This is a genomic window from Streptomyces sp. WAC07094 (assembly GCF_036320405.1).
GTDB lineage: Bacteria > Actinomycetota > Actinomycetes > Streptomycetales > Streptomycetaceae > Streptomyces > Streptomyces lannensis.
In genome coordinates this window covers 6,467,598-6,582,940 of record NZ_JAVMJZ010000001.1, presented here as the reverse complement: position 1 = coordinate 6,582,940, position 115,343 = coordinate 6,467,598, and the positions used below count along the sequence as shown (strand labels likewise).

At 70.6% G+C, this 115,343-nt stretch carries 99 protein-coding genes, 1 tRNA gene, 3 rRNA genes and 2 pseudogenes (2 of these 105 cut by a window edge); 34 read left to right on the top strand and 71 right to left on the bottom strand.

From position 1 onward, the window contains the following. The 5 genes from RCR19_RS29165 to RCR19_RS29145 form a co-directional block, all read left to right on the top strand. Positions 1-1,134 carry the 3' portion of a HAMP domain-containing sensor histidine kinase gene (locus RCR19_RS29165; RefSeq protein WP_331267831.1) on the top strand. It extends 120 nt beyond the left edge of the window, so the window shows 1,134 of its 1,254 coding nt (coding positions 121-1,254); the start codon falls outside the window, past its left edge; its stop codon occupies positions 1,132-1,134. Between the two features lie 208 nt (positions 1,135-1,342). Beyond that, positions 1,343-2,431, top strand: coding sequence for a serine hydrolase (locus RCR19_RS29160; RefSeq protein WP_331267830.1), 1,089 nt, complete (start codon positions 1,343-1,345; stop codon positions 2,429-2,431). A 7-nt stretch (positions 2,432-2,438) separates the two neighbouring features. Next, the gene (locus RCR19_RS29155) at positions 2,439-3,425 is read left to right on the top strand and encodes an endonuclease/exonuclease/phosphatase family protein (protein ID WP_331267829.1); all 987 of its coding nucleotides are present in this window, start codon (positions 2,439-2,441) and stop codon (positions 3,423-3,425) included. A 431-nt stretch (positions 3,426-3,856) separates the two neighbouring features. Then, positions 3,857-8,014: a Pls/PosA family non-ribosomal peptide synthetase gene (locus tag RCR19_RS29150; RefSeq protein ID WP_331267828.1), complete on the top strand. Its 4,158-nt coding sequence runs from the start codon at positions 3,857-3,859 to the stop codon at positions 8,012-8,014. A gap of 57 nt (positions 8,015-8,071) precedes the next feature. Continuing rightward, positions 8,072-8,818: a BPL-N domain-containing protein gene (locus RCR19_RS29145; RefSeq protein ID WP_331267827.1), complete on the top strand. Its 747-nt coding sequence runs from the start codon at positions 8,072-8,074 to the stop codon at positions 8,816-8,818. A 356-nt stretch (positions 8,819-9,174) separates the two neighbouring features. Here the strand turns inward: RCR19_RS29145 and RCR19_RS29140 are convergent, their stop codons facing one another. Then, complete coding sequence (locus tag RCR19_RS29140) at positions 9,175-10,071, bottom strand: alpha/beta fold hydrolase (protein WP_331267826.1); 897 nt, start codon at positions 10,069-10,071, stop codon at positions 9,175-9,177. 193 nt (positions 10,072-10,264) lie between these two features. Beyond that, entirely contained in the window at positions 10,265-10,711 is a 447-nt protein-coding gene (locus RCR19_RS29135) for a MarR family winged helix-turn-helix transcriptional regulator (protein ID WP_331267825.1), read from the bottom strand. An 89-nt stretch (positions 10,712-10,800) separates the two neighbouring features. Between RCR19_RS29135 and RCR19_RS29130 the strand changes: the two genes are divergently transcribed. After that, positions 10,801-11,175, top strand: a complete 375-nt coding sequence (locus RCR19_RS29130) for a cupin domain-containing protein (protein ID WP_331267824.1) — start codon at positions 10,801-10,803, stop codon at positions 11,173-11,175. A 3-nt stretch (positions 11,176-11,178) separates the two neighbouring features. On the opposite strand, the gene RCR19_RS29125 is transcribed toward RCR19_RS29130, so the two are convergent. The 7 genes from RCR19_RS29125 to RCR19_RS29095 all read right to left on the bottom strand — a co-directional run bounded on the left by RCR19_RS29125 (position 11,179) and on the right by RCR19_RS29095 (position 21,704). Next, positions 11,179-12,153, bottom strand: coding sequence for a hypothetical protein (locus RCR19_RS29125; RefSeq protein WP_331267823.1), 975 nt, complete (start codon positions 12,151-12,153; stop codon positions 11,179-11,181). Beyond that, complete coding sequence (dnaE, locus tag RCR19_RS29120; RefSeq protein ID WP_331267822.1) at positions 12,150-15,656, bottom strand: DNA polymerase III subunit alpha; 3,507 nt, start codon at positions 15,654-15,656, stop codon at positions 12,150-12,152. Before dnaE ends, RCR19_RS29125 begins: the two co-directional genes overlap by 4 nt. A 231-nt stretch (positions 15,657-15,887) precedes the next feature. Beyond that, positions 15,888-16,967, bottom strand: a complete 1,080-nt coding sequence (locus RCR19_RS29115) for a S1 family peptidase (RefSeq protein ID WP_331267821.1) — start codon at positions 16,965-16,967, stop codon at positions 15,888-15,890. Between the two features lie 279 nt (positions 16,968-17,246). Then, positions 17,247-18,152, bottom strand: a complete 906-nt coding sequence (locus RCR19_RS29110; RefSeq protein WP_331269585.1) for a slipin family protein — start codon at positions 18,150-18,152, stop codon at positions 17,247-17,249. Positions 18,153-18,325: 173 nt separating this feature from the next. Further along, positions 18,326-19,228 (bottom strand): S1 family peptidase, encoded by a 903-nt coding sequence (locus RCR19_RS29105; RefSeq protein ID WP_331267820.1) that lies wholly within the window; start codon positions 19,226-19,228, stop codon positions 18,326-18,328. A 208-nt stretch (positions 19,229-19,436) separates the two neighbouring features. After that, a complete protein-coding gene (locus RCR19_RS29100; protein ID WP_331267819.1) occupies positions 19,437-20,219 on the bottom strand; it encodes a DUF1684 domain-containing protein in 783 nt (260 codons plus the stop codon). 306 nt (positions 20,220-20,525) lie between these two features. Beyond that, positions 20,526-21,704: a DUF5685 family protein gene (locus RCR19_RS29095; RefSeq protein ID WP_331267818.1), complete on the bottom strand. Its 1,179-nt coding sequence runs from the start codon at positions 21,702-21,704 to the stop codon at positions 20,526-20,528. A gap of 290 nt (positions 21,705-21,994) precedes the next feature. On the opposite strand from RCR19_RS29095, the gene RCR19_RS29090 reads away from it, so the two are divergent. Next, positions 21,995-22,432: a cell division protein SepF gene (locus tag RCR19_RS29090; RefSeq protein WP_331267817.1), complete on the top strand. Its 438-nt coding sequence runs from the start codon at positions 21,995-21,997 to the stop codon at positions 22,430-22,432. Between the two features lie 39 nt (positions 22,433-22,471). Here RCR19_RS29090 and RCR19_RS29085 read toward each other — a convergent pair whose 3' ends face one another. Both RCR19_RS29085 and RCR19_RS29080 read right to left on the bottom strand, forming a co-directional pair. After that, positions 22,472-23,662, bottom strand: coding sequence for an acyl-CoA dehydrogenase family protein (locus RCR19_RS29085; protein WP_331267816.1), 1,191 nt, complete (start codon positions 23,660-23,662; stop codon positions 22,472-22,474). A gap of 132 nt (positions 23,663-23,794) precedes the next feature. After that, a complete protein-coding gene (locus RCR19_RS29080; protein WP_331267815.1) occupies positions 23,795-25,408 on the bottom strand; it encodes an MFS transporter in 1,614 nt (537 codons plus the stop codon). Between the two features lie 258 nt (positions 25,409-25,666). On the opposite strand from RCR19_RS29080, the gene RCR19_RS29075 reads away from it, so the two are divergent. Both RCR19_RS29075 and RCR19_RS29070 read left to right on the top strand, forming a co-directional pair. Beyond that, complete coding sequence (locus tag RCR19_RS29075; RefSeq protein WP_331267814.1) at positions 25,667-26,833, top strand: glycosyltransferase family 39 protein; 1,167 nt, start codon at positions 25,667-25,669, stop codon at positions 26,831-26,833. Positions 26,834-27,071: 238 nt separating this feature from the next. Next, the gene (locus tag RCR19_RS29070) at positions 27,072-28,091 is read left to right on the top strand and encodes a phosphatase PAP2 family protein (protein ID WP_331267813.1); all 1,020 of its coding nucleotides are present in this window, start codon (positions 27,072-27,074) and stop codon (positions 28,089-28,091) included. 99 nt (positions 28,092-28,190) lie between these two features. Here the strand turns inward: RCR19_RS29070 and RCR19_RS29065 are convergent, their stop codons facing one another. From RCR19_RS29065 to RCR19_RS29045, 5 genes are all read right to left on the bottom strand, one after another. Then, positions 28,191-28,406 (bottom strand): I78 family peptidase inhibitor, encoded by a 216-nt coding sequence (locus RCR19_RS29065; protein WP_059125801.1) that lies wholly within the window; start codon positions 28,404-28,406, stop codon positions 28,191-28,193. 324 nt (positions 28,407-28,730) lie between these two features. Further along, on the bottom strand, positions 28,731-29,732 hold the full coding sequence (locus tag RCR19_RS29060) for a YafY family protein (protein ID WP_331267812.1): 1,002 nt from the start codon (positions 29,730-29,732) through the stop codon (positions 28,731-28,733). Positions 29,733-29,782: 50 nt separating this feature from the next. Further along, a complete protein-coding gene (locus tag RCR19_RS29055; RefSeq protein WP_331267811.1) occupies positions 29,783-30,607 on the bottom strand; it encodes a hypothetical protein in 825 nt (274 codons plus the stop codon). Continuing rightward, the gene (locus RCR19_RS29050) at positions 30,604-31,851 is read right to left on the bottom strand and encodes a glycosyltransferase (protein ID WP_331267810.1); all 1,248 of its coding nucleotides are present in this window, start codon (positions 31,849-31,851) and stop codon (positions 30,604-30,606) included. Before RCR19_RS29050 ends, RCR19_RS29055 begins: the two co-directional genes overlap by 4 nt. Positions 31,852-32,315: 464 nt before the next feature. Then, positions 32,316-32,969 carry a transglycosylase family protein gene (locus RCR19_RS29045; protein WP_331267809.1) on the bottom strand — a complete coding sequence of 218 codons (654 nt, stop codon included), beginning with the start codon at positions 32,967-32,969 and terminating at the stop codon, positions 32,316-32,318. Between the two features lie 538 nt (positions 32,970-33,507). On the opposite strand from RCR19_RS29045, the gene RCR19_RS29040 reads away from it, so the two are divergent. After that, positions 33,508-34,281, top strand: coding sequence for a hypothetical protein (locus RCR19_RS29040; RefSeq protein ID WP_331267808.1), 774 nt, complete (start codon positions 33,508-33,510; stop codon positions 34,279-34,281). Between the two features lie 212 nt (positions 34,282-34,493). After that, positions 34,494-34,883, top strand: a complete 390-nt coding sequence (locus tag RCR19_RS29035) for a hypothetical protein (RefSeq protein WP_331267807.1) — start codon at positions 34,494-34,496, stop codon at positions 34,881-34,883. A 70-nt stretch (positions 34,884-34,953) separates the two neighbouring features. Here RCR19_RS29035 and der read toward each other — a convergent pair whose 3' ends face one another. The 16 genes from der to RCR19_RS28955 form a co-directional block, all read right to left on the bottom strand. Beyond that, positions 34,954-36,432 (bottom strand): ribosome biogenesis GTPase Der, encoded by a 1,479-nt coding sequence (der, locus tag RCR19_RS29030; protein ID WP_059125807.1) that lies wholly within the window; start codon positions 36,430-36,432, stop codon positions 34,954-34,956. Between the two features lie 73 nt (positions 36,433-36,505). Next, positions 36,506-37,153 carry a lysophospholipid acyltransferase family protein gene (locus tag RCR19_RS29025; protein ID WP_331267806.1) on the bottom strand — a complete coding sequence of 216 codons (648 nt, stop codon included), beginning with the start codon at positions 37,151-37,153 and terminating at the stop codon, positions 36,506-36,508. Continuing rightward, on the bottom strand, positions 37,150-37,845 hold the full coding sequence (cmk, locus tag RCR19_RS29020; protein WP_331267805.1) for a (d)CMP kinase: 696 nt from the start codon (positions 37,843-37,845) through the stop codon (positions 37,150-37,152). Before cmk ends, RCR19_RS29025 begins: the two co-directional genes overlap by 4 nt. Positions 37,846-37,954: 109 nt before the next feature. Then, entirely contained in the window at positions 37,955-39,049 is a 1,095-nt protein-coding gene (locus RCR19_RS29015; protein ID WP_331267804.1) for a prephenate dehydrogenase, read from the bottom strand. Continuing rightward, positions 39,046-39,408 carry a chorismate mutase gene (aroH, locus tag RCR19_RS29010; protein WP_115975060.1) on the bottom strand — a complete coding sequence of 121 codons (363 nt, stop codon included), beginning with the start codon at positions 39,406-39,408 and terminating at the stop codon, positions 39,046-39,048. The genes RCR19_RS29015 and aroH overlap by 4 nt, the downstream gene beginning before the upstream one ends. A gap of 139 nt (positions 39,409-39,547) precedes the next feature. Then, positions 39,548-40,570 carry an ADP-ribosylglycohydrolase family protein gene (locus RCR19_RS29005; RefSeq protein ID WP_331267803.1) on the bottom strand — a complete coding sequence of 341 codons (1,023 nt, stop codon included), beginning with the start codon at positions 40,568-40,570 and terminating at the stop codon, positions 39,548-39,550. Continuing rightward, positions 40,567-41,295, bottom strand: a complete 729-nt coding sequence (locus RCR19_RS29000; protein ID WP_331269584.1) for an NUDIX domain-containing protein — start codon at positions 41,293-41,295, stop codon at positions 40,567-40,569. Before RCR19_RS29000 ends, RCR19_RS29005 begins: the two co-directional genes overlap by 4 nt. Positions 41,296-41,406: 111 nt before the next feature. Continuing rightward, the gene (locus RCR19_RS28995; RefSeq protein ID WP_331267802.1) at positions 41,407-42,474 is read right to left on the bottom strand and encodes a pseudouridine synthase; all 1,068 of its coding nucleotides are present in this window, start codon (positions 42,472-42,474) and stop codon (positions 41,407-41,409) included. Then, complete coding sequence (gene scpB / locus RCR19_RS28990) at positions 42,474-43,145, bottom strand: SMC-Scp complex subunit ScpB (RefSeq protein WP_331267801.1); 672 nt, start codon at positions 43,143-43,145, stop codon at positions 42,474-42,476. Before scpB ends, RCR19_RS28995 begins: the two co-directional genes overlap by 1 nt. Beyond that, positions 43,142-44,524 (bottom strand): segregation/condensation protein A, encoded by a 1,383-nt coding sequence (locus tag RCR19_RS28985; protein ID WP_331267800.1) that lies wholly within the window; start codon positions 44,522-44,524, stop codon positions 43,142-43,144. Before RCR19_RS28985 ends, scpB begins: the two co-directional genes overlap by 4 nt. Positions 44,525-44,544: 20 nt before the next feature. Beyond that, positions 44,545-45,114 (bottom strand): hypothetical protein, encoded by a 570-nt coding sequence (locus tag RCR19_RS28980; protein WP_331267799.1) that lies wholly within the window; start codon positions 45,112-45,114, stop codon positions 44,545-44,547. Further along, a complete protein-coding gene (locus RCR19_RS28975; RefSeq protein ID WP_331267798.1) occupies positions 45,099-46,274 on the bottom strand; it encodes a ParA family protein in 1,176 nt (391 codons plus the stop codon). Before RCR19_RS28975 ends, RCR19_RS28980 begins: the two co-directional genes overlap by 16 nt. A gap of 358 nt (positions 46,275-46,632) precedes the next feature. Further along, positions 46,633-47,757: an alanine dehydrogenase gene (gene ald / locus RCR19_RS28970; RefSeq protein WP_331267797.1), complete on the bottom strand. Its 1,125-nt coding sequence runs from the start codon at positions 47,755-47,757 to the stop codon at positions 46,633-46,635. 135 nt (positions 47,758-47,892) lie between these two features. Continuing rightward, positions 47,893-49,962 (bottom strand): tetratricopeptide repeat protein, encoded by a 2,070-nt coding sequence (locus RCR19_RS28965; protein WP_331267796.1) that lies wholly within the window; start codon positions 49,960-49,962, stop codon positions 47,893-47,895. Positions 49,963-50,154: 192 nt separating this feature from the next. Next, the gene (locus tag RCR19_RS28960; RefSeq protein WP_331267795.1) at positions 50,155-50,781 is read right to left on the bottom strand and encodes an NUDIX hydrolase; all 627 of its coding nucleotides are present in this window, start codon (positions 50,779-50,781) and stop codon (positions 50,155-50,157) included. An 86-nt stretch (positions 50,782-50,867) separates the two neighbouring features. Then, positions 50,868-52,517 carry a CTP synthase gene (locus RCR19_RS28955; RefSeq protein ID WP_331267794.1) on the bottom strand — a complete coding sequence of 550 codons (1,650 nt, stop codon included), beginning with the start codon at positions 52,515-52,517 and terminating at the stop codon, positions 50,868-50,870. 469 nt (positions 52,518-52,986) lie between these two features. Here RCR19_RS28955 and RCR19_RS28950 point away from each other — a divergent pair, with 469 nt between their 5' ends. The 3 genes from RCR19_RS28950 to RCR19_RS28940 all read left to right on the top strand — a co-directional run bounded on the left by RCR19_RS28950 (position 52,987) and on the right by RCR19_RS28940 (position 57,985). Further along, the gene (locus RCR19_RS28950; protein WP_331267793.1) at positions 52,987-54,789 is read left to right on the top strand and encodes a glycoside hydrolase family 15 protein; all 1,803 of its coding nucleotides are present in this window, start codon (positions 52,987-52,989) and stop codon (positions 54,787-54,789) included. Between the two features lie 111 nt (positions 54,790-54,900). Then, entirely contained in the window at positions 54,901-56,283 is a 1,383-nt protein-coding gene (locus RCR19_RS28945; RefSeq protein WP_331267792.1) for an FAD-binding oxidoreductase, read from the top strand. A 46-nt stretch (positions 56,284-56,329) separates the two neighbouring features. Beyond that, a complete protein-coding gene (locus tag RCR19_RS28940; RefSeq protein WP_331267791.1) occupies positions 56,330-57,985 on the top strand; it encodes a PucR family transcriptional regulator ligand-binding domain-containing protein in 1,656 nt (551 codons plus the stop codon). Here the strand turns inward: RCR19_RS28940 and RCR19_RS28935 are convergent. The 6 genes from RCR19_RS28935 to RCR19_RS28910 all read right to left on the bottom strand — a co-directional run bounded on the left by RCR19_RS28935 (position 57,976) and on the right by RCR19_RS28910 (position 64,189). Then, positions 57,976-59,115: a glycosyltransferase family 4 protein gene (locus tag RCR19_RS28935; RefSeq protein ID WP_331267790.1), complete on the bottom strand. Its 1,140-nt coding sequence runs from the start codon at positions 59,113-59,115 to the stop codon at positions 57,976-57,978. The genes RCR19_RS28940 and RCR19_RS28935 overlap by 10 nt on opposite strands. 259 nt (positions 59,116-59,374) lie before the next feature. After that, complete coding sequence (locus tag RCR19_RS28930) at positions 59,375-60,175, bottom strand: hypothetical protein (protein ID WP_331267789.1); 801 nt, start codon at positions 60,173-60,175, stop codon at positions 59,375-59,377. 25 nt (positions 60,176-60,200) lie between these two features. After that, a complete protein-coding gene (gene recN / locus RCR19_RS28925) occupies positions 60,201-61,919 on the bottom strand; it encodes a DNA repair protein RecN (RefSeq protein WP_331269583.1) in 1,719 nt (572 codons plus the stop codon). Positions 61,920-62,098: 179 nt separating this feature from the next. Continuing rightward, the gene (locus RCR19_RS28920; protein WP_331267788.1) at positions 62,099-63,004 is read right to left on the bottom strand and encodes an NAD kinase; all 906 of its coding nucleotides are present in this window, start codon (positions 63,002-63,004) and stop codon (positions 62,099-62,101) included. Then, the gene (locus RCR19_RS28915; RefSeq protein WP_331267787.1) at positions 63,001-63,816 is read right to left on the bottom strand and encodes a TlyA family RNA methyltransferase; all 816 of its coding nucleotides are present in this window, start codon (positions 63,814-63,816) and stop codon (positions 63,001-63,003) included. The genes RCR19_RS28920 and RCR19_RS28915 overlap by 4 nt, the downstream gene beginning before the upstream one ends. 55 nt (positions 63,817-63,871) lie before the next feature. Next, on the bottom strand, positions 63,872-64,189 hold the full coding sequence (locus tag RCR19_RS28910; RefSeq protein ID WP_331267786.1) for a hypothetical protein: 318 nt from the start codon (positions 64,187-64,189) through the stop codon (positions 63,872-63,874). 42 nt (positions 64,190-64,231) lie between these two features. On the opposite strand from RCR19_RS28910, the gene RCR19_RS28905 reads away from it, so the two are divergent. Next, positions 64,232-64,579, top strand: coding sequence for a sterol-binding protein (locus RCR19_RS28905; protein WP_331267785.1), 348 nt, complete (start codon positions 64,232-64,234; stop codon positions 64,577-64,579). 32 nt (positions 64,580-64,611) lie between these two features. On the opposite strand, the gene RCR19_RS28900 is transcribed toward RCR19_RS28905, so the two are convergent. From RCR19_RS28900 to RCR19_RS28885, 4 genes are read right to left on the bottom strand one after another with little or no spacing between them, the layout of a single operon-like run. Then, the gene (locus RCR19_RS28900) at positions 64,612-65,472 is read right to left on the bottom strand and encodes an ABC transporter ATP-binding protein (protein ID WP_331267784.1); all 861 of its coding nucleotides are present in this window, start codon (positions 65,470-65,472) and stop codon (positions 64,612-64,614) included. Beyond that, positions 65,469-66,506, bottom strand: a complete 1,038-nt coding sequence (locus RCR19_RS28895; RefSeq protein WP_331267783.1) for an iron chelate uptake ABC transporter family permease subunit — start codon at positions 66,504-66,506, stop codon at positions 65,469-65,471. The genes RCR19_RS28900 and RCR19_RS28895 overlap by 4 nt, the downstream gene beginning before the upstream one ends. Beyond that, the gene (locus tag RCR19_RS28890; RefSeq protein WP_331267782.1) at positions 66,503-67,546 is read right to left on the bottom strand and encodes an iron chelate uptake ABC transporter family permease subunit; all 1,044 of its coding nucleotides are present in this window, start codon (positions 67,544-67,546) and stop codon (positions 66,503-66,505) included. Before RCR19_RS28890 ends, RCR19_RS28895 begins: the two co-directional genes overlap by 4 nt. A gap of 55 nt (positions 67,547-67,601) precedes the next feature. Next, positions 67,602-68,651, bottom strand: coding sequence for an HAD-IIA family hydrolase (locus tag RCR19_RS28885; protein ID WP_331267781.1), 1,050 nt, complete (start codon positions 68,649-68,651; stop codon positions 67,602-67,604). Positions 68,652-68,723: 72 nt separating this feature from the next. On the opposite strand from RCR19_RS28885, the gene RCR19_RS28880 reads away from it, so the two are divergent. Further along, the gene (locus RCR19_RS28880; protein ID WP_331267780.1) at positions 68,724-70,025 is read left to right on the top strand and encodes a DUF1015 domain-containing protein; all 1,302 of its coding nucleotides are present in this window, start codon (positions 68,724-68,726) and stop codon (positions 70,023-70,025) included. Positions 70,026-70,089: 64 nt separating this feature from the next. On the opposite strand, the gene RCR19_RS28875 is transcribed toward RCR19_RS28880, so the two are convergent. The 6 genes and pseudogenes from RCR19_RS28875 to RCR19_RS28850 all read right to left on the bottom strand — a co-directional run. Next, positions 70,090-70,875, bottom strand: a complete 786-nt coding sequence (locus RCR19_RS28875; protein WP_331269582.1) for a hypothetical protein — start codon at positions 70,873-70,875, stop codon at positions 70,090-70,092. Continuing rightward, positions 70,767-72,143, bottom strand: a complete 1,377-nt coding sequence (locus RCR19_RS28870; protein WP_331269673.1) for a hypothetical protein — start codon at positions 72,141-72,143, stop codon at positions 70,767-70,769. The genes RCR19_RS28875 and RCR19_RS28870 overlap by 109 nt, the downstream gene beginning before the upstream one ends. A 52-nt stretch (positions 72,144-72,195) precedes the next feature. Continuing rightward, positions 72,196-72,312, bottom strand: a 5S ribosomal RNA gene (rrf, locus tag RCR19_RS28865). A 104-nt stretch (positions 72,313-72,416) separates the two neighbouring features. Continuing rightward, positions 72,417-75,519, bottom strand: a 23S ribosomal RNA gene (locus tag RCR19_RS28860). A 315-nt stretch (positions 75,520-75,834) separates the two neighbouring features. Further along, positions 75,835-77,358 (bottom strand): 16S ribosomal RNA (locus RCR19_RS28855). Together the 16S, 23S and 5S rRNA genes form the textbook arrangement of a ribosomal RNA operon. Before the next feature lie 521 nt (positions 77,359-77,879). Then, positions 77,880-78,293, bottom strand: a pseudogene (locus tag RCR19_RS28850) (DNA-3-methyladenine glycosylase); the annotation flags it as partial. A 49-nt stretch (positions 78,294-78,342) separates the two neighbouring features. On the opposite strand from RCR19_RS28850, the gene RCR19_RS28845 reads away from it, so the two are divergent. Next, positions 78,343-79,809: a recombinase family protein gene (locus tag RCR19_RS28845; protein WP_331267779.1), complete on the top strand. Its 1,467-nt coding sequence runs from the start codon at positions 78,343-78,345 to the stop codon at positions 79,807-79,809. Between the two features lie 266 nt (positions 79,810-80,075). Here RCR19_RS28845 and RCR19_RS28840 read toward each other — a convergent pair. Beyond that, positions 80,076-80,150 (bottom strand) — tRNA-Trp (locus RCR19_RS28840). Between the two features lie 80 nt (positions 80,151-80,230). After that, a complete protein-coding gene (locus RCR19_RS28835) occupies positions 80,231-80,413 on the bottom strand; it encodes a helix-turn-helix domain-containing protein (RefSeq protein ID WP_331267778.1) in 183 nt (60 codons plus the stop codon). A gap of 197 nt (positions 80,414-80,610) precedes the next feature. Here RCR19_RS28835 and RCR19_RS28830 point away from each other — a divergent pair, with 197 nt between their 5' ends. Then, a complete protein-coding gene (locus tag RCR19_RS28830; protein WP_331267777.1) occupies positions 80,611-81,198 on the top strand; it encodes a hypothetical protein in 588 nt (195 codons plus the stop codon). Positions 81,199-81,398: 200 nt separating this feature from the next. On the opposite strand, the gene RCR19_RS28825 is transcribed toward RCR19_RS28830, so the two are convergent. From RCR19_RS28825 to RCR19_RS28815, 3 genes and pseudogenes are all read right to left on the bottom strand, one after another. After that, a complete protein-coding gene (locus RCR19_RS28825) occupies positions 81,399-81,749 on the bottom strand; it encodes a hypothetical protein (protein ID WP_331267776.1) in 351 nt (116 codons plus the stop codon). 498 nt (positions 81,750-82,247) lie between these two features. After that, positions 82,248-82,859 carry a DNA-3-methyladenine glycosylase gene (locus tag RCR19_RS28820; protein WP_331267775.1) on the bottom strand — a complete coding sequence of 204 codons (612 nt, stop codon included), beginning with the start codon at positions 82,857-82,859 and terminating at the stop codon, positions 82,248-82,250. 14 nt (positions 82,860-82,873) lie between these two features. Beyond that, positions 82,874-83,131 (bottom strand): annotated as a pseudogene (locus RCR19_RS28815) (DNA-3-methyladenine glycosylase); the annotation flags it as partial. A 206-nt stretch (positions 83,132-83,337) separates the two neighbouring features. Here RCR19_RS28815 and RCR19_RS28810 point away from each other — a divergent pair. From RCR19_RS28810 to RCR19_RS28800, 3 genes are all read left to right on the top strand, one after another. After that, on the top strand, positions 83,338-84,123 hold the full coding sequence (locus tag RCR19_RS28810; protein WP_059128658.1) for a sporulation protein: 786 nt from the start codon (positions 83,338-83,340) through the stop codon (positions 84,121-84,123). 45 nt (positions 84,124-84,168) lie between these two features. Continuing rightward, positions 84,169-84,708, top strand: a complete 540-nt coding sequence (locus RCR19_RS28805; protein ID WP_059128659.1) for a YbhB/YbcL family Raf kinase inhibitor-like protein — start codon at positions 84,169-84,171, stop codon at positions 84,706-84,708. 163 nt (positions 84,709-84,871) lie between these two features. After that, complete coding sequence (locus tag RCR19_RS28800) at positions 84,872-85,384, top strand: HNH endonuclease (protein ID WP_331267774.1); 513 nt, start codon at positions 84,872-84,874, stop codon at positions 85,382-85,384. A 108-nt stretch (positions 85,385-85,492) separates the two neighbouring features. On the opposite strand, the gene RCR19_RS28795 is transcribed toward RCR19_RS28800, so the two are convergent. From RCR19_RS28795 to RCR19_RS28785, 3 genes are all read right to left on the bottom strand, one after another. Continuing rightward, positions 85,493-86,443, bottom strand: coding sequence for an SPFH domain-containing protein (locus RCR19_RS28795; RefSeq protein WP_331267773.1), 951 nt, complete (start codon positions 86,441-86,443; stop codon positions 85,493-85,495). A gap of 155 nt (positions 86,444-86,598) precedes the next feature. Then, entirely contained in the window at positions 86,599-87,027 is a 429-nt protein-coding gene (locus tag RCR19_RS28790; RefSeq protein WP_331267772.1) for an NfeD family protein, read from the bottom strand. Positions 87,028-87,108: 81 nt separating this feature from the next. Continuing rightward, positions 87,109-87,906, bottom strand: coding sequence for an ABC transporter ATP-binding protein (locus RCR19_RS28785; RefSeq protein ID WP_059128662.1), 798 nt, complete (start codon positions 87,904-87,906; stop codon positions 87,109-87,111). Positions 87,907-88,058: 152 nt separating this feature from the next. Here RCR19_RS28785 and RCR19_RS28780 point away from each other — a divergent pair, with 152 nt between their 5' ends. Then, positions 88,059-88,841, top strand: coding sequence for a hypothetical protein (locus RCR19_RS28780; protein WP_331267771.1), 783 nt, complete (start codon positions 88,059-88,061; stop codon positions 88,839-88,841). Positions 88,842-88,991: 150 nt separating this feature from the next. On the opposite strand, the gene chpE is transcribed toward RCR19_RS28780, so the two are convergent. The 3 genes from chpE to RCR19_RS28765 all read right to left on the bottom strand — a co-directional run bounded on the left by chpE (position 88,992) and on the right by RCR19_RS28765 (position 91,137). After that, positions 88,992-89,237 (bottom strand): chaplin ChpE, encoded by a 246-nt coding sequence (gene chpE / locus RCR19_RS28775; protein WP_331267770.1) that lies wholly within the window; start codon positions 89,235-89,237, stop codon positions 88,992-88,994. Between the two features lie 120 nt (positions 89,238-89,357). Beyond that, complete coding sequence (locus RCR19_RS28770) at positions 89,358-89,999, bottom strand: response regulator transcription factor (RefSeq protein ID WP_059128665.1); 642 nt, start codon at positions 89,997-89,999, stop codon at positions 89,358-89,360. Then, positions 89,992-91,137 carry a GAF domain-containing sensor histidine kinase gene (locus RCR19_RS28765; RefSeq protein WP_331267769.1) on the bottom strand — a complete coding sequence of 382 codons (1,146 nt, stop codon included), beginning with the start codon at positions 91,135-91,137 and terminating at the stop codon, positions 89,992-89,994. Before RCR19_RS28765 ends, RCR19_RS28770 begins: the two co-directional genes overlap by 8 nt. A gap of 187 nt (positions 91,138-91,324) precedes the next feature. On the opposite strand from RCR19_RS28765, the gene RCR19_RS28760 reads away from it, so the two are divergent. The 3 genes from RCR19_RS28760 to RCR19_RS28750 all read left to right on the top strand — a co-directional run bounded on the left by RCR19_RS28760 (position 91,325) and on the right by RCR19_RS28750 (position 94,185). After that, positions 91,325-92,020: an SDR family oxidoreductase gene (locus RCR19_RS28760; RefSeq protein ID WP_331267768.1), complete on the top strand. Its 696-nt coding sequence runs from the start codon at positions 91,325-91,327 to the stop codon at positions 92,018-92,020. Beyond that, a complete protein-coding gene (locus RCR19_RS28755) occupies positions 92,017-93,159 on the top strand; it encodes an S-adenosylmethionine:tRNA ribosyltransferase-isomerase (RefSeq protein WP_331267767.1) in 1,143 nt (380 codons plus the stop codon). Before RCR19_RS28760 ends, RCR19_RS28755 begins: the two co-directional genes overlap by 4 nt. A gap of 312 nt (positions 93,160-93,471) precedes the next feature. Continuing rightward, positions 93,472-94,185, top strand: a complete 714-nt coding sequence (locus RCR19_RS28750; protein WP_331267766.1) for a transglycosylase SLT domain-containing protein — start codon at positions 93,472-93,474, stop codon at positions 94,183-94,185. Positions 94,186-94,285: 100 nt separating this feature from the next. Here the strand turns inward: RCR19_RS28750 and RCR19_RS28745 are convergent, their stop codons facing one another. Further along, the gene (locus RCR19_RS28745; protein WP_331267765.1) at positions 94,286-96,757 is read right to left on the bottom strand and encodes an FHA domain-containing protein; all 2,472 of its coding nucleotides are present in this window, start codon (positions 96,755-96,757) and stop codon (positions 94,286-94,288) included. A 241-nt stretch (positions 96,758-96,998) separates the two neighbouring features. Between RCR19_RS28745 and RCR19_RS28740 the strand changes: the two genes are divergently transcribed. Both RCR19_RS28740 and serB read left to right on the top strand, forming a co-directional pair. Then, a complete protein-coding gene (locus RCR19_RS28740) occupies positions 96,999-98,762 on the top strand; it encodes a streptophobe family protein (protein WP_331267764.1) in 1,764 nt (587 codons plus the stop codon). A gap of 171 nt (positions 98,763-98,933) precedes the next feature. Beyond that, the gene (gene serB / locus RCR19_RS28735; protein ID WP_331267763.1) at positions 98,934-100,145 is read left to right on the top strand and encodes a phosphoserine phosphatase SerB; all 1,212 of its coding nucleotides are present in this window, start codon (positions 98,934-98,936) and stop codon (positions 100,143-100,145) included. Between the two features lie 89 nt (positions 100,146-100,234). Here the strand turns inward: serB and RCR19_RS28730 are convergent, their stop codons facing one another. From RCR19_RS28730 to RCR19_RS28715, 4 genes are all read right to left on the bottom strand, one after another. Further along, positions 100,235-100,753 (bottom strand): histidine phosphatase family protein, encoded by a 519-nt coding sequence (locus tag RCR19_RS28730; protein ID WP_220294590.1) that lies wholly within the window; start codon positions 100,751-100,753, stop codon positions 100,235-100,237. A gap of 168 nt (positions 100,754-100,921) precedes the next feature. Continuing rightward, the gene (locus tag RCR19_RS28725) at positions 100,922-101,134 is read right to left on the bottom strand and encodes a hypothetical protein (RefSeq protein WP_331267762.1); all 213 of its coding nucleotides are present in this window, start codon (positions 101,132-101,134) and stop codon (positions 100,922-100,924) included. A gap of 330 nt (positions 101,135-101,464) precedes the next feature. After that, positions 101,465-101,581 carry an SGM_5486 family transporter-associated protein gene (locus tag RCR19_RS28720; RefSeq protein ID WP_107116635.1) on the bottom strand — a complete coding sequence of 39 codons (117 nt, stop codon included), beginning with the start codon at positions 101,579-101,581 and terminating at the stop codon, positions 101,465-101,467. Positions 101,582-101,643: 62 nt separating this feature from the next. After that, positions 101,644-102,984: an MFS transporter gene (locus RCR19_RS28715; RefSeq protein ID WP_331267761.1), complete on the bottom strand. Its 1,341-nt coding sequence runs from the start codon at positions 102,982-102,984 to the stop codon at positions 101,644-101,646. Between the two features lie 88 nt (positions 102,985-103,072). On the opposite strand from RCR19_RS28715, the gene RCR19_RS28710 reads away from it, so the two are divergent. Further along, positions 103,073-103,762, top strand: a complete 690-nt coding sequence (locus tag RCR19_RS28710; RefSeq protein WP_331267760.1) for a FadR/GntR family transcriptional regulator — start codon at positions 103,073-103,075, stop codon at positions 103,760-103,762. Between the two features lie 7 nt (positions 103,763-103,769). Here RCR19_RS28710 and RCR19_RS28705 read toward each other — a convergent pair whose 3' ends face one another. From RCR19_RS28705 to fabG, 3 genes are all read right to left on the bottom strand, one after another. Beyond that, positions 103,770-104,141, bottom strand: a complete 372-nt coding sequence (locus RCR19_RS28705; RefSeq protein WP_331267759.1) for a hypothetical protein — start codon at positions 104,139-104,141, stop codon at positions 103,770-103,772. Between the two features lie 205 nt (positions 104,142-104,346). Beyond that, positions 104,347-105,114: an enoyl-ACP reductase FabI gene (fabI, locus tag RCR19_RS28700; protein WP_331267758.1), complete on the bottom strand. Its 768-nt coding sequence runs from the start codon at positions 105,112-105,114 to the stop codon at positions 104,347-104,349. A gap of 5 nt (positions 105,115-105,119) precedes the next feature. Continuing rightward, a complete protein-coding gene (gene fabG / locus RCR19_RS28695) occupies positions 105,120-105,824 on the bottom strand; it encodes a 3-oxoacyl-[acyl-carrier-protein] reductase (RefSeq protein WP_059128679.1) in 705 nt (234 codons plus the stop codon). Positions 105,825-106,093: 269 nt separating this feature from the next. On the opposite strand from fabG, the gene RCR19_RS28690 reads away from it, so the two are divergent. From RCR19_RS28690 to tyrS, 3 genes are read left to right on the top strand one after another with little or no spacing between them, the layout of a single operon-like run. Further along, a complete protein-coding gene (locus RCR19_RS28690; RefSeq protein ID WP_331267757.1) occupies positions 106,094-107,650 on the top strand; it encodes a TldD/PmbA family protein in 1,557 nt (518 codons plus the stop codon). Then, positions 107,647-109,041: a TldD/PmbA family protein gene (locus RCR19_RS28685; protein WP_331267756.1), complete on the top strand. Its 1,395-nt coding sequence runs from the start codon at positions 107,647-107,649 to the stop codon at positions 109,039-109,041. The genes RCR19_RS28690 and RCR19_RS28685 overlap by 4 nt, the downstream gene beginning before the upstream one ends. A 56-nt stretch (positions 109,042-109,097) precedes the next feature. Next, entirely contained in the window at positions 109,098-110,366 is a 1,269-nt protein-coding gene (gene tyrS, locus RCR19_RS28680; protein ID WP_331267755.1) for a tyrosine--tRNA ligase, read from the top strand. Between the two features lie 66 nt (positions 110,367-110,432). Here the strand turns inward: tyrS and RCR19_RS28675 are convergent, their stop codons facing one another. After that, positions 110,433-110,714, bottom strand: a complete 282-nt coding sequence (locus RCR19_RS28675) for a GlsB/YeaQ/YmgE family stress response membrane protein (RefSeq protein WP_059128682.1) — start codon at positions 110,712-110,714, stop codon at positions 110,433-110,435. Positions 110,715-110,955: 241 nt separating this feature from the next. Between RCR19_RS28675 and RCR19_RS28670 the strand changes: the two genes are divergently transcribed. Next, positions 110,956-111,390, top strand: a complete 435-nt coding sequence (locus RCR19_RS28670; RefSeq protein WP_331267754.1) for a DUF3099 domain-containing protein — start codon at positions 110,956-110,958, stop codon at positions 111,388-111,390. 217 nt (positions 111,391-111,607) lie between these two features. Continuing rightward, positions 111,608-111,844 carry a hypothetical protein gene (locus RCR19_RS28665; RefSeq protein ID WP_331267753.1) on the top strand — a complete coding sequence of 79 codons (237 nt, stop codon included), beginning with the start codon at positions 111,608-111,610 and terminating at the stop codon, positions 111,842-111,844. 1 nt (position 111,845) lies between these two features. Here RCR19_RS28665 and moaA read toward each other — a convergent pair whose 3' ends face one another. The 3 genes from moaA to RCR19_RS28650 form a co-directional block, all read right to left on the bottom strand. After that, a complete protein-coding gene (gene moaA / locus RCR19_RS28660) occupies positions 111,846-112,835 on the bottom strand; it encodes a GTP 3',8-cyclase MoaA (RefSeq protein WP_331267752.1) in 990 nt (329 codons plus the stop codon). Positions 112,836-112,980: 145 nt separating this feature from the next. Then, positions 112,981-114,600, bottom strand: coding sequence for a cation acetate symporter (locus RCR19_RS28655; protein WP_331267751.1), 1,620 nt, complete (start codon positions 114,598-114,600; stop codon positions 112,981-112,983). Beyond that, the gene (locus tag RCR19_RS28650; protein WP_331267750.1) at positions 114,597-114,953 is read right to left on the bottom strand and encodes a DUF485 domain-containing protein; all 357 of its coding nucleotides are present in this window, start codon (positions 114,951-114,953) and stop codon (positions 114,597-114,599) included. The genes RCR19_RS28655 and RCR19_RS28650 overlap by 4 nt, the downstream gene beginning before the upstream one ends. Positions 114,954-115,255: 302 nt before the next feature. On the opposite strand from RCR19_RS28650, the gene RCR19_RS28645 reads away from it, so the two are divergent. After that, positions 115,256-115,343: the start of a S8 family serine peptidase gene (locus RCR19_RS28645; RefSeq protein WP_331267749.1), read on the top strand. Its footprint extends 1,439 nt past the window's final position; only the first 88 of its 1,527 coding nucleotides appear in the window; the start codon lies at positions 115,256-115,258; the stop codon falls past the right edge of the window.

The following is a 115,343-nucleotide window of genomic DNA, read 5'->3' as shown; positions in this document are numbered from 1 at the left end:
CTCGACCGGTCGATGAACGACGGCGAGTCCAAGGCCGTCACGCAGTTGTCCCGGGCCCTGCAGGACTACGAGCGGGACGGGGTCGCGCACGACGGGCTGCGGATGTCGTCCGGTGCCATGCCCGACGAACTCCTGCGCCGGCTCCGCGACCGGCAGGGCCCGAGCGGCGGATACGCCACCTGGTACGACGGCGACGGCCCCGGGGACCATCCCTCGATGTGGGCGGCGCAGACGTACCGCGGCAGCCCCGTGGCGGTGCAGGTCGACATGACGACGGACCTGCTCACCCGGCGCGCCCTGGACCGGCACATGTGGAAGTACTCCCTGCTGGCGCTGGCCGTCGTCGTGCCGCTGTCGGCGCTCGCCGCGGAACTCCCCAACCGCAGGCTGCGCCACGTGGCACGGACCGCACGCCGGATCGCGGCCGGTGACCTGGCCGCCAGGACCGCGGCCGATCGCGGCGGCGACGAGATCACCGAGATCTCGGCCACCGTCGATTCGATGGCCGACAGCCTGCTCGGACGGCTGCGCAGCGAGCAGCGTTTCACCGCCGACGTCGCCCACGAACTGCGTACCCCGCTGATGGGCCTGGTCACCGCCAGTGGGCTGCTCCCCGAGGGGGAGGCCACCGATCTGGTGCGTGACCGGGTGCGGGTACTGCGAACCCTGGTGGAGGACCTGCTGGAGATCTCGCGGCTCGACGCGGGTGCCGAGCGGGCCGAACTCAGGCCGGTTCCGCTGGCCGAGGCGATCGGCGAGTCACTGGCCCGCACCGGGCTGGTGACACAACTCACCACGACCGGCGCCCTGTCCGCCGAGACCGACCCGCGCCGGCTCGACCGGATCGTCGCCAACCTGGTCGTCAACGCCCACCGGCACGGCCGTGGACCCGTCGAGGTCGAAGTGGCGGGGACCTGTGTGACCGTGCGCGACCACGGCCCCGGTTTTCCTCGCGAACTGCTCGCCGAGGGCCCCCAGCGGTTCCGCACCGGGGCGTCGGAACGCGGCCGGGGCCACGGTCTCGGGCTGACCATCGCGCTCGGCCAGGCCCAGGTCATCGGGGCATCGCTGGCCTTCGCCGACGCGCCCGGCGGCGGGGCCGTCGTCACCCTCCGGCTGCCGAAGGCCGGCTGACGCCTCGCGCGGTGCCGCACGGCACCGCGGGGCCGTCGTGCCCCGGGGCGCGGCACACGGAACGGCCCGGGCGGGCGAGCGCCGATACACGACGGATGAACGGCCGAGCGGGGGCCGAGGCACGGTCTCGGCCGTGCGGACATCCGCCCCGCACAAGGTGGTCGACGTGCGTGAACGCCGCGCACATGCCCCTTGGAGGTGCCCCCGCATGCGCACAGCCCCCGAGTCGTGCGAGCGCGACACGGACCGTACATCACCGCCGGGGTCCCCCGGTCCATGGCCCGTGCCCGGCCGGTCACGTCATCTGCCCCGCCGGACGGCGCTGCTGACGACAGGCGCCACGGCCCTGGTCACCCTGGCCGCGCTCGCCGCCGTCGTCGTCACCCCGGAAGGCGACGGGGGCGGTCCGGCGGGGACCGAACGGGCGGGCGGACGGACGGGGCGGCCCGCCGCGGCACCGCTGCCCTGGCCGCACGAGGGGCAGGCGAGTGTGCTGGTCGAAGGGCTGGGTGACGACGGCGACCTCGGTACGCACGGCGCGCAGACACCGGTGCCGATCGCCAGTATCGCGAAGGTGATGACCGCGTACGTGATCCTGCGCGACCATCCGCTGCGCGACGGCGAACCCGGCCCCCGGGTCACCGTCGACGAGTCGGCGGCGAACGAGTCCGTCTCCGGCGTGGAGTCCAGCGTGCCGGTCGTGCAGGGGCGGCGGCTGAGCGAACGGCAGCTGCTGGAACTGATGCTGATCCCCTCCGGCAACAACATCGCCCGGCTGCTGGCGCGTTGGGACGCGGGCTCGCAGCAGGCGTTCGTGGCGAAGATGAACCGGGCCGCCCACGACCTCGGCATGGACCGGACCACCTACACCGGGGCGAGCGGTATCGAGCCCACGACCACAAGCACCTCCGCCGACCAGCTGAAGCTGGCCCGGCAGGTCATGCGCGACAAGGTCTTCAGATCCGTCGTCGCGCTGCCCAGCACCACCGTCCCCGGTGTGCCCGGCACGATACTCAACACCAACACACTGCTCGGCACGTCCGGGGTGATCGGGCTCAAGACCGGCTCCAGCACCCCCGCGGGGGGCGCGCTGATGTGGGCGGCCACCGCACCCGACCGCCGCGGCCGGGACCGTCTCGCCCTCGGTGTCGTCCTGCACCAACGTGCCGGCACCAGCCCGCAGGAGGGCCTGAACGCCGCGCTCGACGCGAGCAGTTCACTGATCGAGGGCGTACGACGATGGATGTCCGGGAACGCGTCCGCGCCCACCGCCGGTCCCCGGCCCGGAAGGCGGTGACGTCGCCGTGGCCACCCTCCTCGGAACCGAGCCGGCACCGCCCGCGCCCGACCGCCCGCGACGGCCGGACCCGTACCCCGGCCTCTGGCGGCGAGGTCGGATCGCCGCCGCCCTGGCACCGTTGTCCGTGCTGGTGATGCTCGGCCATTCCCGTGTCCCCGACCGGGTCGGCCACCTCGGCAGCCTCATCGAGACGTTCCTGCCCTGGACCGGTCTCGCCGTGCCGCTCCTGCTGCTGTGCGCGGCGGTCAGGCGCTCCGCGACCGCCGCGGTGGCCGCACTGCTGCCCGCCGCCGTCTGGTCCGCACTGTTCGGCGGCACACTCCTCGACAAGCGGGCGGGCGGAGCGGACCTGACGGTGGTGACGCACAACGTCAACGAGCACAACCCGCACCCGGCGCACACCGCTCGTGTCCTGGCCGCCTCCGGCGCCGACGTGGTGGCCCTGGAAGAGCTGGGCGACGCCACCGCCGCGTACCGCACGGCGCTGGCCGCCGACTACCCGTACCACTCGATACACGGCACCGTCGGCCTGTGGAGCCGCTACCCGCTCGCCGATGCCCGGACCGTCGACATTGCCCCCTGGCCGCGTGCTCTGCGTGCGACGGTTCGCACGCCCGAGGGACCGGTCGCCGTCTACGTCGCCCATCTGCTGTCCGTCCGGTTCTCCGCCGCATCGGGGTTCGGCACGGACGCGCGTGACGCGGCCGCGCGCCGTCTCGCCGCCGCCCTGCGCGCCGAACCGCTGCCCCGCACCGTGCTCATGGGCGACTTCAACGGCACCACGGACGACCGGGCCCTGTCCGCGGTCACCGCCCGACTGCGCTCGGCGCAGGAGGAGTCGGGGGCCGGCTTCGGTCCGAGCTGGCCGGCGTCGTTTCCGGTGGCGCGGATCGACCACATCCTCGTGCGCGGCATGGAACCGCGCTCCGCCTGGACCCTCCCGGCCACCGGCAGCGACCATCTGCCGGTGGCGGCGTCCCTGCGGCTGTAGGGGCAGGGACGGGCGGGACGGATCCCCGGTGGTGGCGGTGATCTTGCTCCAGCGGCGGTGACGGGCGGCCGCACGGTGCCTGTGCGGGCGTCACCAACACCACCGGTGCGGGACGTTCGGCAGATCGCGGAAGGTGCGGACGGGGCCGTGGCCCTGAGCAGGACAGGCAGTTCGGGCCGGGTGGGCGGGATCCGCCCGGTGTCGGGCGCCGGGTCGGTGGACCGGCGGCGGACGAGGGTCCTGGCCACCGGGTCGGCCGGGGCCGCGGACGTGGTGGAGCGGCGGCGGTGGAAGGAGGTCTCACCGGTACGGCGATGGCCGCGCAGAGGCCCGGCACTCCCCGCGCCCCGCGCCTCCGCGGAAACGGGCAGGTCAACGGGGTGCTGCAAACCGGAAATGCGATCACCGGTGTTCGGCGATGCGATGGAGTAATGGCCACGACCAACAGGGGCGCGGCGCGCCTGCACCGACTCTTCGAAGCCAGCTGTGATCGGGTGCCCTCGGCAACGGCACTGGAGTGCGGGGAGCACGTCCTGACCTACGCCGAACTGGACGCCCGCGCCAATCGGCTCGCGCACCTTCTCCATGGTCTGGGCATCGGCCGTGGATCCCGGATCGCGATCCTGCTGCCGCGATCGGTGGACATGTACGCGGCGCTGCTGGCGGTCGGCAAGGCGGGGGCCGCGTTCGTACCGGTCGACCCGGCGGCGCCCCCTGACCGGGTCGCCTTCATCACGGCGGACGCGCGGGTGGACGCGGTGCTGACGGTGTCCGAGCTGTCGGCAGGGGTGTCGGACCGTGTGAAGCCGGGCCTCGGGGAGCGGACGCGGCTGGTGGAACTCGACCGGTGTGCGGCCGCGTTGGCCTCCGTACCGGCCACGCGGCCGGACGCCCCGGACATTCGGGGTGCGGCGTCAGGTGCCCGGCGGGAAACGGCGGGCCTGCGGTCCGACGACCCCACCGCCCGCACGGCCGACGACGACCCCCTCGCCTACATCATGTACACCTCGGGCTCCACCGGCCGTCCCAAGGGCGTGGCCATCGCCCACTCCAGCATCTGCAACTTCCTCGACGTCGTCCCGGACATCTACGACGTACGGCCGGAGGACCGGGTCCACCAGGGCATGGTCATCGCGTTCGACTTCTCCATCGAGGAGATCTGGCCCACCTGGACGGTCGGCGCCACCCTCGTCGCAGGGCCGGGCGGCTCCGGAACCGGGCTGTTCGGCGCCGAACTGGCCGACGCACTGGAGGAGTCCGGGATCACGGTGCTGTACTGCGTGCCCACGCTGCTGGCGACGATCCCCAGGGACCTGCCGGGGATCCGTACCGTCCTGGTCGGCGGCGAGGCCTGCCCGGCTCAGCTCGTCGAACGGTGGAGCCGGCCGGGGCGCCGGATCCTGAACACGTACGGGCCGACGGAGACGACCGTCACCGCGACCGTCACCGAACTCCGGCCGGGGCGACCGGTCACGATCGGCAAACCGCTGCCCACCTACACGGTGGTGCTGCTGGACGACCATCGCCGGTCATCGCCGGCGGGGGCGGTCGGCGAGATCTGTGTCGGCGGTCCCGGTGTCGCCCGGGGCTATGTGGGGCGCCCGGAGCTGACCGCGGAACGCTTCATCGAGCACCCGCTGGCGCCCCGGGGCAGTCGGCTCTACCGCACCGGCGACCTCGGCCGGCTCACGGCGGACGGCGAGATCGAGTACCTGGGGCGGGCCGACGACGAGGTCAAGGTCCGGGGATACCGGGTCGATCTCGGCGAGATCGACAACGTGCTGCTCGAAGACCCCGGCGTGGCCGAGGCTGCCACCGCGCTCGTCGCGATACCGGAACGGAACGGAGCGGAGAACCGCCGGGAGCTGTCCGCGTACGTGGTGCCGGCGCCGCACGGCACAGCGCGGCGGACGGGCCCGGCGCGGGCCGGGACGGGGAACGAGGACGACCTGATCGCCCGCCTGCACCAGCACCTGCGGCATCGGCTCCCCGCCTATATGGTCCCGCACTTCCTCGACATCCTGCCCCGGCTGCCCGCCTTGCCGAGCGGCAAGGTGGACCGGAAGCGGCTGCCCGCCCCGACCGGCCGAAGGCTGGTCAGCCAGGGGCATGTGGTGGCCCCGCGGGGCGAGTTGGAGACCCGGGTGCGGGACGTCTGGGCGGAGGTCTTCGGCATCGGCCCCGACACGCTGTCCACGGAGGCGGACTTCTTCGCCGATCTCGGCGGGCACTCACTGCTCGCCGCCCAGGCCGTGTCGCTGCTCCGCGGCCGGGGCATCGGGGCCGATGTCGGCCCCACCCTGCGCGACCTCTACGCCAACCCGACCGTGGGCCGGCTCGCCGCACACCTGGACACGCCGGACGCCACCTCCGAGACGCGCGGTGAGGGCCCGGCCTCCGCTGCCGACGGCTCGCCCTCGGCCCCCCTGGCCCGCCCCCGCCCCCTTCGGCACGGCAGCGGCCGGATCGCCGCCGCCGGTCTGGTCCAGGCCGGCGTGATCTACCTCCTGCTCTCCCTCACCGTCCTCCCCCTCGCCGATGTCCTGGGCCGGCAGGCGGGTCAGGCCACCGGACAGATGCCGGTCCCCGTGCAGCCCCTGATCGCCGCACTCGTCAGTTACTTCGGCATCCGCTGGCTGCTGCCCGCCGTCCTCGCCCGCCCCCTCTCCGCAGGCATCCGGCCGGGGCGCTACCCCCTGTGGGGCGCGACCTACCTCCGCCTCTGGGCCCTCGCTCTGCTGCTGAGAGTCAGCCCGTTGCCCGCGCTGAGCGGCTCCCCCCTGGTGGGGTGCTATCTGCGGCTGCTGGGCGCCCGGATCGGACCTCGGACGACCATCGCCACCGGCGCCATCCCGTTGCCGTCCCTGCTCCAGGTCGGCGCGGACGCCTCGGTCGGCTACGGCACGATGCTGCACGCCTGGCGGGTGGCGGACGGCTGGGTGACCGTCGCCCCGATCAGCATCGGCTCCCGCGCCTACGTGGGCGCGCACACGGTGCTGGAGCCGGGCGCCCGGATGGAGGCGGGATCCGGGCTCGGCGAGCAGTCGGTGCTCGGCGAGGGCGAAGTGGTGCCGGCCGGGGCCCGTTGGGCCGGATCGCCGCCGGTCCCGTTGAAGGCGCTGGACCCGCGTATCGAGGACATGCTGCGGGCCGGCGGGACCGCCGAGCGCCGGCGGCCCCGGTATGTCGCGGCGGCCCAACTCGGCGTCGCCCTCCTCGAAACCCTCCGGCTGGCCGTCGTGCTGCCGAGCGCCGCACTGATCTGGTTCACCTGGCTCGACTGGGGCACCCCGCCCGCGGTCCTGGCCGCCCTCGTCCTGGCGGGCCCGCTCTATGTCGTCACCGCCTGCGCCGCGATCGCCCTCGCCAAGCGGCTGGTGCTGCGCCGCTCGCCGGTCGGCGCTCATCCGGTCCGCTCGGTCCTGGGTGTCCGCAAGTGGTTCTCCGACAAGCTGCTGGAAGCCAGCCTCGCCGTCACCAACTCCCTTTATGCCACCCTCTACACCGTCCCCTGGCTACGGCTGCTGGGCGCGCGCATCGGCCCCGGTGCCGAGGTGTCCACCGCCTCCCATCTCGACCCGGACCTGCTCGCGCTCGGCGAGGGCAGCTTCGTCGCGGACATGGCGGGGGTCGGCGGCGCCGCCTTCGCCGGCGGCCGGGTCGACTGCAGGCCCACCGAGATCGGCCGCCACGCGTTCGTCGGCAACGCCGCGTATCTGCCCGCCGGGACGCGGACAGGACCGGACTCCCTGATCGGCGTCGGCACCGTCCCGCCGCAGGACGGGGTGCCCGCCGGCACCGCCTGGCTGGGCTCGCCCGCGATCCACCTCCCGAATCGCCAGAGCAGCGGCAACTTCCCCGAGGAGCTGACGTTCCGGCCCACACCGAAGGCGGTCCGCCGCCGCCTGGCCATCGAGTTCCTCCGCGTCACCATGCCCGCGTCCCTTCTGGGCGTGACCGCCTTCCTCTTCCTCCTCGCCCTCGTCGGCGTCGCCCACGCCGGACCGGCCCTCTGCGTCCTGCTGGCCCCTCTCCTCCTCATGGCCGCGGGCCTGACCGTCATCGCATACTGCGCCCTGCTCAAACGGCTCGTCATCGGAACCTACGAGCCACACGTCGCGCCCCTGTGGAGCTGGTTCGTCCGCCGCACCGAGTTCGTCACCGGTCTCTACGAGGCGGCCGCCGTCCCCGCCGGTCTCGCCACCCTCACCGGCACGCCGTTCCTGCCGCCCGCGCTGCGTCTGTTCGGCGCGCGGATCGGTCGGCGCACGTGGATCAGCACCACCTTTCTCACCGAGTTCGACCTGGTCGAGGTCGGCGACGAGGCGGAGATCGGCCCAGGCGTGAGCCTGCAGACGCACCTGTTCGAGGACCGGGTCATGAAGATGTCGAAGGTCACCGTCGAGGCGGGCGCCACCGTCGGCAGCCGCACGGTCGTGCTGTACGACGGGGTCGTCGGCGAAGGCGTCTGGCTCGACGCCCTCTCCTTGGTCATGAAGGGCGAGCGTCTCACCCCCGGCACGGCTTGGCGCGGCGTCCCCGCCCAGGGCCGGGCCCTCCGTCGCGCCGACCGCCCTCCACCCGGCTGACCCCTCACCACACCGGCCACTCCCGTTGACGACCCCCGACCCCGGCGGTGGGAATCCATGCCACCTGCTTCCGACTTCCTCGACTCCCTCCGCCGGGCCATCGGCGCGCGGCGCGCCCCGACGCAGCCCTCGCTCCCCCTCCCGGGCGGACGCCCGCTGGCCCTCGTGTACCGGGGTCCGGCCGCCCGCCCCGCCGGCTGCTCCGAGGCGGTCGCCGCACTGCTCGCGTCCGGCCCCTGGGACCTCGACGTCCGCTACACCGGACCGCACGAGGAGATCCCGCTCTCCGCCGCGACCCTGGCCCACGCCCGCGTCTACGCCCAGCCCGGCGGCGGCACCCTCTCCGCCGCGTACCGCCGTCTGAAGAAGCACGCCGGCGAAATCCGTGACTACGTCCACGGCGGCGGGCGTTATCTGGGTTTCTGCCTGGGCGGCTACCTGGCCGGCGCCACCCCCGGCTTCGCGCTCCTCCCCGGCGACACCGACCAGTACATCGCCACGCCCGGCGCCACCGTCCACCACGACCGCGACACCCTGGTGGAAACCGCGTGGCGCGGCATCCCCCGCACCCTCTACTTCCAGGACGGCCCGCACTTCGTCCTCGACCGCGACGCCGACGTCACCGTCCTCGCCACCTATCCGAACGCCACCGTCGCCGCCCTGGTCACCCCCTTCGGCGACGGTCGCGTCGGCGTCGTGGGCCCTCACCCGGAAGCCACCGACGACTGGTTCCTCGACGAGGGCCTCTCGGTCCACCGCACCCACGACCTGGGGCTGGACCTGGTGGGGGAAGTGCTGAAGTGACCAGAGCCCGCACGACTGCCTCTCCACCGAGCGGCAGTGGGCGCGGTCGCAGTTGAGGAAGCCCGTCCTGACGTCGTTTCCTGATCGCTCCGTTAGCCCTGCCTTAACGGCGCCATAAGGATCTCGTCCGCCCGCCCCCAGCAGGCGATTTCTCGGTTTCCCGGGGTTAGCTTGCTGAGCGCAGCCCCCACGGGATGGATTCCAGGAGTCCCCCCCGTGCCGCTCCGTCGCGGAGGCGGCGGCCGGCGTGGGTGGTGAGGCTCCGGGGCCTGTCCGGCGGCTCAGGTCGGACAGGCCCCGGCGACGGCCGCAGCGGCTGGGGACGGCTACGGACGTCCGGTGGTGGCACTCGGGCGTCAGCTGAAGGCGGACGCGCAGGTGGTCGGGGTGGCGTGCGCCGGGTCGAGGGCGTTGGCCACCTCGTGGAAGGCGATCCGGTCGGTCAGCCCGATCAGCACATGCTCGGAGAGGTCGAGCACGCACAGGTTCTGCAGCAGGACGTTGTGGACGTCGGATCCGCTGAGGAACTGCGAACTGTAGGGCGTCACCACCTCGTCGTACTTGGTGGCGATGACCGTGTAGTGGACTCCGGGCACGGTGTCGCCGCCCGTGTTGAGTTTGGTCAGGAACGCCGAGCCGGCCACCTGGTCGGCGAGACCGGGGGTGGCGCTGGAGAGCAGGTCCTCGGCGCCGGGGAAGTAGGGCAGCAGGTTGGTGAGCCCGTTCAGGGTGGTGCCGTGGTTGTCGGGCGCGATGCCGACGAGGGCGTTCACCTTGGCCGCACCGCCCAGGAACTTGAGGTAGTAGCGGGGCATCATGCCGCCCTGCGAGTGCCCGACGATGTCGACCTCGGCGGAACCGGTCGCGGCGAGCACCTTGTCGACGAAGGTGCTGAGCTGTCCGGCGGAGTCGGCGATGGGGCCGAGTCCGTAGAACAACGGGACACCCGGCAACTTGCCGTAGTCCAGGGAGAAGACGCAGTACCCGCGGTCCTCCAGGTAGGGGGCGAGGGCGAGCCAGTTGTCGACGGAGTTGGCGAAGGTGCCGTGGACGAGGACGACGGGGCGGGGGTGGGCGGCGGACGGCTTGCAGGCGTAGTCGTTCCAGCCGCTCGCGGACGCTTGGCTCTGCTGGAGCGGGTGGGCCCCGCTCGGCGCGGCGGCCTGTGCCGCTCCGGCGGCGGGGACGACGGCGACCGCGGTCGTCAGCAGGAGTGCTGCCAGCGGTCTGAACAGGCGTTTCCAGGGCAGCATCGGGTGATCTCCTTGCGACTCGGGGGAGGTGCGACGGCCTTGCGCCCCTGCGATCCGGATCACGGGATGCTGTTCACTCGTCAAGTTACGAACGAGTAGGACAACTGTGAAGTTACGCGTCAGTAAAAAATTTTCGATGCACCCTCGTACAGTCGGGCTTCCTGGTAATGGCCCAGGCGTATGTGATGTCTCATCACCAGGCGGGCCTGATCGGCCCATAGGGTGCGATACGCAGCAACTGACGTTGCAGCGAACGGATTTCGGCAGCCCCCAGCAGCTCCGCCCACGGCCGTACGGCCTCCGCCGCGGCTTCCTCGGCGGCCCGGGTGCAGGCCCAGCCGCGCTCGGTCAGCACGACCAGCCGGGCCCGCGCGTCCCCGGGATGCGGACGCCGCTCCGCGTACCCCTTGCGCACGATCTCGTCGACGAGCTGACTCGCCGCCTGCTTGGTCACCCCGAGATGGGCGGCCAGCTCCGTCGCGGTGGCACCGTCCGGGGCGAGCCGGGCGAACGCGAAACCGTGCGCGGGCCGCACCCCCTCGAAGCCACGCGCGACGACACCGTCGTTGATGCGTTGTGTCAGTTCGCCGGCGACGGCGAGCAGGGCGGCGGACAGGGCCATGGCTTCGGAGTTCTGCACCCGGGCATTGAAACACCCTTGACCCGGTGGTCAAGCTGCTTGACCATAGTTATGGTCAAGCAGCTTGACCATTTCGGAAGGAGACATCCATGCCTGTCGTCCGCTCGTCCGAGGCCGTCACGTACGAGATGCACGGTGCCCGTTTCGTCTCGTACGCCAGCTCCCTGACCGGCAGCAGGGAGCTGTGCGCCTGGCGCGGGGAGATCCCCGCGGGCACCCGCGCACCCCTGCACACCGTCGACCGGGAGGAGATCTTCCACCTGCTCGACGGTGAACTGCTCATCACGCTCGACGGCCGCACCGAACGGATCACCGCGGGCGACACGGTGATCGTCAATCCCGGTACGACCCTCGGCATCGAGAATCCGACGGGCGAGGTCGCCGTCTCCTGGGTCACCACCTCGATCGGGCTGGAGGCGCAACTGTCCGACGGCACGCGGATCGCTCCCCCATGGGCGCGCTGACGCCTACGCGGCCAGCGTCCCCGGCATCACCGCGCGCGGCCCGAACCTCGCTCGCGCGCGGTCCGCGACCTCCTCGATCCTGCGGACCTTGTCGTCCGCGGGGTCGAAGGTGAGCTGACGGGACGCCTGTTCGGCGGGGGTCAGGCCTTCGGCGCGCAGGACGAGCGCACGCACCCGGGCGCGCTGCAGACCCAGCGCCTCGTACATGCGGTACGCCTCCGTGGTGAGCGCGGCGGAGTGCGCGGTCGGCTCGGCGAGGGTGCGGCTGCGGGTCGTCGAGGACCTGTCGGCATAGCGCGTGGTGAGGGTGAGCGCTCCGCACACCCGGCCCACGTTGCGCAGCCGGGAGCCCAGTTCCTCGGCGGCCGACAGCAGTGCGCGCCGGTGCCGGTCGGGGTCCAGCTCGTCGCGGGTGAAGGGGCGTTCGGCCACGAGGGAGCGGGAGACCCCGTTCGGCACGACCCGGCCCCGGTCGACGCCGTTCGCCTTCTCGTGCAGTTCACGGCCGGCCCGGGCGCCGACGAGCCGCTGCACCGTGGACAGTGGTGCTGCGGCGACCTTTCCGACGGTGTCGAGCCCGTACTCGCACAGAGTGCGGGCGGTCACGGCACCGACCCGGGGCAGCGCACCGACGGGCAGGCCGGCCAGGAACTCCGCGGCCGCCGTGCGCCCTTCGGGCACCAGCCGGATCGTCCCGGGCGCCGCCTCCCGCAGCGCCATGCGGGCCAGCATCGGCCCGGGTCCGGCCCCGATCGCGCAGTCGACCCCGTGGTGCGCGAGGGCGCGTACCCGGATCACCGTGGCCAGTTCGGCGGTGTCCCGCCCGAAGTACCGCCCGGCGCCCCGCAGATCGGCCAGCGCCCCGTCCGGCGGAAGCGCCTCGACGACGGGTGTGAACTCCTCCAGGAGTCCGAGCAGCCCCGGCAGGGCCGCCTCGTACATCGGAGCCAGCTGGAAACGTACGCAGAGGATGGTCATCCCGCACTCCCCGGACTCTGGTGCCACAACTTCTTCCCACCCGCGGGGCCTTCGCCCGCGGGACGCAGATCGGACCAGGGGTTCATCTCGTACCCCGTGGTCATACGGATACGGCGGCCCTTCGCCGCGTCGCCGTCACCGTCCTGCTGATGCGGGGCGGGTACCGCCAGCCGCTCCGCCACCATGTCGAGGCCGCCCTCGGCGCGCAGTTCGACCAGTTCGGCGAGGTTCCAGGCGGCGGCGCCCACCACGCTGAGACTGCGCGGCCCCCTTCGCTGCACCACCCCGCGCACCAGCAGCAGCCAGGAGTGGAAGACGGTGTGGGCGCAGGCGTCGTGGGAGTCGTCGAAGAAGGCGAGGTCGACCAGGCCCGTACCGTCGTCGAGGGTGGTGAAGATGACCCGCTTGCCGGAGCGGATGGGCGGGGTCTGGGTGGCCGCCTTGGCACCCGCGACCAGTACCGTCTCCCCGTGCCGTGCCGAGCGCAGCCGGTGCGCCGGCACCACGCCCAGTTCGTCGAGGAACGCCCGGTGGTCGTCCATCAGATTGCGCGAGGCGTCCATGGAGAGCACGCCCAGTTCGGCACTCAGCCGCTCCGCCGCGGAGAGGTCGGGCAGCCCCGCCGAGGCCGTCCTCCGCCCCCCGGCCAGGGGGAGCTGGCCCTCGCCCCCGCCCCGGGCACCCCGGTGGAGTTCGGTCAGATGCAGTTGCAGGTCGCGGCGGTTGGCGCCGAACGCGTCCAGCGCACCGACCTGCGCGAGCCGCTGCGCAAGGGGACGGCTCGGCCGGGCCCGTTCCCAGAAGTCGAGCAGGGAGGCGTACGGCTGCCCGGCTTCGATCCGCTGCGCTTCGGCCTCGCTGATGCCGTGGACGTCGCAGAGCGCGAGCCGGAGCCCCCAGCGGCCGGTGGAATCAGTTGGTTCAGACACCAGTTCGATACGATGAGCGACACCCGACCTGTTCACGTCCAGCGACAGGATCGGCACCCCCCGGCGCCGCGCATCCGCAAGCAGCAGCCGCTTCGGGTACATCCCGGGATCGTGCGTGAGCAGCCCCGCGTAGAAGGCGGCCGGGTGATGGGCCTTCAGCCACGCCGACTGGTACGTCGGCACGGCGAAGGCGACCGCGTGCGCCTTGCAGAAGCCGTACGAGCCGAACGCCTCGACGATCTCCCAAGTGCGCTGAATCGTTTCTGCGTTGTATCCGTTCGCCGCCGCCTGCTGGGCGAACCAGACCCGGATCCGTCCCTGCGACTCCGGTTCGGACAGCCCGCGCCGCACCCGGTCCGCCTCGTCCCGCCCGCAGCCGGTCATGATGTCCAGGATGTGGATGATCTGCTCGTGGAAGACGACGACGCCGTACGTCTCCTTCAGCGGCCCCTCCAGGTCGGGGTGCGGGTAACGGACGGGCGCCCGCCCGTGCCGCGCGTCGATGAACGGCCGCACCATGTCGGCCGCGACCGGACCCGGCCGGAACAGCGAGATGTCGACGACGAGGTCGTGGAAGTCGGCCGGCTGGAGCCGCCCGACCAGGTCCCGCTGGCCCGGCGACTCGATCTGGAAGCAGCCCAGCGTCTCGGCGGTGCGGATGAGGCGGTACGTCTCCGGGTCGCCCGGCTCGACGGCGTCGAGGTCGAGCCGCTCCCCCGTCGTCCGCTGCACCTCCGCGACCGCGTGCGCCATCGCGGACTGCATCCGCACCCCGAGCACGTCGAGTTTGAGCAGTCCGAGCTCCTCGACGTCGTCCTTGTCGAACTGCGACATCGGGAAGCCCTCGCCGCTGGTCGGCACGACCGGCGTACGGGCGAGGAGGGAGGCGTCGGAGAGCAGCACCCCGCACGGGTGCATGGCGATTCCGCGCGGAAGGGCGTCGAGGGCCTCCACCAGTTCCCAGAAGTTTCCGTACTTCTCCCGCTCCGCGGCCAGGGACTTGAGTTCGGGCAGTTCGTCGAGGGCCGTGCGGGCGTCGCGGGCCCGGATGTGCGGGAAGGACTTGGCGATGCGGTCGATGTCGGCCGGGTCCATGGACAGGGCCGCGCCCACGTCGCGGATCGCGTGGCGGACACGGTAGGTCTCCGGCATCGCGACCGTCGCGACCCGCGCGGTACCGAAACGGTCGATGATCGCGCGGTAGACCTCGAGACGACGGGCGGATTCGACGTCGATGTCGATGTCGGGCAGGGCCAGGCGGCGCTTGGACAGGAAACGCTCCATCAGGAGCCCGTGCTCCACCGGGTCGGCGTGCGCGATGCCGAGGAGGTGGTTGACGAGGGAACCCGCGCCCGAGCCGCGCGCGGCGACCCGGATGCCCATGCTCCGTACGTCGTCGACCACCTGGGCCACCGTGAGGAAGTAGGAGGCGAAACCGTGGTGGGCGATGACGTCGAGTTCCTCGTGCATCCGCTCCCAGTAGGCGCGCCGGGCGCCGTAGCCGCGCAGCACCATGCCCGCCGCCGCCCGGGAGGCGAGCGCACGCTGGGCTGTGCGGTGGCCGGCGCCCACAAGATGGGCCTCGGGGAAGTGGACGGTGCCGATGCCGAGGTCGTCCTCGGGGTCGACCACGCACTCGGCGGCGGTGTCCCGGGTCTGCTCCAGCAGGCGGTGTGCGGTGTCGCGCCGGTAGCCCGCGGCCTCGACGATCCGTTCGGCGACCCGGAGCATGGCCGGCGCGTCCTTGAGCCAGGCCTCTCCGGAGTCCAGTTCCTTGGCGGGGTCGACGGGGACGAGGCGGCGTGCGGCGTCCAGGACGTCGGCGACCGGGCCGAGGCCGGGGTCCGCGTACCGCACGGCATTGCTGAGCACAGGGCGTACTCCCTGCTCGGCGGCGAATCCCAGGGTTCGGGCGGCCAGCCGCAGCGAGCCCGGTCCGGTACCCGTGCGGCCGTGCCAGACGGCCTCGAGGCGCAGGGCGTCGCCGTAGACCTCACGCCAGGGTGCGAGGAGTCTCGCCGCACGGTCCGGTCGTCCCGCGGCCAGGGCGCGGCCCACGCCGGAGGCGGGGCCGAGCAGGACGGTCAGACCGTCGGCGTGGTTGTCGGCCCAGGGCAGCAGCGGGGTGCCCGGGGACAGGGACTCGGGAGAATGGGCGGCGGTGACGAGCCGGCACAGATCGGCCCAGCCGCGGGCGCCGTCCCGGGCGAGGAAGGTCACACGTGGTGTCGACTCGTCGATGAAGGCACCCCCGCGCACCGGGGCACGGCGCCTCCCCCGGGCCTCCGGCTCCTCCCCCGTTCGCTCGACGGGACCCCCATGGACCGGCAGAGCCCCCGTGCGCCGGGCCGGCTCGGGCTCCGTCACCGCGAGTTCCACCCCGAACAGCGGCCGGACGCCCGCCGCCGCGCAGGCCTTGGCGAACCGGACCGTGCCCGCGACGGTGTCCCGGTCGGTGAGCGCCAGGGCGTCCATGCCCAGCTCACCGGCGCGCTCGGCCAGCCGCTCCGGATGCGAGGCGCCGTAGCGCATGGAGAACCCGGAGACGGTGTGCAGATGCGTGAAACCCGGCACACGCACCTCCAGTACCCGTGAGCCCCGCATACGGCGCTCGAACGTTCGTTCCCATCCCCCACTCCCACCATAAACCAACTTTCGAACTGTCGTGCGACAGCGGTTCGAGCCTCCCCCACCTGGGCAAACGCCAACCGGGCCGTCCGTCCCGGGAGAGACCGGCCGGACCGGCCATGGAAAAGTCCCGCCCCCGGACAATCCGGGAGCGGGACTCCGTCGGGCCGCGGGAGATCAGCCGATCTGGGCGCCGAAGACCGAAAGCGCCTCGGTGACCGGCTGGAAGAAGGTCTCGCCGCCCGAGGTGCAGTCACCGCTGCCGCCCGAGGTGAGGCCGATCGCGGTGTCACCGTCGAAGAGCGAACCGCCGCTGTCACCGGGCTCGGCGCAGACGTCGGTCTGGATGAGGCCGCTGACCGTGCCCTCCGCATAGTTCACGGTGGCGTCCAGACCGGTGACCGTGCCGGAGTGCACCTGGGTGGTCGAGCCGCTGCGCGTCACCTTCTCGCCGACGGTCGCGTCACCCGCCTTGGTGATCGCTTGCGTCGAGCCGTTGTAGAGGTCGACCGCGCTCGGGTGGTCGACCTCCGCCGTGTATTTGACCAGGCCGAAGTCGTTGCCCGGGAAGCTGGACTGCTCGTTCTGGCCGATCACGTTGCCACTGGAGTCCGACCAGCTGGAGATGGCCTCGGTGCAGTGTCCGGCGGTGATGAAGTACGGCTGACCGCCCTTGACCACGTTGAAGCCGAGCGAGCAGCGCCCGCCGGAGCCGGTGATGGCGTCGCCGCCCGCGACGAAGGGCTTGAACTCACCCGGCGAGCGCTTGATCTCGGCCTTCCCGCCGAGCCCGTCGACCACCTTGGAGAGCGTGGCCCACTCGGCCTTCGAGACGGTGCTGTCGGCCGTTACGACGACCTTGTTGGTCCTCGGGTCGGTCGCCCATGAGGTGCCCGGGATGGTCGCGTCCTTCTTGAGCGTGGTGCGGGCGCCCGCCAGCTCGGCCAGGGAGTTCTGGACGATTCTGGCCGTGGCGCCGGCCGTCCGGGCGGACTGCGCGGCGGACTCGTCGAGGACATTGACGACGAGCTGCTTCGTCTTCGCGTCGTAATACGTTCCGGCCGCGCCGGAACCCAGGTCCTGACCGAGCGTCGAGGCGAGCTTTCCGGCCGCTTCGGCCGAGAGAGTGCGAGGCGTCCCGGTCTTCGGCGCCTCACTCGCGTTCGCATTCTGGAAGGTGACGCCCGCTGCGATCAGTGCGGCGACAGCCCCGCCTGCCAGGGCGGCCCGCCGCCCGGATATGCGTCGGTGCTTCAACTCACGTCCTCCTGTGGGGGGTCAGGTCGCGGAGGTTGTGGGGACCGCCGCGACCGGAAGGCGTAGGGGCACGAAGGCGGCACACCGAATGAGCCGCGTCCGTACCCACCGTGCGGAGCCCACTATTCCGACGCCCACAGGGGGCACACAAGGTCGACTTCAGGACGCGCGCAGGTCAACGAATGTGCGCCCCCTGCCGCTTGACCATGCCTGTTCCCCTCCGGTTCGATTCCCGCTGCAAATGCCATGCGAGGGTTATCCCTCTGCCGGCCGCGAGGTCTAGTCCTGTCTTGAATTCGACCCCTCGGGTTCCGATTCCAGGTCGATTGCGGCGGCGGGGAGTTGCTCCTGCACCGATTGCTCACCGGTCACGGCCGACGGCGGCGGGGGCGCCGGCACCTGCTGTTCGGGGGTCGCGGCCACCGGCTGCTGGGCCCGCTCCAGGAACCGCAGCAGTTCCACCGGGAAGGGCAGGACGAGGGTGGAGTTCTTCTCCGCGGCGACCGCCACCACGGTCTGCAGCAGTCGCAGTTGCAGCGCGGCGGGTGTCGCGGCCATCTGCTGGGCCGCCTCCGCCAGCTTCCTGGACGCCTGCAGTTCCGCGTCGGCGTTGATGACACGGGCGCGCCGCTCGCGGTCGGCCTCGGCCTGCCGGGCCATGGACCGTTTCATCGTCTCCGGCAGCGAGACGTCCTTGATCTCGACACGGTCGATGGTGACGCCCCACTCCACCGCCGGGCTGTCGATCATCAGCTCCAGACCCTGGTTGAGCTTCTCACGGCTGGAGAGCAGATCGTCGAGTTCGCTCTTGCCGATGATCGACCTCAGCGAGGTCTGCGCCATCTGCAGTACGGCGAACCGGTAGTCCTCGACCCGGACGATCGCCTCGGCGGGTGAGGTCACCTTGAAGTAGACGACGGCGTCCACGCGCACCGTGACGTTGTCCCTGGTGATGCCCTCCTGCGCGGGCACCGGCATCGTCACGATCTGCAGATTCACCCTGCGGAGCCGGTCCACGAGGGGCACGATCATCGTGAGGCCGGGCCCCCGGACCTCGGGCCTGAGCCGCCCGAGGCGGAACACCACTCCCCGTTCGTACTGTTTGACGACCCGGGCCGCGGCCGCCACGTAGACGACCCCGACGGACGCGAGGGCCGCCCCCGCCGTCACCAGCTCCTCGACCATGTCGGCCCCCCAGGGTCCGAAGTGGGCGTGCTCAGGGGAGTGCACACGAACCTGCCACGTGCCCTTCGACGGTAACTCCGCGGAGCGGGCAAAGGGGAGCCCCCGCACGCGGAGTTGCGTGCGAGGGCTCCCCTCCTGCCGGCTGCAGATCGGGTGTGCGGTTCGGGATCGCGTCAGTAGACGTGGACCCCGTAGGCGCTGAGGGCCTCGGTGACCGGCTGGAAGAAGGTCGTACCACCGGAGGTGCAGTTGCCGCTGCCGCCGGAGGTCAGACCGTAGGCGGTGGAACCGCCGTACAGCGGGCCACCGGAGTCACCCGGCTCGGCGCAGACCGTGGTCTGGATGAGGCCGCTGACGATGTCGCCGCCACCGTAGTTGACCGTCGCGTTGAGCGCGGTGACCCGGCCGCTGTGCGTCCCGGTCGTGGAGCCGCGGCGGTAGACGGTGGTGCCGACCGAGGGCGTGGCCGCACTGGTGATGTCCTGGCTGCCCACGGCACCCGACTTGGTCACCGAGGTGTTGGTGTAGCGCACGATGCCGTAGTCGTTGCCGGGGAAGGAGGAGCCGGCCGTGGTGCCGAGCGTGGTGGTGTGCGAGGAGTTCGACCACCAGGTGCCCGCGCCGTCGGTGCAGTGGCCCGCGGTCAGGAAGTAGTAGTTCCCGCTGGAGTCCTGGACGTTGAAGCCCAGGGAGCAGCGCCAGCTACTCGCATAGATCGCGTCGCCGCCGGAGATCAGCTTGTTGAACTTGCCCGAGGTGTGCTTGATCGTGAGGGCGCCGGCGTTGCCTCCGGCCTCCTCCCTGATCTTCGCGATCTCGGCCTTGGAGACCGTGCTGTCGACGGTGACGACCACGCGGTTCGTCGTGGGGTCGACGGCCCAGGCGGTGCCTGCGACATCGGACTTGAGCACCGAGTCCCTCACCTGGGTGAGCTGGTTGGTGCTGAAGGTCCCGGCGTCGCTCGCGTTCGCGTTGGGGATCGCGATCGCGGCGGCGGCCACGAATCCGGTGGCCACGGCGATCAGCCGGGTCCGTCTCGCGATGCCGCTGGTGGGGGTGGTGCGCTTGATCCTCACTTTTCGTTCCCTCCAAGGGAAGTCGGGGGCCCACGTGGGGTTGGGGCCCGTGAGGCGCAGCCAAGGACGGCCTGCCCGGATTCCGGACAAGTCGTGGCCCTGACAAGCGCTGAGGGGGAGTATTCGGCCGTACGACCGACCGGCGCAAGGGCGGCTTTCGGCCGTACGGCCTTCAACTTACAGATGACCGGGGAGATTGACGGACCTTCTACAGCAGGGTCCGCTCCCCCGCCTCGACCGCGGCGGCCAGCGTGTTGCCGGGTGGCGGGAACGGGCAGACGAAGTGGTCGGCGAACGCGCACGGGGGCAGCAGTGCCCGGTTGAAATCGACCGTCGTACGTCCCTCGGCGTCGGGCGCCGGCGGCCGCAGGAACCGGAAGGGGTAACTCCCGTCCCCGCTGGTGCTGTCCGCGAAGACGGCCCACAGCGAGCCGTCGTCCTCGACCGAGACCTGGAGGGTGAGGTCCTGTCCGTCGAGCGTGAAGGCGAGCACACCGCCGAGGCCGAGCCCGCGGTGACGCCCGTCGGCGTTCTCGACACGTACGGTGCGGTGCTCGCCGTACGGGGTGAAATGTCCCTCGAGCGACCAGCGCGGATCGTACGGCGTGGCGTCGATCCCCTTGAAGGCCCGGCGGCCCGGGGAGCCGGGGTCGTAGTCGCGCACACCCCACACGCCCTCGCGGACGAGGACGACCAGGCGGCGCTCACCCGCCCCGACACGGGCGGCGGTCGCGGGTCCCCGGTCGGCCTCGAGGCGGACCTTGCCGGTGAACGGCACTCCGTCGACGGAAAGTCCGTCCTCCTCGGCGGCCGTCAGCACCACCGCCTCACCGTCCTGTGTCCACTGCCCGGGGACTTCCGGGATCCGTCCTTCCGGATGGTCCTCCAGCCAGTAGGTGCCGGTCAGCGCGAGCGGTCCGTAGGGCCCCGACACCCGCGCGGTGCGGTGCTCGTGCCACTGCTTCCACTCGTCGGATGCGTCCGTCGTCATGCGATCAACCCTTCCACACGGAAATCCGCAGGTCCGAGATGCGAGCGCATCGTGGTGCCCGTGTATTCCGCGTGCGGGGCGCCCCGCTTCGGATCAACGGCACGCCCCGGCCACGAACTCGACGTGCGCGCCCCGGGTGGGACGACACACGAGGATGAACCCATCGGCCGCGTCCGTCCGGACGAACCCGCGTCGGCGAAGGAGACCCGGCCGCGACCCCGGTGACGGTCCGTCGGGCGGTTGCTCCTCCTCGCCGGGCAGGCCCCGCCGCCATCGGGCAGGCGCGCGGGGACGCCGCTTCGGAAGTCAGCAGTCGCAGCCGCAGTCGCAGCAGTCGCAACCATCGCACCCACTGCAGCAGTTGCCGCAGCAGTCACAGCAGTCGCAGCAGTCCCCGCAGTCCTGGCAGGCCGCGTCCTTGCGTTCCCGGGTCCAGGGATCCTCGTAGGTTCCGCAGCAGAGTTGGCAGGTGCAGGCGAGCCCGAGCCACACGGCGCAGCCCGCGATCAGCCCGCGCCGGTCGCGGCGGGGCGGTTCCGGGGGCGGGGGCCCTGCCGGGCCTCCGGGGCCGCCGGGCGCGTACGGCCCGGAGGGAGGCGGTCCGAACAGTTCTGGCATGTGCGAGCAGGAGGTCGTACCGAAGGCCCGGTCGACGGAGTTCCGCAGTTCGTGGGCGAGCAGGACATGCGCGAGCCGGCCGTCGGTGAAGGCCACTTCGCGCAGTGCGAGCCGGATGCCGTGCAGCGCGTCGTCGGCGAGGCGGCGCGCCTCGGCCAGGGACGTCCCGGTCGCCGTGAGCGGGTTCCAGGAGCCCGACGCGGCGTCGGCCTCCCTGTCCTCCACGGCGTCGAGCAGATGGGCGAGCCGCCCGAACAGCCGGCCCGCCTCGGCGAGCGCCTCCGCGTTGCCGGGCCGCCCGGCCAGCACCGCGGTGTGCGCGAAGGCCGCGGCCGTGGCCGTCTCGGTGGGCTCGGTGACGGTCAGTATCGAAGTGCCCGGCCCGGCGAGCGTCTCGATCCCGAGCTGCCGCTCCACCGCGTCCACGAGCACTGCGGTGTCGAACCCGATGTCGGAGCCGGTGCGGGCACCGGCCCTGCCCCAGCTCAGGGCTACCCGGCGGGCGGCGAACGCCACCGGCCGGCGGGCCAGCATCCCGTCCCCGTCGGCCATGTGGTCGCGCACCTTGGCGGAGGCGAGCACCAGCGACACGGCGGCCGCGAGCCGCGCCCCCTCACCGTGCGCCACGGAGGCGGTGCGCATGCCCCGCAGCGGGCAGGGCCCTGCCGTGCGCCGCCGTCCCGTGGTCCGCTCCGACTGAGCCTCCGTCAGGACCGAGACCAGCAGGCCGTCGTAGTTGGTGACGACCCGGGCCAGTTGCCCGTGGTCTCCGCGAAGCGCGAGGCACAGCCCGCACAGATGTGCCATCCACTGTGTTCTCAGACCTTCACTCAATCGGTGACGGCAGGGCCGGACCATTCCGAACACGACACTCCCCCGTGGCTCGTTCGACGTTGAGCTGCGGCAGCCTATCTGCCACTTCGTTCACCCGTACGCACCGACCGCCACCCGAACGCCGACGACGATATTATTTCACTCTCCGTCAGCAGCCATATGTGTGCCAAGCCTTGGGGTACACGGGCTCTCGACGTATTGGCTGTGCACCAGTACCGTCACGAAACCCCCGCGCGGCGTCTATCCACTTGGCGCTACATCCGCATCATGGACGACCATGGGGTTGCGGAAAGCTAGAAAGACCGCTGTGAGAGGAGGCGTCCATGGGATCTGTACGCAAGGCGAGTGCCTGGCTCGGCCTCGTCGACGACAACGATGACGAGCGTTACTACGACGACGACTACGCCGAGGGCCAGGAGCACGGCGACGCCTGGGTGACCGACCCGCGCGTGAAGGTCGCCGCCGACACGGCGGAGGAGAAGGGCCGCCGGATCGGCACGATCACCCCGGACAGCTTCCGGGACGCCCGCGCCATCGGTGAGCTCTTCCGGGACGGCGTCCCCGTCATCATGAACCTCACGAACATGGAGGGCGCCGACGCCAAGCGCGTGGTGGACTTCGCCGCCGGCCTGATCTTCGGCCTTCGGGGTTCGATCGACCGCGTCTCCAACCGGGTCTTCCTGCTGACCCCCGCGAACACGGAGATCGTCAGCGGCGACGCCGCGAGCCGGCGGCCCGACGGATTCTTCAACCAGAGCTGAGGCAGGGCCGCTCGTCGGCCCTGCCCGCTTCGGGCCCGGTCACCGGAAGGCGTCGAGCCCGGTGAGCGCCTTGCCCAGCACGAGCTGGTGCATCTCGACCGTGCCCTCGTAGGTGAGCACGGACTCCAGGTTGGTGGCGTGCCGCATCACGGGGTACTCCAGGGAGATCCCGTTGGCGCCGAGGATCGTGCGCGCGGTGCGGCAGATCTCGATGGCCTCCCGCACGTTGTTGAGCTTGCCGAAGCTGACCTGCTCCGGACGCAGCCGCCCGGCGTCCATGCGCCGCCCCAGATGGTGGGCGAGCAGAATCCCCTTGTGCAGTTCGACCGCCATGTCGGCGAGCTTCGCCTGGGTGAGCTGGAACCCGCCGATGGGCCTGCCGAACTGTTCCCGGCTCTTGGCGTACTCGACGGCGGTCTCGAAGCAGGACCGGGCCGCGCCCATGGCACCCCACACGATCCCGTACCGGGCGTGGGACAGACAGCTGAGCGGTCCCTTGAGACCGACCACTGCGGGCAGCACGGCGTCGGCGGGCAGCCGCACGTCGTCGAGGACCAACTCGCTGGTGACGGAGGCCCGCAGGGACCACTTGTGCCGGATCTCGGGCGCGGAGAAGCCGGGGCTTGCGGCCGGGACGACAAAGCCGCGTACCCCTTCGTCGGTCCGGGCCCAGACCACGGCGACGCCCGCGACCGAGCCGTTGGTGATCCACATCTTGCGGCCGTTGAGCACCCAGTCCTTGCCGTCGCGCTTGGCGTAGGTGCGCATCGAGGCGGGGTCGGAGCCGTGGTCGGGTTCGGTGAGCCCGAAGCACCCGATGATCTCGCCGGCCGCCATCCCGGGCAGCCACTGCTGCTTCTGCTCCTCGCTCCCGAACCGGTGCACGGCGTACATCGCGAGGGACCCCTGGACGGAGACCAGGGACCGGATGCCGGAGTCGGCGGCCTCCAGTTCCAGGCAGGCGAGTCCGTACTGCACCGCGCTCGCCCCGGCGCACCCGTAACCCTCGAGCGACATGCCGAGGGCGCCGAGGGATCCCAGCTCCTTGGCGAGCTCCCGGATCTGCGGCAGCTCCCCCTTCTCGTACCAGTCGGCGACGTACGGCAGCACACGGTCGGCCGCCCAGGTACGCACGGCGTCGCGGATGGCCAGGTCCTCGTCGTCCAGCAGGTCGTCGAGCCCCAGCGGATCGGCGGGGTCGAAGGGCGGCAACGTCGACGACGCGGACATGGGGACAGCCTCCGTGACACTGAAAACTAGCAGCGCTAACCGAACCGGACGGCCCGACGGTACGACGCCCCGGGCCGCACGTCCAGTATCGGGCGCCGAGTGACGGTGGTCACGCCCGGTCGCCCGGCCCCGTCAGGCCGACACGCGGGAGTCCGCCGCCTCCCGCGGCGCGGGTACCGCGGCAGGGCCGGGCGCGGGCGGCGGTTCGCAGTTCATGACCCGCGGCAACCGCAGTGCCATGACCGCTCCCAGCAGCAACAGCCCGGCACTGACCAGGAGCGTCACATGCAGGCCGTGCACGAAGGAGTCGCGCGCCGCGTGGCGCAGGGCCGCGCCCCGCGCGCCGCCCAGCCGGTCGGCGACCTCGTAGGCCTCCCCCAGCGAGTGACCGGCGGCCGCGGACGCGGAGGCCGGCACCCCCGGCACCGAGGACGGACCGGGCGCATACGCGGCGTTCATCACACTGCCCAGCAGCGCTATCCCGATGCCCGCGCCCAGTTGGTACGACGTCTCACCGATCGCCGCGGCACCGCCCGCCTGCGCGTGCGGCGCCTCGCTGAGCATCGACTCGTAGGCCCCGAAGAGCGTCGTCTCGATACCGAAGCCCAGCAGGACGAAGCCGGACAGCAGGAGTGTCGCGTTGTCGCGCCCGCCCATGGCCGTCAGCATGATGACCGAACCGGCCGTGAGGCAGAAGCCGAAGGCGACCATGAGCCGGGGGCCGAAGCGGGCGAGCATCTTCGAGCCGAGCAGACCGGCCGCCATCGCCGCGAACGTCAACGGCAGCAGCCGCAGTCCGGTCTGCAGCGGCGAGAGGTGCAGCACCAGTTGCAGGTACTGGGCGGCGATCAGTTCGAGGCCCACCAGCGCCAGCATCGCCAGCACGATGCAGCCGACCGAGGTGCTGAACGCCGGACGCGCGAACATCCGGAGATCCACCAGCGGATGCGCACGGCCGCGCTGACGCCGTACGAAGGCCACCAGCAGGGCGGCGCCCAGCACCAGCGGCAGCAGCGTGAAGGGGTCGAGCGGCGGCTCCCCGCCGCCCAGCCGCTTGACGCCCAGGACGGCTCCGAAGAGACCGGCCGCAGCCATCAGGGCGCCGACGACGTCCCAGGGGCCGTCGGGGTCGCCCGTCGACTCCGGCAGCAGCAGCCGCCCGATCGGCAGACTGACCAGCATCAGCGGGATGTTGATGAGGAAGACCGAGCCCCACCAGAAGTGCTCCAGCAGGAAGCCGCCGAGCAGCGGCCCGACCGCGGCGCCCACCGCGGCCACGGCGCTCCAGATGCCGATGGCCAGGGCACGCTCGCGCCGGTCGGGGAAGACATGGCGCAGGATGGACAGCGTCGCGGGCATGATCATCGCTCCGCCGACGCCCAGCAGGGCCCGTGCGCCGATCAGCACCTGGGCGTCCTGGGCGAGGGCCGCGGCACCCGAGGCGATGCCGAACAGGCCGTATCCGAGCAGCAGGACCCGTCTGCGGCCGATCCGGTCGCCGAGCGTGCCGAAGAGGATCAGCAGCGAGGCGCAGACCAGCGGATAGGTGTCGACGATCCAGAGCAGTTCGACGGCGCTGGGCTTGAGGTCCTCGGTGACGGCCGGCATCGCGACGTGCAGCACGGTGGCGTCGACGGCGACCAGGAGCAGGCTCACGCAGAGGACGAAGAGGACGACCCAGCGGCTCGCACCGGCCCCGGGGGCCCGACGGCGCAGCCCGGCGGAGGCCGTGGTCGTCCCGTACATGTACGTACCTCCCAGATGGTCCCTCGCACCGGCGGAATCCACGGGGTGGGGACATCCCCGCGGCAGCGACCGGGAGGTGGGTGTTCCCGGGCCCACGCAACGAAGCGAGTGAGTCGTCAGAGTACGCGAGTCCCCGCGGGCGTCGCGTGGCGGACCTCTCACGTTCGCGGGCGGAGGGTGTGGCGTACGCCACCTCCCCCCGGTCCATCACGATGCCGGGCGGCCCTCCGGTTCCGTACGCCGTCGATAATCGGGCGCGTGACCGATCTTGGAACCCGCCCGGCGCCACCCCCCACCGGCGCCGCGCGCCGGGCCGCCCCCGCTCTGGCGGGATACGTGGCCGTCCGTGCCCTGGGCCTCGTCGTGCTCGCGCTGTGGAGCGCGGCACGCGGCAGCAGTCCGCACACCCTGCTGACCGCCCGCTGGGACTCGCTCTGGTACACCCGGGTCGCCGGCCCTGGCTACGGCTACGAGGTCCGCCTGCCCAACGGCGACGTGCACTCCGATCTCGCGTTCTTCCCGCTGCTGCCCTGGCTTGAGCGGCTCGGCGAAGCGCTGACCCCGCTGTCCTTCGCCGACGCCGGTCTGCTCGTCTCGACGCTCGCCTCGATCGCCGCGGCCTGGGGGATCTTCGCCGTCGCCGACCATGTGTACGGCAGCCGGGCCGGCTTCTGCGCCGTCCTGCTGTGGGCGGTGCTGCCGGTCGGGATCGTGCAGTCGATGGCCTACAGCGAGTCCCTCTTCACGGCGCTCGCGGCCTGGTCGCTGTACGCGGTCCTCAGGGGCCGCTGGGTGACGGCGGGGGTGCTCGCGTCGCTGGCGGGGCTGACCCGTCCGGTGGGGGCTGCCGTGGTCGCCGCGGTCTGGGTGGCCGCGATCACCTCGTACGTACGCGACCGGCGTACGCTGCCGGCTCGCGAAGTACCGGTCCTGCGCCGGGCGCTGGGCATGGTCCTCGCCCCCCTCGGCGCCGCCGGTTACGTCCTGTGGGTCGGCCGTCGCACCGGCAAGGGCCCCCTCGGCTATCTCGATGTGCAGGCGGGCTGGCGCAACGGCTTCGACGGCGGCTACGCCTTCGCCCGTTTCGTCGCGGGCAAGTTCACCGCCTTCCCCTCGGCACTGGCCGGAGCGGGACTGATCATCGGGGTGGCACTGATCGTCTGGTTGTTCGTGGTGTGCGTGCGGCAGCGCCAGCCGCTGCCGCTGCTCGTGTACGCCGGGATCGTCACCGCACTCGCCCTGTGCGCGTCGAGCTACTTCGGCTCCAAACCGCGTCTCCTGCTCCCCGCCTTCCCCCTGTTGCTGCCCCTGGCCCGCGCCCTGGCCCGGGTGCGTCCGTCCAGGTCGGCCGCGGTGCTCGGCGGCGTCGCGGCGGCATCGGCCGTCTACGGAGCGTTCTGGCTGAACGGCTCCGGTCCGCCATGATCATGCGTCGACGGGCGGTGAGCGTCCGGCCAATTCCACACCAGCATTCGGTGAACGAATAGATAAGGGCCATAAAACGGGGACCCTTGTCGATCAAAGGAATTGAAGGCCGAGCGGGATCCCGATTACGGAATCCACAGAAATAAACCCGCTGTTGAGAGGAATCCCACATCACATCGTCATCACAAACCCGGTGATTCGCGCGGGTACGCACCTCACTCGCTGTAACGTCGATTGAGTGCGTACCGAACGAAAGCTGAGCCGTCTGGACCGGGTCTTCGCCCGGTTGGACCGTGAGCCGGAACGACCGACCCACATTGACGTGCCCAGGATGAGCCGCCACCGGGTGGTTCTCTTCTCGGCAACTCTCGCCTTCTACACGGCGATCGTGTGGGCCGTGGTCGTTTCCTCGTGGCTGGTCCGCCTCGACTGGCAGGTCATGTTCTTCCGGCCGTACCAGCAGTGGCCGCAGATCCACGCCTTCCTCGACTACTACGTGGTGCTGGGTCAGCGCGGCCCCACCGCCGTGATGGTCGCGGCCTGGCTGGGGTGGCGCTCCTGGCGCCAGCACACCCTTCGCCCCCTGCTCACGCTGGGGGCCGCGCTGCTTCTGCTCAACATCACGGTCGGCGCGGCCAAATACGGGATGGGCCGACTCGGACCGCACTACGCGACCGTCATCGGATCGAACGAGATGTGGCACGGCGGCGATATATTTCCTTCGGGACACACCGCGAACGCCGTGGTGACCTGGGGAATCCTGGCCTATCTGGCCTCGACGCCCCGGGCGAGACGCTGGCTTTCCGCAATCTCCGCGGTGACCTCCCTCGGCGTGGGCCTGACCACGGTCTACCTCGGTACGCACTGGCTGAGCGACGTGCTCCTCGGCTGGGCCGCCGGCCTGCTGATCCTGCTGGCGCTGCCCTGGTTCGAGCCGCTGATCGCCCGTGCCGAGTCGGCCATCCTCGACCTGCGCGACCGCAGGCGCAGCAGCCGTGCCCTCCCGGTGCCCACGCCGGCCCCGGTCGGTGCGGGCAGCCTCGTCCTCACCCCGCGCAACTCCACGGAGCCGGAGGCCGAGGTCCTTGAGCCGGTGGGCGTCACCCGGTCGACCCGGGCGCCGGTCTACCTGGCCCCCGGTCCGTACACGAGCAGGGGGGAGCGCACCCCGGTCACCCCGGTGGGCAGCCGCCGCCCGCAGCATCCGGACCGGGTCTCCCGGGGCACCACCCCCGTCCGGCCCCTGGCAGGGGGCTGAGCACCGGCGACGTCGCGGGGCCGGTACGCACGACCTCCCCGCACGGCGAAGGCCCCGGCTCCTGCGAGCCGGGGCCTTCGCCGTGGACGTCCCGAGCGGTCAGCCCTTCCAGCAGCGCCTGACCCTGCCGTCCTCGACCTCGAAGTTCAGCCGCCCGAACCGGTACTCCATGGTGATGATCGTGCCCGGCGGAAGGGAGCGGACCGTGCTCCAGCCGCGCTCACGGGCGAGCCGCTCCGCCCGGTCGGCCTCCAGGCCGACATACGACTCGGTGGAGTCGTCGGGTTCGGCTCCATGCGTGGGAATGGGTGCCATGCCGCCACGTTAGGCCGCGGTCCCGCGGCGTGGAAGTCCACAGCCGCCACTCATGTCGCGTATCCCTCTCCGGTCACGCTTCTGTCACAGAATCACGACAAGCGTTTCGGCCCCAACACCGTCACACGTACGGGGGGTTCCGCACTCACCGGACACCCCTTCGAACGCAATTCGGATCTGTTCGTCCGCCGTCGGAACGGTTTCGAATATTCCACCGATAGCGCGGCACACGCTCCGGTCTCCCGGCTCTTTTCATTCCGATTTCAAGACGACCGCGCCAACCGTCCGCGCATAAGAAATACACGGATCCGGCACAGAATCCCCCTACGCGTGCCGGGCCCGCTCGGGCGCGGCGTCCCGGCGCGAGCCCCGCTCCAGCGCCCGGGTCAACCGTTCCCGCGCCGCCGCGATCTTCCCGGTCAGTTCGGCGGGCTCCAGCACCTCGAACTCGAAACCGGTCATCAGTACATGAACCACCATCACGTCGAGGTCGGGAGCCCCGGTGAGCAGCAGGCAACTGCCGTCGGTCTCCGCCTCCAGGATCCCCGCGGACGGCGAGATCCGCTCGGCAGCCTCATGGAGGGGCACCAGCAGCCGTACGGCGGCCCGCGCGGCGTAGGCGCCGATGGAGACGCCCTTCGACACATACGCGGCCAGGTCCTCGGCCGGAGGCGTGCGCGGGGTGAAACGCGGTCCGTGCGGCGGCTTCGGGGTGATGCGGTCGGCACGGAACGTCCGCCAGTCGTCGCGGTCGACGTCCCAGGCGACCAGGTACCAGCGGCGCTCGGTGCACACCAGACGATGCGGCTCGACCGTCCGGCGGGTTGCGGCCCCCTCGTGATCGCGGTACTCGAAGCGCAGCCGCTCCGTATCCCGGCACAGGTGGGCGAGTTCGGTCAGGACGGCCGGGTCGACGGGTGAGGACCGGGGGTGCAGCATCGGCACGGTGAAGGCGTTCAGGGCGCCCACCCGGCGCCTCAGCCGGCCCGGCAGGACCTGTTCGAGCTTGGCGAGGGCCCGGACGGAGGTCTCGCCGATCCCCTCGATGCCCTGCCCGGCGGCGGTGCGCAGGCCGACCGCGACGGCGACCGCCTCGTCGTCGTCGAGCAGCAGCGGCGGCAGTTCCGCCCCCGCACCGAGCTGGTATCCGCCGCCGGTGCCCGGGCTGGCGTTGACCGGGTAGCCGAGTTCCCGCAGCCGGTCGACGTCCCGGCGCACGGTGCGCGGGCTGACTCCGAGGCGTTCGGCGAGGTCGGCTCCGGACCATTCGCGGTGGGCCTGGAGCAGGGACAGCAGGCGCAGCAGTCGTGCCGAGGTCTCCAGCATGTCCCCCAGTCTGCCGGCCGTTGCGGACAGCCATTGTCCGCAACGGCGTTTCAACCCGGTCGGTCCGTGGCGCTGACGGTCACCGACAGATCGTTGTCGACCGTGTAGTACGGCCAGGCCTCCACCGCGCCGTGTTCCGCCCGCACCGCGGCCCGTGGATAGCGGAAGACCGGCTTCTTGTCCGCGACGTCGTCGAGCAGCCGCGCGAGGCGCACCCGCGGCCCCCCTTCGCCGGCCGGGCGCAGCCACAGATCCCAGATGCCGGGCGCGAGCGGCGCGTACGGAACGGTGAAGCCGAAGTCCGCCGCGCTCCCGCTCACGTCGGCGCGCAGCACGGACCGGGGCCCGCCCCGCTCACGGACCTCGGCGTAGGCGTCCTCGGCGAGCCCCGTGCCGTACATCCGGCCCCGGACCCTCAACTCGCCCTCGCCGATGCGGAGCTCGCCCGCCTCGGCGTGCGGGGCACGCAGCCAGCTGCGGACGGCGAGGGTGCCCCGCCGGGTCGGGTGGGGGATGCGGACGGTGATTCCCGGTGCCATCCCGCCGGGGGCGCGGTCCACGAGGGAGCGCAGATCGTTGCAGCCGGATGTCAGGTGCCGGGGGGTGGCCTCGGCGAACTGCGCGTAGGCGTCCCAGCGGCCCTCGGGCAGGTCGACGCTGCTGGGCAGGGCCGCGCGCAACCGGCCGCCCTCGGCGGGGGTCAGCGGTAGCGCGATCTCGTCGCCGTCGGGGCGGCGCAGCAGCAGATGGGCGGGGCCCGGGTCGCCGGTGCCCCCGATGTCGAAGGTCAGCCCGCCCGCGCTGTCGGCGACGCAGTCCGCGCGCAGGGGCGTCGCGCTGCGCTCACGGCCGGCCCCGGGGGCCGCGGTCATCATGCGGGCCGTCCCTTCTTCAGAGCGCCGCGCCCGGCGTCCAGGGCGGCCCGGGCGCCGCCGAGCAGCGTCGCCCGTGCGCGGTGCAGCGTGGCACGTCTGCGCATGCCGCGCGGCGCGGTGGACAGGAACAGCGACTCGTAGCGCTCGGCGATCCGGGACGGGTCGAACCGCGCGGCGTTCCGCAGGGCCGCGGCCGCCATCCGCCGGCGCAGCGCGCCGTCGTCGATCAGCTCGAGCAGCCCCCTGGCGACGGAGTCGGCGCTGCCCGGCTCGACGAGGCGTCCGTCGACGCCGTCGCGGATGATCTCGCGCGGCCCGTGCGGACAGTCGGTGGAGACCACGGGCAGTCCGCAGCGCATGGCCTCGACGATGGTCATGCCGAACGACTCCGTGTGTGAGGTCACGGCGGCGATGGAACCCTTGACCCACTCGGGCTCGATGGGGTGGGCGGGACCCATGAGATAGACGTGGTTGTACAGGCCGAGACGGTCGACGAGGGTGCGCAGTTCGTCCCTCTGCTCCCCACCCCCGTAGATGCGCAGCCGCCAGTCGGGGCGTTCGGTGCGGACCCGGTCGAACGCGGTGATCAGCAGGTCGTACCGCTTGACGGGGGCGAGCCGCCCGGCCGCCACCACCCATCGGGCCGAGCCGTCGGCGGGTGCGAGGGCCGGCGCGGGCACCGGATTGGGCAGGGCCTCGACCCGGACGCCGGGCAGCCGCATCCGGGCACGGTACGCGCCGGCGTCGGCCTCGGTGGTCGTGGTGAAGGCGTCGAGATCCGGGTAGGCGCCGCGCAGGACCATGCGCAGCGCCTTGGAGTGGCTCTCGAGGGTGAGGTGCTCCTGGCCGACGCGGAGCGGGCCGCGCCGGATCTGGCGGGCCAGGTGCACGTTCAGGCCGGGGCGGGTGGCGACGACCACGTCGGCCTCGGTGGACGCGAGGTGCTCACCGATGCGGCGGTCGGTGAGGAGGCTGTACTGCCGGTAGCGGCCCTCCGCACGCGGAAAGATCCGCGCGGGCCTCGCCAGTTCCCCGTGACCGCGGTCGGGGCCGTCGGCGCGCAGGTCGACCAGGGACCGCAGCCGGACGCGCGGGTCGGGTGCGAAGACGGGCGCGTCGCGGTGGCGGAAGACGGAGACGATCTCCACGTCGTGCTGGTCGGCCAGTGCGGTCGCGAGGTTGTACGTCGTCCGGTTCGTGCCCCCGATCCCGTACGCGTTGTGTATCAGGAAGGAGATGTGCATGCGCCCCTGGATTCCTCGTCCGTCCCCTGTCGCTCTGTGAGACCCGGGGATGTGGGGAACGGTTGGGTGGCCTGGCCAAGTTGTGCCGCAACGGTTGCCCCATCGGTAGCCGATGGCGGGAACCTTTCGGCCGTGGAACGCATCAGGGGTGCGCACGCCGGCTGCGGTGTCCCGGGACGGGGCGCTCTTGTCCGCCCCGGCCGGCCCGGCCCTTCGCGTCCTCCCGGACCGCCACGGCGGGGCGGCTCCTGCGCGTCGCCGCGGTGCGGCCGCCGGCCGGCGTCGCATGCTCCCCGGGTCCTGTGACCCCGCCCGCATGTGCGCTGGGCCCGGTCGTTGGTGTTCGGCGGCCGCAGGAGGGGTCGTGGGGCGCGCACAGGGCGCTGCGGAAAGGGCGGCGGGACGAGGACCCCGACGGGCCCCGGCGTCACCACAGGACGCCGGGGCCCGCCGGGCCGGCACGATCAGAACTCGAGCCGCTGCCCGGGCACGATCACATCGGGGTCACCGCCGATGACCGCCTTGTTGCGCGCGTAGAGCCGCTGCCAGGTGGTCCCGTGCCGCTCGGCGATACCGCTCAGGGTGTCACCGCTGCGGACGGTGTAGTCACCGCGGGACGACCCGCGCCCCGCGTGTCCCGTCGAACGCTCCGGCGCCTTCGCCGGCTGCTTCGACGGAGCGGACCTGGTGGTGGAACCCTTCGACGGCTTGGCTGCCGTCTGGTGGCCCGCGGTGCCGGGCGCACTTCCGGAGGCTCCGGCACGTGCCGAGCAGACGGGCCATGCGCCCCATCCCTGCGCGTGCTGCACCTTGGTGGCCACGGCTATCTGAGCCTCCCTCGAGGCCCGGTCCGCGGTCGACGCATAGGCGGAGCCGCCGTACGCGCGCCAGGTACCGGCGGAGAACTGCAGTCCCCCGTAGTAGCCGTTGCCGGTGTTGATGTGCCAGTTCCCGCCGCTCTCGCACTGGGCGATGCGGTCCCACACCCCGCCGTCGGCCGCGGCGGCCTCACCGGTCGTGGCCAGCAGTCCCAGCGGGGCGAGCAGCGCCGCTCCGGCGAGGACCACCGTCGTACGGGTCGTGCGGGTCTTACGGGCGTTATCGGCACATTCAGACATGTAATTCCCTCTCCACGAACCCGGGGTCCCCCAGGGCGGGACGTGCCGTCCGCGCATGGAACGCGGTCGTCACGTGCCGCCCCGCCCACCGGAGGTGATGCTGCGCGCCGGCTGTGCGGCGCGGCCGGTGGGCGTCCCGGGCGGTGCTCGATGCACACGGCGGAGGAATGTATGGAGATCCGTCGCCCGATTTCAACCAACTCCTAGTCATTCCAGGCCAGTTCGACGTTACCCCGGGTATCGGCGATTTTCGGCCACCCACTTCATTCGCTGATTTCCGGATTTGTCGACCATGCGCCGCTGCGATCTGTGAGTCACTTCACGGAACCAACTTCCTTACTCATCCGGACAGTTGACATGGAGTGACGGATTCCGCGGGCATGTTCACCCAGCGCATCGGATGGTTCGATTCCGTTCGCTCCCGGGCGTGACTCCGGCCACAGATCGCCCGTTGTCATCTTCATGAGCCGGGGACCCCCGGACTCATGGGCCGGGAGCCGCCCGGCACGCCACGTACGACATCCCGAGGGAGCCACCCGTGCCGCGCATGCTCGACGTCAGCGACGCCGTACGCGCCGAGATCGGCGACGAAGAAGCCGACCGGCTGCTCGTCGGAGACAACGCCCCGGGCAGTTACGACTGCACCTCATGCCGCACTCCGGGCGACTCCGAACAGGAGCGCACCAGCACCGTCCTGTTCATCGGCGACGAGACCGCCGTCCTCGCCTTCGCCCATGCCACCTGCCTGCCCTCCCAGGTCGTCCAGGTCACCGAGGAGCAGCTGCAGGGCGCCGTGCGCTCCATCACGGCCGAGGAGGGGTTCGGCACGGCCGCCCCCCAGCAGGCCGTGCTGGGGGTCACCAGCGGGCTCGTCCTGATCGCCGGGGAGCTGCATCCGGCGCTCGTCGTGGAGCCGACCGCGCCCATCGTGCGCCCGGGCTCGATGGGTGTCGGCGACGACTTCCTGCCCCTGCTCATCGAGCAGGGCTTCATGCCGCTGACCGTCATCGAGTCCGTGCCGCACGTACTGCACGGCTGGTCCGTGCTGCTCGCCATGGGCCAGCTGCACGCCGTGCTCCAGCCCGGCGCGAACGGGGCCGGCCAGGTCGCCTGGTGGCAGGCGCACCAGCCGCTCCAGGTCACGGAGGGCTGGCGGGCCGCCGCCAACAAGCACCAGCAGGTGCTGATGTTCGCGGCACCGGTCGGCTCGATCGGCCGGCAGCCGCGGGAGGATCTGCTGCGCGACGCGCTGGACAAGGCCGCGGCCAACGGCAAGCTCGTCGCCGCCGCCCTGCCGCTGGCGGGGACCTGAGCCTCTGACCGGGGTGCGGGTGGGCCGCCCGCGGCCGCGGGCGGCCGCGCCCCCGTCGTGGCCCGGCGGGCCGTACTCCGGACGCGGGCGGCCTCCCGGCCGGCCGCGCGGTTCTCCATGCCCTGACGCACCGCGTCCCGGGCCTGGCACAAGAGCCCCTGAAGCGGACTAATCGACCGCATCCCTTGGGCGACGGGGTCGTTGGCACCTACGTGCACGCATATGACGTCCCCCGCCGCCGGTCCTACCAGCCGGCCCCCGCCGGGCGAGCCGGCCAGGACCCCTCCGGCTCATCGGCCACGCCGATCTACGACGCGCTCTACGACGAGTACGTCAGGTCCTTCCGGGCCTTCCCGGGCGACCGCACCGGCGAGGAGGACATGGCCTTCACCGCCTTCGCCAACTCCCCGGTGAGCGCAGGCTCGTACGACACCGGGACGTATGCCTCACACCACGGCGCTCCTCAGCACGCCACCGGTCATCTGGCCGCCTACCACGGCCATTCGCCCATGGCGAGCGACGTCTGGCAGCAGGTGGCCCGGCACGCCAGGGGGATGCACCACGTCCCGGCACTGCCGCCGGCACCGCGCAGGGGGCTGTGAGCCGGACACAACGGGTGAGGGGCGGCCCCCGCGGGGGCCGCCCCTCACCCGTGTTCCGGTGTCTCCCGGCTCACTTCTTCTTGCCGCGCTTCTCCCGCACGCGCACGGAGAGATGGATCGGCGCCCCCTCGAAGCCGAACTCCTCACGCAGCCGCCGCTCGATGAACCTGCGGTAGCCCGCCTCGATGAAGCCGGAGGCGAAGAGCACGAACCGGGGCGGCTTGGTGCCCGCCTGGGTGCCGAAGAGGATGCGCGGCTGCTTGCCGCCCCGCACGGGGTGCGGGTGCGCGGAGACCAGCTCGCCGAGGAAGGCGTTGAGACGGCCTGTCGGCACCCGGGTCTCCCACCCCTCGAGCGCGGTCTCGATCGCCGGGACCAGCTTCTCCATGTGCCGTCCGGTACGCGCGGAGACGTTCACCCGCGGCGCCCAGGCGACCTGCCCGAGCTCGGTCTCGATCTCCCGCTCGAGGTAGAAGCGGCGCTCCTCGTCGAGCGTGTCCCACTTGTTGTACGCGAGGACGAGCGCACGGCCCGCCTCCACCGCCATGGTGACGATGCGCTGGTCCTGGATCGAGATGCTCTCGGTGGCGTCGATCAGCACGACGGCGACCTCGGCCTTCTCGACGGCGGCCGCGGTGCGCAGCGAGGCGTAGTAGTCCGCGCCCTGCTGGAGGTGCACCCGCTTGCGGATGCCCGCCGTGTCGACGAACTTCCAGGTCTTGCCGCCCAGCTGGATCAGTTCGTCGACCGGGTCGCGGGTGGTGCCGGCGAGTTCGTTGACGACGACGCGCTCCTCGCCCGCGACCTTGTTCAGCAGCGAGGACTTGCCGACGTTCGGGCGGCCGATGAGGGCGATGCGGCGAGGCCCGCCGATGGCGGTGCCGAAGGTCTGGGCGGGCGCCTCGGGAAGCGCCTCCAGGACGGCGTCCAGCATGTCGCCGGTGCCGCGGCCGTGCAGGGCCGAGACCGGGTGGGGCTCGCCGAGGCCGAGGTTCCACAGATAGGCGGCGTCGGCCTCGCCGCTCTGGCCGTCGACCTTGTTGGCGGCGAGCACCACGGGCTTGCCCGCCTTGCGCAGCAGCCGGACGACCGCCTCGTCCGTGTCGGTGGCGCCGACCTTGGCGTCCACGACGAACACGACTGCGTCGGCCGCCTCGATCGCGTACTCGGCCTGCGCGGCCACCGAGGCGTCGATACCGAGGACGTCCTGTTCCCAGCCGCCGGTGTCGACGACCTTGAAGCGGCGGCCCGACCACTCGGCCTCGTAGGTGACACGGTCGCGGGTGACGCCGGGCTTGTCCTCGACGACCGCCTCACGGCGGCCGATGATCCGGTTCACCAGGGTCGACTTGCCGACATTGGGACGGCCGACGACGGCGAGCACGGGCAGCGGACCGTGGCCCGCCTCCTCGATCGCGCCCTCGACGTCCTCGACGTCGAAACCCTCTTCCGCGGCAAGCTCCATGAACTCCGCGTACTCGGCGTCGCCGAGAGCCCCGTGCTCGTACTCGTGCTCGGCCGAGCCGTCGGGCTGGATCTGGTCGTTCATGAAGTCCGTACCTCGTTCATCGTGGTGATCGGTGGAGCACCGCACCCGCGGTGATCCACTACTCAAGTGTCGCCTAGCGCCCGGTGAGGCGCCTGGCGGTTTCCAGGTGCTCGGTGAGCTGCTTCTGGATATGCGTGGTCGCCTCGTCCAGCGCCCTGCGCGTACGCCGCCCGCTGCCGTCGCCCGCCTCGAACGGGTCGCCGAAGACGATGTCGATGCGGCTGCGCAGCGGAGGCAGCGCCTTTACCAGCCGTCCGCGTCGCTCGGCGCTTCCCAGCACCGCGACCGGCACGATCGGAGCCCCGCTGCGGACCGCGAAGTAGGCGAGCCCGGCACGCAGCGAGGCGAAGTCGCCCTCGCCCCGGGTGCCCTCGGGGAAGATGCCCAGGACTCCCCCGTTCTCGAGCACGCCCAGCGCGTTGGTGATCGCCATGCGGTCGGTGGTCGTGCGGTCCACCTCGAGCTGGCCGATCCCCTTCAGGAAGGCGCCCAGCGGGCCGATGAACGCCTCCTTCTTGATCAGGAAGTGCGTCGCGCGGGGCGACACGCCCATGACCACCGGACCGTCGACGTTGTGGGAGTGGTTGACCGCGAGGATCGCCGGACCCGTCGCCGGAACCTTCCATGCGCCCAGGACACGCGGCCTGAACAGCCCGTGGATCACGCCGACGCCCAGACGCCGCCCGGCTTCGGCGCGCCGCTCGGAGGGAGCCTCGCTCACTTCGCCGCCCGCTTCTCCTCGACGAGGGTGACGACGCACTCGATGACCTGCTGGAGCGTGAGGTCGGTGGTGTCCACCTCGACCGCGTCGTCCGCCTTGGCGAGGGGGGACGTCTTGCGGCTGGAGTCGGCCGCGTCCCGCTGGATCAGCGCCGCGCGGGTGGCATGGACGTCGGCGCCCTTGAGCTCACCGCTGCGGCGGGCGGCACGCGCCTCCGCGGAGGCGGTGAGGAAGACCTTCAGGTCGGCGTCGGGCAGCACGGTGGTCCCGATGTCGCGGCCCTCCACGACGATCCCCGTCCGCGCCGACGCGGCGAGGGAACGCTGCAGCTCGGTGATCCGCGCCCGCACCTCGGGCACCGCGCTGACCGCGCTGACCCGGGAGGTGACCTCCTGGCCGCGGATCGGCACGGACACGTCCACGCCGTCCACCGTGATGGTGGGCGCCGACGGGTCCGTGCCGGAGACGATCTCCGGCTTGCCCGCCACCGCCGCGATCGCGGACGGGTCCGTTATGTCGATGTTGTTGTTGACCATCCACCACGTGATCGCCCGGTACTGGGCGCCGGTGTCCAGGTAGCTCAGCCCGAGGTGCGTGGCCACGGCCTTCGAGGTGCTCGACTTGCCCGTGCCGGAGGGGCCGTCGATGGCGACAATCACTGCCGGGGCGGTCCGGGCGGCGCCGTTTTCCACGGTGAGGACACCTTCCTGGTGCGGGGTGGCGGGTACGGGCGGGACGCACAGGCGCCCCGCACAAGGTTACTGGCTCCCCGGACCCGGTATGACTGGCCTGCCCGTCGCCCTACTGGCGGATCGTCCAGCCCCGCTCCCGCAGCGCCGCGCTCAGGACCGGGGCCGCCTTCTGCTCCACCATCAGCTGGACCAGACCCGCCTGCTGTCCCGTCGCGTGCTCGATACGGACGTCCTCGATGTTGACGCCCGCCATGCCCGCGTCCGCGAAGATGCGGGCCAGCTGGCCCGGCTGGTCGCTGATCAGGACGGCGACGGTCTCGTAGGCCCGCGGCGCGCTGCCGTGCTTGCCGGGCACTCGGACCTGGCCCGCGTTGCCCCGGCGCAGCACGTCCTGGATCCCGTGGACGCCCTCCCGCCGCTTGGCCTCGTCGGACGACTGCAGGGCGCGCAGGGCCCGTACCGTCTCGTCGAGGTCGGTGGCGACCTCGGAGAGCAGGTCGGCGACCGGGCCGGGGTTCGCGGACAGGATGTCGATCCACATCCCGGGGTCGGAGGCGGCGATCCGGGTCACGTCCCGGATGCCCTGCCCGCACAGCCGTACGGCCGCCTCCTCGGCGTGCTCGAGGCGGGCGGCGACCAGGTTGGAGACCAGATGCGGCATGTGCGAGACGAGGGCGACCGCCCGGTCGTGGCCGTCGGCGTCCATCACGACGGGCACGGCACGGCAGTGCGAGACCAGTTCCAGGGCGAGGTTCAGCACCTCGGTGTCGGTGTCCCGGGTCGGGGTGAGCACCCAGGGGCGGCCCTCGAAGAGGTCCCCGGTGGCCGCCAGCGGTCCGGACTTCTCACGCCCGGACATGGGATGCGTGCCGATGTACCTCGACAGGTGGGCCGGGTCGAGGCCGAGCGCCTCCAGTTCGCGGCGCGGGCCGCCCTTGACGCTGGCCACGTCGAGGTAGCCGCGCCCCAGCCCGCGCCGCATGGCGTCGGCGAGCCCGGCGGCGACGTGCGCGGGCGGGACCGCGACGATCACCAGGTCGACGGGGCCCTCGGGCTCCTCGTCGGTGCCGGCACCGAGGACGGCCGCGGTGCGGGCCTGCTCGGGGTCGTGGTCGCGCAGGTGCACGGTGACGCCGCGGGCGGCCAGCGCCAGGGCCGCCGAGGTGCCGATGAGCCCCGTGCCGATGACGAGTGCGGATCTCACTGGGCGATGTCCTTGCGCAGGGCGGCGGCGGCACCGAGGTAGACGTGCACGATGTCGGCGCGCGGCTTGTCGGACTCGATGTGGGCGAGGATGCGGACGACGCGGGGCATCGCGCCCTCGACGTCCAGCTCCTGGGCGCAGATCAGCGGGACGTCGACGATGCCGAGCTTGCGGGCCGCGGCCGCCGGGAAGTCGCTGTGCAGATCGGGGGTGGCGGTGAACCAGATGCTGATCAGCGCGTCGGCGGTGAGGCCGTTCCGCTCCAGGACGGCGGTGAGCAGGGCGCCGACCTGCTCACTCATGTGCCCGGCCTCGTCCCTTTCGAGTTGGACGGCGCCCCGGACCGCTCGTACCGCCACGGTGATGCTCCTCGCTGATGTACGGAAACCTCTGGTCACACCAGCGTAGTCAGCCCGGGACGCACTCCGGCGCGGCGCCCGTCCGGCGAGACGCGCCGCGCCGCCGTGCGAGCGCCCGCCGTGATGGACCGGGCCGCCCTCACATGTCCCAGAGGGCCCCGAGCGCCTGCAGTTCGCCCCCGTACTCGATGCGGTCCGCCCACTCCCGCGGCCAGGCTTCGGAGCCGAGGTGGGCGCCCGCGAAGGCCCCCGCAAGGCATGCGATCGAGTCGGAGTCGCCGGAGGTGCAGGCGGCCCGGCGCAGTACGGTGACCGGCTGGTCGGGGAACAGCAGGAAGCACAGCAGACCGGTGGCGAGGGCCTCCTCCGCGATCCACCCCTCGCCGGTCGCGAGACAGGGGTCCGTCTCGGGCGACACGGTCGCCACGGCTGCCTGGAGGCGTTCGAGGATCTCCAGGCACTCGTCCCAGCCGCGGGCGATGAAGTGCTCCGCGGTGGGGTCCTGGGCGCGGGTCCACAGATCGCCGAGCCACGACTCGTGATAGCGGCTGCGGTTCTCGTACGCGTACGAGCGCAGCTGCCCGACCAGTCCGGACGGCTCGGCGCCCTGGACGAGCAGCCGTATCGCGTGGGCGGTGAGGTCGGAGGCGGCGAGCGCCGTGGGGTGGCCGTGGGTGAGCGCCGCCTGCAACTGGGCGGCCCCGGCGCGCTGTTCGTCGCTGAGCCCGGGTGTGAGTCCGACGGGCGCCACCCGCATGTTGGCCCCGCAGCCCTTGGAGTCGATCTGGCTCGCCTCCTGCCAGGGCCGGCTGTCGTCGTCCAGCAGGTTGCAGGCGACGAGGCAGGTCCGTCCTGGTGCCCGGTTGTTGTCCGGGGAGTGGTACCAGTCGACGAACTCCTCGCGCACCGGACGGACCATGCGCTTCGGCGCCAGGACCCCGCGGTCCATGGCCGTCCGCAGCCCGCGTCCGAGCGCCAGCGTCATCTGGGTGTCGTCGGTGACGATCGCCGGCTTCGGCAGCTCCATCTCCCGCCACGGCCCGCACTTGGCGAGGATGGAGGGCACGTCGTTGAACTCGGTCGGGAAACCGAGCGCGTCGCCGAGGGCGAGTCCGATCAGTGATCCGGTGGCGGCGTGCTTGGCGAGGGCGGTGGCGGTCATGAGGGCCGTCCTTCCGTGGCGGGGCGGAGCAGGGGCGGGTGCAGGGCGGTGGCGGTGCCCGCGCGGTAGAGCGCGGCGGGCTTGCCGCGCCCACCGGTGAGCCGGGCGGCGCCCGGGACCGGTTCGACGAAGCCCGGGGTGGCGAGGACCTTGCGCCGGAAGTTGGGGCGGTCGAGCGCGGTCCCCCACACGGTCTCGTAGACCTGCTGCAGCTCCCCGAGGGTGAACTCGGGCGGGCAGAAGGCCGTGGCGAGGCAGGAGTACTCCAGCTTGGCGCCGACGCGTTCGTGGGCGTCGGCGAGGATCCCGTCGTGGTCGAAGGCGAGCGGCCCGGCCGCTTCGTAGGGCAGCCAGCGGGCCTGTGCCGCGTCGCCGCCGCCGTGCGGCTCGGGAGCGTCGGGCAGCAGGGCGGCGAAGGCGACGGAGACGACCCGCATCCGGGGATCGCGGCCGGGGTCGCTGTAGGTGCGCAGCTGCTCGAGGTGGAGCCCGGAGACGTCCGCGAGGCCGGTCTCCTCGGCGAGCTCCCGCCGGGCGGCCTCCTCCGCGGACTCCTCCGGCCGCACGAAGCCGCCGGGGAGCGCCCAGCGGCCCGCGTAGGGCTGCTGTCCGCGTTCGACGAGCAGAACGTGGAGCCGGCCCGCCCGGACGGTCAGGACGGCCAGGTCGGCGGTGACGCCGAAGGGCTCATGGGCGTACTTGTCGTAGCCCGGCACGGTCCCCATGACCCCCACCCCCTTTATGGTCGACATGACTCTAATGGCGGACAGGGGTCGCGCACAAGAAGAAGGCCGGTTCCCGTCACACGGGAACCGGCCGCTTCGAGAGCCGGGGGCCTAGAGGTCGACTTCCTTCATCAGCATCCCGACCTCGGTGTTCGACAGCCGGCGCAGCCAGCCCGACTTCTGGTCGCCGAGGGTGATCGGGCCGAAGGCCGTCCGCACCAGCTTGTCGACCGGGAACCCGGCCTCCGCGAGCATGCGGCGCACGATGTGCTTGCGGCCCTCGTGCAAGGTCACCTCGACGAGGTAGTTCTTGCCGGTCTGCTCCACCACCCGGAAGTGGTCCGCACGCGCGTACCCGTCCTCGAGCTGGATGCCGTCCTTGAGCTTCTTGCCCAGGTCGCGCGGGATGGGGCCCACGATGTGCGCGAGATAGGTCTTCTTCACGCCGTACCTGGGATGGGTCAGCCGGTGGGCCAGCTCGCCGTGGTTGGTGAGCAGGATGACGCCCTCGGTCTCGGTGTCGAGTCGGCCGACGTGGAAGAGCCGGGTCTCACGGTTGGTGACGTAGTCCCCGAGGCACTGGCGCCCCTCCGGGTCCTCCATGGTGGAGACGACCCCGGCCGGCTTGTTCAGCGAGAAGAACTGGTACGACTGCGTGGCCACAGTCAGCCCGTCCACCCGGATCTCGTCCTTCTCCGGGTCGACCCGCAGCCCCTGCTCGGTGACGATCTCGCCGTTGACCTCGACCCGGGCCTGCTCGATCAGCTCCTCGCAGGCACGCCGGGAGCCGTACCCGGCACGTGCGAGCACCTTCTGCAGCCGCTCGCCCTCCAGCTCCGCCCCCGGGAAGGTCTTGGGCAGCTTGACGTCCTTCTTGCCGGCGTACCGGTCGCGGTTGCGCTCCTCGGCCCGGGTCTCGTACTCGCGCGAGCGCGCGGGTGCCGTGCGACCCCCGTCACGCTGCTGCGACTGCCTGGGGCCGCCCTTGGCACCGCCGCGCGCGGTGGTGCCGCGCCCGGACTTGGGGCCGTCCTTGGAGGCGCCGGGGCCCACGTCGTAGCGGCGCTCCTCGGGTCGGGGCTTGCGAGGTCGGCCCGCACCCTGCCGCTCGTCCTTGCTGTTGCCGGCACCGCGGTAGTTGCCGCGCCCGTCGTTCCTGCCGCTGCCGCTGCTTCGCATCAAAATTCCGTCGTCGTGTTCGTCGGGTGATCGTCGTCCGGGTCCGGCGCATCAAGTGCGTCCGGGTCGAACGACGGAACGCCCTCCTGGGTCTCGGCCTCGATCGCCTCCGCCTCCGGGAGGAAGGGCGCGAGTTCCGGGAGCTCGTCCAGGCCGCGCAGGCCCATCCGCTCCAGGAAGTAGTTCGTCGTCCTGTACAGGATCGCACCTGTTTCGGGTTCCGTGCCCGCCTCTTCGACCAGACCCCGTTGGAGCAGGGTGCGCATGACCCCGTCGCAGTTGACTCCGCGGACCGCCGAGACACGGCTGCGGCTGACCGGCTGACGGTACGCGACCACCGCCAGGGTCTCCAGGGCGGCCTGGGTGAGCCGGGCCTGCTGACCGTCCAGCACGAAGCGCTCCACGGCCGGGGCGTACTCGGCCCGGCTGTAGAAGCGCCAGCCGCCCGCGACGAACCGCAGCTCGAAACCGCGTCCCTGCACGGTGTACTCGTCGGCGAGCTCGCGCAGCGCGTCGGCGACGTGCCGCCGGGGCCGCTCGAGGATCTTCGCCAGATGCTCCTCGGTGGCGGGCTCGTCCACGACCATCAGGACGGCCTCCAGCGCGGGCTTGAGGTCGAGGCCGGCCACCGCGGCCAGGCCTGCCGGAACCTCCGCGGTCTCCTCGCTCACGCCTTCCCCTCCGTCTTCGCGCCGTTCCTGCCGGGATCCGTCTTCGTGCCGTCGGCCTTGGCCTCGGGATCCTCGGGCGGCCGGTCGAACTCGTCCGTCACCACCGGTGCCTCGTCCCCCTCCCCGCCGGTCCAGCGCACCAGCAGCTCGCCGAGCGCGTCCTCCTGCTCCAGCGCCACGGCCTTCTCCCGGTACAGCTCCAGCAGGGCCAGAAAGCGCGCGACGACCGTGAGGGTGTCCTCGCTGTCCGCCACGAGCACACGGAAGCTGGCCTCGCCGAGTTCCCGCAGCCGGGCGACCACGATCTGGGCCTGCTCCTGCACGGAGACCAGCGGGGCGTGGATGTGGTCCACATAGACCTGGGGTCTGGGCTTGGGCTGCATCGCCTTGACGGCGAGTCCGGCGAAACCCTCGGGCCCGATGCTGATGACGACCTCTGGCAGCAGCTCGGCGTGCTGGGGTTCGAGGCCGACGGTACGGGGATAGCGCCGCGCCTCGTCCTCGGTCCGCCGGTTGAAGATCTCTGCGATCTGCTTGTAGGCGCGGTACTGGAGGAGCCGCGCGAACAGCAGGTCCCGGGCTTCCAGCAGCGCGAGGTCGGCCTCGTCCTCGACCTCGGCGGCGGGCAGCAGCCGCGCCGCCTTGAGGTCGAGCAGGGTCGCGGCGACCACGAGGAACTCGGTGGTCTCGTCGAGGTTCCAGTCCGGCCCCATCGCCCGGATGTGCCCCATGAACTCGTCGGTCACCTTGGACAGCGCGACCTCGGTCACGTCGAGCTTGTGCTTCGAGATCAACTGGAGGAGCAGGTCGAAGGGGCCCTCGAAGTTCGACAGCCGTACCTTGAAGACACCGTCGTCGGGCTCAGGACCGTCCGAGGGTTCGACGGGGGCGTCGGCGGGCTCGACGGCGACGTCCGGCGCATCGGCCGGGGAACGGGGCTCCGGCACGGCCGTGAGGGCCGACGGCGTGGACACGGCGGACGACACCCGGTCAGGTCCGGCCTCTTCCTCCGGGGTCGCGGTGACCACGGACGCCTCGGGCGACTCGGATCCCGGTCCGGCACCGCCCGGTTCCTCGGCGGTCGTACCCGAGGACGCCTCCTCGGAGCTGTCCGTCCCACCGGGCGGGTCGTAGGGGCCGCTCTCCTCGGCCGGCGGCTCCCCGGTCCCGGGGTTCCCGGCCGCTGCGGGCTCCTCGAACGCGGTGTCCGGCCCGGAAAGCGCTGAAGGTGGTGCCTCTTCGGGAGCGTCGGCTCCGTGGAGCGCTGCGGGCTCCTCCTCGACCACACGCGCGACCGGGGCGGCCCCCGGCCCGCGACCCAGCGCACGCCGCCGGCCGACCGGGCCGGTGCTGGGAGTGGAGCCGTCGTACGAGGTCATAGCCGTCGCAGGCTACCTGCTTACCGTCCCCGCAGCCGACGCACGAGGATACTGGCGTCCCCGCGGGACTCCAGATCCGCCAGCACCACCGCAACCGCCTCACGCACGATCCGCCCGCGGTCGACCGCGAGCCCGTGCTCGCCCCGGAGCACAAGACGCGCGTGCTCGAGGTCCATCAGCTCCTCCGCGGACACGTACACGGTGATCTTCTCGTCGTGCCGTTCACGCCCGCTGGGCCGCCGCCCGGCCGCACGCCCCCGCTTGCGCGGCTGAGAGGCCGCCGGACCCTCCTGTGAGGCCGCCTGACGCCGCGCGGGCCGTTCCGCCGCGGTGGAGCGCGTACGGGACTCCCCCGCCTCCGTCTCGACCACGTCCGCCGCGACGTGCTCGTCGCCCTCGCCGTCGCCGCCCTGCACGGGCACCGACGGCGGCGCGTCCTCCGTCGCGGCCGCGGGGTCGCTCTCGCCCGCGGGAGCCGGCACCCGGGCCTCGCCGTTGGCCGGGCGCCTGGGGGTGGACGCCTGGAGCGCCATTCCCCCGGTGGTACGAAACAGTTCGTCGGCCCCGGGCAGACTCACTCGGCGTGACACCGGGCGAGCACCTCCCTGGCGAGCTGGCGATAGGCGGCGGCACCGACGGAGTTGGAGGCGTACGTGGTGATCGGCTCACCGGCGACCGTGGTCTCCGGGAAGCGCACGGTCCGGCCGATGACCGTGTGGTAGACGTGGTCGTCGAACGCCTCGACGACACGCGCGAGCACCTCACGGCTGTGCACGGTCCGGGAGTCGTACATCGTGGCGAGGATGCCGTCCAGCTCCAGCTCGGGGTTGAGCCGCTCCTGGACCTTCTCGATGGTCTCGGTGAGCAGCGCGACACCGCGCAGGGCGAAGAACTCGCACTCCAGCGGAACGATCACCTTGTGCGCGGCGGTGAGCGCGTTCACGGTGAGCAGGCCGAGCGAGGGCTGACAGTCGATCACGATGTAGTCGTAGTCGGACATCAGCGGCTTCAGCGCACGCTGGAGCGTCGACTCGCGCGCGACCTCCGACACCAACTGGACCTCGGCCGCCGACAGGTCGATGTTGCTCGGCAGCAGATCCATGTTCGGGACCGCGGTCTTCAGCAGGACCTCGTCCGCGGACATGCCCCGCTCCATGAGCAGGTTGTAGACGGTGAGGTCGAGCTCCATGGGGTTGACGCCGAGACCCACGGACAGCGCGCCCTGCGGGTCGAAGTCGACGAGCAGCACCCTGCGGCCGTACTCCGCCAGCGCGGCACCCAGATTGATGGTCGACGTCGTCTTGCCGACGCCGCCCTTCTGGTTGCACATCGCGATGATCTTCGCTGGGCCGTGATCGGTCAGCGGACCCGGGATGGGGAAGTACGGCAGCGGGCGCCCCGTCGGGCCGATGCGCTCGCGGCGCTGGCGGGCCGCGTCGGGCGCGAGCGTGGCCGCGTATTCGGGATCGGGCTCGTATTCCGCGTCGGGGTCGTAGAAGTGCCCGTCGGGCAGTTCGTCGTAGTCGGCGAAGTGGTTGTGGACCCCGCCACTTCCGTTGCCGGCCATGGCGTTCACGTGTTGGCCATCCAAGCTCTGATGTGCTGTCTGAGTCAGGCGAGGGCTCTGGCTCCGGTGGGCAGCGAAGGTACGGACAGCGACGGAGCCGACAGCCTCGAGCCCCGTGGGGACCGTGCCCCGCGCAGGCGTTCCTGGTTGACCACCCCCGGGAGAAAATGTCGACTCATTCACAAGTCGTCTTACCTCCTTGGTGACCAGGGGACTTCTAGATAGGTCAGCGTGGCACCATGCCGACGGTTGGCGACTCTATGGCGTGTCGGCGGTCCGCAGCAACACAATCCGCCGGACCCGGCCCGATGTGTCGGCAATGAAACATCCTGCTGTCAAGGGTGTCCGGGCACCGTTCGCCAGGTTTCACCGGTGTGCGAAACGGTTAAAGAGTTGCGTTCGAGGCGAGTTGAACGAGTGTCGCAAAGTGACCATACACACATCCGGCCGGACCTTGTCGGGCAAGGTCCGGCCGGATGCCCGGCGTTGACGAGGCGGGTTGACCTGCCGCCCTGCGGCCGCGGGCCAACGCGTGGCGGGACTAGCCGAGGAGGGTCTCCAGGTCCATGTGGTCCAGCCCGTGCGCCTCGGCGACCTCCTTGTAAACCACCTGGCCGTCATGGGTGTTGAGGCCCTTGGCCAGCGCGGCGTCGCGGCGCAGCGCCTCGACCCAGCCGCGGTTGGCGAGCTCCACGATGTAGGGCAGCGTGGCGTTCGTCAGCGCGTAGGTGGAGGTGTTCGGGACGGCGCCGGGCATGTTGGCGACGCAGTAGAAGACCGACTCGTGGACCTTGAAGGTCGGCTCGGCGTGCGTGGTGGGCCGGGAGTCCTCGAAGCAGCCGCCCTGGTCGATCGCGATGTCGACAAGGACACTTCCCGCCTTCATCCGGGAGACGAGCTCGTTGGTGACCAGCTTCGGGGCCTTGGCACCCGGGATGAGGACGGCGCCGACGACGAGGTCGGCCTCGAGGCAGGCCTTCTCCAGTTCGAAGGCGTTGGAGACGACGGTCTGGATCTTCGTGCCGAAGATCTTGTCCGCCTCCTTGAGCTTGTTGATGTCCTTGTCGAGCAGGGTGACGTGGAAGCCCAGGCCGATGGCGATCTGCGCGGCGTTCCAGCCGGAGACGCCGCCGCCGATGACGACGGCCTTGCCGGCCGGCACACCCGGGACACCGCCGGGCAGCACACCGCGGCCGCCGTTCGCCGCCATCAGGTGGTAGGCGCCGACCTGCGGGGCCAGCCGGCCGGCGACCTCGGACATGGGGGCGAGCAGCGGGAGCGCGCGGTTCGGCAGCTCGACCGTCTCGTACGCGATGGCCGTGGTCCCGGACTCCAGCAGGGCGTCCGTGCACTCCTTGGAGGCGGCCAGGTGCAGGTAGGTGAAGAGGATCTGGTCCTTGCGCAGACGGTGGTACTCCTCGGCGACCGGCTCCTTCACCTTGAGCAGCAGGTCGGCGGTGGCCCAGACCTCGTCGGCGGTGTCCAGGATCTGCGCACCCGCGCTGATGTACTCCTCGTCCGGGATCGAGGAGCCGACGCCGGCGTTCCGCTCGACGACGACCTGGTGACCGTTGCGCACCAGCTCGTGCACGCCGGCGGGGGTGATGGCCACCCGGAACTCGTTGTTCTTGACCTCGCGGGGGATGCCGACCTTCACGTCGATCACGGTCCTTGACTCAGAGAATGAGGGGCATTGCAAGACACACCCGGACGTGCAGGGGCACATCGGGAGACACCGCAGGAGAACGTGCGGCAGAGCCAGTTTAATGAAGGCTTTCCCTGTGTCTAGCCTTTCATTGCATCAATCTTCAGCTGATGGACCGCGGATTTCGTAGGCGTTAGCCTCCTCTTCCGGCTCTGTCGCGTCATCGTGGGCCTCCTCGCCCAGCAGGCGTCCGGCCGTGCCGCGGTGGAGACGGGCCGCCGCCGGGTCGCCGAGGTGCTCCAATGTGTCGGCGAGTCTGAGCTGCAGCGCCGCCTGAAGCCGTACGTCCTCGGCACGCCGCGCCCACTCGACCGCCTCCTGGCAGGTACGCAGCGACTCCTCGGGCCGTCCGGCGTACTCCTGAACCCTGGCCAGCTCGCTCAACGCCCGCGCGTGGGCGGCCACATCGCCGCTTCTGCGGTGCCCCGCGACCGCGGCACGCCACTGGCGCTGCGCCTCGCCGTAGCGGCCCGCGTACGTGTGGACGGCGCCGAGGCGGCCGTAGAGCCGGGCGGCGTCCGCGCGCTCGTCCCGGGCGAGCCGGTGGGCGAGCGCACGGCCGTACCAGTCGGCCGCCCGGTCGTAGTCCCCGAGCTCCTGGTGCGCGCCGGCTACGGATTCCATTGCGCGGGCCGTCGCATACGGGTCGTTCCCTCGCCGTGCCGCGTCCAGCGCGGCCCGGTAGCGGGGCAGCGCCTCCGCTGTCCGGCCGGTCTGCACGTCCAGGTCCGCGAGGTTCAGCAGGGCCGCCGACTGCTCGCGGGGCAGGTCCCGGCGCTCGGCGACATCGAGTACGAGTCGGTGGATGCCGTACAGCTCGGGGGCGGCGGCACGGGTGCCGAAGTGCGCGACCATGGCCCTCACCAGCGCGGCCATGAGGCGGCGGGCCAGCGTGTCCAGCTCGCCGTCGGCGACCGCGAGCCGGGCCGCGGCCAGCAGCGCGGGCTGCCGGACGCGCAGCCATTCCTCGGCCGCGCGGGGGGTCGCGAAGCGCAGGGCCTTGGGCAGCCCGGCGAGCTTCTCGCGGGCCTGCGGGCTGTCGGTCTCGGTGATCGCGCGGCAGGACTGGAGCAGCCGTACGGTCCGCTCCAGCATTCGCGCCCGGGCCAGCTGCAACTCGGCCGGGCGGTCCTGGCTCTCGCTGCGGGCGCGGAGCAGGGGGTGCAGACAGCCGGGGATCTCGAACAGCGACAGGGCGGCGTCCACGGGCCGCAGAAACCCGAGGGCCGCGAAGTCGTCGAGGACGGCACGGGCGTCCTCCACCGAGCAGCCGGCCAGCGCGGAGGCGGTGTGCGGATCGACGAGGCCGAGGGGGGCTAGGTGGAGCAGGCGCAGCATCCGCTGGGCGGTGCCCGGCAGTCCCGCGTACGCGAGCCGGAAGACCCGGTGCGGTGCCGGCCCGTCGTCGCCCTCGGCGCGCAGCTGCTTGGCCAGGTCGGCGACGCCGGCCTTGGGACGGGCACCCAGCCAGCCGCCGGCCAGGACGAGCGCGGCGGGCTGGCCGGCGCACTCCTCCACAAGACCCTCGGCGGCACGCGGGTCGACGGTGATGCGCACCGATCCGGTGAACCTGGTGAGGAGATCCAGCGCGGACTTGGTGTCGAGTCCGCCGAGGGTGCAGGGGCGCACGTCCGCGATCCCGGTCAGCGGCCCCTTGGAGACGGCCACGACCAGGCAGTCGGGCGCGTCCGGCAGCAGGGCGTCGACCTGCTCGGCGGTCACCGCGTCGTCGAGCAGGAGCAGCACCCGTCGTCCGGCCAGGCCCTCGCGCAGCGCCTGGGTCAGGTCGTCCTCGCCGGCTCCGGCCGGGGCCGGCAGGTCGAGGGCCGCCAGCAACGCGCGGGCGATGCGCTCGGCCGGTACGGGGGAGCCGTCGGGCTCACTGAGCCGGGCCCGCAGCACACCGTCCCGGTAACGGTGTGCGACCTGGCGCACCAGCTCCTCGGCGAGGGCCGTGCGGCCGAAACCGGAGCGGCCGGCGATGAGCAGCACACGGGCACGGGGTGCCTTGCGGCCGGAGAGGGTGTCCAGGCCCGCGCGCTCGATGTCGAGCAGGAGTTCCTTCAACTCCCGTGTACGGCCGAGGAACTGACCGTCCGTGGCGGGGGGACGCCGCTCGCCCTCCGACAGCTCGACGCCGCCTGCGTCCACCGCCTGATCCGCCACGGGCCACGCTCCCGTCCCACTGCGCACACGGGCCCGCCGGGCCTTGGGGCGGGTCGTTCCCAGAGCCTAGTTCACGCTCTGCGACGATCCGGGCCGAGCAGGGCAGGCACATCCCCCGATCGGATCAGGCGATCGTACGACCGGCGCTGTCGGAGGGGTGCCGGCCCGTGAATGGGCCGGTTCCTCGCGTTCTCAGGACTCGAACGGCCGAGCGGGCCACGGTGCCTCGGCCGGGCGCAGGGCGTCCAGACCGTCGCCGTTCCGCGCGGCGACCAGCGAGAGGACGCCCACCACGAGGCAGTTGTTGTGCAGGTCGCCTGCCAGCACGCCGCGCACGAGGTCCTGGAGCGGGATCCGGGCCAGCTCCATGTCGGCCTCCTCGTCCTCCACCTCGAAGCGCTGTCCCTCGGCCTCGGACAGATCACGGGCGAGGAAGACGCGCACGGCCTCGTCGCAGCCGCCGGGGGTGGTGTAGACGTCGGTCAGCACCCGCCAGTCCTCGGCCTTGACGTGCGCCTCCTCGTACAGCTCGCGCTGGGCGGCGTGCAGCGGGTTCTCGCCGGGAATGTCGAGAAGCCCGGCCGGGATCTCCCAGAGCTTGTGGCGCACGGGGTGGCGGTACTGGTGGATGACCAGCACGCGGTCCTCGTCGTCCAGGGCGAGTACGGCCACCGAACCGGGGTGCACCTGGTAGTCGCGGCGGGCGACCGAACCGTCGGGCATCACCACGTCGTCGGTGCGGACGGAGGTCTTCTTGCCGACGAACGGGGTGTCGCTCGCCCTGACCTCCCACTCCTCGGGGGTGTCCTTGATCGTCATGTCGCCCTGTTCCTCCCACGCCCTTGCACACGACCGGGGCACGCCTCCCGAAGGACGCGCACCCCGGCCACCGTACAGCTCTCGCCCTACTTGCCGTTCTTCCGCTCCACGGCCGCCTTCACCAGGCCCGCGAACAGCGGGTGTGGCCGGGTCGGGCGGGAGCGCAGCTCGGGGTGCGCCTGCGTCGCCACCAGGTAAGGGTGCACTTCGCGCGGGTACTCGACGTACTCCACGAGCTTGCCGTCCGGCGACGTGCCGGAGAACACGACTCCGGCCTTCTTCTCCAGCTCGGCGCGGTAGGCGTTGTTCACCTCGTAGCGGTGACGGTGACGCTCCTCGACGTACTCCCTGCCGTCGTACACCTCGCGCACGATCGAGCCCTCGGCCAGCTTGGCCGGGTACATGCCCAACCGCATCGTGCCGCCCATGTCGCCCTCGCCCGCCACGATGTCGAGCTGTTCGGCCATGGTGGAGATGACCGGGTGGCCGGTCGCCGAGTCGAACTCGGTGGAGTTCGCGTCGGGGATGTCGGCCAGGTTGCGCGCCGCCTCGATCACGATGCACTGAAGGCCGAGGCAGAGTCCGAGCAGCGGGATCCTGTTCTCGCGGGCGTACTGGATGGCGCCCACCTTGCCGGAGACACCGCGATCGCCGAATCCGCCGGGGATGCAGATCGCGTCCACGTCGGACAGCTGCTTCCTGGCGCCGGCGGGGGTCTTGCAGTCGTCCGACGTGACCCACTTGATCTTCACCCGGGCCTTGTTGGCGAAGCCGCCCGCGCGCAGCGCCTCGGTCACCGACAGATAGGCGTCGGGCAGGTCGATGTACTTGCCGACCAGGGCGAGGGTGATCTCGTGGTCCGGGTTGTGGACCCGGTCGAGCAGGTCGTCCCAGGTCGTCCAGTCCACGTCGCGGAACGGCAGGTCCAGCTTGCGGACGACGTAGGCGTCCAGGCCCTCGGTGTGCACGACCTTCGGGATGTCGTAGATGGAGCGGGCGTCGGGGCACGCCACGACCGCGGCCTCGTCGACGTCGCACATCAGCGAGATCTTGCGCTTGATCGCCGTCGGGACCTCGCGGTCGCAGCGCAGGACGATCGCGTCGGGCTGGATGCCGATGTTGCGCAGGGCGGCGACTGAGTGCTGGGTCGGCTTGGTCTTCAGCTCGCCGGACGGGCCGATGTACGGCAACAGTGAGATGTGCACCACGAAGACGTTGTCACGACCGACCTCATGGCGGACCTGGCGCACGGTCTCCAGGAACGGCAGCGACTCGATGTCGCCCACCGTGCCGCCGACCTCGGTGATCACGACGTCCACCTCGTCGGTGGCCATGCGCCGGATGCGGTGCTTGATCTCGTTGGTGATGTGCGGGATGACCTGCACCGTGTCGCCCAGGTACTCGCCGCGCCGCTCCTTGGCGATCACCGTCGAGTAGACCTGCCCGGTGGTGACGTTGGCGGAGCCGTCCAGGTCGCGGTCGAGGAAGCGCTCGTAGTGGCCGATGTCCAGATCGGTCTCGGCGCCGTCGTTCGTGACGAACACCTCACCGTGCTGGAAGGGGTTCATGGTGCCCGGGTCCACGTTCAGGTACGGGTCGAGCTTCTGCATGACAACACGAAGACCCCGCGCCTTGAGCAGCATGCCGAGGCTGGACGCCGTCAGGCCCTTGCCGAGCGAGGAGGCGACACCCCCGGTGACGAAGATGTGCTTGGTCGTCGTGGATTTGGGCGGCATGGCCAAGAGGGGGCTCCCGTGGTCGCGGTCTGGGTTGCGGGGCGGTCCACCCGCCGAAGGTTTCCGGAGGTGCCGTCGCTGCGGTTCGGGGGTTTCGTGCCCACCGGTCCACGGGCTACCAGCGTAACAGCGCCCGAGCATGACCGCTTCCGGCCACCCGCCGGACCCGTGTCACCATGGACGCGCGACACTCACCCGCGCCCCACTCGTTCGGCGCACTCTCGTTGCCCGGACCGGGACGCGGATCACGGAGGTGCGTCGTATCCTGCTCGGACACTCGCTGCCGAGCACTCCCCGGAAAACGGCAACACCCCCGCCCGTCACCGGAACAACAAGAGCTTGTCAGTTTGTTGAACATCGACCGCTTGCTTTCCGAATGGGTCGGTGAACAACGTCTGTCTCACCGACCCCATGACCGCAAAGAGCGACCGCCCCTCGTGGGCGACGTGGCCGTTCGACTGGAGTTCAATTGGCCGGGCGCATCGAAGACTATGCACTCATTGGAGACATGCAGACCGCGGCGCTGGTCTGCCGGGACGGCACCGTGGACTGGTTGTGCCTGCCCCGATTCGACTCCCATGCCGTCTTCGCAGGACTGCTCGGTACAGAGGAGCACGGCTTGTGGCGTCTGGGCCCCGCCCACGCCTCGGGCGCGCAGCCGCCCACGGCGACCAGGCGCTCCTACCGCGGCGACTCCCTGATCCTGGAGTCCGAATGGGACACCCCGCGCGGCACGGTCCGGGTCATCGACTTCATGCCGCCGCGTGACGGCGCCCCGCAGCTGATCCGGATCGTGGAGGGCGTCACGGGCCGGGTGCCGATGCGCTCCTCGCTGCGCATGCGGTTCTCCTACGGGCGTGTGGTGCCCTGGGTGCACAAGCACGAGGGACGCACCGTGGCCGTGGCGGGGCCGGACTCCGTGTGGTTCGACACCGAGGCCGAGACCTACGGCAAGGGCCTGACCACGTACGCGGACTTCACGGTCGCTCCGGGTGACCGGATCGCCTTCACCATCTCCTGGCAGCCCTCGCACCAGAAGCCGCCCTCGCTTCCCGAGCCCGAACAGTCGCTGGAGGCGGCCGAGGACTTCTGGCGCGAGTGGGTGGAGCACTGTACGTACCACGGTCCCTACCGCGAGGCCGTGGTCCGCTCGCTGATCACCCTGAAGGCCCTCACCTACGCGCCGACGGGCGGCATCGTGGCCGCGCCGACGACCTCGCTGCCCGAGGAGATCGGCGGCGTACGCAATTGGGACTACCGCTACACCTGGCTGCGGGACGCGGCGATCACCCTGTCGTCCCTGCTGCGCACCGGCTACCGCGAGGAGGCCCGCGCCTGGCGCGAGTGGCTGCTGCGGGCCGTGGCCGGCGATCCGGAGAACCTCCAGATCATGTACGGCATCGCGGGTGAGCGTGAACTGGGCGAGGCCGAGCTGGACTGGCTGCCCGGCTACGAGAACTCGGCGCCGGTACGCGTGGGCAACGGCGCCGCCCACCAGTTGCAGCTTGACGTGTACGGCGAGGTCACCGAGGCCCTGCATCTGGCCCATATGACGGGCCTGGCGCGCAACGACTACGCGTCCCTGCTCCAGCTGAAGCTGATCCGCTACCTGGAGCAGCACTGGGACGAGCCGGACGAGGGCATCTGGGAGGTGCGCGGCCCCCGCCGCCACTTCGTGCACTCCAAGGTCATGGCCTGGGTGGCGGTCGACCGCACGATCAAGCTGATCGAGTCCGGCGACGCGGACGGGCCGCTGGAGAAGTGGCGCGAGCTGCGCGACGACATCCATCGGGACGTGTGTGAGAAGGGTTACGACAAAGAGCGCAACACCTTCACACAGTCCTACGGCTCCAAGGAGCTGGACGCCTCCCTGCTGCTGATCCCGCAGATGGGCTTTCTGCCGCCGGACGACAAGCGGGTGATCGGCACGATCGAGGCGATCCAGCGCGAGCTGTCCACCCCCGACGGTTTCATCCTGCGCTACCCGACCTCGGGCGCGGAGGAGGGTGTGGACGGGCTGCCGGGCGACGAGGGCGCGTTCCTCGCCTGCTCCTTCTGGATGGCCGACGACCTGGCGATGATCGGCCGCGTGGACGAGGCCCGCAAGCTCTTCGAGAAGCTGCTCGCGCTGCGCAACGACCTGGGTCTGCTCGCCGAGGAGTGGGATCCGCGTCTGCAGCGCCAGGTGGGGAACTTCCCGCAGGCTTTCAGCCACGTGCCGCTGATCGACACCGCGCTGCGGCTGACCGCCTCCGGCGCGTACGGCGGCTGATCCCGCCTGTGCGGGGCCGGCGAGGCCCCGCACGCCGGCGGACAGGACCGGTGCGCGCCGCCCGCCTAGGCTGAGGGGAGACATGTCCCTCGCTGGAAGGGGGCGGCTGGCATGGCTGCCCTTTCGAAGGCGGGCGCGGCGCTCGCCGCGCTCCGCTCGGATCTGGCAGGCGACGTGCACGCCCCGGGCGACCCGGGCTACGACGAGGCCCGGACCGTCTTCAACGCGACGATCGACCGCCGCCCGGCGGTGATCGCGCAGTGCGAGGGGGAGGCCGACGTCGTCCGGGCGGTGCGCTTCGCCCGGGAGCTGGATCTGAAGATCGCCGTGCGCGGTGGCGGGCACAGCGTCGCCGGGATGGCGCTGTGCGACAACGGTCTCGTCGTCGATCTGCGCCGGATGCGCGAGGTCACGGTCCACCCCGGTTCCGCGTCGGTGCGGGTCGGGGGCGGTGCCGTGATGAGCGACCTGGACCGCGCCACCCAGCCGCACGGGCTCGCGACCACCGGCGGCCGGGTCTCCACCACCGGGGTGGGCGGCTTCGTGCTCGGCGGCGGCAACGGCTGGCTCGACCGGCCGTTCGGCCTCGCCGTCGACAACCTGCTCGGAGTCGAGCTCGTGACCGCCCAGGGCGACACCGTGCTCGCGACCGGCGATGAGAATCCCGAGCTCTTCTGGGCCCTGCACGGCGGCGGCGGCAACTTCGGCGTCGCCACCGCGCTCACACTCAGGCTGCACGAACTGCCCGAGTTCTCCATCGCCCTGCTGATGTTCCTGCCCGAGACCGGCCCCCACGCGGTGCGGACCTTCCGCGACGTCATGACCACGGGCCCGCCGGAGGTGGGCGGTGCCGTGCTGTACGTCACGGCGCCGCCCGAACCGTTCGTCCCCGGACACCTGGTCGGTTCGCTGCTGTGCACCGCCCTCGTCACGTACACCGGCGGCGAGGAGGACCTGCGCAACCTCGCCCGACCGCTGCTGGCGCTGCCGCACGAGTGCGAGGTCGTCTCGACGATGCCGTACGCCGACGTCCAGTGCATGCTCGACGGCCCGCCGGGGCTGCGGAACCACTGGTCGGTCGAGTACGTGAGCGCCCTGCCCGACGAGCTGGTCGACGTCTTCTGCTCGCGCGCCCGCTCGATGCCCGTGCCCTCGGCCAGTCAGCAGGTGCTCTTCCCGCAGGGCGGCGCGATCGCAGCCGGGCCCGCCGAGTACCCCGTCCCCTACCGGGACGCGCCGTGGACCGTGCACCCTTTCGGCGTCTGGGAGGACCCGGCGGACGACGAGCGGGCGCTGCGGTGGGTCAGGGACGCGTGTGCGGACGCCCGGCCCTGGCGCACGGGCGCGGTGTACCTCAACTTCATCGGGGACGAGGGCAGGGACCGGGTGGTGGCCGGCCTCGGCACCGGGAACTTCAACCGGCTGGCCCGGATCAAGCGGCGGTACGACCCGGACAACGTGTTCCGGTACAACCACAACATCCCGCCCGCCTGACGGGCCCGCGGTGCGCCCGGCGTGTGCCCGCGGGTAGCGTCACCGCATGGACAGCCGTTACGAGCCACGGGGCACCGAGGGCGCCGGGATCACGGTGCAGCAGGCGCTGGAGCTGCCCGGGCTGCGCAGCGGGCTGCCGGAGGTGCTGGCCGGCGCCGAGCGGCTGAACCGCACGGTGCGCTGGGTGCACGCGGGCGAGGTCCCGAACATCGCCTCGCTGCTCAAGGGCGGCGAGCTGCTCCTGACCACGGGCTACGGTCTGGGCACCCGCCCCGCCGACCAGCGCGCGTTCGTCCGCACGCTCGCCGAACGCGGCATCGCGGCCCTGGTCGTGGAGCTGGGCACGCGTTTCACCCGGCTGCCCGCCGCCCTCGTAGAGACGGCCCGCACCACGGGTCTGCCGCTCGTGCAGCTGCACCGCGAGGTGCCGTTCGTGACCGTCACCGAGGAGATCCACACCGAGATCGTCAACGGCCACTACGCGCTGCTCCAGCGGGCCGAGGAGGTGCACCGCCGCTGCACCGAGGCGCTGCTCGGGGGTGGCGGGGTGCCCCAGGTCCTGCGGATCCTGGCCGACTTCGGCGGCAACCCCGTGTTCCTCGAGACCGCCGACGGGCAACTGCTGTACGCGGCCGGGACGGGACCCGCCGGCACCGACCCGCTCCAGGTGTGGGAGGGCCTGCGCGGTCAGCACAAGGACGCTCCCCCGGCCGGCACGGTCCTCGTGGACGTGCCCGGCGGCGGGCCCGGCACGGGTTCCGTCCGGGCCCGGCTGGTGCTGCTGCCGGTGGGTACGCCGATGGCGCCGGTGCACCGAATGGCCGCGGAGCGGGCCGCGGGCGTCCTCGCCGTCGTACTGATGCAGGCCCGGCAGGAGGAGGAGCTGGCCGCGCGAGGGCGAGGCGACTTCCTCACCGACCTCGCCGAGGGCCGTGTCGCCGCGGAGGACGGGCCCGCGCAGGCCCGGGTGCTGGGCTTCAAACCGGGTGCAGGGCCTCTGCTGCCCGTCGTGATGCGGCTGGCGGACGGCCTCGACCCGGGGGGCGGCGGGTGGGCGGTCCTGGCAAGGGCCGTCGCGGAGGAACTGGCCGCGGTGGGTGTGCCCGTGCTGCTGGGCGTACGGCCGGTGGAGGGCCGGGTTCTGCTGCTGTTGAAGCTGCGCTCGGAGGCGGAGCGTCCGGCGATCGCGGACCGGGTGGCCGCCGCCCTGCGGGCCGGTGTCGAGCGGGCGGGCATACAGCGGCCGGGGGTGCGGCCGCCGGTGGTGGTGGTCGGTGTGGCGGGCGGCTGGGCGGCGGCGTCGGCGGGACTGCGGCACGCGGCGGAGACGGCGACGGCGGCGCAGGGGCTGCCGGAGCACTCCTGGTACGACGCCCGCCGTCTCGACATCGACCTCCTGCTGTGGCGCCTGCGGGACCATCCCGACCTCGCGGCCTTCGTGGACCGAGCGATCGGTCCGCTGCGCGACCACGACCGCCGCTCCAAGCCGCCGCTGCTGCCCACGCTGGAGACCTATCTGGCACATGCGGGCCGCAAGGCGGAGACGGCCCGCGAGCTGCACCTGAACCGGCAGACGCTCTACAACCGGCTGGCGAGGATCGGCGAGTTGCTGGGCACGGACCTCGACGACCCGCAGACCGTCCTGACCCTCAGCCTGGCGCTGCGGGCGCGCAGACACGTGCGCCGCCTGCCTCAGACGTAGGGCAGGACCTGCGTCAACTCGTCGTACACACTGAGCACTTGGGCCACCGTCTCGTCCTCGGTCGGCCAGGTGGCGGCCTGGGCCGTGCCCTTGTCCCGCAGCAGCGCCCGGCGTCCTGGGTCGTCGAGAAGCCGTACGACGGCGGTGGCGAGTGCGTCCGCGTCGCCGTAGGGGACCAGTTCGGCCGCGTCCCCGACGAGTTCGCGGATACCGCCGACATCCGTGGCGACGAGCGGCACTCGGGCGTGCAGGGCCTCCTGGGCGAGGACCGACCGGGACTCCCAACCGGTCGGCAGCAGGGCGAGATCGGCGGCCGCGAGCAGTTCCGCGACGTCCTCGCGCCGCCCGATCAGCCGTACCGGCAGCGACTCGTCCTCGATGCGCCGCTGGAGCACGGTCCGCAGCGGGCCCTCCCCCGCGACGACGACCAGGGGAGCCGGTTCGAGGCGGCGCCAGGCGCGCGCGGCGTCGAGCAGTACATCGTATCCCCGGTGCCGGTCGAGGCTGCCGACGGCCATGAGCAACGGCCGGTCCGTGGCGCCGAGTTCGGCCCGGGTCTTGGAGCGCAGCCGGTCGGGGTCGTCGTCGTGCTCGACCGGGGCGCGATGGGCGGGCAGGGCGACGGCGGCGAGCCGGGCGTCCCGGGCACCCCGGCGGCGTGCCCGGTCGACCAGGTCGGAGGACGTGCCGAGGACGACGGAGGCTGCCCTGGCCACACGTCGTTCGAGGAGGCGCACAACAGCGGCGCGGGCGCCCTCGGCGTGCGCCCGCGTGTGCCATGTGACGACGAGCGGGACGGGACGGCCGCTGAGCGCGAGCGCGGCGCGCAGGCCCGCGTGCAGCCCGTGCGCATGCACGAGGTCCGCCTCGCCGCAGGCGATGCGGAGGGCGGCGAGGGCGGCGGGCTCCGTGCTGCGGGGCACCGGGACGTGCCGGCCCCCCACGCCGGAGAAGTCGTAGAGGCGTTCGGCCTCGACGGGGGCGCACACGATCACGCCCACCCCCCGGGCGACCAGCCCCGAGGTCAGCGTGCGCACATGCGCACTGCTGCCCGCGCTGCCTCCGCCGAGCACCTGCACGGTGCGCAGCGGCGACCGTCCGTGCAGTGAAGGACTGCTCGCAAGGCTCACGGGGCCTGGGCTCCTGGTTCGGCTTCGGACGGTCACGAGGAAACGTACAGAAGGATCGCGCGCTGGGGGTGGACCGCGCGAGGTGCTCCGCGGACGACTCAAGGATGCCAGGGCGCGGGCGTGTTGCGGCACCGGCGGAGGCGCGGGACGGGGGCGGATCCAACCGCCGGGGACGGACACGGTCACTCACATGGATGAAGAGCGTAGCGAGTCGGACCGCACTTGTGCCGCAGACCCGGACAATCCGTCGACGCGGGTGTCACCCCGTGCCCCACGACCTCGCCGCCGCACTCACCTTCTCCCCGTACGCGGCCGCGGCCACCAGGACCGCCGCATGGACGAGCGGTCCGGCTCGCCGTCCCCCGCGAGCGGAGCCACGTGCGCGCGGTGCCGCCCATCCGGCGACGGCGGCGGCACCGAGGGCGGCGCCGAGAGCGTGTGCCCCCGTGTCGCCGATCATCACACGTTCGCCGAGGTCGTCGGCGAGGACGGCCGTCGCGGCGCCTGCCGCGGCGGCGGAGAGCTCCCCGGCCGCGCCGTCGTGCAGCAGCCCGAGAGTGCCCAGCACGGCCACCGCCCCCGCGGCACGGCCCGGCCGTACGTCGACGAGGTTGACGAGATGGGCGGTCCCGGCGATCACGACTGAGGCAAGCACCGTGTCCAGCGGCCGCTTCCGCAGCACGGCCCCCGTGGCCAGCGCGGCCGCGGAGATCCCGAACAGCTTCACTGCACCGCTGCTGACCTCGCCGTCCCGCAGGGCCGACAGATGCGCCCGGAAGCCTCGCCGGGGGTCCCCGGCGCCCGCGATGTCGTCGTAGGCACCGCAGAGACCGGCGGCGAGCACGGCCGCCCCCACGGCGGGACGTACCCTCCCGGCCGTGAGTGCGGTGGCGGCGGCCACCGCGGGCCCCGCGTACAGCCCGACGGTGCGCCCGGCGTGGTTCTTCCGCTCCCAGCGGCCGCGCCCGCCCGGGGCCGTGGCGCGCAGTGCGGCCGTGGCGGTCCGGGTGACGGCCGCGGCGAGTGCGAACGAGGCGGTCCTGTGCGTGCGGCTGATCATCCGGACACCCTAAGGGGCCCGTCCGTCAGGCGTCCGCGCGTGCCGTCGCCAGCAGCTCCTCCGCATGCGCCCGGGCCGTCTCCGAGTCCTCCTGACCGGCCAGCATCCGGGAGAGCTCCCTGATGCGGTCCTCGCCCTCGAGGACCTTCACGCCCGACCTCGTCACCGACCCGTCGTTGCGCTTCTCCACCAGCAGCTGCCGGTCGGCGAACGCCGCCACCTGCGGCAGATGGGTGACGACCACGACCTGCGCGGTCTTCGCGAGGCGTGCGAGGCGCCGCCCGATCTCCACCGCCGCCTTGCCGCCGACGCCCGCGTCGACCTCGTCGAAGAGGTACGTCGGCACGGGGTCGGTCCCGGCGAAGACGACCTCGACGGCGAGCATGACTCGCGACAGCTCACCACCCGAGGCGCCCTTGGCGATGGGCCGCGGCGGCGCACCGGGGTGGGGTGCGAGCAGCAGCTCGACCTCGTCGACACCCGACGGGCCGTAGGCGACCGTGCGTCCGCCGACCTCGACACCCTCGGGGTCGTCCGTCTGCCGGAGCTCGAACGACACCCGCGCGTGCGGCATGGCGAGCGAGGCCAGCTCGGCGGTGACGGCGGCGGCGAACCGCTCGGCCGCCTCCGTGCGCGCGTCCGTCAATGCCTGCGCCAGACCACCCAGTTCGGTGCGCAGCGCGTCCCGCTCGGCGGTCAGCTCCCCGATCCGCTCGTCGTCGCCGTCGAGTTCGGTCAGCCGTGCGGCGCCCTGCTCGGCCCAGGCGAGGACCGAGGCGATGTCCTCGCCGTACTTGCGGGTCAACGCGTTCAGTGCGGCCCGCCGCTCCTCGACGGCGGCCAGCCGCAGCGGATCCGCGTCCAGGTCGTCGGCGTAGCCGGCCAGCTCACCGGCCACGTCGCCGAGCAGGATGCCGATCTCGCCGATCCGGTCGGCGAGCCCCGAGAGCGCCGGGTCGTGCGACCGCACCGCCTCCAGGGCCCGGTGCGCGCCCGCCACCAGGGTGGCCGCGTCGACACCCTCGGGGTCCTCCGGATTGCCCGCGAGCGCCGCGTGCGCGGACGTCGCGGCCGAGGCGAGCGCCTCCGCGTGCCCAAGCCGCTCCGCCTCCTCGGCCAGTTCGACGTCCTCGCCCGCGCGCGGCTCCACGGCCGCGATCTCCTCGAGCCCGAAGCGCAGCATGTCGGCTTCCTGGGCCCGCTCACGGGCGCGTGTGGTGATCTCCTCCAGCTCCACGGAGACCGCCCGCAGCCTGCGGTACGCCTCCCCGTACTTGGCCTGCGGAACCGCCACCGCGTCACCTGCGTACCGGTCCAGTGCCTGCCGCTGGCGGGACAGCTTCAGCAGCCCCTGCTGGTCCGTCTGCCCGTGCACGGCCACCAGTTCGTCGGCCAGCTCAGCGAGCACCCCGACGGGCACGGAACGTCCGCCCAGATGGGCCCGCGAGCGTCCTTCGGCGGACACGGTGCGGCTGATCAGCAGCGCTCCGTCGTCGAGCTCGGCCCCGGCCTCCTCGGCGCGTACGGCGACGGAGGCGCCCTCGGGCATGCTGATCCGCCCCTCCACGACCGCGCTCTTCGCCCCGATCCGGACGAGGGCCGGGTCGGCGCGCCCGCCGAGGAGCAGGCCGAGGCTGGTGACGACCATGGTCTTGCCCGCGCCCGTCTCACCGGTCACGGCGGTGAAGCCGGGCGACAGCTCCACGACCGCGTCGTCGATGACTCCGAGCGACCGTATCCGCATCTCCTCCAACACGGAGAAGACCTTACGAGGTCGGGCGGGGGATGTGCGAGCGGCCCATGTCACTCCCGAGAGGTACACCGCGCCCGGGAGGGGCGCGGTGTCATCACGTCGGGTGCCTGCGCCGCGCCGGCGCAGGCAACTTCGGACGGCCCGCGCCCGGGAACCGGCCCGGCGGACGATCAGTGCGGCCGGCCCCGCCATCCCGAGACCGGGAGCGCGAACTTGGCCACCAGGCGGTCGGTGAACGACGCATGGTGCAGGCGGGCCAGCCGCACCGGCACGGCTCCTCGCCGCACCTCCACGCGCGCCCCCTGGGGCAGCTCCACCATCCGCCGCCCGTCGCACCACAGCACACCGTGCGGGGTGTCCGGCTGCACCTCCACGGCGAGAACGGAGTTCGGCGAGGTCACCAGCGGCTTGGCGAACAGCGCGTGTGCGCTGATGGGCACCATGAGCAGCGCCTCCACCTCCGGCCACACCACGGGACCGCCGGCGGAGAACGCGTACGCGGTCGAACCGGTGGGGGTGGCGCACACGATGCCGTCGCAGCCGAAGCCGGTCACCGGCCGTCCGTCGATCTCCAGGACGACCTCGAGGAGCTTCTCGGCCGAGACCTTCTGCACGGCGGCCTCGTTCAGCGCCCAGTCGGTGTGGACGATGTCGCCGTTCTTGTGCACGACGACGTCGACGGTCATGCGCTCCTCGACCTCGTAGGCCTTCATCACGACCCGGTCCACGACCCGGTCGAGGTCGTCGCGCTCGGCCTCGGCGAGGAAGCCGACGCGGCCGAGGTTGACGCCGAGCATCGGCACACCGGATGCGCGGGCGAACTCGGCGCCGCGCAGCAGCGTGCCGTCGCCGCCGAGCACGATGAGCAGCTCACACCCGTCCAGACACTGCGGGGTGGCCTCCTTGACGAGTTCCACCTCGTCCGGAAGGGGCAGGTCCTCGGCCTCCGTCTGCAGGACGCGCACCCCGATCCCGCAGCGCAGCAGCCCCTTGACCACGAGTTCCGCGCTGCGGATCGCCGCGGGCCGCCCGGTGTGGGCGAGCAGGAAAACAGTACGAGCTCCGTTGTCGGTCACCGCGGCCCCTCCGCCACTGCACGGTCAACGTCGGCCGGGTCCAGTGCGGGTGCTCCGGCACGCAGCCACAGAAAGTACTCGACGTTGCCCGACGGTCCGGGCAACGGGCTCGCCGTCACGCCCTGCACGCCGAGCCCCAGTTCCGCGGCTCGTCCGGCCACCCCGCACACGGCCTCGGCGCGCAGCTGCGGGCTGCGGACGACTCCGCCGCTGCCCAGCCTTTCCTTCCCCACTTCGAACTGGGGCTTGACCATCATCACCAGGTCGGCGTCCGGCTTCGCGCACCGCACCAGGGCGGGCAGCACCAGTCCGAGCGGGATGAAGGAAAGATCCCCCACAACAAGATCCACAGGCTCCCCATCGATCGCTTCGAGCGTCAACTCGCGTACGTTCGTACGGTCCTTGACGGTGACGCGTTCATCACCTCGGAGAGTCCAGGCGAGCTGTCCGTATCCGACGTCGACGGCGACGACATGGGCGGCACCCGCCCGCAGCAGGACGTCGGTGAAACCGCCGGTGGACGCGCCTGCGTCGAGCGCACGCCGGCCCTCGACCGCGAGGCCCTGCGGCACGAACGCCTTGAGCGCGCCCGCCAGCTTGTGGCCGCCCCTCGACACGTAGTCGGGGTCGTTGCCGTCCTGCGCGACGACGATGGCCGCGGCGGTCTCCACCTGGGTGGCGGCCTTGGTGGCGACGGTCTTGCCGACGGTGACCCGGCCCGCGGCGATCAGCTGGCCGGCGTGCTCGCGCGAGCGCGCGAGTTTCCGGCGGACCAGCTCCGCGTCCAGACGGCGGCGTGCGACTCCTGCCACGTTCGGTCAGCTCCTGTTCCCCTGCGTCGGATCGGAAGGTGTGCCCCGTAGGATCTCATCGGCCGGTGGGACCCGGCCGATGGACGGGGGCCGGGGGTCCCGGCCGGGCGTCGAGCGCGCTCAGCGCGTCCCGCAGCCCCCCGTGTACATCCTCGTACACCTCCACGTGTCCGTCCGTGGCGAGGTGGTCGGCGTCGGACAGCCGCTCCAGCCGGTCGTCGACATCGGCGTTGCCGGTGGGGGTCCTGGGCACGTTCAGCGGGGCGGGCGCGGCCGGGTCGTCCTCGGGCTCATTGACGGATTCGCCCGGAAGGTCCGGGTCCGCCGGCGCGGATTCCGCCGGGACCCCGGCCTCGGGCACAGTGTCGCTCATGCCCCGACGCTACCCCGAACCCCTGGGGTACCGTCGCTGACGATGGCGACGATTGAGGAGTGCCGCAGCGCACTCGACAAGCTCTCGGACAATCTGGCGGGCGCCGAAGGCGACGTGCATGCGGCGGCGGCTCTGGACCGCTCGCTCAGCTGCCATGTCACCGATCTGGACATCACCTTCGTCGGCCGCCTCAGAGACGGCCGGATCGAGGTGCTCGACACGGTCCAGGGACCACCCCCGGACAAGGCCCAGATCCGGCTGGCGATGACCGGGGGCGACCTGGTGGCGATGGTCGACGGCGAGCTGCACTTCGCGAAGGCCTGGGGCTCGGGCCGGGTGAGGCTGGAGGCGTCCCTGCTCGATGTGTTCCGGCTCAGGAAGCTCCTGTAGCCCCCACAGGGCCGCCGGCGGCCCTGCCCGCGTCAGGAGGCCTCCTCCGCGGCCGCACGGGTACGTGTCCCGCGTGCCGCCGGCACCACCAGCGGCGTCCCCGACTCCGGGTCGTCGATGACCTGGCAGCGCAGCCCGAACACCTCCTCCACCAGTTCGGCCGTCACGATGTCCTTCGGGGCGCCCTCGGCGATCACCTGCCCCTCGCGCAGGGCGATGAGGTGGGTGGCGTAGCGGGCGGCGTGGTTCAGGTCGTGCAGCACCGCGACCAGCGTCCGTCCCTGTTCCTCGTGCAGCTCCGCGCACAGGTCGAGCACATCGATCTGGTGCTGGATGTCCAGGTAGGTGGTCGGCTCGTCGAGCAGCAGCAGCGGGGTCTGCTGGGCGAGCGCCATGGCGATCCACACGCGCTGCCGCTGACCACCGGAGAGCTCGTCGACGTAGCGGTCGGCGAGTTCGGCGACGCCCGTGCGCGCCATCGACTCCCGTACCACCCGCTCGTCGTCCTCCGACCACTGGCGCAGGATCCCCTGGTGCGGATAGCGGCCACGGCCCACGAGGTCGCCGACGGTGATCCCGTCGGGCGCGGTCGAGGACTGCGGCAGCAGGCCGAGGGTCCGTGCCACCTTCTTCGCCGGCATCGACTGGATCACCTGGCCGTCGAGCAGCACCCGGCCCCGGGACGGCTTGAGCATCCGGGACAGGGCGCGCAGCAACGTGGACTTGCCGCAGGCGTTCGGGCCGACGATCACGGTGAAGGAGTTGTCGGGGATCTCCACGGACAGCCGTTCTGCGATCACACGCTGGTCGTAGGCGAGGGTGACGTCGTCGGCGGCCAGGCGGTTCACGGTGCTCCTCTTGTCGTTCGTCACGGGTCCGCGCGCGGCGCTCATATGCGGCCCGCCCGGCGTTCGGTGACCAGCAGGCCCAGCAGATAGACGCCGCCGAGGACGCCCGTGACAACGCCGACGGGCAGTTGGTCCGCGCCGAAGACCCGCTGGGAGGCCCAATCGGCGACGATCAGCAGCGCGGCCCCCATGACCATGGAGGGCACCAGGTTCGGGCCGGGTGAGCGGGTCAGCCGGCGGGCGAGCTGCGGCGCGGTCAGCGCCACGAAGCCGACCGGGCCCGCGGCGGCGGTCGCGCCGGCGGTGAGCAGTACGGCGGACACCATGAGAAGCAGCCGTACCCGCTCGACGCGTACTCCGAGGGCGTGCGAGACGTCGTCGCCCATCTCCATCGTCCGCAGCCCTCGCGCGTTGCCGAGGACGAGCGGTACGAGGACGCAGACCAGTGCGAGCAACGGCCACACCTGGTCCCAGTCGCGGCCGTTGAGGGAGCCGGTCATCCAGACGACCGCGCGGGCCGCGTCGACGATGTCGGCCTTGGTGAGCAGATAGCCGTTGACCGCCGTGACGATCGCGGACACGCCGATGCCGACCAGGACGAGCCGGTAGCCGTGCACTCCCCGCTTCCAGGCCAGCAGGTAGATGGCGAGTCCGGTCACCAGCCCGCCCACCAGGGCACCGGCGGCGACCTGGGCGGCGCTCCCGGAGAACAGCACGATCATCACAAGCGCCCCGGCCGTCGAACCCTGTCCGAGACCCAGCACGTCGGGGCTTCCCAGGGGGTTGCGGGAGACGGACTGGAACAGCGCACCGCCCAGCCCGAGCGAGGCCCCGACCAGCAGCCCCACGAGCACACGCGGCAGGCGCAGTTCGGTGATGATGAACTCCTGGCCCGGCTTGCCGTCGCCGGCCAGCGTCCTGAGGACGTCCCCGGCCGGGATCGGGAAGTCGCCGGTGCCGATCAGCACGACACTCGCGACGAGCGCCGCCGCCAGGAGCAGGACGACGACGGTGCACGCGCGCACGTCCAGGCGCAGCGAGAGCCCGCCCGGCGTGCGCAGGGCACGGATGTTCTTCACAGCTGCGTCACCCTCCGTCGTCGTACGAGGAAGATGAAGACCGGGCCGCCGAGGACCGCGGTCACGATTCCGACCTGGAGCTCCGCGGGCCGGGCGACGATGCGGCCGACCACGTCGGCGCCGAGCAGCAGCACGGGCGACAGGACGGTCGCGTACGGCAGGATCCAGCGCAGGTCCGGGCCGGTGAAGGACCGTACGACGTGAGGGACCATCAGGCCGACGAACACGATAGGCCCGCAGGCGGCCGTCGCGGCGCCGCACAGCACGGTGGCGGCGGCCATGGACAGGGCACGGGTGCGGTTGAGGTGGGCGCCGAGGGCGCGGGCGGTGTCGTCGCCCATCGCCAGGGCGTTCAGCGGGCGCGCCAGCGCCAGCGCGAGGACCGTCCCGGCCACGAGGAACGGCAGGACCTGGGTGATGGTCGCGTCCGTCGCCGAGGCCAGGGACCCGACGGTCCAGAAGCGCATCTTGCCGAGCGCCGCGTCGTCCATGATCATCACGGCCTGGAGATAGCCGTAGAGCGCGGCGCTGATCGCGGTGCCGGCGAGCGCCAGCCGCACCGGTGTGGCGCCGCGGCTGCCGCCGAGGAACCACACGAGGGCCCCGACGGCGGCCGCGCCGAGGAAGGCGAACCACACGTACCCGTTCAGGCTGGTGACACCGAAGAAGGTGATGGCGGTGACGACGGCGGCGGAGGCGCCCGCGTTGATACCGAGAAGACCGGGATCGGCGAGCGGATTGCGGGTGAGCGCCTGGAGCACGGCACCGGACAGGCCGAGCGCCGCCCCCGCGAGCAGCCCGAGGACCGTGCGCGAGAGCCGGTCGCCCACCACTACGTCCGCATACGTGCCCGAATCATGGAACAGACCGTGCCAGACCTGGGCCGGTGACAGCCCTTTCGCGCCGATCGCGATGCTCGCCAGCACGACGAGGGCCAGGATCACGACGGAGACGATGAGCCCGAGGGCCCGTATCGCCCGGCGGTTCGGGGGCGCGGGGGCGGTCTCCGCGCGCGGTTCGGGGGGACTGTCGACCAACACGTGGTTAGGTTAGCCTACCCTCGCCATCCCTCTCGACGGGCGGCCGCCTTCCCCCTCACAGCCCCAGCCGGGCCAGCGCCTTCCCGCCGTCCAGCCGGCACACGCCCTCGCCCGCCGCCGTCCACGCCGCCGCGCACAGCGCGCGCAGCCCGTCCAGGGTCTCCCCCTCGCCCTCCAGCCGGAGACTCCCCGGGGCCTCCCCCGCGGCGGATGAGGCGTCCGTCGCCGTCCAGCCCCCGCAGCGGAACCCGCCGTCCACCGCGAGGACCTCCGGCTGCCCGGTCAGCAGCCCGCGCAGATCCGCGTCCACATACGTCGGCCGGTGCTGCGGCGGAGCGGCGAGCAGCTGGGCGCCGTCCGTCACGCCCGTCAGCACGAGCAGCGAATCGACCCCGCCGTTGAACGCGCCCTCGATGTCCGTGTCCAGCCGGTCCCCGACCACCAGCGGCCGCTCCGCACCGGTCCGCAGGATCGTCTCCCGGTGCATCGGCGGCAGCGGCTTGCCCGCCACCTGCGGCTCGGCACCGGTGGCGATCCGTACGACCTCCACGGCCGCCCCGTTGCCCGGCGCGATCCCGCGCGCGCTCGGGATGGTCAGATCGGTGTTGGACGCGAACCACGGCAGGCCGCGCGCGACGGCGTAGCAGGCCTCCGCGAACCGCCCCCAGGGCAGGTCCGGCCCGCCGTACCCCTGCACTACGGCCGCGGGGTCGTCGTCGGCCGACTCGACGGGCTCGAGCCCCCGCTCCCGCAGGGCGACGCGCAGGCCCTCACCGCCGACGACCAGGACACGCGATCCCGCGGGCAGTTGCTCACCGATCAGCCGGGCCACCGCCTGCGCCGATGTGATGACGTCCGGGGCCTTCGTCGGTATCCCCAGCTCCGTGAGATGGCCGGCCACCGCGTCCGGTGTGCGCAGCGCGTTGTTCGTGACGTACGCCAAATGCATTCCGCCCGCACGGGCGGTGTCGAGCGACTCCACGGCGTGCGCGATCGCGTTCCCGCCCGCGTACACCACCCCGTCCAGGTCGAGCAACGCCGTGTCGTACGCCGCGTTCAGGGGGCGCGCACTGCCCTCGGGCCGCGTCCTGACGGTCTGGCTCATTAGGCATCGCTCCTCGTTCGTTTGCTTCACCCGAATCATCGCGCATCGCTCCGACACAACTACGATGCATCAATGAACACTGCAGGTCCCGGGCACGTACCGGCGCACATGGGCCTTGAACTGACCCCGTTCCGTGGCCTGCGCTATGACCCCGACCGCGTCGGCAGCCTCGCCGCGGTCACCTCTCCGCCGTACGACGTCGTCGTTCGCCCGGACGGAGTGCTCCACCTCGAATCGGCCGATCCGCACAACATCGTCCGGCTGATCCTGCCCCAGGCGTCGACCCCCACGGCACGCAACAAGCAGGCCGCGAACACCCTGCGCCGCTGGGTCACCGAAGGCGTCCTGACGACGGACGACCAGCCCGGCCTCTACGTCTACGAACAGCGGGGTGCCGGACTGGTGCAGCGCGGCGTCATCGGCGCGCTGCGCGTGTCGCAGCCGTCGGACGGTGTGGTCCTCCCGCACGAGGACGTGATGCCGCATGTCGTCGCCGACCGGGCGGCCCTGATGCGCGCGACCTCGGCCAACCTGGAACCGCTGTTGCTCACCTACCGCGGCGACGGGGACGAGGCGGGGGCGGCGGCCACAATCGAACGCACCGCCGAACGCCCACCGCTGCTGTGCACCACCACCGAGGACGGTTTCAGCCATCGCCTCTGGGCGGTCACGGATCCCGCAGAGCTCGAGCGGATCCAGACGGACCTGGCACGGCACCAGGCCCTGATCGCCGACGGCCACCACCGCTGGGCGACCTATCTGCGTCTACGCGCGGAGCACGCCTCGCCCAGTCCCTGGGACTACGGCCTCGTCCTCCTGGTCGACACGGCCCGCTATCCACTGCGGGTCCGGGCGATCCACCGCCTCCTGCACCGTCTCCCGGTCGCCGAGGCGCTGTCCGCGCTCTCGGGGCTGTTCCGGGTACGTCAACTGCACACGCCCCTGAACGAGGCCCTGGAGACGCTGGCCGACGCGTCCTGCGCCGGCAACGCGTTCCTGCTGGCGGGCGACGGCGCCTTCCACCTGGTCGACAAGCCGTCCCCGGACCTCCTGGCCCGCACGGTCCCGCTGGACCGGCCGGAGGCCTGGCGCACCCTCGACGCGACCGTGCTGCACAACGCGCTCCTCGAGCACGTCTGGCGCATCCCCGACGACTCGCCGGAGCACATCGCCTATATCCACGACACCGCCGCGACGGTCGAGAAGGCCGAGCGCGACGGCGGTACCGCCGTGCTGTTGCACCCCGTCCGCGAGGAGGTCGTACGCGAGCTGGCCCGGCAGGGCGTGACGATGCCGCGTAAGTCGACATCGTTCGGTCCCAAGCCGGCATCGGGGCTGGTGCTCCGGGCGCTGACGCCTCCCGACGCGCTCTGAGCGCGGACGGGGCGGGATCCTTGCCCGGATCCCGCCCCGTCACGCGTCGCGACCTGGAGTCGGGTCAGCTCTCGTCGTCCTCGTGGTCGCCGTCCCGCTCACCCGGAGCAGCCTCGTCGTCCGACGAGGACCGCACGCCCCCGTCGTCGACCGCGTCGTCGGGAGCATCGTCGTCGAGGGCGTCGACGAACTCCACTCCGTCCAGCTCGGCGAGTCGGTCGGAGGCGTCCGTGCTGCCGTCCTTGTCGGCCTCGACGGCCTTGGCGAACCACTCGCGCGCCTCACGCTCCCGTCCTGCGGCCAGGAGCGCGTCGGCGTACGCGTACCGCAGCCTCGCGGTCCACGGCTGCACGGAGTTGGAGGCCAGCTCCGGGCTCTGCAGCGTGACGATGGCGGCGTCCAGCTGGCCCATGTCGCGGCGCGCACCGGCCGCGACCAGCCGCATCTCGACCTGACCCGCCTTGTCGAGCTTGTGCACCTCGGGCGCACCAGCCATGTCGAGCGCCTTCTCGGGCCGGCCGAGGCCGCGCTCGCAGTCGGCCATCACGGGCCACAGCTCGATGTCCCCGGTCATGCGCCGGGCGGCCCGGAACTCGGCCAGGGCCTCGCCGTACTTCTGGTTGGCGTACGCCGCGAAGCCCGCAGCCTCACGCACGGCCGCGACACGGGACGCGAGGCGCAACGCCACCTTGGAGTACCCGTACGCGCCTTCGGGGTCCTCGTCGATGAGCCGGGCGATCATCACCAGGTTCTTGGCGACGTCCTCCGCGAGCGTCTTGGGAAGGCTCTGCAGCTCCTGCCGAACGTCCCTGTCGAGCTCCTCGCCGGAGACGTCCTCGGGAATCGGCAGCCGCTTGATGGGCTCGCGGTCACGGTCCCGCTCGTCACGGAACCGGCCACCACCGCTCCGGTCGTCGCGTCCTCGGAAGCCGCCGGGGCGACCGCCGCGCTCGTCGCGACGGGGACCGCGCGCACCGCGCTCGTCGCGCCCTCGGAAGCCGCCGCGGTCACCGCGGCCGTCGTCACGGCGCCCGTAGCCGCCCCGGTCGTCGTCGCGCCGGTAGGCGGGACGGTCGCCGTAGCCACCGCGGTCGTCACGTCGCTCACCCCGGCCGTCCTCACGACGGCCGGGGCCACCACGGTCGTCGCGGCGGTCATCACGTCCGCGGAAGCCACCACGGTCATCACCACGGCGGTCATCACGACGGTCGTCGCGGCGGCCGTAGCCACCGCGGTCGTCGTCGCGCCGACCGTAGCCGCCCCGCTGATCGTCACGGCGGAAGCGGTCGCGGTCGTCACGACGGTCACCGCGGCTGTCGTCCCGACGGCCGTAGCCGCCCCGGTCTCCATCCCGACGGTCATCCCTGCGGTCGTCGCGGCGGTCGTCACGTCCGCGGAAGCCACCACGGTCATCACCGCGGCTGTCGTCACGCCGACCGTACCCACCGCGGTCGTCGCGGCGGTCGTCACGTCCGCGGAAGCCACCACGATCGTCACCACGCCGGTCGTCACGACGATCGTCACGCCGGCCGTACCCACCACGATCGTCGTCGCGGCGGGGGGCCGGACGGTCGTCGCGACGGGGGGCGGGACGGTCACCGTCGCGGCGGAAGCCCCGGTCCCGATCGTCACGGCGCGGGGCACCGGGCCGGTCGTCACGCCGGAAGGGCGGACGTCCGCCGCGGTCGCCGTAGCCACCGCGGTCATCCCGGCGGAACCCGCCACGATCGCCGTCCCGACGGTCATCCCTGCGGTCGCCGTCCCGACGGTCGTCACGACGGTCGTCACGTCCGCGGAAGCCACCACGATCGTCACCACGCCGGTCGTCACGACGATCGTCACGCCGGCCGTACCCGCCGCGGTCGTCGTCGCGCCGGTAGGCGGGACGGTCGCCGTATCCACCGCGGTCGTCGCCACGGCGGTCGTCACGACGGCCCTGGCCACCGCGGTCGTCGCGACGCACCCCTCCGCGATAACCGCCACGGTCACCACTGTCCCGGCGGCGCTGGTCGCGCTCAGGACGCTCGTCGGGAGAGTTGGTGGACATGGTGACTCCTGTCTTCGGTACCGCAAGTCATTCTCGCGCAGCCGAGTACCCGGCGCGCTCCGGAAAAACAAAAAGGACCTCTGGTCCCAGCAAGTCGCTGGGACCAGAGGTCCTCCAAAGATTGTTCGGCGGTGTCCTACTCTCCCACAGGGTCCCCCCTGCAGTACCATCGGCGCTGAAAGGCTTAGCTTCCGGGTTCGGAATGTAACCGGGCGTTTCCCTCACGCTATGACCACCGAAACCCTAATGGTTTCGAGCGAACAAGCACACTTTTCAGTTGATGTTCTGCTCTGAACCGACAACGGATCGTTGTCTCAGAACCAACACAGTGGACGCGAGCCTCTATGGACAAGCCCTCGGCCTATTAGTACCGGTCACCTCCACACGTTACCGTGCTTCCAGATCCGGCCTATCAACCCAGTCGTCTACTGGGAGCCTTACCCCATCAAGTGGGTGGGAGTCCTCATCTCGAAGCAGGCTTCCCGCTTAGATGCTTTCAGCGGTTATCCCTCCCGAACGTAGCCAACCAGCCATGCCCTTGGCAGAACAACTGGCACACCAGAGGTTCGTCCGTCCCGGTCCTCTCGTACTAGGGACAGCCCTTCTCAAGACTCCTACGCGCACAGCGGATAGGGACCGAACTGTCTCACGACGTTCTAAACCCAGCTCGCGTACCGCTTTAATGGGCGAACAGCCCAACCCTTGGGACCGACTCCAGCCCCAGGATGCGACGAGCCGACATCGAGGTGCCAAACCATCCCGTCGATATGGACTCTTGGGGAAGATCAGCCTGTTATCCCCGGGGTACCTTTTATCCGTTGAGCGACGGCGCTTCCACAAGCCACCGCCGGATCACTAGTCCCGACTTTCGTCCCTGCTCGACCCGTCGGTCTCACAGTCAAGCTCCCTTGTGCACTTACACTCAACACCTGATTGCCAACCAGGCTGAGGGAACCTTTGGGCGCCTCCGTTACCCTTTAGGAGGCAACCGCCCCAGTTAAACTACCCATCAGACACTGTCCCCGATCCGGATCACGGACCCGGGTTAGACATCCAGCACGACCAGACTGGTATTTCAACGACGACTCCACCTGAACTGGCGTCCAAGCTTCACAGTCTCCCAGCTATCCTACACAAGCCGAACCGAACACCAATATCAAACTGTAGTAAAGGTCCCGGGGTCTTTCCGTCCTGCTGCGCGAAACGAGCATCTTTACTCGTAGTGCAATTTCACCGGGCCTATGGTTGAGACAGTCGAGAAGTCGTTACGCCATTCGTGCAGGTCGGAACTTACCCGACAAGGAATTTCGCTACCTTAGGATGGTTATAGTTACCACCGCCGTTTACTGGCGCTTAAGTTCTCAGCTTCGCCCACCCGAAAGTGAGCTAACCGGTCCCCTTAACGTTCCAGCACCGGGCAGGCGTCAGTCCGTATACATCGCCTTACGGCTTCGCACGGACCTGTGTTTTTAGTAAACAGTCGCTTCTCGCTGGTCTCTGCGGCCACCCCCAGCTCAGACCGTAAAGATCATCACCAGGTGTGGCCCCCCTTCTCCCGAAGTTACGGGGGCATTTTGCCGAGTTCCTTAACCATAGTTCACCCGAACGCCTCGGTATTCTCTACCAGACCACCTGAGTCGGTTTAGGGTACGGGCCGCCATGAAACTCGCTAGAGGCTTTTCTCGACAGCATAGGATCATCCACTTCACCACAATCGGCTCGGCATCAGGTCTCAGCCACAAGTGCAACGGATTTACCTATCACACGGCCTACACCCTTACCCCGGGACAACCACCGCCCGGGATGGACTACCTTCCTGCGTCACCCCATCACTCACCTACTACCACCTTGGACCGGCGGCTCCACCACTCCCTTTCACCCGAAGGATCCAGGACGGCTTCACGGCCTTAGCATCAGAAGGTTCGATGTTTGACGCTTCACAGCGGGTACCGGAATATCAACCGGTTATCCATCGACTACGCCTGTCGGCCTCGCCTTAGGTCCCGACTTACCCTGGGCAGATCAGCTTGACCCAGGAACCCTTAGTCAATCGGCGCACACGTTTCCCACGTGTGAATCGCTACTCATGCCTGCATTCTCACTCGTCAACCGTCCACAACTACCTTCCGGTGCTGCTTCACCCGGCAGACGACGCTCCCCTACCCATCACAACACCCGTTAGGGCTATATGCTGCAATGACACGACTTCGGCGGTACGCTTGAGCCCCGCTACATTGTCGGCGCGGAATCACTAGACCAGTGAGCTATTACGCACTCTTTCAAGGGTGGCTGCTTCTAAGCCAACCTCCTGGTTGTCTGTGCGACTCCACATCCTTTCCCACTTAGCGTACGCTTAGGGGCCTTAGTCGATGCTCTGGGCTGTTTCCCTCTCGACCATGGAGCTTATCCCCCACAGTCTCACTGCCGCGCTCTCACTTACCGGCATTCGGAGTTTGGCTAAGGTCAGTAACCCGGTAGGGCCCATCGCCTATCCAGTGCTCTACCTCCGGCAAGAAACACACGACGCTGCACCTAAATGCATTTCGGGGAGAACCAGCTATCACGGAGTTTGATTGGCCTTTCACCCCTAACCACAGGTCATCCCCCAGGTTTTCAACCCTGGTGGGTTCGGTCCTCCACGAAGTCTTACCTCCGCTTCAACCTGCCCATGGCTAGATCACTCCGCTTCGGGTCTTGAGCGTGCTACTCCAACGCCCTATTCGGACTCGCTTTCGCTACGGCTACCCCACACGGGTTAACCTCGCAACACACCGCAAACTCGCAGGCTCATTCTTCAAAAGGCACGCAGTCACACCAAAGTGCTCCCACGGCTTGTAGGCACACGGTTTCAGGTACTATTTCACTCCCCTCCCGGGGTACTTTTCACCATTCCCTCACGGTACTATCCGCTATCGGTCACCAGGGAATATTTAGGCTTAGCGGGTGGTCCCGCCAGATTCACACGGGATTTCTCGGGCCCCGTGCTACTTGGGTATCTTCCAAACGAGCCGCTGACGTTTCGACTACGGGGGTCTTACCCTCTACGCCGGACCTTTCGCATGTCCTTCGTCTACATCAACGGTTTCTGACTCGTCCCACGGCCGGCAGACCGCAGAAGAAAGAACCCACAACCCCGCACACGCAACCCCTGCCGGGTCTCACACGTATACGGTTTGGCCTCATCCGGTTTCGCTCGCCACTACTCCCGGAATCACGGTTGTTTTCTCTTCCTGAGGGTACTGAGATGTTTCACTTCCCCTCGTTCCCTCCACACTGCCTATGAGTTCAGCAGCGGGTGACAGCCCATGACGACTGCCGGGTTTCCCCATTCGGAAACCCCCGGATCAAAGCCTGGTTGACGACTCCCCGGGGACTATCGCGGCCTCCCACGTCCTTCATCGGTTCCTGGTGCCAAGGCATCCACCGTGCGCCCTTAAAAACTTGGCCACAGATGCTCGCGTCCACTGTGCAGTTCTCAAACAACGACCAACCACCCATCACCCCACTGGAAAAACCAGCGAGTTCACTGGGGTCGGCGCCGAAGGACGACCAAACGGCCGCACCCTCAGACACCCAACAGCGCGCCCGACCCGAACCCGTCCGAAGATCATGCGTTCCACGCTCTCTCACGAGCAGTACTAGCAGCCCCCGACCCGAGGTCCAGACCGAATAGTCAACGTTCCACCCATGAGCAACCAGCACCGGACGTTCGCCGATGTACTGGCCTCTGACCAACCGAAGTTGATGAGAAGTGCTCCTTAGAAAGGAGGTGATCCAGCCGCACCTTCCGGTACGGCTACCTTGTTACGACTTCGTCCCAATCGCCAGTCCCACCTTCGACAGCTCCCTCCCCGAGGGGTTGGGCCACCGGCTTCGGGTGTTACCGACTTTCGTGACGTGACGGGCGGTGTGTACAAGGCCCGGGAACGTATTCACCGCAGCAATGCTGATCTGCGATTACTAGCGACTCCGACTTCATGGGGTCGAGTTGCAGACCCCAATCCGAACTGAGACCGGCTTTTTGAGATTCGCTCCACCTCACGGTATCGCAGCTCATTGTACCGGCCATTGTAGCACGTGTGCAGCCCAAGACATAAGGGGCATGATGACTTGACGTCGTCCCCACCTTCCTCCGAGTTGACCCCGGCGGTCTCCCGTGAGTCCCCAGCACCACAAGGGCCTGCTGGCAACACGGGACAAGGGTTGCGCTCGTTGCGGGACTTAACCCAACATCTCACGACACGAGCTGACGACAGCCATGCACCACCTGTACACCGACCACAAGGGGGCACCCATCTCTGGATGTTTCCGGTGTATGTCAAGCCTTGGTAAGGTTCTTCGCGTTGCGTCGAATTAAGCCACATGCTCCGCCGCTTGTGCGGGCCCCCGTCAATTCCTTTGAGTTTTAGCCTTGCGGCCGTACTCCCCAGGCGGGGCACTTAATGCGTTAGCTGCGGCACCGACGACGTGGAATGTCGCCAACACCTAGTGCCCACCGTTTACGGCGTGGACTACCAGGGTATCTAATCCTGTTCGCTCCCCACGCTTTCGCTCCTCAGCGTCAGTAATGGCCCAGAGATCCGCCTTCGCCACCGGTGTTCCTCCTGATATCTGCGCATTTCACCGCTACACCAGGAATTCCGATCTCCCCTACCACACTCTAGCCTGCCCGTATCGACTGCAGACCCGGAGTTAAGCCCCGGGCTTTCACAATCGACGCGACAAGCCGCCTACGAGCTCTTTACGCCCAATAATTCCGGACAACGCTTGCGCCCTACGTATTACCGCGGCTGCTGGCACGTAGTTAGCCGGCGCTTCTTCTGCAGGTACCGTCACTTTCGCTTCTTCCCTGCTGAAAGAGGTTTACAACCCGAAGGCCGTCATCCCTCACGCGGCGTCGCTGCATCAGGCTTTCGCCCATTGTGCAATATTCCCCACTGCTGCCTCCCGTAGGAGTCTGGGCCGTGTCTCAGTCCCAGTGTGGCCGGTCGCCCTCTCAGGCCGGCTACCCGTCGTCGCCTTGGTGAGCCGTTACCTCACCAACAAGCTGATAGGCCGCGGGCTCATCCTGCACCGCCGGAGCTTTCCAACCTCCCAGATGCCCGGGAGGCTCGTATCCGGTATTAGACCCCGTTTCCAGGGCTTGTCCCAGAGTGCAGGGCAGATTGCCCACGTGTTACTCACCCGTTCGCCACTAATCCACCCCGAAGGGCTTCATCGTTCGACTTGCATGTGTTAAGCACGCCGCCAGCGTTCGTCCTGAGCCAGGATCAAACTCTCCGTGAATGTTTACCGGATATCCGGTCGAACACCACGAGAGCGGAACCAGGAAGAGGAATAATCCCCCCGGTCCACAGCGTCCTCGCTGTGTTATTTCAAAGGAACCTCGCCCCGATCAGAATGACCGGAGACGGGGTATCAACATATCTGGCGTTGACTTTTGGCACGCTGTTGAGTTCTCAAGGAACGGACGCTTCCTTCGTACTCACCCTCTCGGGCTTTCCTCCGGGCGCTTCCCTTCGGTGTTTCCGACTCTATCAGACCATTTCGCGATCCGATTCCCGGCCGGCGGGGATTCGCCTTGGGCTCCGGCTTTTCGCCTTGCGCCTTTCGACATTCACTACGTTAGCCGATTCCCGCTGCAACTCATAATCGAGTTCGCGAGTTCGAATTCAGGCATGCGGGCATGCCGAAATCGCCCTTTGCAGGGAATCACATGAGTAGTGGGGTGACCGCTTCCGGCTGCTGGCTGACGCCGTACCCGGTTCAAGCGGCTCGGGCTACATTACGCATCCCCCTGGGACGCGTCAACTTCGCCGGCGTCGAGGTGTGTGGGCCCGATAGGGGCTCACTGTCGGGTCGTTGGCGATCCAGAAGCGCCACGGGTGGACGGCGCCGTCGCCGGCGACACCGGTGCGCGGACCGCTGCGTACCTGGTCGGAGGGCACCGCAGTGCCGGTGAGGGCCCGCAACGGTGTCTCTCCCCCGGCGCACGCGTCCGTGCCGTCCAGGCTCCGGTCCACGCCCAGGGCGGTGGCCAGACGTGCCGGGCCTTTGGCCAGTTCCTTGTCGTTGCGGGCCGAGAGTCGACGGGTGCGGGCGAGCTCCGCTCCGTCGGTGATCTCACCGGCCCGCAGCAGGACACCGCTCGCCCGGCCCGGCGGACCGCATACCAGGTTCATGCAGAACCACATGCCGTAGGTAACCCACTGAACATGTACGTCGTTACATCATCATCGGCAAGGCGACGACAGGCAGGAGAGACAGGCAGTGCGAGCGATCATCTACGCCAGGCTCAGCCCGACCCCGAGGGGCGAGGAGTCCAAGGGTGGGAACCTGACGCAACAGGTCGAACTGAGCCAGGCGCTGTGCGACCGGAACGGCTGGACGGTTGTCGAGGTCATCACGGAGAAGGACTCTTCGGCGTCGAAGTTCCGCGTCGTTGAGGGCCGCAAGGTGTCGGCTCGCGGTGAAGGCTGGAGGCGGGTGGTCGAGCTGGTTCGTACGGGTACGGCTGATGTCGTCGTAGCCAGGCACTACGACCGCCTCTACCGCACGACCCGGGACCTGGTCGAGCTGGTGGACCTGGCCGAGGAGACCGGCGTTCATCTGGCCGCCGCGCAGGCTCAGGGCGTCCTGGACTTGGCGACTCCTTCGGGTCGTCTGGCTGCTCGCATCGGCGCTGCCGTAGCCGAGAACGAGACCGAGATGCGAGTAGAGCGTCAGGTGCTCGGTCATCAGCGCCGCAGGGAGTCGGGCAGGCCCTTCTGGAGCACTCGCCCCTTCGGCTTCGAGCGCGACGGCACGCATCGCGAGGAGGAGGCGGAAGCCCTGCGGCAGGCGTACCGGGATGTCCTGGCCGGTGTCTCCCTGTGGTCCATCGCGAAGGTCTGGAACGCTCGCGAGCTGCTCTCGCCGCACGGCAAGGAGTGGCGTAGCTCGAACCTCCGGGGCGTCCTCTTGAAGCCGAGGAACGCGGGCATCCAGACGTACTCCCAGTGGGTCGAGAAGCCGGATGGGAGACGTGTACGGGTGACCGAGGAGATCGGCACAGGCAACTGGGAGCCGATCGTCTCCGAGGGCATGTTCCGAGCCCTGGTGCGCTACCTGAGCGACCCTGAGCGCAACACGGGCGGCGGAGGGAAGCGCAAGGCTCTGTTGTCCGGCGTGGTCCGCTGCTCGAAGTGTCAGGCCGTCGTGACGCAGGGATGGAGCCGGAAGGACGCGGCAGGCGAGCGGTATCGCATCTACACGTGTTCGGGTGGCCGTTGCATCACATGCCCAGCAGACCCGCTTGACTCCTACGTGGTCCGGCAGGTCATCTCCCGGGCCGCGGAGTGGAACCAGGCTCCGGCCGCTGATGCCGCAGACGAGGAGCGCGAGGCCGAGCTACTGGCTGAGGAGGTGGCCACATCCGAGAGACGTACCGCCCTGGCGGAGATGTTCGCCGTAGGGGACATCGATGCATCGACCATGCGTGCAGGCATCGGCAGGTGTGATGCCGACCTGGGGAAGATCCGGACCGAGCTGGCCGACCTGGCGACGAAGCGGGTGCGGGTAGATCTGGGGGACGTCGAGTATCTGTGGGAGGAGTTGGATTATGAAGACCCCGACCGGATCGACTACGTGCGAACGGTGGTCATGCAGGTCTGCGAGCGGGTGGAGCTCCTGCCGAGGGGGCGAGGAGTCCGAGGGTTCAAGTCGGATCACTGCCGGATCACTTTCCGGAACCCGTGAGCGATGCGTGACAGCCGAGCGGACGATAGCCAACGACAGGGGCGCCCTACGAGGCGCCCCATCGCGTCATCACTGCAAGTGGACGACCGTTCCCTCGACGGGCGGCGCGGCGGTTGACGTGGGGTGCGTGAGCCACATAAACCGGAGCCGGCACAAGGGCTTCCGGCGCATCTGTACGTCGTTCGCGATGGTGGTCCGGGAGGAGTAGCCGACGGGCCTGCACGGTATTGGCACAGGAAAGCCTCGTGGGCCTTGGGTCAGGAGGGCGAAACCGGCCGGATTCGAACCGGCGTCCTCGCGATTTTGGAGACCGCGCGCGACGACCTCTGCGCTACGGCTCCGCCCGGCCCGACAGCCTAGTCCAGACATGACAACAGCCCCCTGCTCGCGCGGGGGCCTGCCTGTGCGGTGTGCGCCTATCTCAGGCGCTCTCGTCCAAGTGGCGGTACAACGTGGCGCGGGAGATCCCCAGTGCCTTAGCAATGGTGCTCACGCTCTCGCCCTTGGCCTTCCTGGCGCGGGCCACAGTAAGCACGTCCTCACTGACGACGGACGGCCGTCCGCCGGTACGCCCCTGCGCTTGGCTTGCTCCTGCCAGCCCCATCCGGGGCCGCATTGTCATTGGCTACTGCGACCGTGGCGGCCGGTAGGCCGCCCCTTCCGCTCCGTCCTTTGTCGCTGTCCCGCCCGCCCTAAAGAAGTCGTTGCTCTTGGTGGGCGGGTGCCGGGCATCATGGTCGTCATGAGGGGCCGTACACGAGAGAGTGAGTGCAGCAGGTGCCTGAAGGCGGACAGCCGGCTTTGACGGAGCTCTGGCAGCAGAGATGGCCCGACTGCCTCCCGGTTGGGTACAAGCTCCGTGACCCGTATCGAGATGTCTGGGTCCGCTTTCACAGCCTGCCGGAGTCAAAGCGGTACGCAGTGGACGAGAGCGAGTACGCCGTCGTTCTGGAGCGTTACAACACCGTCCTCGACGAGTTGTTCGCCGGCACAGAGGTGTACGTGGTCACTCCCTTCTGGGCGACCGAACCCGAGGTCCCGCTGCTCGAACCAGACGCAGGCTATTGGCAGAGCCTGCTGGTGGAGGACGATCCAGAGCCAGAGTTCCGCACGTACTGTCACCTCTTCGCCGCCCGGTTGCCTTGGCAACACGGCTGCATCGACAGGCTGCTCCGAGACACTGCCCACGACAAGGTGGCAGGGGTCCTCGTCACCGACAGCCTGATGCAGCGCATCTACCACCCCCTACGACGGTGGCGCCGACGTCTTCCTCACCACGCCCGAGGAACGGGACCGAATGCGCGATCGGCATACCGACTGGCTCTCCAGCCATCCGTCAGGTCTCTGACCGGCAGTTCACCCCGTCCACCCACGCTGCACTGTCGTTGAGCGCTGCAACCATGGCGGCCGGGGCGCTGCCGCTCCCCTACTTCCCTTGCTGTTAATCCAAGCTGCTCTCCTCAGTCGGCCCCTTGGGGGCCGCACTGCACTGGAGGCTAAATAGATAAGAAAGGATGCGAACGTTTCCGCAGGTCAAAGGCTATGCCGATGCACGCCAGACGTGCTCTGGCTACACGCCTGGCGTGTAGTCACCGGTCCTGATGCAGACGGCAGGGGGCTGGCGCACCCTTGCCCTTCCGGAACAGGTAAGGCAGAAGCAGGAGGCAGGCGGCCCCGGACCGGGGCGACACAAGGCCCAGCGCCTTGGCGCGGGCTACCGCGTTGCGCGTGCTCTGTTCGGACAGCGGTTTGCCGTCCTTGCCCACCAGTACGGCCAACCGGCCGGGACCGAAGCCTGCGTGTCCGTGCCGGTCGGCCCATCCGATGGCTGCAAAGTGAACGCGGTAGGTGAGCGGGTGTCTGGGGTCCTGCGTCAAGCGCCGGAACTCGTGCTGGGAGACAGCGCCCCACGGGCGGTCATGGCCGAAGCTGATAGCCACCGGGAGTGGCTCCTTCCTGTGAGGCGCACACGGGTGCGCCAGTGACCCCCGCCGGATGGCGGGACATGTGCCTCCCTTTCTTCGCGGGGGTGGACCGGCCATGGCTGGCACGGTCTCTTCACAGGTGACGCCCAAGGCTTTGTGCTTGGACTCGGTCTCGTGCAGTCGGGAGCGACGGCGGCGACCTGGCCGAGTGACCTTATACGAAGGGGGGAGGCCCTCGTTAGGGAGCCCTCCCGTGTGGTGCAGCCCTGTTCGGCCGTCCGACTATGTACACCTTCGCTGCTCGTCGTTGTGCACAGTGACCGAGATCCTGGCGGTGCGGACGAACGCACCAAGGGGTCATCCACCCACCTCTCCGGCCCGGGTCGGCGCACGTCGACAGTCACCCGACCGGCCAGGAACGCGTCACTCGCCACGCTCGCGAGCGGTCACGCCTCTTCGGACCTCAACTCCGCGCCGACCCACCGGCGAGCCGCGAGCGAGGCGTACAGCGGCTCAGGCTCCGGCGTGCGGCTTGGCTCTCGGGCTCAGTCGGTACGCCGAGACCGTTGGATCACCGGCGAGGTAGAAGCGGTGCTGCCAGTCGTGGGCTTTGCTCACGCCTACCCGAGGACCAACCCGGATGAGTGCGGCGGGTACTGGCTCGCCCTCGGACAGCGCGACCGAGGCGCCTGTCAGCAGGTCTGTGCCGTTGTGCTCTGCCGTGATGCCGAGCGCTTGACAGAAGTTCCCCGGACCCCGCGCGAGACGTGGACTTTCGACCTTGCCCCCTCGCCGCTCGCGGGCCAGCTCTTCCCCTTCGATGACCCTGCCTGCCCGGATGAGGACAGCTGTAGCGATGCCGTCTGCCCCGGTGACAATGTTGGCGCACCAGTGGAGTCCGTGAGACCGGTAGACGTACAGGTGTCCCGCGGGTCCGAACATGACGGCGTTTCGAGGCGTCCTGCCTCGGTAGGCGTGGGAGGCGGGATCGGCCGAACCGGAGTACGCCTCGGTCTCCGTGATCGTGATGCTCACGGTTCCCTCGGGGGTCTCGTGGGTGAGGATGGCACCGAGCAGCTTGGGGGCGACTTCTTCAGCCGGGTGAGCAAGATCCATGACGTTCATGCTGACCGCCTTGACATGCCGTAGGTGAAGTAGACGTACACGTGTCCGGGCGGACCGAACATCACTTCGTTGCGGGCGGTGCGCCCCCGATATGCGTGGGAGCCGGGGTCGTTCGAGCCGTCGTAGGCCTCCACCTCCGTCAGGCGCAGTTCGATCGGTCCGTCAGGGGTGCTGCGGACGATGAGGCGCCCCACAAGGTCGGGGGCGACCTCCAGCACAGGCCGGTCGAAGAACTCTCTGGGGAGGGGCGTACGGTCTGGGGTCGCGATCACGCCGTACGAGGGTAGTCCAGACGTGTGCGTGTCACGGGCTGGTCAAGAGTGCTCCCCCTTGGAAGGGTGAGGTCACGGAACCGGCTCCGGGCCGGATCGCGTATCTAGAGATCAAGGATCCCCGGACGGGAGGACGTGCGGCCCCTCGGGGACCACGCGACCGGGACGGGGCGACGGAGACAGGCGTTGCCTGGGAGGGATGATTCATGGGGTTCAAGCGGCTGCTCGCGAGCATGGGAGCCGGCGGGGCTTCGGTCGAGACGGTGCTCACGGAGACCAATGTCGTACCGGGCGGCGTCGTCCAGGGCGAGGTACGGATCCAGGGCGGGTCCGTGAATCAGGCGATCGAGGGCCTGAACGTCGGTCTGCAGGCCAGGGTCGAGGTCGAGGGGCACGACGACACGGAGTACAAGCAGGACATCGAGTTCACCAAGGTGCGGCTCGGCGGCGCCTTCGAGCTCCAGGCGGGGGCCGTGCACGCGGTGCCGTTCGGGCTCGAGATCCCGTGGGAGACGCCGATCACCATGATCGACGGTCAGGCGCTGCGTGGCATGCACATCGGTGTGACGACAGAGCTGGAGATCGCGCGGGCCCTGGACTCCGGTGACCTGGACCCGATCAACGTGCACCCGCTGCCGGCGCAGAAGGCCATCCTGGACGCCTTCATCCAGCTGGGCTTCCGCTTCAAGAACGCCGACATGGAGCGCGGTCACATCCGCGGTACGCGTCAGCGCCTGCCGTTCTACCAGGAGATCGAGTTCTTTCCGCCGTCGCAGTACCGCGGTCTGAACCAGGTGGAGCTGAGCTTCGTCGCGGACGAGCACGCGATGGACGTCATCATGGAGATGGACAAGAAGCCGGGCCTCTTCAGTGAGGGCAGCGACTCCTTCCGCTCCTTCCAGGTCGGTCTGCACGATTTCCACGCCACGGACTGGACCGCCTACCTGCACCAGTGGCTGGCCGAGGTCGGAAGCAAGCGCAGCTGGTTCTAGGCTCTGCACTGGAATCGGTTGATCCACTGACTTGGAGGTGCCGAGGTGACCGAGGCCAAGAGGCGGCCGCTGCCGCATGACTTCCATCCGCCCGTGCCGGCGTTCACGGTGACGAGCGAGGACGTCGAGCCGGGTGCGACGCTCAACGACGCTCAGGTCCAGGCGGCCGGGAACACCTCGCCGCAACTGCGCTGGGAGGGCTTCCCGCCGGAGACCAAGAGCTTCGCCGTGACCTGCTACGACCCCGATGCCCCGACGGGGAGCGGGTTCTGGCACTGGGTCCTGTTCGACATCCCCGTCTCGGTGACCGAGCTGCCCACGGCTGCCGGCAGCGGGAAGTTCGAGGGACTGCCCGAGGGTGCCGTCCACGCACGCAACGACTACGGGACGAAGGACTTCGGCGGTGCCGCGCCGCCGCCCGGGGACGGCCCGCACCGGTATGTGTTCACGGTGTACGCCGTCGACCAGGAGAAGCTCGGTCCGGATTCGGACGCCTCTCCCGCCGTGGTCGGCTTCAATCTGCGATTCCACACGCTGGCGCGCGCCCACCTCATCGGTGAGTACGAGAATCCGGCTGCCGGCTGACGTGCGAATCGAACTCTGACGTTCATTGAACGTTTGCCCGCCCCCGGTCATGGAAGTGATCGGAGGCGGGCATTTTTTATTGCGTTGTCCATCTCGGCGCGCCCGTACAGAGTTGATCCAAGCCCGCCAAGGGGTGGGCGGATGCACACGGGAGGTGGGCTGGATGCGTGACACGCTGGTTCTGAACGCGAGCTTCGAGCCGCTGTCGACGGTGACGCTGAATCGAGCCGTCGTTCTGGTGCTGCAGGCCAAGGCCGTCGTCGAGCAGGCCCACCCCGAACTCCGCATGCGCGGGGCCGACGTGGACATACCTGCGCCCCGCGTCATCAGGCTCTGCAGATACGTAAGGGTGCCGTTTCGAAGACAAGCTCCGTGGTCGAGGCGGGGTGTTCTGGTGCGGGACCGGCACCGGTGCGCGTACTGCGGCCGGAGGGCGACGACCGTGGACCATGTGGTGCCGCGGTCGCAGGGTGGTGCGGACAGCTGGCTCAACACCGTGGCCTCGTGCGCCGAGGACAACCACCGCAAGGCGAACCGTACGCCGGAGGAGGCCGGGATGCCCCTGCTGCGGCAGCCGTTCGAGCCGACACCGGCGGACGCCATGCTGCTGGCGCTGGGGCAGGACGACTTCAAGGCGCTGCCGGAGTGGCTGGCGCAGCCGGCTCCGGCTGCCTAGGTGGTGTCCGGCGGCCCTTCGCAGGCCGTCCGGCACATGGGTGAGCAGACATGAGAGGGGCCCGCCTCCAAGGAGGCGGGCCCCTCTGCGTGCCCTGTGGGCACCACGTCAGTCGATCGACGGCTTCTCGCGGCGGTCCGAGCCGTTGTTGCCGGTGGAGCCCGAGCCACCCGAACCGCCGACCATCGGGCCGAAGTTGCCGATGGCGCCGGACAGCCCCTTCAACGCGTCGCCGATCTCGCTCGGGACGATCCAGAGCTTGTTGGCGTCGCCCTCCGCGATCTTCGGAAGCATCTGGAGGTACTGGTACGAGAGCAGCTTCTGGTCGGGGTCGCCGGCATGGATGGACTCGAAGACCGTGCGGATCGCCTGGGCCTCGCCCTCGGCCCGCAGTGCCGCGGCCTTGGCCTCACCCTCGGCGCGCAGGATCTGGGACTGCTTCTCGCCCTCGGCGGTGAGGATGGCGGCCTGCCGCGTACCTTCGGCGGTGAGGATCGCCGCGCGCTTGTCACGGTCGGCGCGCATCTGCTTCTCCATCGAGTCCTGGATGGAGGTCGGGGGCTCGATGGCCTTCAGCTCGACACGGTTGACGCGGATGCCCCACTTGCCCGTGGCCTCGTCCAGGACGCCGCGCAGGGCCGCGTTGATCTCCTCGCGGGAGGTCAGGGTGCGCTCCAGGTCCATGCCACCGATGATGTTGCGGAGCGTCGTGACGGTGAGCTGCTCGATGGCCTGGATGTAGCTGGCGACCTCGTAGGTGGCGGCGCGTGCGTCGGTCACCTGGTAGTAGATGACGGTGTCGATGTTCACGACCAGGTTGTCCTGGGTGATCACCGGCTGCGGGGGGAACGGCACGACCTGCTCGCGCAGGTCGATGCGGTTGCGGATGGAGTCGATGAACGGGACCACGATGTTCAGGCCGGCGTTCAGCGTCCGGGTGTAGCGGCCGAAGCGTTCGACGATGGCCGCGCTCGCCTGTGGGATGACCTGGATCGTCTTGATCAGGGCGATGAAGACCAACACCACCAGAATGATCAGGACGATGATGATCGGTTCCATCGTGATTCCCCGTACCCCTTCTTCGCGTCGACGCCCCGTCTTCTCCGCCTCGGCGCCCTGTGGAAGATCTTATGGTTGTTGAAGATCTTGCTGGTCGAGTCTGACAGACCCTCGCCCGACTCGTGTGCCGTTCCGTTCAGTTGAGTCCCCCGAGGTCACAACACGATGGCCGTGGCGCCCTCGATGTCCACGACGTCCACTTCCTGGCCTACTTCATAGGCGAGTTCGGAGTTGAGGGCGCGCGCGGACCAGACCTCGCCGGCGAGCTTGATCCTGCCGCCGGAACCGTCGACCCGTTCCAGCACGATCGCCTGTTTGCCCTTCAACGCCTCGACTCCGGTGGCGAGTTGCGGGCGCTGCGAGCGATGCCTCGCGGCGATGGGCCGGACGACGGCGATGAGTGCGACCGAGACGACGGCGAAGACCACGACCTGCATCACGGCGTCGCCGCCGAGACCACCGACCACGGCGGCCGCGACGGCTCCCACCGCGAGCATTCCGAGCTCCGGCATCGCGGTGATCACGAGCCCGATACCGAGTCCCGCCGCGCCGATCAGCCACCACACCCACGCGTCGATGTTCACATGGTCATGGTAGGCCGGGGGCCCGGTCGCGCACAGGGCGCAGAAGGGGTGGGACCAGGCTCCTCGCGGGGTTTCGGAGCGTCAGGAAAGGGGCAGGCCCTGGGCCGTCCAGCGTTCGCCGACCTGCTCGACGACGAGCGGGAGGCCGAAGCACAGGGAGAGGTTGCGCGAGGTCAGCTCGAGCTCCAGCGGGCCGGCGGCGAGCACCTTGCCCTGGCGGATCATCAGAACGTGGGTGAAGCCGGGGGCGATCTCCTCCACGTGGTGCGTGACCATGATCATGGAGGGCGCGATCGGGTCACGGGCCAGGCGGCCGAGACGGCGTACGAGGTCCTCGCGGCCGCCGAGGTCGAGCCCGGCGGCGGGCTCGTCGAGGAGCAGCAGCTCGGGGTCGGTCATCAGGGCCCGGGCGATGAGGGTGCGCTTGCGCTCGCCCTCGGACAGCGTGCCGAACTTCCGGTCGTGGTACTCGCTCATGCCGAGGCGGTCGAGGAAGGCGCGGGCCCGCTGCTCGTCGACCTCGTCGTACTCCTCCTGCCAGCCGGCCGTCATGCCGTAGGCGGCGGTGAGCACGGTCTGCAGAACGGTCTGGCGCTTGGGGAGCTTCTCCGTCATGGCGACGCCGGCGACACCGATGCGCGGGCGGAGCTCGAAGACGTCGGTGCCGGGCCTGCCCAGGGTCTCGCCGAGGATGGTGGCGGTTCCCTTGCTGGGGTAGAGGTAGCTCGAGGCGACGTTCAGGAGGGTCGTCTTGCCGGCGCCGTTCGGGCCGAGAATGACCCAGCGCTCACCCTCCTTGACCGACCAGGAGACCTGGTCCACCAGAGCGCGGCCCTCACGGACCACGGATACGTCCTCCAGCTCCAGAACATCGCTCATGAGCGCGTTGTCTCCCCTTGCATTTCGGCCGGTGTCGGCTCTCGCGTACGCCTGTGGGCGTGGACCGCCACGCCAGTGGGCGCAGCCCCCCAAGAAATCTACGCCACCTGCCGCCCGGACCATTCCATAGGTCGGGTCCTTAGGGTGGGGGCATGCTCTCGGAACCACGCTCAGGACGACTGACCGCTTGGGGAAATGCCCTTTTGGCCGGACTTGTGTCACCGGACGACGCCGCCACGGCCATCGTCGAGGACGATGCCTCGCACCGGGTCGAGGGACTGCCGGGTGAGCCGGGCCCCGTCGGCCTCACGTTCGCACTGGGGCGTCTGCGGGCGCTCGGGGCGTCCGGACTGCGCGTCGCGCTGCCCGCGCCGGGGCACCCGCTGGGCCTGAGCGGCCCGCCGGAGTTCAACGCCCGCGCGCTGGAGGCCGAGGAGGCGGTGCTCTGCCACGGCGCCGCGTTCGGCCTGGTGCCGGAGATCCACCGGTCCGGACCGGACGGTGACGTCCATGTCGAGGTGCTCTGGCACTGCCTGCCGATGCGGGAGGCACCGCCCGCCGATGTGCCGTCGCTCGGCGAGGCGGAGCGGGAGCTGGCGGAAGCGCTGCGGGAGGCGACGGATGTGCTGTCGCGGCTGGACGTGGCCGGATCGGGGCCGGTGGCGGAGGCGGCGATCGACGCTTACCGGGCGCGGGCCGAGCGCGGCGGGCAGATCCTCGCGCCGGGGTATCCACCGCGTGCGGTGCGGGTGCTGGAGCTCGCCCGGCGGGTGGGGCTGCTGATCTCGGTGGCGTACGAGAACGGGCACGGGGGCGCGGTGACCGCCTCCGAGATGGCGGCCAGGACCGATGCTCTCCGTCCGGTGGAGCGGACTGCCCGGCGCGCGCAGGTGGCCGCGTACAACGCCGTCGTGGAGCAGCGCGAGATGCGGTGAGCGGGGGGCCCGGCGTTTCCCGGCCCTCCGAGGCGGGCCCGTCGTGTTTCCCGGCCCGCCGTCCGAGCCGTCCACATCACCGCGGCACACATACGACCGGCCTCCCGGGCAGTCCCGGGAGGCCGGCGCCGAGGGGACCCCTCGTAGACATCAGTGGTTGATGCCCAGGTTGCCGAAGGCCGGGTTCAGGAGGCCGATCACGTTCACGCTGTTGCCGACCGCGTTCACGGGGATGTGGATCGGAGCCTGGATGACGTTGCCCGAGACGACACCCGGGGAGCTCTTGGCCTTGCCGTGGGCGTGCGCCCCGTCGGTGGCGGAGGCCAGACCGGCACTGGCGGCGACCAGGCCACCGGCCACCATCGTGACGGCAACGGCCTTCTTCAGGTTCTTCACTGTCTGAGCCCTCTCCTTACGGTCACTGCGGCAGGCGCCGCAGCACGCCTTGGAGAACGGCGGAGATCCACCGAGGTTGCGCCGTCCGGGGGACGTACACCCGACGGTATGAAGATCTGGTCAGCCGTTTACACCATGGCGCACCGCCCAGAGCGCCGCCTGGGTGCGGTCCGCGAGGTCGAGCTTCATCAAAATGTTCGAGACGTGGGTCTTCACCGTCTTCTCCGAGAGCACCAGCGCACGGGCGATCTCCCGGTTCGACCGGCCGTCCGCGATCAGCCCCAGCACCTCCCGCTCGCGTTCGGTCAGCGAACCTGTCCTTCCCTGGCCCGAATGGCTCTCCTCCTGGGACAGCAGAGCACCCGCGACCTCCGGTTGCAGCAGGATGTGGCCCGCGTGCACCGAGCGGATGGCTCCGGCGAGCGCGTCGGGGTCCACGTCCTTGTAGACGTATCCGGCTGCGCCCGCGCGCAGGGCGGGTACGACCGTGCGCTGCTCGGTGAAGCTGGTGACGATGAGCACACGCGCGGGGTTGTCGAGCTCGCGGAGCCTGCGCAGCGCGTCGATGCCGTCGACGCCCGGCATCTTGACGTCCATCAGGACGACGTCCGGCTTCAGCTCCTGTGCGCGGGCCACGCCCTCGGCGCCGTCGGACGCCTCTCCGACGACCTCGATGTCGTCCTGCACCTCGAGGAAGGTGCGCAGCCCCCGGCGGACCACCTGGTGGTCGTCGACGAGCAGCACCTTGATTGCGTCAGCCACCAGGGACCTCCATCTCGATCGTGGTGCCCTTCCCGGGCGCCGATTCCACGGTCAGCCTTCCTCCCACGCCGCCCGCCCGGTCCCGCATGGAGACCAGTCCGAGGTGGCGTCCCGCGCGTCGGACCGCGGTGGGCTCGAACCCGTCGCCGTCGTCCGTGACCCTCAGCACGGCGCCGGGACCGCACTTCTCCAGCGTCACGTCGACCCGCCGGGCACCGGAGTGCCGCAGGGCGTTATGCAGCGCCTCCTGGGACACGCGCAGCAGCGCCTCCTCCTGGGCGGCCGGCAGGGCCCGGACACCGCGGCCGGTGAAGGTCACGCGCGCGGTGTGGGCGCGGTCCAGTACCTGTATCTGGGTACGCAGGGTGGCGACCAGGCCGTCCTCGTCCAGGGCGGCGGGGCGCAGTTCGACGACCGCGGCGCGCAGTTCGTCGGCGGCCTCCGCAGCGAGCACGGCCACCTGCTGGAGCTCACCCTTGGCCCGGCCGGGGTCGCGGTCGATCAGGGCGGCCGCCGCCTGGGCGGTGAGCCGCAGGGAGAAGAGCTTCTGGCTGACCGCGTCGTGCAGCTCGTGGGCCAGCCGGGAGCGCTCCTCGGCGATGGTCAGCTCCCTGCTGCGCTCATACAGACGTGCGTTGGTCAGGGCGATCGCCGCGTGCTGGGCGAGGATCGAGAGCAGTTCCTCGTCGTCCTCGGTGAATCCGCAGCCGCCCTCCGGCTTCGGGCACCTCTTGTTGGCGAGGAAGAGCGCGCCGATGACCTCGTCGCCGTCACGGATGGGCAGGCCGAGGAAGTCGGACATCTCGGGGTGGGCGCTGGGCCACCCCTCGAAGCGGGGGTCACGGCGGACGTCCGCGAGCCGCTCGGGCTTCGCCTCGTGCAGCATCGCCGCGAGGATGCCGTGCTGGCGCGGGAGCGGGCCGATGGCCTTCCACTGCTCGTCGGTGACGCCGTCCACCACGAACTGGGCGAAGCCCCCGTGATCGTCCGGGACGCCGAGCGCCGCGTACTCCGCGTCGAGCAGCTCACGGGCCGAGGCGACGATCGTCTTCAGGACGTCGCGCACCTCGAGGTGCCTGCTCATGGCCAACAGCGCGGAGCTCACCGCGTACAGGCCCGACCTGGGTCCATGGCTCATGACCTCACCGTACCCGTGGGGTGTGACCGTGCGTATCCGACCTGTGCGGGCCCCGGCTGGTCCGATGGGCCTAGGGCGAAGGGCCCCCGGTCGTTGCGGCCCGCGTCCGAGGCGGCCGGGGAGGTGCCGTTCCTACGTTGAGTCCACCGCCGACCACCGGCGGTCGGGCACAGAGGGGACGGTAGTCATGCCGGTTGCGATCATCACGGGGGCTTCGAAAGGGCTCGGCAGGGAGCTCGGCACGGCATTGGCGGAGCGCGGCTGGGACCTGGTGCTGAACGCGAGGACCGAGTCGGTGCTCGCACAGACGGCCAAGGACCTGGCGTCCTACGGAACGCGGGTGGAGGCCCTGCCCGGGGATGTGACGGACGCCGCGCACCGGGCCGCTCTGGTGGCGGCGGCCCGCGCGCTGGGCGGCGTCGATCTGCTGGTGAGCAACGCGAGCGCGCTGGGCGCGGAGCCGCTGGTGCGACTGGAGGATCTGGCCCCGGACGGGCTGCGGCGGGCGCTGGAGGTGAACGTGGTCGCCGCGCTGGGCCTCGTCCAGGAGGCGCTGCCGCTGCTGCGGGCGTCGAGCACCGGGGCGGTGATCGCCGTCAGTTCCGACGCGGCGGCCGAGGCGTACGAGACATGGGGCGGTTACGGGGCGTCGAAGGCGGCACTGGACCATCTGGCGGCGGTGCTCGCCGTGGAGGAACCGGACCTGTGGGTGTGGGCGGTTGATCCGGGGGACATGGCCACCGACCTCTATACGGCGGCCGTACCGGACGACGACGATCCGCGTCCGGCGCCGCAGTCCGTGGTGCCCGCCTTCCTGCGGCTGCTGGACGAGCGGCCGGCGAGCGGCCGCTACGGTGCCCCCTCGCTGCTGGAGGGGCGGTGAAGGCGGCGACGGGGGTGCCCGCGGCCGAACGCGTCCGCGCCTTCGGGAAGGTCCCCGGGGAGCTGTCCGCGCGGGTACCGGCCGAGCAGCGCGGGCCGGGACTGGACCGGGACTGCGTGCGACTGCTGGTCTCGCACGGCACGGAGGTGACGCATCACGGGTTCACGGAGCTGCCGCTGCTCCTGCGGGCCGGGGACCTGCTCGTCGTCAACACCTCCCCCACGCTGGCGGCCGCGGTGGACGGGCGGGTCGGGGACGCGCCGGTGGTGGTGCACTTCTCCACGCGCGGGGACGACGGGCGGTGGGCCGTGGAACTGCGGGACCCGGACGAGCGGGGCACCACACGCGCCCGGGCCGGCGGGCCCGCGGGAACCGAGGTGCGGCTGCCGGGCGGCGTGCGGCTCGTGCTCCGGGAGCCGCTGTCCGGCCGGAGCGAGAGGCTGTGGTGGGCCGCCCCGTCCGGAGGCGACCCGGTGGAGGTGCTGAGCCGCCACGGGCGCCCCATCCGGTACTCGTACACCGAGCGGGACCAGCCGCTGTCCGCGTACCAGACGGTGTTCGCCCTCCCGTCGGCCGAGGGCACGGGCAGCGCGGAGATGCCGAGTGCGGCGCGGCCCTTCACCTCGCGGATGGTGGCGGAGCTGGTGAGCCGGGGGGTGCAGTTCGCACCGATCACGCTGCACACGGGAGTGGCGTCGGCGGAGGCGCACGAGCCGCCGTACCCGGAGCGCTTCGCGGTGCCGGAGGCGTCGGCGCGGTTGATCAACGCCGTGCACGCGGATCGGGGAGGGCGCGAGGGGCCTGCCCCGAAAGGCGGGTGCGGGCGGGTGATAGCGATCGGCACCACGGCCGTACGGGCCGTGGAGTCGGCCGTCGACAGCGACGGTGCCGTACGGGCGCGGGAGGGCTGGACCGATCTGGTCGTGACACCCGAGCGCGGGGTGCGGGTGGTCGACGGTCTGCTGACCGGGCTCCACGAGCCGGAGGCGTCCCATCTGCTGATGCTCGAGGCCGTGGCCGGACGGGCGGCCGTCGACCGTGCCTACGCGGCGGCGCTCGCCGGGCGGTACCTGTGGCACGAGTTCGGTGACACCCACCTCATACTGCCCTCGAATTCGCATCACGCTACGAATTGCTAGAGCAACTATCGGTGAAGAAGGGCCACGCTCCATGTGAGGACGCACATAGGGCCCACGTCACATACGAAGGGGCATAGGACACCAACGGGTCCCTTTTGAACGGGGAAGACGGGGCGATCTGTCCCGTTTTGCCCTTCCTGTGCGCACTATCAGGGATAGTAAGTCACACCTTTGCCTAGGCATTTTGCGGCCGCTAAGAATTGCTTCCGTCGCTCGGCGCTGCGGGCACTTACCCGCGGCGCTTGTGCTGGAAACATCCGATTCCACCGGCACCAGAGCGACCTCCGCGCAACTCGAAGAGGTCACTCACACATGCCCCAGATCACCAACATTCGTAGTCGTGCCCGATCGCTGACCAAGACGCAGAAGCTGTCCGCCGCCTGCTGCGCCGGCCTGGGTGTCGCCACCCTCGCGATCACCGCCACGCCCAGCGAGGCGCAGACCACGACTCACGAGGCTGCGGCCGTCGCCTCGGCTCCGGTGAACATCGGTAACCAGCCGGTCAAGAACATCAAGGTCAACGTCACCGACCAGAAGGCCGCCTCCATGCTGAAGGCGGAGGCCATAGCGGCGAAGAAGCAGGCCGCCGACCAGGCCGCCAAGAAGCTGAGCGCCGAGAAGGCCGCTCAGCAGCGCGGCGCCGAGCAGGCCGCGAGCCGCTCCGCCGAGCGCGCGCCGGTCCGGCAGTCGGCCCCGAGGTCGTACAACAACAACCTCGACGGCTGGATCCGCCAGTCGCTCGACATCATGGCCCAGAAGGGCATCCCCGGCTCGTACAACGGTCTGTACCGCAACATCATGCGGGAGTCCTCGGGCAACCCGATGGCCATCAACAACTGGGACATCAACGCCCGCAACGGCATCCCGTCCAAGGGTCTGCTCCAGGTGATCGACCCGACCTTCCGCAGCTACCACGTGTCCGGCACGTCGTGGAACATCTACGACCCGGTCGCGAACATCACGGCGGCCTGCAACTACGCGGCGCACCGCTACGGCTCGATGGACAACGTCAACAGCGCGTACTGAGGCCTGCGCGGACCTCTTCTCGCTGAGCAGAAGAAAGGGCGGCACCCCCTGACGGGTGCCGCCCTTCCGCATGCTCCTGGAGCGTGTGCTCCACAAGCGACTACTTCCGCATGACCTCGGGCTCGTGCCGGCGCAGGAAGCGGGCCACGAGGATGCCGCAGATCACACCGATGGCGATCAGGGCGGCCATGTCCATGCTCCAGGCCCCTGCCGTGTGGTTCCACAGCGGGTCCGTGTTCGTCGGGTCGTCCGTGTTCGGGGCGATGTTGTTGAAGTCCAGCGTCGCTCCCGCGGCGCCCACCGCCCAGCGGGACGGCATCAGATACGAGACCTGGTTCACACCGACCGCGCCGTTCAGGGTGAACAGACAGCCCGTGAAGACCACCTGGATGATGGCGAACATCACCAGCAGCGGCATCGTCTTCTCCGCGGTCTTCACCAGCGCGGAGATGACCAGGCCGAACATCATCGACGTGAAGCCCAGCGCCATGACCGGCAGGCACAGCTCGAACAGCGTGGAGCCGCCGAGGACGACGCCCTCCTCGGGGATCTCGCGGCTGGAGAAGCCGATCAGGCCGACCATGAGGCCCTGCAGCACGGTGACCGCGCCGAGGACGAACACCTTCGACATCAGATACGCGGAGCGGGACAGGCCGGTGGCGCGTTCCCGCTCGTAGATGACCCGTTCCTTGATCAGCTCGCGGACGGAGTTGGCGGCGCCCGCGAAGCACGCGCCGACCGCGAGGATCAGCAGGACCGTGGTGGCCGTGCCGTTCGGGACGGGCACGCCGGTCTTCGGGCTGACCGGGTTGACCAGCAGGCCCTTGTCGCTGTCGATGAGCAGGCTGACCGCGCCGAGCACCGCCGGCAGGATCACCGTGAGCGCCAGGAAGCCCTTGTCCGAGGCGATGACCGAGACGTACCGCCGCACCAGGGTGCCGAGCTGGGAGAACCAGCCCTGCGGCTTGGGCGGCTTGATCGCCTGCGGCGGCGGCATGTGCACCGACTGCGGGGCGACGGCGTCGATGTCCGCGGCGTACATCTGGTAGTGCTGCGAGCCCTTCCAGCGGCCCGCCCAGTCGTAGTCGCGGTAGTTCTCGAAGGCGGAGAACACATCGGCCCAGGTCTCGTAGCCGAAGAAGTTCAGCGCCTCCTCCGGCGGCCCGAAGTAGGCGACCGCGCCGCCCGGCGCCATCACCAGGAGCTTGTCGCACAGCGCCAGCTCTGCCACCGAGTGCGTGACGACGAGCACGGTGCGGCCGTCGTCGGCCAGCCCGCGCAGCAGCTGCATCACGTCACGGTCCATGCCCGGGTCGAGGCCCGAGGTCGGCTCGTCCAGGAAGATCAGCGACGGTTTGGTGAGCAGTTCGAGGGCCACCGAGACGCGCTTGCGCTGCCCACCGGAGAGGGAGGTGACCTTCTTCTCCTTGTGGACGTCGAGCTTCAGCTCGCGCAGCACCTCGTCGATGCGCGCCTCCCGCTCGGCCCCGGTGGTGTCGGCCGGGAAGCGCAGCTTGGCCGCGTACTTGAGCGCCTTCTTGACCGACAGCTCCTTGTGCAGGATGTCGTCCTGCGGGACCAGCCCGATGCGCTGGCGGAGCTCGGCGAACTGCTTGTACAGGTTCCGGTTGTCGTAGAGGACGTCGCCCTGGTTGGCGGGCCGGTAACCGGTGAGCGCCTTCAGCAGCGTCGACTTGCCGGAGCCGGACGGGCCGATGACCGCGATCAGCGACTTCTCCGGCACACCGAAGGAGACGTCCTTCAGGATCTGCTTGCCGCCGTCGACGGTGACGGTCAGGTGGCGGGCGGAGAAGGAGACCTCACCGGTGTCGACGAACTCCTCGAGCCGGTCGCCGACCAGACGGAACGTCGAGTGGCCGACGCCGACGATGTCGTTCGGGCCGAGCAGTGCCGAACTGCCCTTGCCGATCGGCATGCCGTTGACGAACGTGCCGTTGTGCGAGCCCAGGTCGCGGATCTCGAAACGACCGTCGGGCATGGCGTGGAACTCGGCGTGATGACGCGAGACCTGGAGGTCGGAGACGACCAGTTCGTTCTCCAGCGCACGGCCGATGCGCATCACACGGCCCAGGGCGAGCTGGTGGAACGTGGTCGGGCTGCGGTCGCCGTAGACCGGTGGCGCCCCCGCGCCACCACCGGGGCCCTGCTGCTGCGGAATCTGCGCGGCGGCCTGCTGCGGCGTCTGCTGTGCCCAGCCGGCGCCCCCGGCCTGCGCCGCATGCGGCTGCTGCTGGGCCTGCGGGGTGGTGACGGCGGCCGCCGCACCGGACAGGTTCAGCCGCGGTCCGTCGGTCGCGTTGCCCAGATACAGCGACGAGCCCGGACCGATCTCCTGCTGGTGCACCCGCCGGCCCTGCACGAACGTGCCGTTGGTGCTGCCGTGGTCCTCGATGACCCAACTGCGCCCGTCCCAGCCGATCGTGGCGTGGCGCCAGGAAACCCTGGCGTCCTCGAGCACGATGTCCCCCTGCGGATCGCGTCCGAGGGTGTATCGCCTGGACGCGTCGAGCGTCCAGGTGCGTCCGTTCAATTCGAGTACGAGTTCAGGCACTCCATGCCCCACTGAGTTGTCCCCCGAGTTGCCCCCATCACAGGGAGTCTAGGGATGTCGAACATCGTGGGGAACTATTTCAGGCTCAGCCCTCCGACCGAAAGTCGGACCTTGCGACGAGCTGTCCACACCCTTGCGGACATGTCCCGTTGACGGCGGTCGGACCGGCCCGGAGAGTGGTAATCCCCCCGCGAGGAGGGGGCATCCGCGGGGACGCCGCGGCGCGGACCGGGGGGCCTGCATGAGCATCGACACCGCGGAGAACGACCGGCGGGTGCCGTGGACGGACGTACTGCTGTCCGCGATCGCCTCCGTGAGCTGGGCGCTGATCGGCATGGCGGGAACCGCGGCACTAGGTCTGCATCTGCTGCAGGCCGATGCGGCGGGCTCGCTCGGCCCGATGACCGCGGCCGTGGTGGCACTGGGCGCGAACGGGTCGGTCAAGCCGTCCGGTGACGTGTCCGCGTTCGGCCTCAAGGGGGCCGAGGCGACCACCGCCATGGACATCACGCCCCTGGGTGTGGGGCTGGTGGGCGCACTGCTGCTGTGCTGGTTCTTCCTGCGCTCCCTGCGCACGGCCGGAGTTGTGGTCTCACCGGCCGAACTCCTCGCCCGGGCGGGCACGGTGGTCGTGCTCTTCGTGGCGATGCTGGGCGGTCTCGCCTGGGCGGGCCACGATGTCATCACCATCGACGGGGACGCGCTCGGACTGGACCGACTGCCCGGCACGGGCGGTGGCAAAGGCGTCGACATCCCCGGGCTCGGCGACATCGGGGGCCTGCTGCCGAGCCGGATCGGCGACCTCGTCGAGGCGAAGGCCGCGGTCGGCTTCACCGTCGACACGGTGCCCACTTTGCTCGGGGGTGCGGCATGGGCCGCAGGCGTCCTCGTGATCGCCCTGCTCGCCTCCCGGCGCACCCCGCTGCCCCGCGGCTGGGAGTGGGCGCACCGTATGGTGCGTCCGGCCGTGTCCGCGCTGGTGACCGTGGTGCTCGTGGCGGTGGTCGCCGGCCTCGCGGCGGCGGCGTACGCGGCGATCGGCGACGACCATCCGGGGCGGATCGCGGGAGCCGCACTGCTGGGCGCGCCCAACGGGGTGTGGCTGGGCGTCCCGGTCGGCCTGTTCGTACCGTGGGACGGCAGGGCCACGGGCGAGCTGGCGAAGCTGCTGCCCGACCCGCTGGACCGGCTGCTGACCGTGCGCACGGACCAGCCGGTCACCCTGGGTCGCCTGGCCGAACTGGACGGCAAGGTATGGCTGCTCGCCCTCGCCGCGGCTCTCATGATGCTCTTCGCGGGCGTGCTGACCGCAGTGCGTACGCCGCTCGTACGAGCCGGTGATGCCGCGGCCGTACCGGGCCGGGCTCCGTCCGTCGCAGGCGGCCACGGTCCCCTCGGCCTCGCAGCACGCTGCGCACTTCGGCTCGGCGTCGTGACGGCCCTGGCACTGCCGCTGCTGGCGTGGCTGACGGATGTGTCGGTGGACGCCTCGCTGTCCGTGTTCGGATTCGACGCGTTCGGCGCCGGCATCGAGTTGCACGGGCATCTCGGCATGGCCCTGCTGCTGGGTGCGGTCTGGGGCGCCGCAGCCGGAGCGGCGGGAGCGCTGCTCGCGTACGCCGCGGGGGCCGCGGGCAGGCGGGCGGCGCCCCTGGCGCGGGCCGCCGCGGGACGAGCGGCGACCACGCCCCCGCTCTTCCCGACGGTGCCGCACGGCGCGGGGCCCTACGTACCCGGCAGGCCGCATCGCCCGCCCAACCCCGACACCAATCCCTATCTGCGGCTGCCCGAGGAACTGCGTGAGCCGCAGGACGCGCGGCCCCCGGCGGGCGCGCCGTCGTCCGCTACCGGGGACGTGTACGGCGCCCCCACGGTGGCCCGGCCGATCGAACCGCCGCCCAGGCGCCCGCCGCCTCGTCCCCGGCGGACACGTTCGTCCTCGGACGACGGTCCGCCCCCGCCACCTCCACCGCACCCGCCCGGGGGACCGAAAGGACGCAGCTGACCCGACCGGCGGCACGCCCGTGCCCGGCCGCCGTGTCGCCCCTGCGGACCTCCGCGCGCCCGTCTCCGCCGCTCAAGACGTATGTCATCCGCCCGCCATGCACTGTTCCCCGTCCGCTGGTCGGACCGGAAACGCGGAAGGCACCGGGTGACGGATACGGTGGGAAGCACCATGAGCCCTTCGCAGACCTCCGATGCCCCCACGCTCCTTGTCAAGATCTTCGGCAAGGACCGGCCGGGCCTGACCGCAGGCTTGTTCGACACTCTGGCCGCCTACAGCGTCGACGTCGTGGACATCGAGCAGGTGGTCACCCGGGGCCGGATGGTGCTGTGCGCACTCGTGACCGTGCCCCCGTCCGGGCTCGAGGGTGATCTGCGGGCGACCGTCCACAGCTGGGCGGAGTCCGTGAAGATGCAGGCGGAGATCATCTCCGGTATCGGCGACAACCGTCCGCGGGGCCTCGGACGCTCCCTGGTCACTGTGCTCGGCCACCCGCTCACCGCGGAGTCGACGGCGGCCATCGCCGCCCGGATCGCCGCGACAGGCGGCAACATCGACCGTATCTTCCGGCTCGCCAAGTACCCGGTGACGGCAGTCGAGTTCGCCGTGTCCGGCGTGGAGACCGAGCCGCTGCGCACCGCGCTCGTGACCGACGCCGCCGCGCTCGGCGTCGACATCGCGGTCGTCGCGGCGGGTCTGCACCGTCGCGCTCAGCGTCTGGTCGTCATGGACGTGGACTCGACGCTCATCCAGGACGAGGTCATCGAGCTGTTCGCGGCGCACGCCGGCTGTGAGGCGGAGGTCGCCGAGGTGACGGCGGCCGCCATGCGTGGCGAACTGGACTTCGAGCAGTCGCTGCACGCGCGCGTGGCGCTGCTCAAGGGGCTGGACGCGTCGGTGGTCGACAAGGTCCGCGCCGAGATCCGGCTCACTCCGGGCGCGCGCACCCTGATCCGTACGCTGAAGCGGCTCGGCTTCCAGGTGGGGGTCGTCTCGGGCGGGTTCACCCAGGTCACGGACGATCTGAAGGAGCGGCTCGGGCTCGACTTCGCGCAGGCCAACACACTGGAGATCGTCGACGGGCGGCTGACCGGCAAGGTCGTCGGCGACATCGTGGACCGGGCGGGCAAGGCACGGTTGCTGCGCCGGTTCGCCGCCGAAGCGGGTGTACCGCTGGCGCAGACCGTGGCGATCGGTGACGGGGCCAACGACCTCGACATGCTGAACGCGGCCGGTCTGGGCGTCGCCTTCAACGCCAAGCCCGTCGTGCGGCAGGCCGCGCACACCGCGGTGAACTTCCCCTTCCTGGACACCGTCCTCTATCTGCTGGGCGTCACCCGCGAAGAGGTGGAGGCGGCGGACACGCAGGACGACCGTCACTGACCGCGCGCCTCACCGGCAGGTACCGCTACGTCGGCGGTGGCGCCGGAACCCGCATGGATGCCGGGGCCACCGCAGACGTTCCGTAGAGGTCAGTCGCTCGGCGACCAGAAGTCGATCAGCGTGGCCGTGCCCGGCTCGAGCGACTTCCACTCGGCGTCGAAACCGAGCACCGCGAAGGCGGCGGCCGGAAATCCGCGTCGGTCCATGTGCTCGCGGGCCTCCTTGTGGGCCGTCCCGGCGAGGACCTCGGCGAGACCCTGGATACCCGGGTTGTGGCCGATCAGGATCACGTTCCGGACGTCGTCGGGCGTCTCGTCGAGCAAGGCGATCAGCTCGCCGGGCGAGGCCTCGTAGACCCGGTCCTCATAGACGGTTTTCGGCCGGTGCGGAAGCTCCTGGACCGCGAGCTTCCAGGTCTCGCGCGTGCGGATCGCGGTGGAGCAGAGGGCCAGATCGAAGGGGATGCCGGTGTCGGCGAGCTTGCGTCCGGCGACGGGCGCGTCCTTGCGGCCCCGGTCAGCGAGCGGGCGCTCGTGGTCGGGCACCTGCGGCCAGTCGGCCTTCGCATGCCGGAGGAGGACAATCCTGCGGGGTTCTGCGGAGCTCATGGGTCCCAGCTTCGCATGAAACAGGCCAGGGAGCGCAGGGAGTTGACGGCGCCGGCCGCGCGCCCGCGTCCGGGTGGCCGATTCGGTCGCCCGGCCGCGCTCACCTGGCAGGACGACACCGGCGCCGGAGGGCGGGCGGGGCCGCCGGTGCTCCTCGGTGGGGCTCCGTCACGACACGTGGTGCGTCACGCTGTGCTGGACGCGCTCGACGAGGTGCCCGAGGGCGGGGTCGCCGCCGCCGCTCGAGTCGGACGGGTTGAGGATGAGCGCCAGCAGGAAGATGAAGGCCAGCGTGGGCAGTGCGAGGGCCCACCAGGGCAGCCTGATGTCGACGCCGCCCGTGGTCGCCGGGCCGGGCCGGGAGTGCGTAGGGGCCGACATGCCTGCCTCCGTGGGTCTTCGGGTCCCGTGGTCCGCCCCTCGCGGCCACACCTCGAAGGTAGGGACTCATCGGCCCTCAACCCATCCGGTGATCCACCCACTTGCCCCTGACACTGACCCCCTAGGGGATGGTGGGGCCAGCCCCACCCCCGCCCGGGAACACGCACCCGGCCCGGTGCCCCGCACACGGCTGAGCGGTGTGAACACGGTGGCACGGCGGGGTGCACGGACACCGGGCACCCGTCCGTCACGGTCGGCCGGCACCTCGTGAGGCGCGGCTCGGGGCCCCTCGGCGCCGCGGTCGGGCCGGCGCCCGGTCGACGTCGTCGGTCAGGGCGAGGCGATCGTCGCGATGACGGCGATGATCACGAAGATGGCGAAGAACGTGCCGAAGACGAGCAGCATCTTCTTCTGGCCGTTCTTGGGGTTCGGGTCGAGCACGGGCATGCGGTCAGTCTCGCACTCCCGGGCCGCCGGGGTTCCGGCGGGGTCGGCTCCGGCCCGCGGATTCACCGTCCCGGCGCCCCCGCCGTCTCGTCCTCCACCGTGCCGTTGCGGCCCGCCAGTACCCCCACCACGATCTGCGGCACCATCAGCCCGGCCATGAGCGCGAGCGGCAGACCCCAGCCGCCGCTGCTCTGGTAGAGCACTCCGACCAGCAGCGGTCCGGGGATCGACAGCAGATACCCGGTGCTCTGCGCGAAGGCCGACAGCTTGGCCACCCCCGCGCTCGTGCGGGCGCGCATGCCCACCATGGTCAGCGCCAGCGGGAAGGCGCAGTTGGAGACGCCCAGCAGCACCGCCCACGCCCAGGCGCCGCCCGCCGGGGCCCAGTAAAGGCCCGCGTATCCGGCGAGACCGCACACGCCGAGGGCGATCACGATCGGGCCCTGGTGCGGCAGCCGCGACGCCAGCCGCGGGATGACGAAGGCGAGCGGGACACCCATCACCATCGTGACGGCGAGGAGCACACCGGCCGTGCCCGCGGCCACTCCCGCGTCGCGGAAGATCTGTGCCATCCAGCCCATCGTGATGTAGGCGGCCGTCGCCTGGAGACCGAAGAAGACGGCCAGCGCCCATGCGGTTCGGCTGCGGACGATCCGCAGTCCTTCGTCGGGCTCGCCCCGGCCGGACCCGGCGGCGGGAGCGGCACCGTCCGGGGGAGCGGTGCCCGCGGGCCGCACGAAGGGGATCCACGGCAGGACCGCGACGGCCGAGAGCGCCGCCCAGACCGCGAGCCCCGTCCGCCACCTGCCGCCCAGCGCGTCCGTCAGGGGCACGGTGACCGCCGCGGCGGAGGCGGTGCCGAGGGCGAGCGCCATGGAGTACAGGCCGGTCATGGAGCCCACCCGGTCGGGGAACCAGCGCTTGACGATCACAGGCATCAGAACGTTGCTGACCGCGATGCCCATCAGCGCGAGCGCACTGCCGACCAGGAAGCCGGCCGTGCCGCCGACGTAGGGGCGCAGAAGCAGCCCCGCGGTGATCGCGGCCATTCCGGCGCAGACCACGGCACCCGGTCCGAAGCGGCGGGCGAGCCGCGGCGCCATGATGCCGAAGACGCCGAAGCAGAGCGGCGGCACCGAGGTGAGCAGTCCCGCCACGCCGCCGCTCATGCCGAGGCCGTCGCGCACCTCCTCCAGGAGGGCGCCGAGGCTGGTGATGGCGGGCCGCAGGTTGAGCGCGGTGAGCACGATGCCGGCGACCAGGATGCGCATCGTCCACGCCCGCGGGGCGGACGTCCCGCTCCCGCTCGCCGTCTTCGTGGTGCCCGTCGCCGTTCGGGCCGGGCCGCGCGTCGGTGCGGGCGTCGTCGTTCCGGTCTGCTCACTAGCCATGGGAGACATCATAGAATGATGGGATGATTGGCTGTCCACTCCCGCTGCGTTACGCTCCGGATCCTCCGGCCTCGCCACCAGGCCCCCACGAAGGACCGTCATGCCGCTGAGCCACCCCCGCCGATCCGCGCTGGCCGAGCAGGTCATCGCCGCGCTGCGGAACCAGATCACCTCGGGGGAATGGCCGGTGGGCTCCCGCATCCCCACCGAGCCCGAACTGGTCGAGCAGCTCGGGGTGGCCCGCAACACGGTGCGCGAGGCGGTCCGCGCACTGGCGCACAACGGTCTGCTGGACATCCGCCAGGGGTCGGGCACCTATGTGGTGGCCACCAGCGAACTCGCCGGCGTGATGCACCGGCGGTTCGCCGACGCCGACCGGGGCCACATCGCCGAACTCCGCTCCACCCTGGAGTCGGGAGCCGCCAAACTGGCCGCCGAGCGGCGGACCGAACGCGACCTCAAGCAACTCGACGCACTCCTCGTACGCCGCCAGGAGGCCTGGGAGTCCGGGGACACGGAGGCGTTCGTGACCGCGGACGCCACCTTCCACATGGCCGTGGTGGCCGCGTCCCACAACGACGTGATGACGGCGATGTACGCGGATCTCGTCGAGGTGCTGCGGGACTGGCTGCGCGACGACGTCGGCGAGGAGCTGACGCCGGAGACCTACATGGATCACACACGGCTGGTGGACGCCGTCCGGACGGGCGACGGTGCCACGGCTGCGTCGGAGGCCGCGAGCTATCCGTTCGTGTGCCGTCCGGGGCGACCGAGGCCCACCGCCCGCTGACCGCCGCTCACCGGGCGTGCCCGACCCACGCCGAGCGCACGTTCTGCCAGCAGCGTCCGCTCAGCCGTACCGTCATCGCGGGCCCGGCCTCCACCGGGGCGGTGTCGGTGTCGATGTCCCACCAGCGGTCGCACTCGATGTGCAGACTGACGTGGTCGGTGCCGGGAAAGGGGTTGTGGCAGTAGGCCACGACGTCGGAGCCGATGACGCCGACACGGCACTCGGCACCGAACGGCTGCGGGTCGGCGCTCTTCCCGGTGGTCGCATCCGTGTGCGGACCGGCCTGCGCCACACCGGCCGGCGGCAGGGAGTCGTACGGCAGAACCGTCAGCAGCGCGAGGGCGAGGAAGGCCGGAGCGGAGCGGCGGGACAGACGCACAAGGGGACCTCCTGGGCCGTTCGCCTGCGGGCGGTGCGTACTCCCAGCGTGCGTGCTGCACGGCCAGGGGGCCCGTGTCAGTTGCTCCGAACGGGCGACGCCCCGCCCCCGCGCTTGCGGGGAGCGGGGCGTCGGCACGGTACGCCGGGAGGCCCGTCGCGGTACGAGAGCGCTCGCGCGCTCGGCCGTCCGGCCTCGGAAAGGCTCAGGCGCCGATGGCGTGCAGACCGCCGTCCACGTGGATGATCTCCCCGGTGGTCTTCGGGAACCAGTCGCTGAGCAGGGCGACGATGCCCCGGCCGGCCGGCTCCGGGTCCTTCAGGTCCCACTCCAGCGGGGAGCGGTTGTCCCAGACCGACGCCAGCTCGGAGAAGCCCGGGATGGACTTGGCGGCCATGGAGCCGATGGGGCCGGCGGAGACGAGGTTGCAGCGGATGTTCTGCTTGCCGAGGTCGCGCGCCATGTAGCGGCTGGTGGCCTCCAGGGCGGCCTTGGCCGGGCCCATCCAGTCGTACTGCGGCCACGCGTACTGCGCGTCGAAGGTGAGGCCGACGACCGAGCCGCCGTTCTGCATCAGCGGCAGGCAGGCCATGGTCAGCGACTTCAGGGAGTACGCCGAGACGTGCATGGCGGTGGCCACGGACTCGAACGGCGTGTTCAGGAAGTTGCCGCCGAGGGCGTCCTGCGGGGCGAAGCCGATGGAGTGCACGACGCCGTCGAGACCGCCCAGCTCCTCGCCGACGATGTCGGCCAGGCGGCCGAGGTGCTCGTCGTTGGTCACGTCGAGCTCGATGACCTTGGTGGGCTTCGGGAGCTTCTTGGCGATGCGCTCGGTCAGCGTGGGCCGCGGGAACGCGGTCAGGATGATCTCGGCGCCCTGCTCCTGGGCCAGCTTCGCGGCGTGGAAGGCGATGGAGGACTCCATCAGCACACCGGTGATCAGGACGCGCTTGCCCTCGAGAATTCCGCTCATGGTGATCAGTGACCCATTCCCAGTCCGCCGTCAACGGGGATGACGGCTCCAGTGATGTACGAGGCGTCGTCGGAGGCGAGGAACCGCACCGTCGCGGCGATCTCCTCCGGCTTCGCGTACCGGCCGAGCGGCACCTGCGAAACGATGTTCTGGCGCTGCTCGTCGGTGAGCACCTTGGTCATGTCCGTGTCGACGAAGCCGGGAGCGACGACGTTGAAGGTGATGTTGCGCGAGCCCAGTTCACGGGCGAGGGAACGGGCGAATCCGACCAGGCCGGCCTTGGAGGCGGCGTAGTTCGCCTGCCCGGCGGAGCCCAGCAGCCCCACGACCGACGAGACGAGCACCACGCGGCCCTTCTTGGCCCGGAGCATGGCGCGGTTGGCGCGCTTGACGACACGGAAGGTGCCGGTGAGGTTGGTGTCGAGGACCGAGGTGAAGTCCTCCTCCGACATGCGCATCAGAAGCTGGTCCTTGGTGACACCGGCGTTGGCGACCAGGACCTCGACCGGGCCGTGCTCGGCCTCGATCTCCTTGTAGGCCTGCTCCACCTGCTCGGTGTCGGTGATGTCGCACTTGACCGCCAGGAAGCCGGCCGGCGGCTCCCCCGAGCGGTATGTGATCGCGACCTTGTCGCCGGCGTCGGCGAACGCGCGGGCGATGGCGAGGCCGATGCCCCGGTTGCCTCCAGTGACGAGAACCGAGCGGCTCAACGGATCACCCTTTCGATAGCGGTCTGTAACCCCTGAAAGACATGCGCCTTCGTCGAAAACCTATCTGGCCGGGCCGCCGTGCGGAGAAGCGGGCACCGACAGTGACATACGGGAGTCGCTGTCGGATCCCTACAGAAGCGGGGGCCGCCGGTCCGCCCGGGACCCGTCGCCGGCCGCAAAGGTCCGGCCGCGCTGCGGAAAAGTGTGGTCCGGGCGCCCGCCGGCGCGACATGATCGGACCGACAGGCCACGACAGCAGGGAGACCTCGGTGCCTCATTCCATCGACGAAGCCTTCACGGCACTGCCGCTGCGGGCCCTGGCCGACGCCGCGCTGGCACGTGCGCGCTCGCTCGGGGCCGAGCACGCGGACTTCCGGTTCGAGCGGGTGCGCAGCGCCGCCTGGCGGTTGCGGGACGGCAGGCCCTCCGGGTCGTCGGACACCACCGACCTGGGCTACGCGGTACGGGTCGTGCACGGCGGGACCTGGGGCTTCGCCTCGGGTGTGGATCTGACGCCGGACGCCGCGGCCAAGGTCGCCTCCCAGGCGGTGGCGATGGCGAAGCTGTCGGCCCGGGTGATCAGGGCGGCCGGGTCCGACATGGGGGCACCGAACACGCCTTCCGGGCAGTGGGGGAGGGTGGAACTGGCAGCGGAGCCCGTGCACGCCGAGAAGACATGGGTCTCGTCGTACGACGTCGACCCCTTCACCGTGCCCGACGAGGAGAAGACCGGGCTGCTGGCGGACTTCAGCGCACGCCTGCTGGCGGCCGACGGCGTCAACCACGTCGACGCCTCGCTGCTCACCGTCCATGAGAACAAGTTCTATGCCGATACCGCCGGAACCGTGACCACCCAGCAGCGCGTACGGCTGCATCCGCAGCTCACCGCGGTCTCGGTCGACGAGTCGACCGGCGAGTTCGACTCCATGCGCACCCTCGCGCCGCCGGTGGGCCGCGGCTGGGAGTACCTGACGGGCACCGGCTGGGACTGGGACTCGGAACTGGAGCGGATCCCCGAACTGCTCGCCGAGAAGATGCGTGCGCCGAGCGTCGAGGCGGGTGTGTACGACCTGGTGGTCGACCCGTCCAACCTGTGGCTGACCATTCACGAGTCCATCGGGCACGCCACCGAGCTGGACCGGGCGCTCGGCTACGAGGCCGCCTACGCGGGCACCTCCTTCGCCACGTTCGACAAGCTGGGCAAGCTCAAGTACGGCTCCGAGCTGATGAACGTCACCGGTGACCGCACCGCCGAGCACGGCCTCGCGACGATCGGATACGACGACGAGGGCGTGGAGGGACAGTCCTGGGACCTGGTCAGGGACGGGACGCTGGTGGGCTACCAGCTGGACCGCCGCATCGCCAGGCTGACCGGGTTCGAGCGGTCCAACGGCTGCGCGTACGCCGACTCGCCCGGGCACGTGCCGGTGCAGCGCATGGCCAACGTCTCGCTCCAGCCGGATCCGGGCGGGCTGTCCACCGAGGATCTGATCGGTGGCGTGGACCGCGGCATCTACGTCGTCGGGGACCGCTCCTGGTCCATCGACATGCAGCGCTACAACTTCCAGTTCACCGGTCAGCGGTTCTTCAAGATCGAGAACGGGCGCATCACCGGTCAGCTGCGGGACGTCGCCTACCAGGCGACGACCACCGACTTCTGGGGTTCCATGACGGCCGTCGGCGGTCCGCAGACCTATGTCCTCGGCGGTGCCTTCAACTGCGGCAAGGCCCAGCCCGGCCAGGTAGCGGCCGTCTCGCACGGCTGCCCGTCGGCCCTCTTCAAGGGCGTCAACATTCTGAACACCACGCAGGAGGCCGGACGATGACCGCCCGTACCGACAAGCCGCACGAGATCGTCGAGCGCGCCCTCGAACTGTCCCGCGCGGACGGGTGCGTCGTCATCGCCGACGAGCACTCCACCGCCAATCTGCGCTGGGCGGGCAACGCGCTCACCACGAACGGGGTGACCCGCGGACGCACCCTCACCGTCATCGCGACCGTCGACGGCAAGGAGGGCACCGCGTCCGGTGTCGTCTCCCGTTCCGCCGTCACCGCGGGCGAGCTGGAGTCCCTGGTACGGGCCGCCGAGGCCGCCGCACACGGCGCCGAACCGGCGGAGGACGCGAATCCGCTGGTGACGGGAGTGCCCGAGTCCCCGGACTTCACTGACGCGCCCGCCGAGACCTCGTCCGCCGTCTTCACCGACTTCGCCCCGGCGCTGGGCGAGTCGTTCGCACGCGCGCGTGCCGGCGGCCGTGAGCTGTACGGCTTCGCCAACCACGAGCTCGTCTCCACCTACCTCGCCACGTCGGCCGGACTGCGCCTGCGCCACGACCAGCCCAACGGCACCCTGGAGCTCAACGCCAAGTCCCCGGACCGTACGCGCTCGGCCTGGGCCGGCCGCTCGACCCGCGACTTCAAGGACGTCGACCCGGAGGCGATGGACGCGGAGCTGGCCCGGCGGCTGGGGTGGGCGGAGCGCAGGATCGAGCTGCCCGCGGGCCGGTACGAGACGCTGCTGCCGCCGACCGCGGTCGCGGACCTGCTGATCTACCAGATGTGGTCGGCGGCGGCCCGGGATGCGGCCGAGGGCCGCACGGTGTTCAGCAGGACCGGTGGCGGCACACGCGTCGGCGAGCGGCTCTCCGAGCTGCCGCTGACGCTGCGCAGCGATCCCCATGAGCCCGGCCTGGAGACGGCGCCCTTCGTCGTCGCGCACGCCTCCGGCGACGACGCATCGGTGTTCGACAACGGACTGCCGCTCGAGGCCACCGAGTGGATCCGCGGCGGCGAGCTGAAGCACCTGACGGCCACGCGGCACAGCGCGGGCCTGACCGGCCTTCCGGTCACACCGTCGATCGGGAACCTGATCCTCGACGGGGGCTCCGACCGGTCCCTGGAGGAGATGGTCGCGAACACCGAGCGCGGGCTGCTGCTGACCTGCCTGTGGTACATCCGCGAGGTGGACCCGGCGACGCTGCTGCTCACCGGCCTGACCCGGGACGGCGTCTACCTCGTGGAGAACGGCGAGGTCGCGGGCGAGGTCAACAACTTCCGCTTCAACGAGTCCCCGGTCGACCTGCTGGGCCGGGCGACGGAGGCGGGGCGCACGGAGAAGACCCTGCCGCGCGAATGGAGCGACTGGTTCACCCGCGCCGCGATGCCCCCGGTGCGGGTGCCCGATTTCAACATGAGTTCAGTCAGTCAGGGCGTATAACCTCGTATTCGGCTGTCACCCGACCGCCGAGGATCATCCAAGGAGACACGAGAACCGTGACGGACATCGTCGACGAACTGAAGTGGCGCGGGCTGATCGCCCTCTCCACGGACGAGGACGCATTGCGCAAGGCGTTCGCGGACGGTCCCGTCACGTTCTATTGCGGCTTCGACCCGACCGCGCCCAGCCTGCACCTCGGCAACCTCGTGCAGATCCTGACGATGCGCCGCATCCAGCAGGCGGGCAACCGCCCGCTGGGCCTGGTCGGGGGTGCGACGGGCCTGATCGGCGACCCCAAGCCGACCGCGGAGCGCACGCTGAACGACCCCGAGGTGGTGGCCGGCTGGGTGGCGCGGCTGCGCGGCCAGATCGAGAGGTTCCTCGACTTCGAGGGGCCGAACGCCGCGACCATGGTGAACAACCTCGACTGGACGCAGAGTCTGTCGGCCATCGACTTCCTGCGGGACATCGGCAAGCACTTCCGGGTCAACAAGATGATCACGAAGGAGGCCGTCGCCCGGCGGCTGCACTCGGACGCGGGCATCAGCTACACGGAGTTCAGCTACCAGATCCTGCAGGGCATGGACTTCCTGGAGCTGTACCGCCGGTACGGCTGCACGCTGCAGACCGGCGGCAGCGACCAGTGGGGCAACCTCACCGCGGGTGCCGACCTGATCCACAAGGTCGAGCCGCACGTCGCGGTGCACGCCCTGGCCACCCCGCTGATCACCAAGGCGGACGGCACCAAGTTCGGCAAGACGGAGTCCGGCACGGTCTGGCTCGACCCGGAGCTGACCACGCCGTACGCCTTCTACCAGTTCTGGCTGAACGCCGACGACCGGGACATCTCGAAGTTCCTGCGCATCTTCAGCTTCAGGTCCCACGCCGAGATCGAGGAACTGGAGCAGCAGACCCTGGAGCGGCCCCAGGCCCGTGCCGCGCAGCGTGCGCTGGCCGAGGAGCTGACCACGCTGGTGCACGGTGCCGATCAGACGGACGCCGTCATCGCGGCGTCCAGGGCCCTCTTCGGGCAGGGCGAGCTGGCCGAGCTCGACGAGAGCACGCTGGCCGCGGCCCTGTCCGAGCTGCCGCACGTCCGGGTCGCAGAGCTCGGGCCGGTCGTGGACCTGTTCGCCGAGGTGGGGCTGGTGGCCAGCAAGTCGGCCGCGCGGCGCACGGTGAAGGAGGGCGGCGCCTACGTGAACAACGTCAAGGTGGCCGCCGAGGACGCAGTCCCCGCCGGGGAGGACCTGCTGCACGGCCGCTGGCTGGTGCTGCGGCGCGGCAAGAAGAACCTCGCCGCCGTGGAGGTCACGAGCGCCTGATCCGCGCCCGTACGCCACGGGGGGTGGGGGCGGTCCCGTCGGGAGCGCCCCCACCCCCCGTGGCCGTCATGCCCGCTCCCTGTGCCGGCTGCCCTTCATCGTGGTGTACGCCATCTCGCCCAGGAACACGAGGACGATCGCCGCGGCGAGCTGGAGGCCGTGGCGGCCCCAGTCGATACCGCGGGTCTCCGCGATGCCGATGGACCGGGCGATCGCGTTGCCGATGATGCCGCCGATCAGGCCCATGAGGGTGGTCAGCCACAGCGGGCTGTGCTGTTTGCCCGGCAGGATGAGCTTGGCCAGCAGGCCCAGCACGAATCCGACGATGATCGCCCACAACCAGCCCATGGCTGCCTCCTCGTACGGCTCGACGTGAGCATTACGCCCAGTGTCGGACCGTGCGCCGTACGACGCATGTCGGATACCCCCGTCCGCGGGACTGCGCGGTGCCGTCAGCAGGACAGCAGGCGCCCCGGTCTCGAAGGCGACGCAGCCGCGGCGTAACGTTGTCGGTGTCCGGACCCGGCCGCTGGCCCGGGGCGGACCAGGTTCGGGCCGGGGAGAGCCCGGGGCAGGCGGGTGGTGGAACATGCGGAAGCTGAACAACGGCGGTCACGCCCAGGTATTCCGGATCACCGGTGCCCGGCAGGGTCTCGCGGACGACGTGCGCGCCCGGCAGCGCCGCTACATCATCTCGATGAGCGTGCGCACGGTGTCGGTGATCCTCGCGGCCACGCTGTGGAACGTCTCCAGGCCGGTCGCCGTCGTCGCGCTGATCCTGGGGGCCGTCCTCCCCTATGTCGCCGTCGTCATCGCCAACGCCGGACGGGAGAACGCGCCGTCGCTCCCTTCGACCTTCGTCAGCGCGCCCATGCGTCCGATGATCGCCCCCTCGCAGCAGAACGAGGAAGCCGCGCAACCGGAGGATTCCGGTCGTGGGCACGACGCCGCGGACCCTCTCCAGGAGGACGTCGAGGGCGACTTCACGACGGGTGTCCGAAGCGAGCCGCACGAGCGGGCCTGAGCCGTCGGAGGGCCTTTCCCGGGCGGAATCGCACCCCCTGCCAAGCTCAGGAAAAGCTCAGATCAATCATGTAGTTCCAGTGCCGGGCGGCGGGTCACCCGTGACATACTCCCTATGCGCTCCGCATCCCCCGTCGGAGCGACGGACCGACGCCGGGCAGCTCCCCCCGTGGCTGCTCGGCGTCGCCTTTTCCCGGCGCGCTAGGGTCATGGGTGTGATGGGACCTGACCCCGATTCGCCCATGTGTTCCGCCAAGGGCTGCCGTGCGGACGCCGTATGGGTGCTCGCCTGGAACAACCCGAAGCTGCACACGCCCGAGCGCCGCAAGACATGGCTCGCGTGCGACGAGCACCGCGAGCACCTGTCGCAATTCCTCGGCGTACGGGGTTTCCTCAAGGACGTTGTGCGACTCGATGACTGGGAATCCCACAACACCGACTCGCACACGGGCTGAATCAGCCGCCGATCGCCGACATCGGCCGCTCGGGCTGCAGGAACGACGGGTCGTCCAGCCCGGAACCGGCCTTCTTGCCCCACATCGCGAGCCGCCAGACACGGGCGATCTCCTCGTCGGGGGCGCCGGAGCGCAGGGCCGCCCGCAGGTCGGTCTCCTCGGTGGCGAACAGGCATGTGCGTATCTGGCCGTCGGCCGTCAGCCGGGTACGGTCGCAGGCCGCGCAGAACGGGCGCGTGACCGAGGCGATCACACCGACACGGTGCGGGCCGCCGTCCACGATCCAGCGCTCGGCCGGGGCGGAACCGCGCTCCCGGGTGCCCTCGGGGGTCAGTTCGAAGCGGGTGCGGAGCGAGGCCAGGATGTCGGCCGCGGTGACCATGCCCTCGCGCTTCCAGCCGTGCTGGGCGTCCAGCGGCATCTGCTCGATGAAGCGCAGTTCATAGCCGTGTTCGACCGCCCAGGCCAGCAGGTCCGGGGCCTCGTCGTCGTTCAGCCCGGGCATCAGGACGGTGTTGACCTTGACCGGGGTCAGGCCCGCGTCATGGGCGGCGCGCAGCCCCTCGATGACGTCGTTGTGCCGGTCCCGGCGTGTGAGGGCCTTGAAGACATCGGGGCGCAGGGTGTCCAGTGAGACGTTCACCCGGTCCAGGCCCGCCGCCTTCAGTGCCGCGGCCGTGCGCTTGAGGCCGATGCCGTTCGTCGTGAGGGACATCCGGGGGCGGGAGGCCAGCCCGGCGATCCTCTCCACGATGCCGACCAGCCCGGGGCGCAGCAGCGGCTCGCCACCCGTGAAGCGGACCTCCTCGATACCGAGGGAGGTGACCGCGATGTCGATCAGGCGCACGATCTCGTCGTCACTGAGCAGGTCAGGCTTGGCCAGCCACTGCAGGCCCTCCTCGGGCATGCAGTACGTGCACCTCAGATTGCACCGGTCGGTCAGCGAGACCCGCAGATCGGTGGCAACCCGGCCGTAGGTGTCGATGAGCACGTGAGCCCCCTCCCTCGTCGCGGATCACACACTTCTCGTCACATGCGAGCCTACGTGACCCCACCGACATCAGCAGCGACCGGATTCACCGGACATGACGCGGCCGCGTCGTAGATCCCTACGACGCGGCCGCGTCACGGTGCGGTCAGTGCGCTCCGGTGCCGGTCAGGGAGCGGACCTCCAACTCCGCGTACTTGCCCGCGTCCGGCTCCTCCTTCGACAGATACGTGCCGAGGATGCCCAGCAGGAAGCCGACCGGGATCGAGATGATGCCCGGGTTCTCCAGCGGGAACCAGTGGAAGTCGACGTCCGGGAACATCGACGTCTCCTTGCCGGACACCACCGGCGAGAACAGCACCAGGCCGACGGCGGTGACCAGACCGCCGTAGATCGACCACAGGGCGCCGCTGGTGGTGAAGCGCTTCCAGAACAGGCTGTAGAGGATGGTCGGGAGGTTGGCGGAGGCGGCGACCGCGAAGGCCAGGGCGACCAGTCCCGCCACGTTCAGATCGCGGGCGAGGGCACCGAGGACGATGGACACGGCGCCGATGCCGACCGTCGCCCAGCGCGCCGCGTTCAACTCCTGCTTCTCGTCGGCCTTCCCCTTCTTGATGACGTTGGCGTAGATGTCGTGCGCGAACGACGAGGACGAGGCCAGGGTCAGTCCCGCGACGACCGCGAGGATCGTGGCGAAGGCGACCGCGGAGATGCTGGCCAGCAGGATCGCGCCCCAACTGGAGTCGACGCCGCCCAGATGCAGGGCGAGCAGGGGCGCGGCCGTGTTGCCCGCCTTGTTGGAGGCGATGATCTCGTCCGGTTTGATCAGGGCAGCGGCTCCGAAGCCGAGGGCGAGCGTCATCAGGTAGAAGGCGCCGATGAGGCCGATCGCCCAGTTCACCGACTTTCGGGCGGCCTTGGCGGTGGGCACCGTGTAGAAGCGGATCAGGATGTGCGGCAGGCCGGCGGTGCCGAGGACCAGGGCGATGCCCAGGGAGATGAAGTCGAGCTTGGTCGTGCCGGTGGCACCGTACTTGAGACCGGGCTCCAGGAAGGCCGCGCCCTTGCCGCTGTTGCTGGCGGCCTTGCCTAGCAGGTCCGAGAGGTTGAAGTTGAACTTCAGCAGCACCAGGAAGGTCAGCAGCAGCGCGCCCGCGATCAGCAGGACCGCCTTGACCATCTGCACCCAGGTGGTGCCCTTCATGCCGCCGATGGTGACGTACACGATCATCAGGACGCCGACGAGCGCGACGATGCCGATCTTGCCGCCGTCGCTGGTGATGCCGAGCAGCAGCGAGACCAGGACGCCCGCACCCGCCATCTGGGCCAGCAGGTAGAAGATCGACACGACGATCGTGGAGGTGCCGGCCGCGGTGCGGACCGGACGCTGCCGCATGCGGTAGGCCAGTACGTCGCCCATGGTGTAGCGGCCGGAGTTGCGCAGCGGCTCGGCTACCAGGAGCAGGGCCACCAGCCAGGCGACCAGGAACCCGATGGAATACAGGAAGCCGTCGTAGCCGGCGAGGGCGATCGCGCCCGCGATGCCGAGGAAGGACGCTGCGGACATGTAGTCGCCGGAGACGGCCAGGCCGTTCTGGAAGGCGGTGAACTGGCGGCCGCCCGCGTAGAAGTCGACGGCGTTCTTGGTCTGGCGGCCCGCCCACACGGTGATGACGAGGGTCGCGGCGACGAACACCGCGAACAGGGTGATGATCAGCGGCCGGTGCTCGCTCGCCTCACCGGCGGCCATGACGAGTGTGGGGCTCATGCGTCGTGCTCCATCCGGGACTTGATGGCCGCGGCCTTGGGGTCGAGCTTGGCGGCGGCGTGCCGCGAGTACCACCACGCGATCAGGAACGTGGTGAGGAACTGGGCGAGGCCGAGCACCAGGGCGACGTTGATGTTGCCGACGAGCTTGGTGCCCATGAATCCGCCCGCGTAGTTGGACAGCAGGACGTAGACCAGGTACCAGGCGATGAACGCCACGGTCAGCGGGAAGGCGAACGAGCGGTGGGAGCGGCGCAGTTCGCCGAACTCGGCGCCTTCCTGGACCGCCCTGAACTCCTCGGTGGACGGCAGTTCGTGTCCGGCCCTCGAGGGGGGAGGTGCGTCTGTGGCCACGGAGTCTCCTCGCGTTACGGGTGCGATCACAGTGATGTGGATCACATAGCCGAGTGCGACCGTAGCGCTCCGTCTCGTGATCCGGCAGGGAGCGCCGATCGTCCCGGAGCTCCCTGCACAGGCTCACGGCGCCGGGGGTGGGCCGGTTCAACTTCTTTTTACTTCTTTCGTACCTCGTTCCCGGAAGTCATTGCTGACGAGCCGCGACGGCGGATAGCTTCGCCACTGCACCACCCGTCATGTACCTGCCGGACACCACCCGTGTCCTGGCATGTTCACGTTCCGGATGATGTGGAGATCCCATGGCTCATCTGCGTTCCAGACGCCGGCTCGCACTCGCCGTACCGGTCGTACTGTCGCTCACCGCCTCACTGGGCTTCCTGCCGGGTG

Excerpts from the sequence above, each read along its gene's own strand:
- RCR19_RS28675 (WP_059128682.1), bottom strand. The coding sequence starts at position 110,714 with ATGGGCTGGTTGTGGGCGATCATCGTCGGATTCGTGCTGGGCCTGCTG.
- RCR19_RS28780 (WP_331267771.1), top strand. The coding sequence starts at position 88,059 with ATGCTCTCGGAACCACGCTCAGGACGACTGACCGCTTGGGGAAATGCC.
- RCR19_RS29060 (WP_331267812.1), bottom strand. The coding sequence starts at position 29,732 with ATGCTGGAGACCTCGGCACGACTGCTGCGCCTGCTGTCCCTGCTCCAG.
- RCR19_RS29000 (WP_331269584.1), bottom strand. The coding sequence starts at position 41,295 with ATGGGGACCGTGCCGGGCTACGACAAGTACGCCCATGAGCCCTTCGGC.
- RCR19_RS29090 (WP_331267817.1), top strand. The coding sequence starts at position 21,995 with ATGGGATCTGTACGCAAGGCGAGTGCCTGGCTCGGCCTCGTCGACGAC.
- RCR19_RS29050 (WP_331267810.1), bottom strand. The coding sequence starts at position 31,851 with ATGCACATCTCCTTCCTGATACACAACGCGTACGGGATCGGGGGCACG.
- RCR19_RS28740 (WP_331267764.1), top strand. The coding sequence starts at position 96,999 with ATGAGCATCGACACCGCGGAGAACGACCGGCGGGTGCCGTGGACGGAC.
- RCR19_RS28670 (WP_331267754.1), top strand. The coding sequence starts at position 110,956 with ATGCGGAAGCTGAACAACGGCGGTCACGCCCAGGTATTCCGGATCACC.
- RCR19_RS29055 (WP_331267811.1), bottom strand. The coding sequence starts at position 30,607 with ATGATGACCGCGGCCCCCGGGGCCGGCCGTGAGCGCAGCGCGACGCCC.
- RCR19_RS28795 (WP_331267773.1), bottom strand. The coding sequence starts at position 86,443 with ATGGAACCGATCATCATCGTCCTGATCATTCTGGTGGTGTTGGTCTTC.
- RCR19_RS29100 (WP_331267819.1), bottom strand. The coding sequence starts at position 20,219 with ATGACGACGGACGCATCCGACGAGTGGAAGCAGTGGCACGAGCACCGC.
- RCR19_RS28785 (WP_059128662.1), bottom strand. The coding sequence starts at position 87,906 with ATGAGCGATGTTCTGGAGCTGGAGGACGTATCCGTGGTCCGTGAGGGC.
- RCR19_RS28955 (WP_331267794.1), bottom strand. The coding sequence starts at position 52,517 with ATGCCGCCCAAATCCACGACGACCAAGCACATCTTCGTCACCGGGGGT.
- RCR19_RS28910 (WP_331267786.1), bottom strand. The coding sequence starts at position 64,189 with ATGAGCGACACTGTGCCCGAGGCCGGGGTCCCGGCGGAATCCGCGCCG.
- RCR19_RS28960 (WP_331267795.1), bottom strand. The coding sequence starts at position 50,781 with ATGACGATCAAGGACACCCCCGAGGAGTGGGAGGTCAGGGCGAGCGAC.
- RCR19_RS28750 (WP_331267766.1), top strand. The coding sequence starts at position 93,472 with ATGCCCCAGATCACCAACATTCGTAGTCGTGCCCGATCGCTGACCAAG.
- serB (WP_331267763.1), top strand. The coding sequence starts at position 98,934 with ATGAGCCCTTCGCAGACCTCCGATGCCCCCACGCTCCTTGTCAAGATC.
- RCR19_RS29045 (WP_331267809.1), bottom strand. The coding sequence starts at position 32,969 with ATGTCTGAATGTGCCGATAACGCCCGTAAGACCCGCACGACCCGTACG.
- RCR19_RS29065 (WP_059125801.1), bottom strand. The coding sequence starts at position 28,406 with ATGGCACCCATTCCCACGCATGGAGCCGAACCCGACGACTCCACCGAG.
- RCR19_RS29110 (WP_331269585.1), bottom strand. The coding sequence starts at position 18,152 with ATGGTCGAGGAGCTGGTGACGGCGGGGGCGGCCCTCGCGTCCGTCGGG.
- RCR19_RS28710 (WP_331267760.1), top strand. The coding sequence starts at position 103,073 with ATGCCGCTGAGCCACCCCCGCCGATCCGCGCTGGCCGAGCAGGTCATC.
- RCR19_RS28900 (WP_331267784.1), bottom strand. The coding sequence starts at position 65,472 with ATGAGCGCCGCGCGCGGACCCGTGACGAACGACAAGAGGAGCACCGTG.
- RCR19_RS28800 (WP_331267774.1), top strand. The coding sequence starts at position 84,872 with ATGCGTGACACGCTGGTTCTGAACGCGAGCTTCGAGCCGCTGTCGACG.
- RCR19_RS28885 (WP_331267781.1), bottom strand. The coding sequence starts at position 68,651 with ATGAGCCAGACCGTCAGGACGCGGCCCGAGGGCAGTGCGCGCCCCCTG.
- RCR19_RS28720 (WP_107116635.1), bottom strand. The coding sequence starts at position 101,581 with ATGCCCGTGCTCGACCCGAACCCCAAGAACGGCCAGAAGAAGATGCTG.
- RCR19_RS28760 (WP_331267768.1), top strand. The coding sequence starts at position 91,325 with ATGCCGGTTGCGATCATCACGGGGGCTTCGAAAGGGCTCGGCAGGGAG.
- RCR19_RS29130 (WP_331267824.1), top strand. The coding sequence starts at position 10,801 with ATGCCTGTCGTCCGCTCGTCCGAGGCCGTCACGTACGAGATGCACGGT.
- RCR19_RS28655 (WP_331267751.1), bottom strand. The coding sequence starts at position 114,600 with ATGAGCCCCACACTCGTCATGGCCGCCGGTGAGGCGAGCGAGCACCGG.
- RCR19_RS28810 (WP_059128658.1), top strand. The coding sequence starts at position 83,338 with ATGGGGTTCAAGCGGCTGCTCGCGAGCATGGGAGCCGGCGGGGCTTCG.
- RCR19_RS28730 (WP_220294590.1), bottom strand. The coding sequence starts at position 100,753 with ATGAGCTCCGCAGAACCCCGCAGGATTGTCCTCCTCCGGCATGCGAAG.
- RCR19_RS29080 (WP_331267815.1), bottom strand. The coding sequence starts at position 25,408 with ATGTACGGGACGACCACGGCCTCCGCCGGGCTGCGCCGTCGGGCCCCC.
- RCR19_RS29140 (WP_331267826.1), bottom strand. The coding sequence starts at position 10,071 with ATGCTGCCCTGGAAACGCCTGTTCAGACCGCTGGCAGCACTCCTGCTG.
- RCR19_RS28940 (WP_331267791.1), top strand. The coding sequence starts at position 56,330 with ATGGACAGCCGTTACGAGCCACGGGGCACCGAGGGCGCCGGGATCACG.
- RCR19_RS28930 (WP_331267789.1), bottom strand. The coding sequence starts at position 60,175 with ATGATCAGCCGCACGCACAGGACCGCCTCGTTCGCACTCGCCGCGGCC.
- RCR19_RS29160 (WP_331267830.1), top strand. The coding sequence starts at position 1,343 with ATGCGCACAGCCCCCGAGTCGTGCGAGCGCGACACGGACCGTACATCA.
- recN (WP_331269583.1), bottom strand. The coding sequence starts at position 61,919 with ATGCGGATACGGTCGCTCGGAGTCATCGACGACGCGGTCGTGGAGCTG.
- RCR19_RS28995 (WP_331267802.1), bottom strand. The coding sequence starts at position 42,474 with ATGCGAAGCAGCGGCAGCGGCAGGAACGACGGGCGCGGCAACTACCGC.
- RCR19_RS29005 (WP_331267803.1), bottom strand. The coding sequence starts at position 40,570 with ATGACCGCCACCGCCCTCGCCAAGCACGCCGCCACCGGATCACTGATC.
- RCR19_RS28985 (WP_331267800.1), bottom strand. The coding sequence starts at position 44,524 with ATGACCTCGTACGACGGCTCCACTCCCAGCACCGGCCCGGTCGGCCGG.
- RCR19_RS29125 (WP_331267823.1), bottom strand. The coding sequence starts at position 12,153 with ATGACCATCCTCTGCGTACGTTTCCAGCTGGCTCCGATGTACGAGGCG.
- RCR19_RS28880 (WP_331267780.1), top strand. The coding sequence starts at position 68,724 with ATGAACACTGCAGGTCCCGGGCACGTACCGGCGCACATGGGCCTTGAA.
- der (WP_059125807.1), bottom strand. The coding sequence starts at position 36,432 with ATGAACGACCAGATCCAGCCCGACGGCTCGGCCGAGCACGAGTACGAG.
- RCR19_RS28820 (WP_331267775.1), bottom strand. The coding sequence starts at position 82,859 with ATGAACGTCATGGATCTTGCTCACCCGGCTGAAGAAGTCGCCCCCAAG.
- RCR19_RS28905 (WP_331267785.1), top strand. The coding sequence starts at position 64,232 with ATGGCGACGATTGAGGAGTGCCGCAGCGCACTCGACAAGCTCTCGGAC.
- RCR19_RS28765 (WP_331267769.1), bottom strand. The coding sequence starts at position 91,137 with ATGAGCCATGGACCCAGGTCGGGCCTGTACGCGGTGAGCTCCGCGCTG.
- RCR19_RS28715 (WP_331267761.1), bottom strand. The coding sequence starts at position 102,984 with ATGATGTCTCCCATGGCTAGTGAGCAGACCGGAACGACGACGCCCGCA.
- RCR19_RS28835 (WP_331267778.1), bottom strand. The coding sequence starts at position 80,413 with ATGGGGCTGGCAGGAGCAAGCCAAGCGCAGGGGCGTACCGGCGGACGG.
- RCR19_RS29150 (WP_331267828.1), top strand. The coding sequence starts at position 3,857 with ATGGCCACGACCAACAGGGGCGCGGCGCGCCTGCACCGACTCTTCGAA.
- RCR19_RS28685 (WP_331267756.1), top strand. The coding sequence starts at position 107,647 with ATGACCGCCCGTACCGACAAGCCGCACGAGATCGTCGAGCGCGCCCTC.
- fabI (WP_331267758.1), bottom strand. The coding sequence starts at position 105,114 with ATGAGCGGAATTCTCGAGGGCAAGCGCGTCCTGATCACCGGTGTGCTG.
- RCR19_RS29145 (WP_331267827.1), top strand. The coding sequence starts at position 8,072 with ATGCCACCTGCTTCCGACTTCCTCGACTCCCTCCGCCGGGCCATCGGC.
- RCR19_RS29085 (WP_331267816.1), bottom strand. The coding sequence starts at position 23,662 with ATGTCCGCGTCGTCGACGTTGCCGCCCTTCGACCCCGCCGATCCGCTG.
- RCR19_RS28725 (WP_331267762.1), bottom strand. The coding sequence starts at position 101,134 with ATGTCGGCCCCTACGCACTCCCGGCCCGGCCCGGCGACCACGGGCGGC.
- RCR19_RS28665 (WP_331267753.1), top strand. The coding sequence starts at position 111,608 with ATGGGACCTGACCCCGATTCGCCCATGTGTTCCGCCAAGGGCTGCCGT.
- RCR19_RS28945 (WP_331267792.1), top strand. The coding sequence starts at position 54,901 with ATGGCTGCCCTTTCGAAGGCGGGCGCGGCGCTCGCCGCGCTCCGCTCG.